The organism is Phytohabitans houttuyneae (assembly GCF_011764425.1).
Taxonomy (GTDB): Bacteria; Actinomycetota; Actinomycetes; order Mycobacteriales; family Micromonosporaceae; genus Phytohabitans; species Phytohabitans houttuyneae.
On sequence record NZ_BLPF01000001.1, the window covers coordinates 3,260,059 to 3,374,335 of the forward strand.

Below are 114,277 nucleotides of genomic sequence, written 5' to 3' on the forward strand. Positions count from 1 at the left end.
CCGCGACCGCAGCCCGATCGGCATCGCCGCGAGCTGCGCGATCTTCGGCGGCTTCGCCGCGATGCTCTGGTACAACACGCTGGTCACACCCCTCGCATTCATGTTTCTCGCGTTTGCGCTGCTCTGGAGGAACGAGTGTGAGCCCGGTTAAAACCGCACCCGCGCGGCTGACCGCTGGTGACGCCGCCCTGCGCGCCCAGTACCTGGATGAGGTGCTCCGGCTCCTGTATCCCGAGCCGTGCACGACGCGCGGCAGGTCACCACTTGTCACCGAGTACGTCGTCGTGCCCGACTCCCGGCGCCCTCGGCTGCTCGTACCCACCCGCTCCCGCCGCATCGCCGCCGCTGCCGTGCGCCGCTACGCCGAGCCGCAGTCGCGCATCGCCCGCCTCAAGCGGGACGCGGTGGTCGCGGCCCTGCGTACGCCGGGCGCCGCGGCGGTCCTGCTCCGCCATCGGGTACGCATCTGCGGGCCGGCCGGCGACACCATCGACGGCTATCTGCGCGAGGCGCTCGGCACGGACCTGGCCGTCAGTGTCCACATCGGACCGGCGCGGGCCAACCGCAAGCCGGTGCTCCAGCTCATCGCGCCGGATGGCGAGACGCTCGGCTTCGCCAAGCTCGGCACCGGCCCGCTGACCCGCCGCCTGGTACGCGCCGAGACGACCGCGCTCAGCGCCCTGTCCCACGTCGGCCTGCGCGACGTGACCGTGCCGAGGGTGCTGCACACCGGCGAGTGGCGCGGGCACCAGGTGCTTGTGCAGTCACCGCTGCCGGTGTGGAAGACGCGGGCGGCGCTGACGCCGGACCGCCTCACCGCCGCCATGCGCGAGGTCGCCGGCTGCTGCGGCACGTCCCGCTCGTGGCTCGCCACCAGCCCGTACTGGGCGGAGCTGCGCGACCGGCTCGACGCGGTCGCGGACCGGCCGGAGGGTGCCACGCTCGGCGTCGCCGCCAAGTCGCTCGTCGAGCGGGGCGGGGACGTCGACCTGCGGTACGGCGCTTGGCACGGCGACTGGGCGCCGTGGAACATGGCGACGCTCGCCGACACGCTGCTGGTGTGGGACTGGGAACGGTTCACCACCGGCGTGCCGCTCGGCTTCGACGCGGTCCACTACGAACTGCAGCGCCGGATCCAGTCCACATCGGACGCCGAGGCGGCGGTGGAGGCCACCCTCGGTGTGTCCGCCGCGCTGCTGGAGCCGTTCGAGGTGACCGGCGCGGCGGCACGGCTGACCGCGCTGCTCTACCTGGTGGACCTCGCCGCCCGGTACCTCGCCGACCGCCAGGCCGAGGCCGGCGCGCGGCTGGGCGTGCTCGGCACCTGGCTGCTGCCCGTGCTCGTGCGGCGGATCGAGGGGCTGTCGTGACCGGCCGTGGGGCGCGGGTGCCGGCGCCGGTCAAGCGGGTCGTCCACTTCGGATCCCGGTCGTACGGGCGGGTCACCGCGCCGGCCCGCATGCTGCCGTCGTTTCTGATCTGCGGTGGCCAGCGGTGCGGCACGACCTCGCTCTACCGGGCGCTCGCCGCACACCCGGCCGTGCTGAAGGCCGTGCTGCACAAGGGCGTTCACTACTTCGACACCTCGTACCACCGGGGCATGTCCTGGTACCGCGCACACTTTCCGCTGCGCCGCACGGCCCTGAAGGTCGAGCAGCGCTTCGGCATGCCGGCGCAGACGTTCGAGTCCAGCCCGTACTACCTGTACCACCCGCAGGCGGCCGCCCGGATCGCCCGCGACCTGCCCGGCGTGAAGCTGATCGCGCTGGTCCGCGACCCGGTCGAGCGGGCGCACTCCCAGCACGCGCACGAGCTGGCGCGGGGCTTCGAGTCGGAGACCTCGTTCGCGAAGGCGCTGGCACTCGAACCGGCCCGCCTCTGCGGTGAGGAGGACCGGCTGGCCGGCGACCCGCGCGCGTACAGCTTCGCCCACCAGCACCACGCCTACCGGGCGCGCGGCGAGTACGCCACCTACCTGGCGCGGACGGCCGCACGGGTCGGGCGCGGGTGGATCCACGTGGTCGAGAGCGAGCGCTTCTTCGCCGAACCGTCCATGGTGTACCGCGAGGTCCTCGACTTCCTCGGCCTGCCGCACCTGGGCGACCCGCCGTTCGAGCGGCACAACGCGCGTCCACGGCCGTCCGGGATGGATCCGGGGCTGCGCCGCGAGCTGGCCGCGTACTACGAGCCGCACGACGACGCGCTGGCCACCTGGCTTGGCCGCACCCCCGGGTGGCGGCGGTGACCGCGCTCGCGCCGCCGGGGACCCGCCGCGCCATCCGCGGCATGGCCCGGCGGGGGATGGCCGGGATGGCCGCCGCGGGGTTTGCCGGTGCGGCCGGGGTCGGCGTCACCTGGCTCGTCGCGCGGGCGCTCGGCACCGAGCAGGCCGGCGCGTTCTTCGCCGCGACCGCGGGCTTCGTGCTCGCCGGAGCGGTGGTGCGGCTGGGCACGCAGACCGGGCTCGTCTACTGGCTGGCGCGGCTGCGCATGCAGGACCGGGCGCACCTGCTCGGCTCGTGCCTGCGGATCGGGCTGGTACCTGTCGCGGTCGCCTCGGTGGTGGTGGCCGCCGTGCTGTGGTTCACCGCGCCGGCGCCGCTCCGCTCGCTCGCCCTTTTCCTGCCGCTGGCAGCGCTCTCCGACGCCGCGCTCGCCGGCACCCGTGGGTACGGCCAGCTCCGCCCGACCTTCCTGCTGGAACGGCTGGCGCGGCCGGCCCTCCAGCTGCTGACCATCGGCGCGCTCGCTGTCGCCTCGGTCTCGACGCCCGGGCCGTACGCCGCGGCCTGGGTGGTGCCCTACCTGCCGGCCGCGCTCCTCGCCGGGTACGCGCTGCGTCGCGCCTACCTGTCCGTACCCACCCCGCACCGCCGGCCCGGACACAAGACCTACCTGGCGCTGCGCGTGCAGTTCTGGCGGTACACCGGCCCACGCTCGATCGCCAGCGTCGCCCAGCTCGCCCTCCAGCGGGTCGACGTGCTGCTGGTCGCCACGCTCGGCGGGCTCTCGGCGGCCGCCGTCTACGCGGTGGCGGGCCGCTTCGTCGTGCTCGGCCAGCTCGCCAACCAGGGCATCTCGCAGAGCGTGCAGCCACGACTCGCCGAGGCACTGTCCATTGGGGACCGTCTCAGCGCCAACCACCTGTACCAGACCGCCACCGGCTGGCTGGTGCTGGTGACGTGGCCGCTCTACCTGATGGTCATCACATACACACCGGTTTACCTCGGCCTGTTCGGTGACGGGTACAGGTCCGGCGGCCCGGTCGTGGTCGTGCTCGCCAGCGCGATGCTCGTCGCGACGGGCTGCGGGATGGTCGACACGGTGCTGTCGATGGGCGGCCGTACCCGCTGGAACCTCGCCAACGTCACCGCCGCGCTCGCCCTCATGGTCGCGCTGGACCTGGCGCTGATCCCGCCGTTCGGCGTGGTCGGCGCCGCGGTGGGGCTCGCCGCCGCGGTGCTGCTCAACAACATCGTGCCGCTGGTCCAGGTCGGTCACGCGCTCGGCATACACCCCTTCGGTCCCGGAACGGTAGCCGCTGCCGCCCTGGCGATCACGTGTTTCGGCGTACTCCCGCAGGTTTTCGCGGCCATGGCCGGAACCGGCCCGGCGGCCGTGCTCACCGCGGCGGTCCTGGCCTTTGCCGCCTACGGCGCCGGGGTGTGGCGGATGCGCCAGCGCCTGGGACTCGGCTCATCGCGTTCGCTCCGCTCGCTGGTGACGCTGGGATTTGGCCGGTGAGGCGCGCGATCCTGGCCGCGACGCTCGCGCTCGCGGCGTGTGCCGAGCCGCAGCCCGCGCCGGCGCCGCCGCCCCCGACGGTGGCAGCGACCCATGCCGGGCCGTACGACGCGGGCCCGGTGCGGCCGCCGTCCCGCGGTGCGCTCCTCGGCGCGTGGGTGAAGCCGGACAGCTACAGCCAGCCCGGACGCCTCGCGGCGGTCGAGGACCTCCAGCACGACCTGGGGCGCCGGCTGGACATCGTGAACACGTACCGGCGCTTCGAAGAGGACTTCGGCACCGAGTCGGACGAGGAGTTCATCCGGCAGGGCCTCACGATCATGCTGTCCTGGGCGTCCGGCGACACCCGCTCCATCACGACGGGCCGCCACGACGACCTGATCAGGGCACAGGCTCGGCGGGTGCGCAAGGCCCGCGTGCCGGTGCTGCTGCGCTTCCGCTGGGAGATGGACCGCCCGAACCTGCGGGCCACGATGTGGTCGGCGGAGGACTTCGTCGCCGCCTGGCGCTACGTGCGCCAGATCTTCGACGAGGAACGGGTACGCAACGCCTCGTGGGTCTGGTGCCCGACGGCCGAGGGCTTCGCCCGCGGCGAGGCGCCCGCCTTCTACCCGGGCGACGACGTGGTGGACTGGACCTGCCTCGACGTGTACGCGGGCAGCGAGCTACGCCCGATCGGCGAGCTGATGGCCCCGTTTCTGCGCTGGGCGGCCGCACGCGACAAGCCCATCATCGTCGGCGAGTTCGGCGTGGCGGGCGTGTGGGGCTCGGCGGCGAGAGCGGCCTGGCTGCGGGACGCGGCCCGCACCTTCAAGGCCAACACGCAGATCAAGGCCATCTCCTACTTCGAGTCCGACGACGACAAAGGCCCGACCGGCCACTTCCGGCTCGCGAACGACAAGCCCGCGTTCGAGGCGTTCGTCGAACTGAGCAACGACAGCTGGTTCAACCCGGATCGTCGAGTATCTGATTAGGACACTCGCGAGCGGTCCGCGACTAAATAGCCTCGTCCCGGTAGCCCCGCCCCGCACAGTCGGGCGGGCTACCGCCGTACCGCGTTCGTCGCGAGCAGGCGCAGGGCGTACGGGGCGTCGTGGCGCAGGTAGCGGCCGGCCAGCCGGCGGGGCTCGTTGCCCAGCCGGTGGGCCCACTCCAGCCCCGACTTCTGCATCCACTCCGGCGCGCGCTCGCGGTCCCCGGCCACGAAGTTGATCGCGGCGCCGCAGCCCAGAAACCAGCTGAACGGCAGCTCCGGCCGCAGCAGCGACACGAGCCACTCCTGCTTCGGGAAGCCGACGCCGACGTAGACGAGGTCCGGCTTGGCCTCGACGACGTCGCGGAGGATCGACGCGAGCAGGTACCTGTCGTGCTCGAAGCCGTACTCCGGGCTGCGCCAGCCCGCGATGTGCAGCCCGGGACAGGCGGCTGCCAGGCGGGCCGCGGCACGGCCGGCGCCGTCCACCCAGCCCGGGTCCTCGGGCTCGCCACCGAGCAGGTACACCGAGCGGCCGTCCAGCCCCAGCCCGGCCGACAGCGACCAGATCAGGTCCGAGCCGGTCACCCGCTCCGGCAGGGGCGTGCCGGCCAGGCGGCTGGCCCACACCAGGGGTGTGCCGTCGGCGACGACCAGCGTGGCGTCATCCAGGTACGCGCGGATCTCGGCGTCCTGGCGGGCGCGGCGCAGGATGTCGACGTTCGGGGTGACGATGCGGCCGCCCTCCCCCCGGGCCAGGGCCGCACGGACGGTCGCCACCACCTCCGACTCGGTGATGGCGTCGACGGCGATGCCGTCGAGCACCACGCGATCGTCGAGTGTCACGGAAAGCCACCTCATCTAGGACTATTCGGGCCACGACATAGCGGTCCTATGGCTTGATCGTTCGTTATTAGGACAGAACGAGCGAAGGTGGGGAAAGTGGCACGGGTGCTGTTTCTGGGCGGTCTGGGGCGCAGCGGGACCACGCTGGTCGAACGCCTCCTCGGTGAGCTTCCCGGGGTGTGCGCGCTGGGCGAGATCGTGCACCTGTGGCAGCGGGACGTACGCGACGACGAGCGCTGCGGATGCGGCGCCCGCTTCTCGGCCTGCGACTTCTGGGACGCGGTCGGCGAGCGGGCGTTCGGCGGCTGGCACCAGGTGGACGTGTACCGCGTGCTCGCCCTCCAGCACGCCGTCGAGCGCACCCGCTACATCCCGCGGCTCGCGGCCACCCGCCTGCCCGAGGACCACGTGGCGCTGATCGAGGAGTACGCCGGCTACTACGCCGCGATCTACGAGGCCGCCGCGCTCGTCTCGGGTGCCGAGGTGGTGGTCGACTCCTCCAAGCACAGCGCGCTCGCCCACTGCCTGCGCTGGTGGCCCGGCCTCGACCTGCGGGTGGTGCACGTGGTGCGGGACGCGCGCGGCGTCGCGTACTCGTGGACAAAGACCGTTGTCCGCCCGGAGGCCGAGGTGCCGGCGGAGATGACGCGCTACTCCCCCGCGCGATCCGCCCTGCTCTGGAACGCCCACAACGCCGCGTTCGCCCTCCTCGGCCGCCGTGGCATCCCGGTCCGGCGGATCCGGTACGAGGAGTTCGTCGCCGACCCGCGCACCGGGCTGCTCGACCTCGCGGCGTTCGCCGGGTTGGACATCACGGTGGCCGACCTCAAGTTCATCGACGGCGAGGAGGCGGACCTGCGCCCCGGGCACAGCGCGGCCGGCAACCCGATGCGCTTCACGGTCGGGCGGGTGCCGCTGCGGCGGGACGACGCCTGGCGTGACGCCTTCCCGCCGGTGCAACGCCGCCTCGTCGGCACGGTCTGCGCTCCGCTGCTGCGCGCGTACGGGTACCCGCTGCGCAGCCGGAGCTTGCCGTGACCCCGTCGGTCGGCGTGGTGATCCCCACCCGGGACCGCCCCGAACTGCTGCGGCGGGCGATCCAGAGCGTGCGCGAGCAGGACTACCCGGGGCCGGTGCGCATCGTCGTGGTCTTCGACCAGAGCGAGCCGGACCTGCTGCTGGCGAGCACGGCCGGCGTACCCGTGATGGTGGTGGCCAACTGGCGCACGCCCGGCCTCGCCGGCGCCCGCAACACGGGCATCCTGGCGCTCGACAGCGACCTGGTGGCCTTCTGCGACGACGACGACCGGTGGGCGCCGCAGAAGCTGACGCGACAGGTACGCGCGCTCGGCGGCGGCGACTTCGCCACCTGCGCGATCGAGGTGGAGTTCCGCGACCGGTGCACGCCACGGCTCGCCGGCTGCGAGCAGGTCACAGTGGAGCAGCTGGCCCGGTCGCGGATGGCGATGCTGCACTCGTCGAGCTTTCTGATCCGGCGCGGCGCGCTTGTCGACTCGGGGCGGCTGGGCCTTGTCGCGGAGGACGCGCCGGGCAGCCAGAACGAGGACTGGGACCTGCTGTTCCGGGCCGCCCGCCGCGCGCCGATCGTGCACGTCGACGAACCATTGGTACGCGTGCTGTGGGGGCGCACCTCCCACTACGCGTACGAGTACGACACGAAGATCACCTCGCTGCGCTGGATGATGTCGCGGCACCCCGAGATCCACGGCTGCCCGCCCGGCGCCGCCCGCGTCTACGGGCAGCTCGCCTGCTGGTCAGCCGCGACCGGCAACCGCGGCGCCGCCTGGCGGTGGACCCGCGAGGCGGTGCGCGCCAACTGGAAGGAGCCCCGAGCCGCGATCGCTCTGGCCGCGATGAGCGGCGCGGTCAAGGTCGAAAACGTACTGGCCGCCCTCCACCGCCGCGGCCGCGGCATCTGAGCGGGGCCGGGGCCGCGGGCGACACAGGTCCGCTACGGGAGCTGTCCGGCGCGGTCGACGATCGCGACGCGGAGCTGGGCCGACTCACGGACCACCTTCTCGCCGCGCAGCACGCGTTCGCCGAGGTACTTGTAGGTAGTGCCGTCGAAGATGAGCTCGACGCGGATGCCGTCGCGGGCCACGCCGACCGACACGCCGCGCCGCCCCGCGGCGTCGACCACGCCGTCCTTCGCGGTGACGCCTGGCTGCCGCCCCACGACCTGGTAGAGCGCCACCTGCGACTCAGGGCGCAGGTAGTTGTCGCGGAGCAGGTCGGCGGCGGCCGTGAAGACGTCGCCGCCCGGCCGCTCCCGCAGGTACTCCTCCATCGCCGCCGCGTCCGCCGGCGCGCTGGAGCGGTCCGCGCCCGGGCCGGGTGCGCGGTCGCAGTCGATCGACCGGCCGTTCCGGCTGATCGTCCAGACGCCGCGCGGGCAGTTCGCGAGCTTGGTGGTCCACCACCCGCTCCCCGAGCCGCGCGGCTGCACGTTCAGCAGCCCTGGCCGCCGGCCGTCGGCGGAGAGCCACACCTGCCGCGTCAGCGCCGCCGACTCGCCGCCCTCACCCTCGCAGTGCCAGCCCTCCGCACCGCCGGCGCAGGTCGCCTCGACCTGGATCGACTCGACGAACACGAACTGGTCGGGCCGCACCGCCAGGCCGTGCTCGGCGGCGAGTGCGGCGCCGGCCAGCACCTCGGCGGCGGAGCGTTGCGGCGCGGTCGCCGGCTCGTCGCGCGTGCCGGTCCACGGCGCGGCGACCAGCAGCACGCCCGCGACGGCGGCCGCCAGAGCCGGCACCGCGACGACGCGCCACATCCGGCGAGAGCGGGGCGCCGGCCGGTGAGCCTCGTGGACCAGCGCGGTCCGGATCCGGTCCATGGTGTACTCGTCGGCCGGCGCGAGGTCGCCGCGCAGGTCGCGCACGAGGCCGCAGCGACCAAGCCCCCTGGACCCCAGCCCGCGGCAGCGCGCGGCTAACGGCGCTGGTCCATTGGCGCGCCGCTGGTTCGTGGGCGCATTCGTGCGCCCAGCTTGAGAGCCACTCCCGGCAACCCCATGGGACCGGTCTGCCGGAGCCGGCTCTTCGGGGTGACCGCAACCGAACGCGGAGGATGAGGCCGCGGGAGCAACGGTCCAGACCACCACGGACATCGCGGTAGCCCGGAACTATCTCAATGTGGATCTGACGTTCGCACTCACCCTGACCACTAAAGGTGTCCAGCGTTTCCGGGTCACCGCATTAGGCCCCGAACTTGGAGAGCTTGCCCTTCAGCCGGGCGTAGCGGAGTGCGTACAGCAGGGAGGCGAGCGCGGCCGCCACGTACACCACGTCGAGCAGCGCGGCCACCGCCAGCCCGCCCCATTCGACGCCGCCACCGGCCAGGGTCGTGCGCATCCCCTCGAACACGTGGCTCGCCGGCACCAGCGCGGCGACCGCCTGTGCCGGGCCGGGCAGCACCGACAGCGGGTAGAAGACGGCCGCGAACGGCTGGAACACGAACACCATGATGAACGCGACGATCTGTGCGCTCTGCCCGAAGCGGATCACGGCGGCGATGGCCACCACGCCCAGCGCCCAGCCCATGACCATCAGGACCGCCACGAAGGGCAGGAGTCCCGGGCCGATCGTGAGCAGGCCGAAGCCGTAGAAGGTGAACGCCAGCACCGACATCACGCCGATCGTCACCGTCACCTTGACCACGCTGGCGAGCACGAGCCCGGCCACGTACTCCAGAGTGGACAGCGGCGAGACGAACACGTTGAGCAGGTTGCGGCTCCACACGTCGAAGAGGAAGCCGAACGCGAGCTCGCCCTGCGACCGGTGCATCACCTGCCACAGCAGCACCGCGCCGAGCAGCATCGCCACCGCGATGTGCACGCGGTTCTGCTGCATGTACATCGAGACAAGGCCCCACAGCACCAGCTCGGCGGTGGGCCAGAAGGCCATGTCGACAATGCGGGGCGGGTCGCGGCGCAGCGCGAAGAAGTCGCGGCGGATCACGCTCGCAATCCGCCGGCGCTGCGCCGCCGCCCCGTCGAGTATCAGCTCGCTCATCCCCGTGCCACCCTCAGAAAGACCGCTTCAAGGTCGTCGACCCCGTACTCCCCGGCGAGCTCCACCGCGCTGCCGGTCGCGACGATCCGGCCGCCCGACACGAAGTGGATGCGACTGCACATCCGCTCGACCTCGGGCATGTTGTGCGAGGTGATCAGCATCGCCCGCCCCGTGCGGTGCGCCTCGCGCAGCAGCAGCTCGCGGATGCGGTCGCCCACGTCGGGGTCGAGGTTGGCCGTCGGCTCGTCGAGCACGAGCAGCCCCGGCTCGTTGAGCAGCGCCTTCGCGAGCTGCACGCGGGTCTGCTGCCCGGACGACAGCTGCCCGTACCGCCGGTCGCGCAGCTCGCCGAGCTCGAGCAGCTCCATCATCTGTGCCACCTGACGGGCAGGGTGGCGCAGGCCGTACATGTGGGCGAACACGTCGAGCAGCTCGTCGACGCGCAGCACCCACGGCAGGCTCACGTAGCTGGCCGCGAAGTTGACCCGGGCCAGCGCCCAGGCGCGGTGGCGGGCCAGGTCGCGCCCGAACATCCGGATGGTGCCGGTGTCCGGCGTGGTCAGGCCGAGCACCATGTGGAGTGTGGTGGTCTTGCCGGCGCCATTGGGCCCCAGCAGACCCACGATCTCGCCCTCGCCGACGCCGAAGCTCACCCCGTCGACGGCCGTCACGGGGCCGAACCGCTTGGTCAGCGAAACAGCCTCGAGCACGGTCATGACATCGATGCTCCGAGGTGCGGCCCCGGCGGGCAACGTATTTACGGGAGGGTCCGGCGCATTTTACGGGAGGGTCCGGCGCATTTACGGGAGGGTCCGGCGCATTTACGGGAGGATCAGGTTGACGTCGCCGAACTCGTGCCACAGGTAGCGGGACTCGATCGCCTCGGCGTACACGCGGTCCAGCAGCGGGCGCCCCGCGACCGTCTCCAGCAGGTCGAGGTGCGACGCGCGCGGCTCGTGAAAGCCGGTGAGCAGGCCGTCCACCACGCGTACCCCGCGCTCGGGTGTCACCACCAGCTCAGTCCAGCCGCTCGCGGCGGCCACCACGCCGCCGGCGGTCGCGGCCGTCTCCAGCGCGCGCACCGCGGTCGTGCCGACCGCGATCACTCGGCCTCCGCCGGCCCTGGCCTGGGTGACGAGCCGCGCGGTGGTCTCCGGCACGTCAAACCTCTCCGGGTACGGGCGTTCGTGCGCTTCCGGCGACGCCACACCGGTGTGCAGCAGTACCGGCGCGAACTGCACGCCCGCCGCGACGAGGCGGGTCACCACCCGCTCGCTGAACGGGCGAGCCGCGCTCGGCATCTCCGCGCTGCCCGGCTCCGTGGCGAAGACCGTCTGGTAGTAGGACAGCGGCCACGGGCGGGGCACGTACGCGTACCGGATCGGCTGCCCGTACGCCCGCAGGTAGCTCTGCACCGGCCCACCGGTGTCCACAGTGGCCGTCCACAGTCGACCACGTGAGTACTCCTCGCGCAGGCGCACCGACCCGCCGCCGGGCAGCGGGTACCGCTGCCCGGCGACGCCCCCGTCGTACGGCCGGGTCGCCTTGCCCTCCGCCTGGCGCAGCTCCACGAGCCACTCGCCGCGGCCGAGCTCGTTGCTGAAGTGGACGGTCAGCCCCCCGCCGGTGGCGACCGCCGCGGGGAGCGTGCCCGAGGTGTTCACCACGAGCACGTCCCCGGCTCGGAGAAGCCGCGGGAGGTCCGTGAAGCGGCGGTGGGCCGTCGCGCCGGTGGACACCTCACCGACGAGCAGCCGAACGCCGTCCCGGGCCAACCCGCGTGCCTCCGGCGGCTCGTGCGCCTCCAGCTCGGCGGGGAGCGTGAACTCGATCACCGTCATGCCCGCGCCCCGGCGAGCAGGTCGGCGAGGCGGACCCGACCGGACGGCGGCCGGCTCTCCACCAGCCGCCGGAAGGCCGGTACGACCGTCACCGGCTCCGGGCGGTCGCTGATGTCCTCGCCCGGAAACGCCTCCTGGTGCATGCGGGTACGCAGATCGCCCGGGTCCACCCACCACACCCGGACGGCCGGCTCCTCGGCGGCGAGGATGCGGCTGGCCTGCTCGACCGCCGCCTTGGCCGACCCGTAGCCACCCCACCCCTCGTACGCCTCGACAGCCGCGTCGGAGGTCACGTTGACCACCGCGCCCCCGCGCGCCCGCAGGCCCGGCAGGGCGAGCTGGGCGAGCGCGAGCGGGGCGACGACGTTCACCTCGTACACGTCGCGGAGCGCGTCCAGCGGGTAGTCGGCCAGCCTCGGCTGCGGGCTGGGGCCGAGGATGCCCGCGTTGTTGACGAGCAGGTCGGCCCCGCCGAGCCGGTCGGCGGCGGCGATCAGCGCCAGCCGGTGCCCCGGGTCGGTGACATCGCCGGGCAGAGCGGTCACGTCCCGCGGTACGGCGGCGGCCGCCTCCGCGAGCGCGGCCGCGTTCCGACCGTCGATCACGAGGTCCCAACCCGCCTCGGCGAGTCCGTGTGCGAGCGCCAGCCCGAGCCCTCGGGAGGCGCCGGTGATGATTGCGACAGCCATGAGATCGACGCTAGGTAGCGGCGGGCCGCCTGCCATCGGGCCGCAGCCGGTGCGGTCCTCGGTCTTTGGTCCTAGGACCACGGCCCGATCCGGATCGGCGTCACCGTGGGTAGCCTGAGGGTGTGTGTGATCGCGGTGAGCTGCGCGAGGTGAGTACGGCGGTGCTGGCCGTCACCGCACACCTGTCCGTGCGCGAGGTGCTCCAGACGATCCTCACGTCGGCGCGCCGCCTGCTCGGCGCCCACTACGCCGCGCTGGGGGTGCCGGACAGCAACGGCGGCTTCGCCGAGTTTCTGGCCGACGGGGTAAGCGACGAGCAGTGGCGGGCGATCGGTCCGCTCCCGCGCCAGCACGGGGTGCTCGGCGAGATGCTGCGGTCGCCGCACGCGGTACGGATGGACGACATCCGCGACCATCCCCGCTTCGGTTGGTGGCCGAAGGCGCACCCGGTGCTCAAGGACTTCATCGGCATGCCGATCGTCGACGGCGACGAGATCCTCGGCGAGCTATTCCTGGCCAACAAGGTCGAGCCGGGCGGGTTCACCGCCGAAGACGAGGAGCTGCTGCGGCTGCTGGCCGCACACGCCGCGATCGCCCTCGTCAACGCCAGGCTCTACGAGCGCAGCCGCGAGCTGTCCATCGTGGAGGAACGAAACCGGATCGCCCGCGAGCTGCACGACGCGGTCACCCAGAAGCTTTTCAGCCTGCGGCTGACCGCCGACGCCGCGGCGACCGTCGTCGACCGCGACCCGGCCGCCGCCGCGGCGCAGCTGGAGGTGGTACGCCGCCTCGCCGCCGACGCCGCCGGCGAGCTGCGCTCCATTGTGGACGGCTTGCGCCCCGTGGATCTGTCCGGCGACGGGCTCGATGTGGCGCTGCGCAAGCAGGTCGAGCTGATCGACCGGGTGCACGCGGCGTCCGTGCGCTTCACCGGCTCTCCCGTGCCCCGGCTCACCGCCGCTCGCGAGGAGGCGGTCTACCGCACCGCGCAGGAGGCGCTGCACAACGCCCTCCGCCACGGCGAGCCCCGGTCGGTGACCGTCGAGCTGCGCGCCGAGGGCGGAAAGGTGGTGCTGCGGGTGGAGGACGACGGGCGCGGCTTCGCCGGTCCCCAGGAGCACCCGGCGGGTGCTCCCGCCCAGGCGGCCCGCCGCTTGGGCCTCGCGTCGATGCGCGAGCGGGCGACGGCCGTTGGCGGCGCCCTGAAGATCACATCGGCGGCCGGCGCCGGTACGAGCGTGCGGCTGGAGGTGCCGACCGGTGGGTGAGCCGATCCGGGTGCTGGTCGTCGACGACCATCCGGTCGTGCGGCAGGGGCTGCGCACGTTCCTGGACGTGCAGGAGGGCATCACGGTGGTGGGCGAGGCCGACGACGGCGCCGCCTGCGTGACCGAAGCGAAGCGGCTCCGTCCCGACGTGGTCCTGCTCGACCTGCTGATGCCCGGCACCGACGGGGTGGCGGCGCTGCACGGGCTGCGCGAGCTCGACGACCCGCCGAGGGTCCTGGTCATCACCAGCTTCACCGAGCCGACCGCGGTGCTCCCCGCGGTGCGAGCCGGCGCCGCGGGCTACGTGTACAAGGACGTCGACCCGCCCGCGCTGGCGGCGGCGATCCGCGCCGTGCACGCCGGCCACGTGCTGCTCCACCCCGACGTGGCGCGGCTGCTGGCGGCCGGGGACGCGCCGTCGTCCGCGCCGACGCTCACCGCCCGCGAGCGGGAGGTGCTGATCGAGGTGGCCCGCGGCCGGTCCAACCGCGAGATCGCCAAAGCGCTGGCGGTATCCGAAAAGACGGTTAAGACGCACGTCAGCGCGATCCTCGGCAAGCTCGCCGTGCAGGACCGCACCCAGGCCGCCCTGTACGCCGTCCGCACCGGCCTCGTCTGATCCGCTCGTCCCGGCGATATCACCCCGACCGGGCGGCTACGCCTCACCCACCCGGGGGCAGCTTGTTGGAGGAGCCGAGCCAACGAGAAGGAGACCCACATGGCTGCCAAGAGCAAGGCGTCGGCGGGCACCACAGCGATCAGGCCGTTTACGGTCGAAGTGCCCGAGGAGGACCTGCAGGCGATGCGCGCCCGGGTCGCTTCCAGCCGCCTGCCGGAGCGGGAGACGGTGCGGGACCAGTCGCAGGGCGTGCAGCTGGAGACGATCGAGGAGCTCGTACGCTACTGGGCCAACGACTACGACTGGCGCCCCGTCGAGGCCAAGCTGAACTCGATGCCCCAGTTCATCACCGAGATCGACGGGCTGGACATCCACTTCATCCACGTCCGTTCGCCGCACGAGGGCGCGCTGCCTCTCGTCGTCACGCACGGGTGGCCCGGATCGATCATCGAGCAGATGAAGATCGTCGACCTGCTGACGAACCCCACCGCGCACGGCGCCAGCGCGTCGGACGCCTTCGACCTGGTGATCCCGTCGATGCCCGGCTACGGCTTCTCCGGCAAGCCGAACAGCACCGGCTGGGACCCGGCGCGCATCGCGAACGCGTGGGTGGAGCTGATGAAGCGCCTCGGCTACACGCGGTTCGTGGCGCAGGGCGGCGACTGGGGGGCGATAATCACGGACGTGATGGCCGGTGGTCGCGACGCGCCGATGCCCTCCGAGCCGGCTCCGCCGGAGCTGATCGGCATCCACTCCAACATGCCGGGCGCGGTGCCGCCCGAGATCGACAAGGCGATACAGGCCGGCGAGCCGCCGCCCTCCACCCTCACCGACGAGGAGAGGCACGCCTGGGACCAGCTGGCGTTCTTCTACTCAAACCTCGGGTACGGGCAGATCATGGGCAACCGCCCGCAGACGCTGTACGGCCTGACGGACTCACCGGTCGGGCTGGCCAGCTTCATGCTCGACCACGACGCGCGCAGCTACGACCTGATCGCGCGGGCGTTCGGCGGCGAGCAGGAGGGCCTGTCGCGGGACGACGTCCTCGACAACATCTCGCTCTTCTGGCTCACGAACACCGGGGTCTCCGCCGCCCGCCTCTACTGGGAGAACAAGTTCAGCTACTTCTCCGCGAAGAACGTGTCGGTACCGGCCGCCGTGAGCGCCTTTCCCGACGAGCTGTACCAGACACCGCGGAGCTGGGCGGAGCAGGCGTATCCCAACCTCATGTACTACAACGACCTCGACCGCGGCGGGCACTTCGCCGCCTGGGAGCAGCCGGAGCTGTTCGCCTCCGAGGTCCGCGCAGGCTTCCGGCCGCTGCGCGCATGAGCGTGTTCGGGCATCCGCGCATGCCCTCGCTCAGCGGTGCGACCGAGTGGCTCAACTCGCCGCCACTCGGCCGCGCCGACCTGCGCGGCCACGCCGTGCTGGTCAACTTCTGGACGCTGACCTGCATCAACTGGCTGCGCCAGGAGCCGTACATCCGCGCCTGGTCGCGCGCCTACCGCGACGACGGGCTCATCGTGGTGGGAGTGCACACGCCGGAGTTCTCGTTTGAGCACGACGCCGCCAACGTGCGGCGCGCGGTCGCCGAGCGAGGGATCGACTACCCGGTCGCGGTCGACAGCGACTACGCGATCTGGAACGCGTTCGACAACCGCTACTGGCCGGCGCTCTACTTCGTGGACGGCGATGGCATGATCCGCGGCGACCACTTCGGCGAGGGGCGCTACGAGCACTCCGAGCGCCTCATCCAGCGCCTGCTCGGCGTCGACCGCGCGCCCACCCCGGTGCGTACGACCGGTGTGGAGGCCGCCGCCGACTGGGACAGCCTGCGCACACCCGAGACGTACCTCGGCTACGAACGCGGCGAGCCCCTGCCCTCCAACCGGTGGTCGCTCGCCGGCGACTGGCGGGTGGACGCGGAAAACCTCGTGCTCGCCCAGGCCGGCGGCAGCATCACGTTCCGCTTCGAGGCACGCGACGCGCACCTCGTGCTGTCACCCGGAGCCGCGGGCCCGATCTCCTTCCGCGTCCGCCTGGACGGCGCCGCGCCCGGACAGTCGCACGGCGTGGACATCGACGAGGACGGCGAGGGGCAGCTAACCGACGGCCGCCTCTATCAACTCGTCCGCCAGCACGACGGCGTCCGCGAGCGAACCCTGGACATCACGTTCGCCAACCCGGGCGCCGAGGCGTACGCGTTCACCTTCGGATAACTCCGAGTCGCCCCCAACCTGACAACCCAAAACGAGATGTGAGCTGCCGCGATGTCCGGGGTGGTCCGGACCGCTGCTCCCGCGGCCTCACCCTCCGCGGTCGCCCAGCTCAGCCCCGAAAAGCCAGCTCCCGCGACAGCTTCCGGTGCTCCTCCCAGCTCACGGTGCCCCTACCCGTGCTTCTGCAGATCTTCGAGACGGAATGCGCGAGTCCGCCCACAGTTCGGCACCGTCGTCGCGGTCTGTGACTGCCGATCAGGTGCAGGCGGTATGAGCTTCGAAACCTTGGTGAGTTAGCGCGTTATTTCGACGCTAACTTGCCAAGATCTGCCGGAGCCGGCTCCTGGGCTGAGCTGGGCGACCGCGGAGGGTGAGGCGGAAACCGCTGGCACAGCGACAGCTCACATCCAACTCGGGTCGGACTCTAAGAAGGCTCACCCTGACCGCGAAAGGACTCCAGACCACACTGGCTCCCTGATCGGCGTCAACAAAGGGCCCACAGAGCAGATCGTGGTCGTTTGTTGCCCCCGTAGGGGCAGCAAACGTCCACGATCCCAACGGGACCCGGGGTGAGCTCGCCCACCGCGGAAGGTGAGGCCGCGGGAGCGACGGTCTGGACCACGACGGACGTCGCGGTAGCCCTCATCTGCTTCGAATTGGATCTTCTGAAACGGCTACCACGGTCGCACCTCGCCGTGACCGCGAAGGGTGGCTAGAGCGACCACTCCGGGCCGGCTGGGGTGTCGCGGACCTCGACGCCGGCGGCGGCGAGGCCCTCGCGGATCTGGTCGGACGTGGCGAAGTCGCGGCCGGTGCGGGCCTTGGCGCGCAGGTCGAGCAGGAGCGCCACGTACGGGCCGAGCACCTCGCGCGGGTCACGGGCGCCGCGCTGGGCCAGCTCGCCGAGGCGCACGACCATCGAGCGGAGGACGGCGCGGGCGTGCTCGCCCTCATCGGAGATGTTTGTGTCGGCCGCCCAGTCAACCATGACCTGCTCCAGGTCGAGGATCGCTGCCACACAGCCGTCGGCGTCGCGCGCGGCAAGGGCGATGTCGAAGCGGGCCTCAAGCGCGTCCGCGGCGGCCTTGAGCGACGACTCGGGCGGCGCCTCCGCCACCGTCTCGTCCAGGGGCGGACCGGCGGCCAGCGGGACCGCCGCGGCGCGGCCGGACGCCAGCGTCGCGATGCTGACCACCGAGCCGGCGGGGTGTACGGCGCTCTGCCCGCCCCGGCGGACCGTGAAGCGGCCGTTGCCCAGCACGGACGCGGTGCCCGCGGCGAGGTCGAAGAGCACGGCGGTGTGCTCGTCGACGCCGAGGATCCGCGTCTCGTCGGGCAGCTCGGCCTCCATCGCGGTCAGCCGCCCCTCGCCGAGGTAGCAGAAGCGGGTGTCGTGGTGGCCGCCCTCGGCGTTGTCGTAGTGCGGGATGATCACGGCGGGGAAGCCCAGCAGCGGCGAGACCACGTCGAGCCCCGGCACCCAGTGCGGCTCGACGCCGGCCTTGTAGATCTCGTACACCGGGATGGCGTGGCTGCCCAGCGTCAGCGCGGCGGCGCTGGCGAAGCAGACCACGCCGCCGTCGCGCAGCCGGCCCGCGATGAGGTCGGGCACGGGGGTGTCGCGCCACTGGCGCAACGCGTACGTCGGGCTGCCGGGGCCGGCGAACACCCAGCCGGCCTCGCGCAGGGTGGTCAGTGCCCGCTCCCGCTCCAGCGTGTCGGTGGGTGGGCGGCGCCAGGAGAGCACCTCGATCTGCCGCCCCACGCTGGCCGCGAAGTAGCCGACCGCGCGCGCGGAGATGTCTTCGGCGTTGGACTGAAACCCGTACGGCGTGTCGAGCAGCACGGCCCGCCGCTCACCGACCCGCTCCAGGATCGCCCGGTGCGGCTTGACCATGGTGGGCGCGGTCTCCCCCGACCCCATGATCACGAGAAGGCCGCTCATACAAGCCTCAGCAGGTCGGCGGCCAGCTCGCGCGGATGCTGCGCGTGCAGATCGTGATCACCTCCGGGGTACTCCCGGATGGTGGCGTCGGCCAGCATCCGCGCCGCGGCGTCGACCCGCGCGCGGGTCCGCGCCGCCCGCTCGCTGTCGGCGGGCACGGCCGGCACGAGCAGCACCGGCATGGCGAGCGCCGGGTAGAACCGCTGCGGCGGGTCGTCCCACATGTCGCGCACGATCTCCATGTGCCGCGCGATCGGCAGCCGCCGGGTCAGCGTGCCGTCGGGCGCCGCCCGCAGGTTGGCCACCGTCGCGTCGACCGCCGTCGCCGACCAGTCCGGGTGCGCGCGCCGCAGGAAGCCACGCATCTGCTCGACCCGCAGCCCGTCGAGGTCGGGCGGGCGCAGCGCCGCCGCGCACGCCTCCCAGCTGTCAAACTGCGCGGGCAGGTCGATCCACCCGCCATCCACCAGCGCGAGCGACTTGACCAGCGCGGGATGCTCGGCCGCGAGCCGGACCACGACGTTGCCACCCCACGACTGCCCCACCACGACGAGATCGCGCAGCTCCAGCGCGGTGGCGACGGACGCGAGGTCGGCGGCGGCGGTGGCCGCGTCGTATCCGCTGTCGGGCACGTCCGACTCGCCGTGCCCGCGCAGGTCGACCGCGAACGACCCATGGCCGGCCTCCGCCAGCTCGCTGGCCACCTCGTCCCACAGCCGCGCGTTGGACGCGAGCCCGTGCACGAGGAGAAAGGACGGCTCGCGCACACCGTCACGGCGGCGCACGCTCAGATAAACGCCCTCACCAACCGCTACCCGCAGGTCCACGCACCTGAATCTAGGCCCCGGGTGGGACAAGATTCCAGCTTCACCCACAGACCACGCTAAATGGCGTCCCGGAGGTGTTGGGCGGCGTCTTCGGGGACGATGTCGTTGATGAAGACGCCCATGCCGGACTCGGAGCCGGCCAGGTACTTCAGTTTGTTCGCCGCCCGGCGGATGGTGAAGAGCTGCAGGTGCAGGTGGCTCTCCTCGCGGCCGCTGCGCACCGGGGCCTGGTGCCACGCCGAGATGTACGGCATCGGCATGTCGAACAGGCCGTCGAAGCGGCGCAGCACGTCCAGGTAGAGCGGGCCGAACGCCGCGCGCTCGGCGTCGTCCAGGGCGGGCAGGTCGGGCACCCGGCGGTGCGGGGCGATGTGCACCTCGAAGGGCCAGCGCGCGGCGACCGGTACGAACGCGGTCCAGTGCTCGTTGGCCGCCACCACGCGTACGCCGGCGGCGCGCTCGCTGGCCAGCAGCTCCGAGTAGACCGGACGGCCGCGGGACGCCGTGAGCATCGCGCGCGTGCGCGGGGTGACGAAGGGGTACGCGTAGATCTGCCCGTGCGGGTGGTGGAGGGTCACACCGATCTCCACGCCGCGGTTTTCGAAGCAGAACACCTGCTCCACGCCGTCCAGCGTGGACAGTGCCAGCGTGCGGTCGATCTGCGCCTCCAGCACGGTGCGCACGCGCGACGGCGGCAGCGTGGCGAACGAGGCGTCGTGGTCGGAGGTGAAGCAGACGACCTCGCAGCGGCCCTGCGCCGGGCGGGCCACGATCCCCTCGGGCAGCGACACCGGCCGCTCGCTGAAGGACGGAAACCTGTTTTCGAAGACCACCACGTCGTAGTCGGACGCCGGGATCTCGGTCTGCCGCCCGTCCCGCGAGGGGCACAGCGGGCACTCGTCGGCCGGCGGCAGGAACGTGCGGGTCTGCCGGTGCGCCGCGATGGCCACCCACTCGTCGACCAGCGCGTCGTACCGCAGCTGGGACGCGGGTGGCGGCGGCGGGAGGTCGCGCTTGTCGACGGACTCCCGCACGACGTCGTCGTGCTCCTCGTAGTAGATCAGCTCGCGGCCATCGGCCAGCGTGGTGGGCACCTTCCTCACGGGACGATCACCAACTCCTCGACGTGCTCGGACAGGGTGGCCCGGGCGGGTGTGGAAAGGCCCGCGTCGCTCACGACGACGTGGGCCTCGGACAGCTCGGCGATGGAGGAGATGCCGACCGTGCCCCACTTGGTGTGGTCGGCCAGCACGACGAGGCGTTCGGCGGCGGCGACCAGGGCCCGGTTGGTGTCCGCCTCCATCAGGTTGGGCGTGGTGAAGCCGGCGCGCTCGCTCATCCCGTGTACGCCGAGGAACAGCACGTCAAGGTGGAGCGAGCGGATCGCGGTGAGCGCCACGGGCCCGACGAGCGCGTCGGAGGGTGTACGCATCCCGCCGGTCAGCACCACCGTCTGGTCGGGGCGGCCGGCGCGGTAGAAGACGTCGGCGACCGGGATCGAGTTGGTCACGACGGTCAGCTCGGGCACGTCGACGAGGCGCTGGGCAAGCTCCGCGGTGGTGGTACCCGCGGAAAGGGCGACCGCGGTCCCGGGAGTGACCAGCCCCGCCGCCCGCGCCGCGATGGCGGCCTTTTCCGCCCGCTGGCGGATGGACTTGGCCTCGAAGCCGGGCTCGTCGGTGGAGCCGGGGCGCACGGAGGTGGCGCCGCCGTGCACCTTGGCCAGCAGCCCCCGGTCGGCTAGCGCCTCCAGGTCGCGGCGGATCGTCATGTCGGACACGCCGAACTCGGCGGCGAGGTCGGTCACCCGCACCCCACCGGAGGCCCGGACCCGGTCCAGGATCGCGGACTGGCGCTGCGGTGCGAGCATCAGGCCTCCCGCAGGACGGCGACGCCGCCGGCGTCGAGCTGCCCGGTCCAGGCCGCGCCGGTCAGCAGATCGACACCCGCGGCCTCGACCCCGGCGGGCGTTTCGGCGTGGTTCATCAGGAAGAGGTACGTGCGGCCGTCCGCGTGCCGCCGGCGGACCGCCTCGACGCCCGCCGGCACCGGGTGGGTGGGCGCGACGCCGGCCGTCTCCGCCACGGCGCCGAGCCAGCGGGCCAGGTCGGGGTCGGCCAAGCGGGTGCTCGTGTACCAGGCGGTGCCGTGCCGGGTGAGCGCCGCTCCGCCGGCGAGCGGACCGTCCGCATAGGACGCGAGCACCTCGGCGCCCGCACTGTGCAGCGCCTCGGTCCACACGGTGCCGGTCGACCCGTCGTCCAGCGGCACCGGCTCGCTCGTCGGGTAGAACTCCTCGACCCGCACGCCGAGCAGCCCGGCGAGCGCACCCGGCAGCGGCGCGGGATGGACGTGGTCGTGCTCGTCGACAAGCCCGCTGTACGGTCCCACCGCCAGCGTTCCGCCGCCTTCCACATAGGAGCGCAGGTTGTCCGCCGCCGCGGTGGTGAGCAGATATAGGGCGGGCGCGAGCACCAGCCGGTACCCGGAAAGGTCGGCGCCGGGGTGGGCGAGGTCGGCGGTGACGCCGGCCCGCCACAACGTCGCGTGCCACCGCATGATCTCGGTGAACGCGGCCATGTCGACGCTCGGCTGGTTGCGCGCCTCCTGCGCCCACGCGCTCGGGTAGTCAAGCAGCACGGCCACGTCGGCGACGGTGCGCGAACCCTCCACTTCGGACACATCCCGCAGGATGCCGCCGAGGCGCACCACCTCGCGCCACACCTTCGAGTCGGTACCGGCGTGCGGCAGCATCGCCGAGTGCCACTTTTCGGAGCCGGCGCGGCTGGCCCGCCACTGGAAGAACATCGCGCCCTCGGAGCCGCGCGCCACGTTGCCGAGGCTCTCCCGGATGAGCTGGCCCGGCCGCTTGGCGAAGTTGCGCGGCTGCCAGTTGACCGCGCTGGTGGAGTGCTCCATCAGCAGCCACGGCGCGCCGCCGCCGAGCGAGCGGCTCAGGTCCGCCGCGTACGCCGACTGGGCCGGCGCCTCCCGCGGGTCGTCACCGACCAGGTAGTGGTCGTTGGAGACGAGCCGGTCGGTGCCGGTCATCTCCCGCCCCCAGGCCCAGTAGTCGAGGTCGAAGCAGGCGGCGGTCATGAGGTTGGTGGTGACGGGCACGCCGGGCGAGAGCTTGTGCAGCAGGTCGCGCTCCGCGGTGAAGTTGGTCAGGTGCTCGTCCGAGCTGAACCGCTTGAAGTCGAGCACCTGTCCCGGGTTGGACGAGGTGACCGTCGCGCGGGGCGGCTGCACCTGCGCCCAGTCCGTGTACGTCTGTGACCAGAACGCGGTGCCCCACGCCTCGTTGAGCGCGTCCAGGTCGTCGCCGTACCGCCCGCGCAGCCAGTCGCGGAACGCGCCCGCGGACACGTCGCAGTAGCAGTGCGCATTGTGGCACCCGTACTCGTTGTGGACGTGCCACATCGCCAGCGCGGGGTGGTCGTGGTAGCGGCGGGCGAGCTGCTCGGCCAGGCGCGCCGCGGCCTGGCGGTAGCGCGGCGAGCTGGGGCAGAAGGCCTGGCGGCTGCCGTACGTCAGGCGGCGCCCGCCGGCGTCGACCGGGAGGATCTCCGGGTACGCGTGGGAGAACCAGGCCGGCGGCGACGCGGTGGCGGTGGCGAGGTCGACGCGGATGCCGCCGGCGTGCAGGCCGTCGAGGATGCGGTCGAGGCGGTCGAACGCGTACTCTCCCTCGGCCGGCTCCAGCCACGCCCAGGCGAAGACGCCGACGGTGGCGAGGTTGACCCCCGCCTCGCGCATGAGCCGCACGTCCTCGGGCCACACGCTCTCCGGCCACTGCTCGGGGTTGTAGTCACCGCCGTACCACAGCACCACGTCCGGCCTCCACCGCTTCCGCACGGAACTGAACAGAATTGAACAGTACCGCACGCCCACACTGTGTGACATCCTGTGCCCGTGCTCTTCGAGATCCTCGATGAGGTCCGAGTCGACGCGGGGACGGCCCGGGTCTACGAGGAGGGGTGGCAATCCTGGTCACCTACCTCCTGGTACCCCGTTGACGCGCCGCCACCCCGCCCGGCGACCGATTGGCGGCGGCGGGGCAACTACCGGCCGGAGATCGCCGCGCCGGTGGACGGCTTCCAAGGCGAAGGGCTGCTGGCGATCGACCCCGGCGACGGCGGCCCCCTGCGCGTGTACGCCGCGCCCGACCCGCTGACCGTCCCGTCGATCCGGGCCGCGCTCGTCGACGGCCACGTCGTGGTCTCGGCAAACGGCCAGGTCACCGCGCACACCGGCGTGCCGCTCGGCGACTGGGCGACCGGCTTCGCGCGTACCTCCGGCGCCGACCTGCCGCGCGTGGCGCCGACGGCGTGGTGCTCCTGGTACCACTACTTCGACCAGGTCACAGAAACGGACATCGAGGAGAACATCGCCGCGATCAACGAGCGCGACCTGCCGGTCGACGTGGTCCAGGTGGACGGCGGCTGGCAGGCGGCCGTGGGCGACTGGCTCCACCTCTCCGACCGGTTCGCCTCGCTCGACGGGGTGGCCGGGCGGATCCGCGACGCCGGACTGCGCGCCGGGATCTGGGTGGCGCCGTTCTGGGTCGAGGAGGGCAGCTGGCTGGCCCGCGAGCACCCGGAGTGGCTGATCGCCGGCCCCGACGGCCTCCCGGTCTCGGCCGGCCAGCACTGGGGCGCCCCGTCGTACGGGCTGGACACCACCAACCCGGCCGCCGCCGACCACCTGCGCGAGGTCTTCGACTGGCTCGCCAACCTCGGCTTCGACTACTTCAAAATCGACTTCGTGTACGCGGCCGCGCTGTCCGGCTCGCGCCACACTGGCGTGGAGCCCCTGGCCGCGTACCGGAGCGGGGTCGCCCTCGTCCGCGAGGTCATCGGCCCGGACGCGTACCTGCTGGGGTGCGGCGCCCCGATCCTGCCCAGCGTCGGCCTCTACGACGCGATGCGCGTGTCGGCGGACACCGCCCCGGCGTACGAGCCCGCGGACGGCGACCTTTCCCAGCCCTCGCAGCGCGCCGCCACCCTCTCCACCGCCGGGCGCGCCTGGCAGCACGGCCGCTTCTGGGTGAACGACCCGGACTGCCTGATCGTCCGCCCGGAGGTCGAGCGCCGCGAGGAGTGGGCAGCGACCGTCGAGCGGTACGGCGGCCTGCGCGTCAGCTCCGACCGGATCGCCGCCCTGGACGACTGGGGCCTCGAGACCACCCGCCGCCTGCTCAGCGACCCGCCCCCACCCACGCCGTTCAACCAGGAGCATTTCTGAGGGACTGCGAGACAGCGTTCCACGCCGTGGCGGGCGATGAGCCCGTTGCGCTCGTCTGGCATCGTCGAATCGACGGGCTTGCCGTTCTCCTTTCAGAGTACCGTGAGGTGAGCGTCATGAATGGCTCTCGGTTCCTTCGCCCTCAGCAGCGCTGGAGCACGGCCTCGATCGTCACCTCGTGCGTGCTTGGCACCCTGATACTCCTAGCCGTACTCACGCTGCCCGCGTGGGTTGGATCCGCCTCGAGGCTTGCTCCGAATCAGGATCGGATCTTTGCCGCTGCCTCAGCGATGATCTCGGCACTCGCCCTGGGCGGCGTGGTCATTTCCTTGACGCTCCAACGACGCCAGGTCCAGGTCTCCCAGATCGTCGCCGCGCGAGAACGGCACTTCGAGCTTGTCATGCTCGCCTTCGAGGATCCGCAGCTGGTCTTTGAGCAGTCGCCTCTGCTCATGACCGACGGCAACCGGAAGATCTGGATGCATTCGAATCTTTGGATGACACAGTGGAGCCTTCTGTGGCAGCTGCGGCAGATCGACGAGCCAAAGCTCAAGCGACTCGCGTTTACTCTCTTTCAGGACCCAACTCGTCTGACCTGGTGGCAGACCACGGGCACCACGTGGTCCGATGATCGATCGAGACGCGGCCGCGAGTTCTTCCGGATCGTAACGGCTGCCCACGAGGACGCACGGGCAATGACAGTTCGGGGTGGGCCGTCTTCCACCCACCCCGAACCGCCTACAGCAGGTGCACCCGTTGCTCGTTGCCGTCACGATCCCTCAGGATCAACTGACAGCCATCACTGAGCTGATCTTCGAAGAAGGCGTACGCGATTATCGCGCGGTTGATTGCTTCCGTCTTCGTGGAGGCGCTTCCTGTCACCAAGCCCTCCAAAGCAGCCGACGCCTTCTTTAGCAGCGCGACGTTAACCCGCTCTGTTCCATTTCCAGGGCCACTGCTCTCGGTTGCTGTCATCTCCGCCTTCGCTCGTCTGCGAAGGACTAACTTCAATATGAAGGCAGGGTTCGTCTTTTGCTCAAACGAGATTGCTCGATGTGTTCCGCGCTCGGCCACCAACCACCTTCCTGGGGTTTGACTTCAATGCAGTGATTTTGGGGCATATATAGGACACGCATCAAGCCCAACACGCGCACATCAGACCTGTCAGACATTCGTCACAGGAGCCTCAGGAGTATGCTGGCACCTCGTGTCGAGACGCCTACCCCGCGCAATCGACACCCCCTGCGGGTGCTAATCTGCGCCAAAGCGGTACACAGAGAGTGAAGCCGGCACACATCCGCTACACACTCCGTGACAACAGGACGGGCGCTCCCCATGCGACGAGGAGCGCCCGCGTTGGCCCGTACCACAACCCGATGCGCGATCAGAAAGGGAAACAGACCTCAGGCGACCTTATCGCCGCAGCGGCATCTCCGATAGGCACGCCACCCCAACGGACGGGTTGAACCCCGTTCGGGTTGGATCGGCCTGCCCGCCGCACGCCCGAAATGTGGCTGGAACGGGCCGATCTGCCATGCGGGCCGGCTATCGGCGCGGTTGCCGCCACCGCTGACATCCTCACTCCCCCGCCGGGGCAGCCAGCAGCTCTCACGATCAGCGTGGATACACGCCGGTCGCTGCCACCACGCCTACGGCAAACCAGCATCGGCAGACCTTGGCGGATCGCGAGCGATCGGACCGCCACACGGTCCTGCCAGAAGGGCACCGGGTCATTGAATAGCGCCAGCTTTGCCGGCCGTGCCTGGTTCAAGAGCGTTCGTTCCAATATCCACTCAGACTGCGTGGAGGTTGCGATCGGCGATCACGAAGTGGCCATGCGCGACTCGAAAGCTCCGGATGGACCAGTACTCGTGTTTGCGCACGCGGCCTGGCTCGACTTCATCGACTGCGTGAAGGTCGACGGCTTCCGACCCAGCGGGGAGGTGACTGCCGAAGAGTAGCCCCGTCACCCGCGATGGGTGGGGTCGTTGGTACAGGTGGACGTGGTGCCAGTCATGTCCAGTGAGATCGCCGGTCATGGCCGCCCACCGCGCCGGCCGTCGGTCTTACGGCTGTGGCGAACAGCCTGCCGTCCCTTCCCAGCGGGGGGTCCTGTCCCGGGCCCCCGCGCCCCATTTGCGCGGCGGAGCCTCGGGTGGGCGGCGCGAACGCCGCCCACCCGCACGAAGGCTCAGGCCAGCTTCTTGCTCAGGTTCTGGTCCAGCGCGTTCATGAACTCGTCGGTGGTCAGCCACGGCGCGTCCCGCGCGATGAGCAGCGCGAGGTCCTTGGTCATCTGGCCACCCTCGACGGTCTCGATGCAGACCTGCTCGAGCTTGTCGGCAAACTCGGTGACCGCCGGCGTGTTGTCCAGCTTGCCCCGGTGAGCGAGGCCGCGCGTCCAGGCGAAGATCGAGGCGATCGGGTTGGTCGAGGTCTTCTCGCCCTTCTGCCACTGCCGGTAGTGCCGGGTGACAGTGCCGTGCGCCGCCTCGGCCTCGACCGTACGGCCGTCGGGCGTCATGAGCACCGACGTCATCAGGCCCAGCGAGCCGAAGCCCTGCGCCACCGTGTCGGACTGCACGTCGCCGTCGTAGTTCTTGGCGGCCCACACGAAGCCGCCCTCCCACTTCAGGGCGGCCGCGACCATGTCGTCGATCAGGCGGTGCTCGTACGTGATGCCGGCCGCCGCGAACTGGTCCTTGAACTCCGCCTCGAACACCTCGGCGAACAGGTCCTTGAAGCGGCCGTCGTACGCCTTGAGGATCGTGTTCTTGGTGGACAGGTAGACCGGGTAGCCGCGGTCCAGCCCGTACCGGAACGAGGCGCGCGCGAAGTCGCGGATCGAGTCGTCGAAGTTGTACATGCCCATCGCGATGCCGCCGCCGGGGAACTTCGCCACCTCAAGCTCGACGGGCGCGGAGCCGTCCTGCGGCGTGTACGTGATGGTCACCGTGCCGGGGCCGGGCACCACGAAGTCGGTCGCCTTGTACTGGTCGCCGTGGGCGTGACGGCCGATGATGATGGGCTTGGTCCAGCCGGGCACGAGGCGCGGCACGTTGGACATGATGATCGGCTCGCGGAAGACCACGCCGCCGAGGATGTTGCGGATCGTGCCGTTCGGCGAGCGCCACATCTTCTTGAGGCCGAACTCCTCCACCCGCGCCTCGTCGGGCGTGATGGTGGCGCACTTGACGCCGACGCCGTGGCGCTTGATGGCGTTGGCCGCGTCGATCGTGACCTGGTCGTCGGTCTCGTCGCGGTACTGGATCGAGAGGTCGTAGTACTCGAGCTCGACATCGAGGTAGGGCAGGATCAGCTGCTCCCGGATCTGCTTCCAGATAATCCGGGTCATCTCGTCGCCGTCGAGCTCGACAACGGGGTTCTCTACTTTGATCTTCGCCATCGAGCCGGCGCTCCTCTCCGGGCAGTTTACTAAGCAGTACGAGCGTACTGCACGGCCTAGACTGCCCAGCATGCCACTCACCCGTGCCCTCGGCCCAATGGCGGTCGTCGCCCTCCACGACGGCGACGGGACGTTCTTTCAGCCGCGCGAGGAGGCATTTCCGCAGGTCAGCGACGAGCTGTGGGCGCGCGCCGACGAGCGCGACCCGGGCGCCGTGACGGCGGACGGGCAGTGGCTGCTGCGGTTTCGGTGCTTCGCGGTGCGGCACGGCGACCGCGTGACGCTGGTCGACGCGGGCATCGGACCCGCGGACTCGCTCGCCGCCTCCTGGGCTCCCGTGCCCGGCCGCCTGCCGCAGGAGCTGGCCGCCGCCGGCATCGACCCGGCCGACGTCGACACCGTGGTCCTCAGCCATCTCCACACCGACCACATCGGCTGGGCCGTCATCGGCACGCCATATTTTCCGAATGCCACCTACCTGGTGCAACGCGCGGACGTGGCGGCGTTCGCGCGGCCCGCGCTCGAAGACCGCCTCTTCGCGCCACTCAAGGCGACCGGACAGCTCAGGCTCGTGGAGGGCGACGTCCCGATCTCCGCGGGAGTCACCGCGATCGCGACGCCCGGCCACACGCCGGGGCATCAATCGGTGCTTGTCGAGTACGGGGAGCAGCAGCTACTCATCACGGGCGATCTGTTGGTCCACGCCGTCCAGCTCATCGCGCCGGATATCCCGTACCTGCATGAAATGGACCCGGAGACGGCGCGCAACTCCCGGACGAAGCTGTTGAAACCCGACATCATCCTCGCCACACCCCATCTGACCGAGCCGTTCGTCCGGGCGTAAGGGGCGATTCACCGCCATCCACGACTGTCAGTGCATGGCTAACCCGTACCCCATCAGCCGGCGGCACTTCGTCGCCGCAGGCGCTGGCCTCGTGGTCGGACCCATGCTCCTCTCCATCGACGACGGCGCCGAAGCACACATCCGCTCGACGGCGGGCGGCCCGCTCCCGCCCGGCCTCTTCACGCTCGGCGTGGCCTCCGGCGACCCGCTGCCGGACGCCGTCGTCATCTGGACCCGCCTCGCCCCGCAGCCGCTGGCCGGCGGTGGCATGCCCGAGCGTGCGGTCGCCGTGCACTGGGAGGTAGCCGAGGACGAGCGCTTCCGCCGCATCCGCCAGCGTGGCGTCGCCGTCGCCCACCCGAAACTCGGCCACTCGGTGCACGTCGACGTGCGCGGGCTGCGCCCGGACAGCGTGTACCACTACCGCTTCCGCGCCGGCAGCGAGATCTCGCCCGTGGGGCGTACCCGCACCGCGCCGGCGGCGCACGCACGGCCGCGGCAGCTGCGCTTCGCGTTCGCCAGCTGCCAGGACTACCAGGCGGGCCTGTACACGGCACACCATCACCTGGCGCAGGAGGACCTGGCGTTCGTGGCCTTCCTCGGCGACTACATCTACGAGAACACGCCCAACCCGGCCGCCTTCCGCGTGCACGAGGGCACCGGTGAGCCGATCACGCTCGCGCAGTACCGCAACCGGCACGCCCAGTACCGCACCGACCCGGACCTGCAGAGCTCGCACGCCGCGTTTCCGTGGATCGTCACCTTCGACGACCACGAGGTGGACAACAACTGGGCCGACGAGATCCCGCAGGACCCCGACCTGCAGTCGCCGGAGGCGTTCCGGGCGCGGCGGGCGGCGGCGTTCCAGGCGTACTACGAGCACATGCCGCTGCGCCGCGAGGCGACGCCCCGCGGGCTGGACATGCGCCTCTACCGGCGGCTCCGCTTCGGCGGCCTGGCGAGCGTGCACGTGCTGGACACGCGGCAGTACCGCAGCGACCAGGCTGCCACGATCGAGGAGGCGAACGACCCGGCCCTGAGCATGACCGGCGCCGAGCAGGAGCGGTGGCTGGTGCGCGGCCTGCGCGAGTCCGGCAGCACCTGGAACGTGCTGGCCAACCAGGTCATGTGGGCGTCCAACGACCGCCGCGCCGGGCCGGAGAAGGTCTACGACCTGGACAACTGGGACGGGTACCGGGTGCAGCGCCGCCGGCTGCTGGAGTTCTTCGGCTCCGGCCAGGTGGACAACCCCGTCGTGATCACGGGTGACCGCCACTGCACGTGGGTGTGCGACCTCAAGCCGGACTTCGACGACCCCGCCTCGCCGGTCGTGGGCGCCGAGATCACCGGTACGTCGATCACGTCGGGCGGCAACGCGGACCCGGTGCCGTTCCACAACACGTACGACCCGATCATGGCGGAGAGCCCGCACTGGAAGTACATCGACAACCAGCGCGGCTACGTGGTCTGTGACGTCACGCGCGAGCGGATGCTCAGCTCGCTGCGGCTCGTCGACACGGTGCGCGCACCGGACTCCACCGTGCGAACGGCCGCCCAGTTTCTGGTGGAAGCCGGGCGGCCGGGCATTTCAGTGGTCAACCGGGGCTAGAGCGTGGCGATGTCGGCCTGCTTGGCGCGGACCGCCTCGGCGGCCTCCTTCAGGCCGGCCAGCTCCGACTCGGTGAGGTCGGTCTCGACGACCCGCTTGACGCCGGTGGCGCCGATCTCGGCCTCGACGCCGAGGTACACGCCGGAGATGCCGTACTCGCCGTCGACCCATGCGCAAACGGGGAGTACGGCGCCGGAGTCCTCAGCCACGGCGCGCGCCATGCGGGCGGCGGCCGCGGACGGCGCGTAGTAGGCCGAGCCGGTCTTCAGCAGCGCCACGACCTCGGCACCGCCGTTGCGGGTACGGACGACAAGCTCCTCGACCTTGTCGGCGGGCAGCAGCTCGGCGAGCGGCTTGCCGTTGACCGTGCACTTCGACGGCACCGGCACCATCGTGTCGCCGTGCGAGCCGAGCGTCAGGGTCTTCACCGAGCCGACCGGTACGGCAAGCGCCTCGGCGACGAAGTGGCTGAAGCGGGCGGTGTCGAGCATGCCGGCCTGGCCGAGCACGCGGTTCTTCGGGAAGCCGGTGGCGAGCTGGGCGAGCGCGGTCATCTCGTCGAGCGGGTTGGAGACGACGATGACGACGGCGTTGGGCGCGTACTTCGCGATGTTTTCGGAGACCTGCCGCACGATCTTGGCGTTGACGCCGAGCAGGTCCATCCGGCTCATGCCGGGCTTGCGCGGCAGGCCGGCGGTGACGACCACGACGTCCGAGCCCTCGATGACCTCGTAACCCTCGCCGTTCTGACCGGTCGTCTGCCCGACGACCTTCGTCTCGAAGCCCTCGATCGGCCGCGACTGGTTGAGGTCGAGCGCGAGACCTTCGGGCTTGCCCTCGACAATGTCGGTGAGCACAACCGTGTCGAAGATGTCGTATTCGGCTAGCCGCTGCGCCGTCGTGGAGCCGTAGAAACCGGCGCCGACGACGGTGACCTTCTTGCCCATGGTCGTCTCACTCCCTGATACGGACGGCACTCTTTTCCGGACCGTATCAGCCGTGCTAAGTGCAGGTTCCGTTGACCGGTGACCCTGTGCCGGTCCACACGTACGCGTCGCTCACCCAACTCCCGTCGGAGAGCTTGTTCCACAGGTCGGTGACGTAGCTGTTGCGGCCCGTGTGCCGGGTGCCGCGCGCCGAGCAGGTGATCGTCACCGTGTCGCCGTCGGTCAGCTTGCCCACGACCGCGTTCGCGATGCCCGGGCCGGAGCGCTTGTTGAGCGTGGTGCCGCCGTCGGTGTCCACCACGCCCTGGTTGAGGCCGAGCGCGCCGTAGTTGTAGAGGCCGCCGCCCACCGCGACCCGCTTCGAGCCGTGCAGCGCCGCGCCTTCGTAGGCAGCGCCGGCCGCCAGGATCACCCATTTGCCGAAGGCGTACTTGTCGATCGCCACGTACGCGTTGTCCCGCCGCAGCGAGAAGTGCACGTGCTTGCCGGTGGAGCGGCCGCCGCAGGAGACGTCGTTGCCGATGTTGCCGAGGAACGCTCCCTCGGCCACCCGCTTGCCGTCCACTTTGATGTTGCCTTCGAGGTGGTAGTAGTCGGTCGCGAAGCCGCGGTCGTGCACCACGCGCACCCAGCCCTTGCCGGACCTGCACATCGTGTACGCCAGCCCGGCGCGCGCCGCGAGCACCCGGCCGTCGCCGCCGGCCATGTCGATCGAGCTGCGCACGCTGCCGTTCATCGGGTGCGGCCCGCCGGTGTACCGCCAGGTCTGCCCCACCGCGAACGGCAACCGCATCCCGGTGCGCCGGTCGGTGGTGGCCGCCGCGCGCCGGCTGACCTTGGCCGCGCCCAGGGTGCGGCGCTCGTCGCCGGTGAGGATCACCGCGTCCGCGCTGAGCGTGGCGAACTCCGCCTCGCCCTCCAGCGCGACCCGCCAGATGCCGGTCTCCCGCTTGGCCACGAAGAGCCAGCCCTGCGGGTACACCCGCTCGACCGAGCGGGCCGGCCGGACGGCGGTGCCGAAGCCCCACCGGCTGGTGCTGCGGGCCGCGACGTTCACCTGCGTGGTCGGCCCGAGCCGCGCGACGACAGCGGCCACGAGGCCGTCGGTCGGCGCGGCGACGGCCGGCGCAGGCACTCCTACCAGGGTCACCGTCAGGATCACGATAGGGAGCCGCATGATCCGATCATGAACAGAACACGCGGATCGGTCACGCCGCCGCGCCGGGAAAGTCCGACTTATCCGGCGCCTCGCGGCGCTCCGCCGCGCTTCGCGCGGCGCCTCACTGGGGCCTCGCCCGGGGTTGATCAGGGACTTGGTGGAGCGACTCACCGACCGACACGCCCACAAACTCCCTGATCATCGCGCGGGGCCGTCGTGGGTGAGCCGGCAGTGCCGACGAGCCAACAGGAGGGGCGCGTTAGAGGCGCTCGGCGCGTTCGACCACGTTGGTCAGCAGCATCGCCCGGGTCATCGGGCCGATGCCGCCGGGGACGGGGGCCAGCGCGCTGGCCACCTGCGCGACCTCGGGGGCGACGTCGCCGGTGTAGACGCCCTTGCCGTCCGCGCCGACCACGCGGGTGATGCCGACGTCGACCACGACCGCGCCGGGACGGACCATGTCGGCCGTGACAAGGCCGGGCACGCCGGCGGCGGCGATCACGATGTCGGCCGAGCGTATGTGCGCGGCCAGGTCACGGGTGCCGGTGTGGCAGAGGGTCACTGTCGCGTTTTCACTCCTGCGGGTGAGCAGCAACCCGAGCGGGCGCCCCACCGTCGTGCCCCGCCCGACCACCGTCACCTCGGCGCCGCGCAGCTCCACCCCGAACCGCCGGAGGATCTCCACGATCCCCCGCGGCGTGCAGGGCAGGGGCGCGTCGTAACCGAGCACCAGGCGCCCCAGGTTGACCGGGTGCAGCCCGTCGGCGTCCTTGTCCGGGTCGATCAGCTCCAGCACGCGCTGGGTGTCGATCTGCGGCGGCAGTGGCAGCTGAACGATGTACCCATGGCAGGCCGGGTCGGCGTTGAGCTCGGCCACGACGGCCTCGACCTGCTCCTGCGTGGCGTCGGCGGGCAGCTCGCGCTGGATCGAGGCGATGCCCACCTCGGCGCTGTCGCGGTGCTTGCCCCGCACGTACGCGTGTGACCCCGGGTCGTCGCCCACCAGCACCGTGCCGAGACCTGGAACGATGCCCCTTTCGGCGAGAGCCTTTACCCGCGCCCGCAGGTCGTCCTTGATTGCGGACGCGGTTGCCTTACCGTCCAGGAGTGTCGCGGTCACGCCGCAAATGGTCTCATAGGGAGCCGAAGAGAAAGTGATGAGGGACGTCATGCAGGTACGTGCGATCGCCGTCTGTGCGGTCCTCCCGATGGCCGCGGCGCTGGCCTTGACAGCGTGCGACCCACTGGGCGGCGACTCGGCGAGCGGCACCGGCCCGCGCTCGGTGAGCGTGCAGATAGCCGAGCCGCAGCACCTCCTGCCGACGAATACGAACGACGCGGACGGCGCCCAGGTGCTCGCCGCGCTCTTCGCTCCGCTGGTCGAGTACGACGGCGAGCACCGGCCGCAGGAGCTGGCCGCCGAGTCGATCAAGTCGGCCGACCGCCGGGTCTGGACCATCACGCTCAAGGACGGCTACACCTTCCACAATGGCGAGAAGGTGACCGCCGACAGCTACATCAACGCGTGGAACTACGGCGCCTACGCGCCCAACAAGCAGAGCAACGGCTATTACTTCGCCAAGATCGCTGGGTACGCGGACACCCAGCCCACCGACCCCGACGGGCCCGGTCCCGAGCCGGTCGCGGAGCCCGCCGCGAAGACGCTCTCCGGCCTGAAGAAGGTGGACGACCGCACATTCCGGGTCACGCTCTCCACGCCGTTCACCGAGTTCAAGGCGATGCTCGGGGACGCCGCCTTCTACCCGCTGCCGAGCACCGCGTGGAAGGAGCCGGGCGTGCTCGCCGACGGCTTCGAGGACGCGATCGTGGGGCAGGGGCCGTTCAAGCTCAAGGGCGGCTGGCGGGACAAGTCGGCGATCGAGGTCGAGCGCTTCGACGCGTACCCCGGTGACAAGCCCTCCGTCGACGGCGCCGCCTTCCGGATCTACGACAACCTCACGAAGGCGTACGAGGACGTGCGCGACGGCAACCTCGACGTGATCCGCACGATCCCCGCGGAGAAGGTGGGCGAGGCGGCCAAGGACCTCGACGGCCGGGCCGGCAGCGCACCCGACTCGACGATCCAGTTCCTCGCGTTCCCGACGTTCCTGCCGGCCTTCTTCAAGGGCAGCGTCCGGCGCGCGATCTCCATGGCGATCGACCGGGATGCGCTGGTCAAGTCGATCTTCCACGGGTCGCAGAAGCCGGCCCGCTCATTCGTCGCGCCGGTCGTGACCGGGTACCGGGAAAACAGCTGCGGGGCGGCCTGCCAGTTTGACCCGGCCGAGGCCAAGCGCCTCTACACCGAGGCCGAAGGGCCGGGCGCGCTCCAGATCAGCTACAACGAGGACGGCGGCCACCGGGCCTGGGTCGAGGCGACCTGCGCGCAACTGGTGGCCAACCTCGGCGTGCAATGCACCGCGGTGCCCGAGCAGCGCTTCGGCGACGTGCTCGCCGTGGTCGAGCAGCGCAAGGCGGTGGGCCTGTTCCGGATGGGTTGGCCGATGGACTACCCGTCGATGGAGAGCTACCTCGCCCCGCTCTACTCGACGGCCGGCTCGTCCAACTACGCCGGCTACCACAACGCCCGCTTCGACAGCCTGCTCAACGAGGCGATGCAGGCGCCGAACGAGGGCGACACGGTCAAGAAGTACCAGGAGGCGGAGGACATCCTCGCCCGGGACATGCCGGTGATCCCGCTCCGCTTCGGGCAGAACAACTACGGCTACTCGGCCCGGGTCAAGGGTCTTGAGCTCGACGTGTACGGCCGGGTCAACCTGGCCAAGCTGACGGTCAGCGCCGCCGCCTGAGGGCGGCGGCGCCAGCCGCTCGCGTCAGTGGAAGAAGTGGCGCGTGCCGGTGAGGTACATCGTGACGCCGGCCGCGTTGGCCGCCGCGACGACCTCTTCGTCGCGCACCGAGCCGCCGGGCTGCACGACCGCGCGGACGCCCGCCTCGGCCAGCACCTGAAAGCCGTCGGCGAACGGGAAGAACGCGTCCGATGCCGCGACCGCCCCGGCCGCACGGCCGTTCGAGCGGGCCACCGCGAGCCGGGCCGAGTCGACGCGGTTGACCTGGCCCATGCCGACGCCGACCGTGGCGCCGTCGGCGGCGATGAGGATCGCGTTCGACTTCACCGCGCGCACCGCCCGCCAGGCGAACGCGAGGTCACGCAGGTCCTCGACCGGCTCACCGGCCACGAGCCGCCAGGTCGACGGGTCGTCGCCGGGCGCGTCGATGCGGTCGCTGACCTGCACGAGCACGCCGCCCCCGACCGGCCGCCACTCGGCGGGAAGTGGCTGCCACGCCGGCGCGACAAGGATGCGCAGGTTTTTCTTGGCGGAGAGCGCCTCGACGGCACCGTCCTCGTAGGACGGTGCGACGATCACCTCGGTGAAGATGTCGGCCACCTGCTTGGCCATCTCGACCGAGACGGCGCGGTTGACCGCGATCACCCCGCCGTACGCCGAGACCGGGTCGCAGGCGTGCGCCTTGCGATGTGCGTCGGCGACGTCGGCCGCGATCGCGATACCGCAGGGGTTGGCGTGCTTGATGATCGCCACCGCCGGGTCGCCGAAGTCGTTGGCCGCCCGCCAGGCCGCCTCGGCGTCGACGTAGTTGTTGTACGACATCTCCTTGCCGTGCAGCTGCCGCGCCTGCGCCAGCCCCGGCGGCGAGTCCGGGTTGAGGTAGAGCGCGGCCTGCTGGTGCGGGTTTTCGCCGTACCGCAAGACGTCGGCCCGGCGCAGCGCCAGCCCGGCGAAGGCCGGCCACCCGCGCGGGTCGGGGTCGAGCACGGCGGCGGTCCACTGGGCCACCGCGATGTCGTACTCGGCGATGTCCGCGAACGCGCGGGCCGCGAGGGACTTGCGCTGCGCGAGCGTGAAGCCACCGCCGCCGAGGGCATCAATGATCATCGGGTACGCGGCGACGGAGGTCACCACCGCGACCGAGGCATGGTTTTTCGCGGCCGCGCGCACCATCGCCGGGCCGCCGATGTCGATCTGCTCGACGCACTCGTCCTCGGTGGCGCCAGAGTCGACCGTCTCGCGGAACGGGTAGAGGCTGGAGACAAGCAGGTCGAACGGGCGCACGCCGAGCTCGGCCAGCTGCGCCTCGTGCGCCGCGAGCCGCAGGTCGGCCAGGAGCCCCGCGTGGATCGCCGGGTGCAGCGTCTTGACCCGGCCGTCGAGCGTCTCCGGGAAGCCGGTCACGTCCTCGACCCGCGTCACCGGCACGCCCGCCGCCTCGATGGTCGTGGCGGTGGAGCCCGTGGAGACCAGCTCGACGCCGGCCGCGTCCAGCGCCTTGGCCAGCTCGGGCAGGCCGGTCTTGTCGTACACGCTGATCAGAGCACGCCGGATCGGCCGCCGCCCGTCGTCCGAGCTCATGGGATCGAGACCTTTCTTCCGTTGATGGTCCAGCCCTCGCGGACCAGGCGGCCGACCGACTCCACAAGCTGGCGCCGCTCGGCCTCCTTGATCCGCTCGGTGAGCGTCTCCTCCGTGTCGTCGGACAGCACGGGCACCGCGACCTGGGCGATGATCGGCCCGGTGTCCACACCGGAATCCACGAAGAACAGCGTCGCGCCGGTCACCCGCACCCCGTAGGCCAGCGCGTCGCGCGGCCCGTGCATGCCGGGAAATGCGGGGAGCAGCGAATTGTGCGTGTTGATGTAGCGGTCGCCGAAGGCGTCCAGGAAGCTCGCACCCACCAGCTTGAGGAAGCCCGCGGAGATCACCAGGTCAGGCTTGTGCTCGGCGACGTGGCCGGTGAGTGCGGCGTCCCACTCCTCGCGCGTCGGGTAGGCCCGGACGGAGTCGACAAAGGTCGGAACCCCCGCCGCGGCGGCCCGGTCGAGGCCCGCGATGCCGTCTCGATCGGCACCGACGGCGACGACCCGCGCCCCGTACGCCTGGTCGGCGGCGGCGTCGAGCAGAGCCTGCAGGTTGCTGCCGGAGCCGGAGACCAGGACCACGAGGCGAGCGGCTTCACGCACGTCGAAACCTTACCGGGACCTCGCGGAGTGGCGATGAGCAGGTACGCTGCCGATCGCCGTGGGTCACCCGGCAGGAGGACCCAGCACCCTCGTCACCAAGGAGCTTCCGATGCAGCCCGGCTATCCAGGCCAGGACCCGTACGGCCAGCAGCCTCAGGACCCCAACGCACAGCCACCCTACGGCCAGCCCCAGTACGGTCAGCCGCAATATGGCCAGCCGCCGACGTCCGGCCAGCCTTATGGCCAGCCGACCTCGGGCCAGCCGAGCTCCGGGCAGCCGTACCACGACCCGTACTCCGCGCCGCAGCAGCCCGCTTACCAGGACCCCTACGCGGCTCAGCAGCCGTACCAGGATCCGTACGGGCAGCCGCCGACCTCGGGTCAGCCGTATCCGCAGGCGCCGATCTACCCGGGCACCGGCTACGGCCCGCCCGCGCCCACGGGCCAGAGCAACACCCAGGGCCTGCTCGCCATGATCTTCGGTATCGCCTCGATCCCGCTCGCGCTCTGCTGCGCGTTTCTCGGCCTGGGCCTGGGTGTGGCCGGCGCGATTCTCGGCTTCCTGGGTCGCAACAAGGCCGACCAGGGTCTGGCCAGCAACCGCGGGCAGGCGCAGGCCGGTCTGATCTGCGGCATCATCGGCGCCGTCATCGGCGTAGCGAACGGCATTCTCGGCCTCGTGCTGAACATTGGCTATAACTTCTAGGAATCTGTGCAGCTGACGGGTCTTGACGTGCAAGTGATCAAACGCGAGCATCGTCCAGCTACGTCAAAACGGCAGAGAAAGAAATTGGGGAGGAACAGAAAGTGACCGCACCATACCCGCCGCCCGCCGCGCAGCCGGCCAACGACAAGACCACTCTCTGGGGTGTTCTTGGCATCGTGCTCGGCCTGATCTGCTGCCCCATCCTGGGCGTGGTCTTCGGCGTCCTGGCGCTGCAGGAGGCCAAGAAGGCCGGCAAGCCGCCGACGCTGGCCTACATCGCGTTCGCCGCGAGCGCCGTGAGCCTCATCTGGAACATCTACTACATCTCCACGTCGCTCTGACCAGCGAGCTTGCGGGGGCGCTCCGGGCAACCGGGGCGCCCCGAGGCGTTTTCAGGGGCCGGTGAAGATCCGGGTACCCGCCGCGCCGATCACCGCGCCCACGGCCACCACCAGCGCCGACATCGCCGCCACCTGCCAGGCGACCGGCCCGATCTGCGCCATCCGCCCGCCGCCGAGCGGGCCGCCGGAGACCACCGCGCCGACGCCGAGCACGAGCCCGGCGATGGGTCCGGACAGCACGGCCGCGCCGAGCAGCGCCCGCCACCGCGTGGCCGGGGCCGCCCGCAGCATGCGGCGGGCGAGCAGCCAGCCCGCGGTCATTCCCGCCACGACGGGCACCGCGAGCAGCGCCGCGCCGGCACCGCCGAGGGGTCCTTCCGGCAGGCCGGCCAGCAGGGGTACCGCGGGCAGCGCGCCGACCGTCACCTCTGTGGTGCGCACGACCGTGTCGGTGCCGACGGCGAAGCCCGGCCCGAGCAGGTAGGCGGCGGACCAGACGGCGGCGTTCGGCGCGTACGCGAGGCTGACCAGCGTGATTCCGGCCTGGCCGGTCACCCCGGTCTGGTACGCGCCGAGCATGTCGCTCGCGTTGCCGGCGCCCAGGGCCACGGCCAGCCCAGCCGCTCCCGCACCCGCGCCGAGCACCAGCAACGCGGCCACCACGCCGGTGCGCAGCGCGTCGCGGAGCACGCCCGGCATCCGGCGGGCCAGCAGCCGCAGCGCGCCGGTCGTGCGGAGCGCGCCGACCAGCGCCGCCACGGCGCCGAAGGCGGCGAGCGTCAGGCCGGCCCGAGGCGGTGAGGCCGAGACGTTTCCGGTGTTGAGCACGATCGCGGCGAGCAGGCCGATCACCCCGTACCCGAGGCCGACCGCGCCCGCGACCGCAAGCGCCTGCGCCGGCGTGCCGCGGTGGCGCGCGCCGATCGCGCGGCTGACGTGCACGCCCGCGCGGGAGACCCGCCAGGCGGCGAGCCCGGCGAGTGCCAGCGGGGCCAGGCCGAGCGGCCCGGTGGACGTGTCCAGCGGTACGCCGTGTCCGAGCAGCCAGCCGGCCAGGCCGAGGCGGGCGGCGCCGGACAGGGAGCCCGCGTCCTCGGCAAACTGGGCGAGGGCGAGCACAAGTGCCACCGGGACGTACGAGACGAGGGCAGCCCAGGCGGTGGCCACGCCGACGGCCAGCGGGAGCGGCGCACGGCGAGCTCGCCGGGAGGCGCGGCCGGGGCCGGCACCACGGGCCGTGCCGGAGCGCTGGCTGGGCAGCCGGACGGTCTCCTGCTCCCGGACCGAGATGCGCACGGTCTCCCGCTCCGCCGCGCTCGCCGCACGCCCCGAGCGGCCGGCCGGGTTTTCCGGCTCGGACTGGTCAGGGGTGGTGGCTGGCATCAGGCCCTACTCTGACACGCGCTGGCGCCGGCTCGATGGCGACACCACCGTCGATCATGGCGTTCTCGGGGCAATATGCGGCCATAACGGGATGTTTTCGCGCTAGCCTCAGCCGAGGACCGCGATCATCGGGGGTCGCGGACGTGACCCGCGGAGATCAGCATGAGCGCACCGTACCCGCCACCGCCGCCAGCTCCGTCCAACGACCGCACCACGCTGTGGGGCGTACTCGGCATCGTGATCGGCCTGATCTGCTGCTGGCCCCTCGGACTCCTCTTCGCGTTCCTCTCCTTCCGCGAGGCCCGGAAGGTGGGCAAGCAGCCGACGCTCGCCTACATCGCGTTCGCCTGCTGCGCGATCGGCATCATCTGGAACATCATCTACGCGGCCAACCGCTGACAGCACGAAGGGCTCCCCGCACGGGGAGCCCTTCGACGAAATGCCTGGCGTCAGCTCATCAGCTCGCGCATGAGCCGGGCCGTCTCGCTCGGGGTCTTGCCGACCTTGACGCCGGCCGCCTCCAGCGCGACCTTCTTGGCGTCGGCGGTGCCGGACGAGCCGGAGATGATCGCACCCGCGTGCCCCATGGTCTTGCCGGGCGGCGCGGTGAAGCCGGCGATGTACGCCACGACCGGCTTGGTCACGTTGGCCTTGATGAACTCCGCGGCCCGCTCCTCGGCGTCGCCGCCGATCTCACCGATCATCACGATCGCGTCGGTGTCGGGGTCGTCCTGGAAGGCGGCCAGCGCGTCGATGTGCGTCGTGCCGATCACCGGGTCGCCGCCGATGCCGACGCTGGAGGAGAAGCCGATGTCGCGCAGCTCGTACATGAGCTGGTAGGTGAGCGTGCCGCTCTTGCTCACCAGGCCGATGCGGCCGGCGCCGGTGATGTCGGCGGGGATGATGCCCGCGTTGGAGGCGCCGGGCGAGGCGATGCCGGGGCAGTTGGGACCGATGATGCGGGTCTTCTTGCCCTTCGCGACGTTGTAGGCCCAGAAGGCCGCCGTGTCGTGCACCGGGATGCCCTCGGTGATCACCACGGCGAGCGGGATCTCGGCGTCGATCGCCTCGATGACCGCGGCCTTGGCGAACGCCGGAGGCACGAAGATCACCGTGACGTCGGCGCCGGTCTCCTTCATCGCGTCGGCCACGGTCGCGAAGACCGGGAGCGCCGTGCCGTCGAAGTCGACCGTCTGACCTGCCTTGCGCGGGTTGGTACCGCCGACCACGTGCGTGCCCGCGGCAAGCATCCGCCGGGTGTGCTTGGAGCCCTCGGAACCGGTGATGCCCTGGACGATGACCTTCGAGTCCTTGGTCAGCCAGATTGCCATGATCAGACTCCTGCCGCGGCGAGCTCGGCGGCGCGCTCGGCCGCCCCATCCATAGTGTCCACCCGCTCGACCAGCGGGTTGGCCGCGCCGTCGAGGATGGCCCGACCGGCTTCGGCGTTGTTGCCGTCGAGCCGTACGACCAGCGGCTTGGTCACCTGCTCGCCGCGCTGCTCCAGCAGGGCCAGCGCCTGCACGATGCCGTTGGCGACCTCGTCGCAGGCGGTGATGCCGCCGAAGACGTTGACGAACACGCTCTTCACCGACGGGTCGGAGAGCACGATCTCCAGGCCGTTGGCCATGACCGCCGCGCTCGCGCCGCCGCCGATGTCGAGGAAGTTGGCCGGTTTGACGCCGCCGTGCGCCTCGCCCGCGTACGCCACGACGTCGAGCGTCGACATGACGAGGCCCGCGCCGTTGCCGATGATGCCGACCTCGCCGTCGAGCTTGACGTAGTTGAGGTCCTTGTCCTTGGCGCGCTGCTCCAGCGGGTCGACCGCGGCCTGGTCGACGAGCTCCTCGTGCTCCGGGTGGCGGAAGGCGGCGTTGGCGTCCAGCGTCACCTTCGCGTCGAGGCACAGCACCTGGCCGGTGTCGGTCTTGGCCAGCGGGTTGACCTCGACCAGCGTCGCGTCCTCGGCGACGAAGGCCTGCCACAGCTTCACCGCGATCTCGACCACCTGGTCGGCAACGTCCGCGGGGAAGCCCGCGTGCGCCACGATCTCGCGGGCCTTGGCCTCGTCGACGCCCACGTTCGCGTCGATCGCGACCTTGGCCACCTTGTCCGGCGACTCCTCGGCGACCTGCTCGATCTCCATGCCGCCGGCCACGCTGGCGATGCAGAGGAACGTACGGTTCGCGCGGTCGAGCAGATAGGAGAAGTAGTACTCCTCCGCGATGTCCGCGGTCACCGTCAGCATGACCTTGTTGACCGTGTGACCCTTGATGTCCATACCGAGGATGTTCGTGGCGTGAGCCACCGCCTCCTCGTCGTTGTCAGCGAGCTTGACCCCGCCGGCCTTGCCCCGGCCACCGACCTTCACCTGGGCCTTGACGACCACGCGTCCGCCAAGGCGCTCGGCGATCGCGCGGGCCTCCTCCGGGGTCGTGGCGACGCCACCGGCCAGCACGGGCAGGCCGTGCCGGTCGAACAGCTCGCGCCCCTGGTACTCGTACAGGTCCACGTAGCACCCTCAGCGTGAGAAAACGGTTGACGCCTGTCATCGGAAATAAACAGGCCATTGGGCGCAGCCTAGCGACCGGCGTACGGCTGGCAACCGAACGGGTGATTGGTGTGCGGTACTGCACAACCGGGAGTCAGTTGACGCGTACCCGGCCGCCGGAAAAGTGGGCGACGGCCGCGATGATCTCGGCCTCGGGACGGTCGGCGAAGTTGAGCGGCGCGGTGAAGCCGGTGCCGAACACGAGCTGCTGCACGCTGGAGTCGAGCGCGGTGAACGTGCCGAGGTTCGTGCCGGTGCGCGGGTCGCGCGGCTTGACGCAGAGCAGCTTGTCAAACGTCCAGCGCCGCTGGTACACCCGCTCGATCGCCTCCCACGGCAGCCAGATCGCCTGCCCTCGGGTGGGCCGCGTCTTGATCCAGAGCCCGGCCGGGCTGAACGCGAGCACCGGGCCGCCGGAGGTGAGCAGCCAGAGCTGCAGCCCGAAGATGAGCCCGAACATCACCGCGAAGCAGCCGAACACGCCGAGCCCGGCCAGCGGCTCCCCCGAGCCGAGGCCCACGAAGGCGGCGAAGAGAAGGGAGAAGCCGCCACCGACACCGCCGAAGAGGAGCACGCGCTTCTTGACGCTGTGCCGCGCGACGAACGGAAGGTCCTCCGGGATCCGCTTGACCACCGGCGGCGGCTGCTGCGGCTGCGGATAGGGCGGCGGCTGCTGCGGATAGCCCTGCGGGTACGGCGGCGGCTGCTGCGGGTAGGGGCGCTGCTGCGGCGGCCCGTACTGCTGCGGGTACTGCGGCTGCTGCTGGGGATATGTGCCGGGCGGTGGCGGGTATCCGCCCGGCTGCGGCGGCTGCCAGCCGCCGGGAGGCTGCTGCGGGGGGACGGTCACGAACGCTCACGTTACGCGTGGCGCGCACCCCGCAGATACAGCGGGAATCTTTTTGCGACGGCCGCGTAACCCCTGTGAAGGGCGTCGTTGATTCAAGTGTCTGAGCGATACAGCGACGACGAAGACGGCCGATGCCCTGTCGGTCGAGGGGTGGCGGCGGGGCATCGTGCATAGAGAGGCCGGACGTGTGAGGGGTGCGTCCGGCCTCTCCCTTTTTGCATTGCCTGTCCACTGTGGATTCGCCGCAGTTTGACGGTGCGTGATGCTATGCCACCGGTTGCGTGACGTTCTCCCGGACCCATTCGACGATGGCCGTTGTCGTGGCACCCGGAGTAAATATCTTCGCTACGCCGAGTCGCTCCAGTTCTGGAATGTCGGCGTCCGGAATGATGCCGCCACCGAAGACGACGATGTCGCTCGCATCCCGCTCGGCCAGCAGCTCCAGGACCCGGCGGAAGAGCGTCATGTGCGCCCCGGAGAGCACCGACAGGCCGACCGCGTCGGCATCCTCCTGGATCGCCGTCTCCACGATCTGCTCCGGCGTCTGGTGCAGCCCGGTGTACACGACCTCCATGCCCGCGTCGCGCAGCGCCCGCGCCACCACTTTGGCGCCGCGGTCGTGACCGTCCAGGCCCGGCTTGGCGACGACGACCCGTATCCGAGAACTCATCAGCACTGCACCTTCCCGACCGCACTGCTACCTGAACGAACGGTAACCCGGCGAACGCGCAGCGGAACAGCGACCCCTCCGGACCTGCGCCGGGACCGTCCTTTAAGGAGGGCAAGCATTTAAAGCTGTTGAACGGATCACATAACTATCAGTATTATTCGATGTGACGCAACGCTACTAACGAGTGGGCACACAAATAGTAACGAATTCCGGCATTCCACAACGGACAGTACGAGGTTCTGTAGGGAATTTGCCTGTTCCGCTTGTGACACGCCTATCGACTTAGTTACGGTGTCCCACGGTTGTCATCCCGGCCCCCACGGGAGGACAGCGCGGCAGCCGAGCGTCCACCCCCCTCACCTGACGCTCGTCACCGCCAGCCTGACGGATACCGGAGGATGTGCGTGCGCCAGCGCTTGTCGTCTGAGCCCGACCGCTATCGCGGCCGACGGCGCGTCCCCACCCCACCGCGCAGCCGCTACGCGGCGGTCGTCACCACCGCGTTCGTCGGCGCCGGGATTGTGGCGCTCGGTGCGGGCGCCATGCCGGACGCGAAGACGGTCGACCCGTCGGCAATCGCCGACCTCGACCAGGCCTCGACCCAGCAGGATCTCGCCGAGCGCGCGGAGGACGCCGACAGAGCGTCCCGCGACGGGCGGTCCGACACGACCCAGGTGGCGTCCGACGACACCTGGCGGCTCCCGCTCCACGGCTACGAGTTCACGTCGGCCTACGGGATGCGTTGGGGCCAGCTGCACGCCGGCGTCGACCTCGCCGCGCCGGAGGGCACGCCCTACGTGGCGGTCCACTCGGGCACGGTCAAGATGGCCGGTTACTACGGCGGCTACGGCTACGCGGTGATCGTCGACCACGGCGACGGCATCGAGACCATCTACGGCCACTCTTCGCAGGTCGCGGTCAAGACCGGCCAGCAGGTGAAGGCCGGCGACACCCTCGGCTACGTGGGCAGCACCGGCCACGCTTACGGCAACCACCTGCACCTTGAGGTGCATGTCAACGGCACGCCGCGCGACCCGGTCCCCTACCTGCGCGACCACGGGGCGGACATAAAGCTTGAAGTCGAGGCAATTTCCACCGATGTAGCCGCCTCCTGACGCTGCGTACTGTCCTTTAAACCGCCCACACCTCCCGGCGTGGGCGGTTTTTTCACGCCCCTGACCAGGCAAAGTTTCCCTCGTCACAGTGGCAGATGTGACGCACACCACAACGATGTCCGCTGGATCTACCGGGTGGTAGCCCCGCAAATCCGGGCAAAGCAGCTCGCGCTCGCTCGAACCTCCGTCGATGGCATCTCCCACCCCTTCCCGTGGTGAACGGCAGGCAAACCAACATTTGCCGGTCCGACAAACCACGGAGGTCCCCCGTGCAGAGCACTCCCCCTATGTACCGACCCACGCTCGCCCCCGCGATCGTGAGGTCATCCGGCACCGGGTACGCACCCGGCTCGCCGGACGCGCCCGCTTCGTCCTGCCCGCCGCGGTCCTGCTTCTCGGCCTGCCCGTGGCCGCCGTCTCCGCGGCGGTGAGCGGCGGCGACCCGGGACCGGCCAGCACGCTGGCCGTCACCGCCGGCCAGGAGGCGCGGGCGGACGCGGCAGACCGCGCGGACCGCGCTGAGCGCCCGTCGACCCCGTCGCCGTCGGCCACCACCTCGGCCCCGGCCGCCGGTGCCAAGGCGGCCGCGCCCGAGACCGCGAAGAAGGAGGAGGCCGCGCCCGCACCGAAGGCCACGACCGCCAAGCCCAAGGCCACCCCCGCCTGGGTCACCCCGATGCCGGGCGGCGAGATCACATCATGCTTCGGGCAGCGCTGGGGCGTACTGCACGCCGGGCTCGACCTGGCCGCCGACGAGGGCACGCCCATCCACGCGGCGGCCGCGGGGACGGTTCTGGCCGCCGGCTGGGTCTACGCCGGCTACGGCATCTCGGTGATGATCGACCACGGCAGCGGCATACAGACCCACTACGCTCACCAGTCGCGCACCATCGTGCAGCCCGGCCAGAAGGTCAAGGCCGGCCAGGTCATCGGCTACGAGGGCTCGACGGGCGACTCGACGGGCCCGCACCTGCACTTCGAGGTGCACCAGGGTCTGTGGAACCAGATCAACCCGGCCCCGTTCATGCGGTCCCGCGGGGTGAACCTCGGCTGCTGAGGCCGGCTTGCCGTCCGGACCGGGGCGAGTGGGTCGCTCCGGTCCGGTCCTTCAAATCTTGGTGAGATCTGTCGGAACGGGTTGGATCTTTGGGAAGGCCGCCGCGACCGGCGGTCTTCAGATCTTTTCGATCGGCGCGTGGCGGAGCACGATCCACATCACCTGGTCGCCGAAGTCGACCTTTGCCTGTGCCCGGGCGCCGTATCCCTCCACTTCGACCACGCGGCCCATCCCGTAGCGCTGGTGGTTGATGCGGTCGCCGGCGCTCACGCTCGGGACCTGGGGCAGGTCGCTGGCCGTGGCGAGCTTGGCGCTGTCGACGCCCAGGCGCTCGGCCAGGCGGGCGGCCTTGGCCGTGCCGCCGGTGAAGGTGCCGCGGGTCTGGCCGCCCGGTGCGGAGGAGCGCCCGCCGATGCCGCCGCCGGTGCCTGACCACGACGTGTACGCCGAGTCGGTGCGCTCCCACCGCACCAGGTCGTTCGGGAGCTCGGCGAGGAAGCGGGAGGCCGGGTTGTACTGCGGCTGGCCCCACGCGCCGCGGGTCATCGCGCGGGAGATGTAAAGGCGCTGGCGGGCGCGGGTGATGCCCACGTAGGCCAGGCGCCGCTCCTCCTCCAGCTCGCGCGTGTCGCCCAGCGAGCGCAGGTGTGGGAACACACCGTCTTCGAGGCCGGTCAGGAACACCACGGGGAACTCGAGGCCCTTGGCGGTGTGCAGCGTCATCAGCGTGACCACACCCTGGTGCTCCGGGTCGTCGGAGGGCACCTGGTCGGCGTCGGCCACGAGCGCCACCTGCTCCAGGAAGCCGGCCAGCGTGGCGCCTGCCGCGCTGGCCTCGGTGCCTTCCTCAGCGGCCTCGGCTTGGGCCTCGGCCCGCTCCGTGTACTCCCGGGCGACGCTCACGAGCTCCTGCAGGTTTTCCACCCGGCCGGCGTCCTGCGGGTCGAGGCTCTCCTCGATCTCGGCCAGGTAGCCCGAGCGCTGCAGGACCGCCTCCAGCACCTCCTCCGGCGGGGCGGTCTCGGCCAGCTCGCGCACGCTGTCGAGCAGCGCGACGAAGTCGGCGATGCCGTTGGCCGCGCGGGTGGAGATGCCCGGTGCCTCGGAGGCGCGGCGCAGGGCGGCGCCGAACGAGATGCGGTCGCGGCTGGAGAGCGCCTCGACGCAGGCCTCGGCGCGGTCGCCGATGCCCCGCCGCGGGGTGTTGAGGATACGGCGGATGCTCACCGTGTCGTCGTCGTTGACGATGGCCCGCAGGTACGCCAAGGCGTCGCGGACCTCCTTGCGCTCGTAGAAGCGGACGCCGCCGACGACCTTGTACGGCAGGCCGACGCGGATGAAGACCTCTTCGAAGACACGGGACTGCGCGTTGGTGCGGTAGAACACCGCCACGTCGCCGGGACGAGCCTGGCCGGCGTCGCAGAGGCGGTCGATCTCGCGGGCCACCCAGTCGGCCTCGGCGTGCTCGGTGTCCGCGACGTATCCGACGATCTGCTCGCCCTGGCCCTCCTCGCTCCACAGGCGCTTGGGCTTGCGCGAGCTGTTTCGGTCGATAACCGCGTTGGCCGCGTTGAGGATGGTCTGGGTGGAGCGGTAATTCTGCTCCAGCAGGATCGTGCGCGCGTCGGTGAAGTCGCGCTCGAACTCCAGGATGTTGCGGATCGTGGCGCCGCGGAACGCGTAGATCGACTGGTCGGCGTCGCCCACGACGCACAGCTCGGCCGGCTCAAGGCCGGGCGTGCCGGAGACCAGCTCCTTGATCAACACGTACTGCGCGTGGTTTGTGTCCTGGTACTCGTCGACCAGCACGTGCCGGAACCGCCGCCGGTAGGTCTCCGCCACGTGCGGGTGCGACTGGAGCAAGTGGACGGTGGTCATGATGAGGTCGTCGAAGTCCAGCGCGTGCGCCTCTTTCAGACGCCGCTGGTACAGCGTGTATGCCTCGGAGATGGCCCGCTCGGCCGGTCCCTTGGCCCGCTCGGCGAAGCCCTCGGGGTCGATCAGCTCGTTTTTCAGGTTGGAGATCTGGTGCGCGAGGCCGCGCGCCGGGTAGCGCTTGGGGTCGAGGTCGAGCTCCCGCGCCACCATCTGCATCAGGCGCCGCGAGTCGTCGGCGTCGTAGATCGAGAACGTCGACTTGAGCCCCGCGTGCTCGTGCTCGGCGCGCAGGATGCGCACGCAGGCGGAGTGGAAAGTCGACACCCACATCAGGCGGGCCCGGCCACCGACCAGCGCGGCCACCCGCTCCTTCATCTCACCGGCGGCCTTGTTGGTGAAGGTGATCGCGATGATCTGGCCGGGATGCACGTCGCGCGCGGCCAGCAGGTAGGCGATCCGGTTGGTGAGCACCCGGGTCTTGCCCGAGCCGGCACCGGCCACGATCAGCAGCGGCGAGCCGGCGTGCTCCACCGCCTCGCGCTGCGGCCCGTTGAGCCCTTCCAGCAGCTTTTCGGGGTCGAGTCGGGGGCGCCTGGGCCGCTTGGGCTGCGCCTCCGGCTCGTGAGCGGCGGTGGCGTCGCCCTCGGCAGCGGCGCCCTGCTGCGGGCCTGGGGATGGGATGTCAAAGAGAGCATGCATCGCGCACCGAGTCTATGCCGGGGCACCGACGTTTCCCGGCGACGGTCACCCACTGGGCGATGCGGCGTTCAGCGCGCCGGATGGCTACTAAACCGTCACCCAGCGGGTCTGGTGCGATCATGCGACGACGAGAAACATGGCCTCTGTTGTTCTCGCACATGCGCATATGCACATTAGGGAGAGACACCATGACCCCATCGCGCTCGCGCGGGTGGGCGGTGCTGCGTAACCTCGCGGTGCCCGCCCTCGCGCTGGCCGTTGTCGCAACCGTGCCGTTCAGTTCTCCCGACTCAGCCGAGTCCGGCCAGGCGGCCGATGCCTGGACCCCGATGTCTCCGGTCTCCGTCACGTACGAGCAGGCCAGCTACGGCACGGGTGCCCGTACGGCAAAGGGAAACCTGCTGGGCTTCAACGACTTCCACGGCGCGGTCGACCCGCCCACCGGCAGTGGTGGCCTGGTCAACGGCACCCCCGCCGGCGGCGTGGAGTACCTCACGACCTGGATCAAGCGGCTGCGCACCGAGGCCAAGGCGGAGCGGCGTGAGTCGATCACCGTCGGCGCCGGCGACCTGGTGGGCGCGACCCCGCTGGTCAGCGCCGCGTTCCACGACGAGCCCTCGATCGAGCTGCTCAACAACGCCGGCCTCCAGATCAGCTCGGTGGGTAACCACGAGTTCGACGAGGGCACGACCGAGCTGCAGCGCCTCCAGCGCGGCGGCTGCCACCCGGTCGACGGCTGCCAGGACGGCGACGGGTTCAAGGGCGCGAAGTTCAACTACCTCGCCGCCAACGTGGTGCGGAAGAACAGCGGCCTCCCGCTCCTGCTCCCCGTGGACATCCGCCTCGTCGACGGCGTACCGGTGGGCTTCGTCGGCATGACGCTCAAGGGCACCCCCTCGATCGTCAACCCGGCGGGCATCACCTCCGTCGAGTTCCGCGACGAGATCGAGACGGCGAACAAGTGGGGCGGCCTGCTCCGCCTCGCCGGCGTGAAGTCGCTCGTGCTGCTGATCCACGAGGGCGGCGCGCAGTCGGCCCCGCCCACCCCGCAGCCGGTCGACGGGTGTGCCAACTTCGCCGGCCCGATCACGAACATCGTCGCCGGGCTGCGTCCCGAGTTCGGCATCGTGGTCTCCGGCCACACCCACCGCTTCTACTCGTGCCAGCTGCCCAACTCCTCCGGCGCGCCGACGGTCGTGACCAGCGCCGGCAGCAACGGCGTGCTGGTCACCGACATCGACTTCACGCTGGACAAGCGCAGCGGCCGGTTCGCCGAGATCGCCGCGCGCAACGTCATCGTGGAAAACGGCGTCCGCAACCCGGACGGCAGCTGGCAGACCGACGTCACCGGCGCGTTCGTGCGCAACCCGGCGCTGGTCGACGCGAGCGCCAAGACGATCGCCGACAAGTACCGCACGGCGGTCGCGCCCATAGCCAACCGCCTCGTGGGCAAGATCACGGCGGACATCACAAACGCCGCGAACGCCGCAGGCGAGAGCGCGCTCGGTGACGTGATCGCCGACGCCCAGCTCGCGTACACGACCTCGGCCGGCGCCCAGATCGCCCTCATGAACCCGGGCGGCATCCGCGCACCGTTGACGTACGCCAACTCGCCCGGTGGCGAGGCGCCCGGCGACGTCACGTACGGCGAGTGCTTCACCGTGCAGCCGTTCAACAACCTGGTGGTCACCCAGACGCTCACGGGTGCCCAGATCAAGGAGGTGCTGGAGCAGCAGTTCGTCGGGTTCGGCGGGCAGACGGTCCAGCGCATCCTGCAGCCGTCGGTCGGCTTCACGTACTCGTACAACTCGACCGCCGCCGCCGGCTCCAAGGTCAGCAACATCGCGCTCAACGGCACGCCGATCGACCCGGCCGCCACGTACCGCGTCACGACGAACGACTTCCTGGCCAACGGTGGCGACGGGTTCACCCGCCTCACCGCGGGTACGGACCGGACCACCGCGCCCGGGTTCGACATCGACGCGCTCGTCGCGTACCTGGGCGGGGGCACGCCGGTGGCGCCCGGCCCGCAGAACCGCATCACGAAGACCGCCTGAAAATCACAAGGAGGGACCTCGCAACGCCGGGGTCCCTCCTTGCCAGGGCCGGATGCCGCTGGCATACTTCAGCGCGTGATCCAGCAGGTACGGCGTTACTTTAGCTACGGCTCCGGGAGTCCGGCAGTCGTAGGTCGCGCCTGATCACTAGACCTACAAAATGCCCCGGGCTCCTGGAGCCCGGGGCATTTTGCGCTCTGGACTCCAGGTGGACCCGGACAAAGACCCAGGGAGTACCCGATGGCCACCGATGTGGCGGAACAGCCCGGCACCCCGGCGAGCAGCGACGACACGGGCACAAACGCCCCAGAAGCGTCGGAGAGCATCCTCGCGATGCGTGAGCGCATCGACGAGATCGACAGCGCGCTCATCGCCCTCTGGCAGGAGCGCGCCAGCCTCTCCCAGCGCGTCGGCGCCACCCGCCTCGCTTCCGGCGGCACGCGCCTCGTGCTGTCCCGCGAGCGCGAGATCGTCGACCGCTTCCGCAGCGCCCTCGGCGCCGACGGCACCCAGCTCGCCCTGCTCATCCTCCGCGCCGGCCGCGGCCCGCTGTAGCGCCGCGGGCCGTCGGCCAAGCCCGACTCCGCGGAAGACCCACGCCGGCTGGGGCCCGCTGTGGCGCCGCGTCGTTGGCCAAGCCTGACTCCGCGGAAGGCCCGCGCCGGCGGCGACCCTGTGACGCTGCCGGCGCTTGACCCCGCGAAGACCCACACCGGGGCCACAGCTCTTGTGGCGCTGGCCGCGCCTGCGCCCGCGGAGGCCCACCACCGACCCCACCCCGCCACACCGCTGCGCCGTTAACCATTGCCTGACCACGTGGAAGGCCCACACGGCCCGTGGCGCTGCCAGCGCCTGACCCCACGGAGGCTCACACCCGGCGCGCTGGCCGCGCCTGAGCACCCGCAGAGACCCACAGCCGACCACAGCCCGACCGTGGAAGCCCACGCCGGCTGCGGCCCTGTGACGCTGCGTGCGCTTGACGCCGCGGAAACCCCACCGGCCAGCCCTGTGGCGCGCTCGCCGCACCTAAGCCCGCAGAGGCTCACTGCCAGCCCCAGCCCGCCACAACGCTGCGCTGTCAACCAAGCCCGACCCCCGCGGAAGGTCCGCTCCGACCGCAGCCCTGTGGCGCTGGCCGCACCCGAATCCCGCGGAGGCCCACCGCCGGTCACCGCCCGCTATCGCGCGCGCCCGCTGGCCAAGCCTGACCCGCGGAAGCCCACACCGCCCGCGCCGTTGGCCCCTGAGCCCGTGGACACCCACGTGGGCCGCGACCCCATGGCGCTGCCAGCGCATGAACCCGCAGAGGCCCCCACCGGCCGCAGCCCCCGTGGCGCTGCGCAGAGCCCGAAACCGCGACCCAGCGCGGAGGGTGAGGCCGCGGGAGCAACGGTCCGGACCACGACGAACATCGCGGTAGCTCAAAATCGCTTTCGGAACTTGAGCCCACGCGCGCCGAAAGGCCCACGCGCGCCGAGCAGCCCACGCACGCCGAGCAGCCCACGCACGCCGAGCAGCCCACGCACGCCGAGCAGCCCACGCACGCCGAGCAGCCCACGCACGCCGAGCAGCCCACGCGCGCCGAGCAGCCCGCCCGGGAAGCGGGCGGGCTGCGGCGTCGGGTCCTAGAGGGTGCGGGTCGGCAGCTCGGTGAGGTCGCCGGCCTCGTGCGAAACCACGATCTCGCGCTTCTCGGCGAAGTGGCAGGCGCTCGGGTGGTCGGAGCCGCTGCGGACCTCGAGCAGCGGCACCTCGCGGGCGCAGACCTCCTGGGCCTTCCAGCAGCGCGTACGGAACCGGCAGCCGGACGGCGGGTTGGTCGGGCTCGGCACGTCGCCGGTCAGGCGGATGATCGCCTTGTTCTTCCGGCTGTTCGGGTCGGGCACCGGCACGGCGGAGAGCAGCGCCTGCGTGTACGGGTGGGTCGGCCGCTCGTAGATCTCGTCCTCGGTGCCCAGCTCGACGATCTTGCCGAGGTACATCACCGCGACGCGGTCGGCAAGGTGGCGGACCACCGACAGGTCGTGCGCGATGAAGATGTACGACAGGCCGAACTCGTTCTGGAGCTTCTCCAGCAGGTTCATCACCTGGGCCTGGATGGACACGTCCAGCGCGCTCACCGGCTCGTCACAGACGATGATTTCGGGACGCAGCGCGAGCGCGCGGGCGATGCCGATGCGCTGGCGCTGGCCGCCGGAGAACTGGTGCGGGTAGCGGTTGATGTGCTCGGGGTTGAGCCCGACCACCTCCAGCAGCTCCTGCACCTTCTGCCGCCGGCTCGCCTTCGGCGCCACCTCCGGGTGGATCTCGAACGGCTCGCCGATCAGGTCGCCGACGGTCATCCGGGGGTTGAGCGACGTGTACGGGTCCTGCATCACCAGCTGGATGTTGCGGCGCAGCCGCCGCAGGCCGGTAGCGCCCAGCTTGTAGATGTTCTGGCCGTTGAAGTCGACGCTGCCGCTCGTCGGGTGCTCCAGGTGCATCAGCACCTTGGCCAGCGTCGACTTGCCGCAGCCCGACTCGCCCACGATGCCGAGCGTCTCGCCCTTGCGCAGGTCGAACGAGACGCCGTCGACCGCCTGCACATGGCCGATCGTCTTCTTGAAGACCACGCCGCGGGTGACCGGGTAGTACTTGACCAGGTCGCGGACCTGGAGGATCGGCTCAGTCACGGTTTACCAGCTCCTCGGCGAAGTGGCAGGCGCTGGCCCGGCTGGGCCCGAGCTGGAGCAGCGGCGGCACCTTCTCGGGGCACACGGGTTGTGCCATGGGGCAGCGCGGGTGGAACGGGCAGCCGGAGGGGATCTTCAGCAGGCTCGGCGGGAGGCCGCGGATGGTCCGGAGCTGCTGCCCCTTTTCGTCGATGCGCGGGATCGACTCGAGCAACCCGATCGTGTACGGGTGGGCCGGCTTCGCGTACAGCTCGTAGACGTTGGCTTCTTCGACGATGCGGCCGGCGTACATGACCGCGATCCGGTCGGCCACGTCGGCCACGACGCCGAGGTCGTGCGTGATGAGGATCAGGCCCATCTGCCGCTCGCGCTGCAGCTCGGCGAGCAGGTCCATGATCTGGGCCTGCACCGTCACGTCGAGGGCGGTGGTGGGCTCGTCCGCGATCAGCACCTCGGGGTCGAGGGCCAGCGACATCGCGATCATCACGCGCTGCCGCATACCGCCGGAGAACTGGTGGGGGTACTCGTTGAGCCGCTGCTTCGCGTTCGGGATCTTGACCTGGTCGAGCATCTCGCCCGCACGGATCTTGGCGTCGCGCCGGCTCATGCCCCGCCGGATGCGGAACTGCTCCGCGATCTGGAACCCGACCGTGAAGACCGGGTTGAGCGACGAGAGCGCGTCCTGGAACACCATCGCGATGCCCTCGCCACGGATGCGGCGCCGGTCCTCGGCGGACATCTTGAGCATGTCCTTGCCGTGGAAGCGGACCTCGCCGCCGGTGACGAAGCCGGGCGGGGTGTCGAGGATGCCCATGATGGTCTGTGCGGTCACGCTCTTGCCGGAGCCCGACTCGCCGAGCACGGCGAGCGTCTCGCCGGCGTCGACGTGGTAGGTGACGCCGTTGATGACCTTGGCGACGCCGTCGCGCGTACGGAACTCCACGCGGAGGTCTTCGACCTCGAGGAGGCGGCCGGTGGGCCGCCCTTCGCGAGCCGCTTCAGGCTGGTCGGCTACGTAGACGTTGGACAACGGTGTCTCCTACCGCAGCTTCGGGTCGAGGGCCTCGCGGACCGCCTCGCCGAGCATCACGAAGCTCAGCACAGCGACGACGAGGAACGCCGAGGGGAACAGCAGCCAGTACGGCGCGACCCGGATGTACTGCTGAGAGTCGCTGATCATGACGCCCCACGAGACCACCGGCGACTGGAGACCCACACCGAGGAACGAGAGCGTGGCCTCCGCGCCGATGAAGGCGCCGACGAGGATCGTGGAGTAGACCAGCACCGGGGCGAGGCAGTTCGGGATCAGGTGCTTGAAGATGATCCGCGAGTTGCTGGCGCCCATCGCGCGGGCGGCGACCACGTAGTCGGCCTGCTTGGCCGCCAGCACGCTCGATCTCATGATCCGCATGGAGACCGGCCAGACGAGCAGGCACAGGGCAAGGATGACCAGGCCCATGATCTTGTACTCGTTGGAGCCTGCGCCGCGCGGGTTGAACGTGAAGAGGATGACGATCGCACCGAGCACGAACGGGATGCCGAAGAACACGTCGGCCAGCCGGGAGAGCAGCGCGTCGATCCAGCCGCCCCGGAAACCGGCGAGCACGCCGACCGACGCGCCGATCAGCACGGTGCCGAGCGTGGCGGTCACCGCGACGATGATCGAGGCGCGAGCGCCGTAGATCACGCGGCTGTAGATGTCGCGACCCTGGATGTCGTATCCGAACCAGCCGTTGGCACCCGGGCCCTCGAGGCTGCGGCTCAGGCTGCCTTCGGTGGGGCTGCCGCTGGTGAACAGCCACGGGACCGCTGCCATCAGCACGAAAAGCGCGATGAAGCCGGCGGAGATCCAGAACAGCGGCTTGCGGCGCAGGTCGTACCACGCGTCGCCGAGCAGGCCGCGCGGCTTTTCCTTCTTGCCCTTGGGCGGCGCGGAGGTGGAGGGAACGGTGTCGGTGACGACACCGGGCTGCTCGGCGGGCGAGGTGACCAGGGAGCCAGACGTGGGGTCACTCATAGCGGATCCTCGGGTCGAGTGCGGCGTAGAGCAGGTCGACCAGGAGGTTCATCAACAGGTAGACCATCACCAGGACGACCACGATTCCGACAACGGTCGCGCTCTCCTTGGTAACGATAGCCCGGTAGACCTCCCGACCAATCCCGTTGATGCTGAAGATCCCTTCCGTCACGATCGCCCCGCCCATCAGGGAGCCGAGGTCGGTGCCGAGGAAGGTGATCACCGGGATCAACGAGTTTCGGAGCAGGTGTACGCCGACGACCCTGCGCTGCGGGAGGCCCTTGGCGACCGCGGTGCGCACGTAGTCGGAGCGCGAGTTTTCCGCGATGCTGGTGCGGGTCAGCCGGGCCACGTACGCCATCGAGATGCTGCCCAGCACGAAGCCGGGAACGATCAGCTCGTTGATCGGCGCGCCGCTGGAGACCGTCGGGTTGATGATGCCGATCTGCACGCCCAGCAGGTACTGGAGCAGGAAGCCGCTGACGAAGGTCGGGATGGCCAGCAGGAAGAGCGTGGAGACCAGGACCAGGTTGTCCAGGAAGCCGTTGCGCCGCAGGCCGGTGAGGATACCGGCGGTGAGGCCGATAATCGCCTCGATGATGAGGGCGACGAGCGCGAGCTTGAGCGTGTTGGGGTACGCCTGGGCGATGATCTCGCTGATCTCCCGGCCGCCGAACGTCTGACCGAAGTCACCGGTCAGCAGGTGACCCATGTAGTAGAGGTACTGGATCGGCCACGGGTCGTCCAGGTGGTACTTGTCGGTCATGAACTGGATGTACGAGTCCGGACAGGCACGCTCGCCGCACTTGCCGGCAAACGGGTCGCCGGGGACCGCCCAGACCAGCCAGTAGATCAGCAGCGTCGTCCCGAAGAAGACGGGGATGAGCTGGAGCAGCCGCCTCAACACATAACGGCCCATGGGTCCTCCAGACGGGGCGTCCTGATTGACGCCGGGACAGGGTGGGGGCGACGCACGAGGGGGTGGCCGCACGTCACCGGGTTGTAACCCCCAGGAGTCCGGCCTACCGATTGATGGTAGGCCGGACTCTGAGGTGTTGATACTGGTGAATCAGACGAGTTCGACCGTGGACAGGTCGATCGAGCCGACCCAGTTGGTCTTCACGCTGCTCGCGATCCGGTTGGAGATACCCGACTGCTGCGAGACCGAGACGACGGGGATCGAGGGAACCTCTTCGTCAACGATCTTGATGGCCTCAGCGAACTTGGCGTTCGCCGCAGCCTCGTCAGCAGCCTGCGAGCCCTCCTTGTAGAGAGCGTCGACCTGCGCGTTGCTGTACAGACCGTCGTTCGAGCCACCACCGGTGACGTACAGCGGGCCGAGCCAGTTCTCAGCGGCCGGGTAGTCCGCCTGCCAGCCGGCGCGGTACGGGCCGGTCATCTTGTGGGCGTCGATGTTCTGGCGGAACACCGCGAACGTCGGCATACCCTCGGCGCGAACCTTGATGCCGAGCGTGGACGCGACGCTGTTGGCAGCCGCCTCCATCCAGTCCTTGTGGCTGGCGTCGGCGTTGTAGTACAGCACCATCTCGCCCTGGAAGCCACCAGCCGCCTGCAGCGCCGCCTTGGCGGCCTCGGGGTCGTACTTGCAGGTCGAGCAGGCGAACGCCTCGGCACCCGGGGTGCCCGGCGCGGCCCAGTTGGTGGACGGCTTGCGCGTGTTGAAGAAGATCTTCGACGCGATCTCTTCCCGGTTGATCGACAGCGACACGGCGCGACGCAGGTCCTTGTTCTGGAACCGCTTGTCGTAGATCGGGAAGGCGATCAGCTGCTGCACCGGGATCGGCACGTCCAGGGCGCGGTTGCCCAGGTCCGACTTCCACTTCTCGCCCGCGAGCGCCGAGGCCGGCACCTGCTGCTGGAAGTCGAGGTTGTTGGCCTGCAGGTCCGCGTACGCCGCGGTGTCCTCCTGGTACAGCTTGACCGTGACGTCCTTGATCTTGACCTTGTCGTCGAGCGTGTACTCGTCGAAGCGGGTCAGCTTGATCTCGACGTTGTCCGACCACGAGACGAACTTGACCGGGCCGTTACCGACCGGCTTCTTGCCCCACTCGTTCTTGTCGGAGGCGGCGAAGAAGGAGTCCGGCATCGGGTAGTACGCGCTGTAGCCGAGCTTCACCGGGAAGATCGAGTTGGCGGCGGCCAGCTTGATCGTGAAGGTGTAGTCGTCGACCGACGCGAGACCGGACATGGTCTGCGCCTTCGGCGGCGGAGCCTTCTGCGGGCCCTCCTCGCCGTCCGGGTCCTCGGTGTGCACGTCTTCGTAGCCGGCGATGTCGCTGAAGAAGCTCGCCTGCTGCTGGCCGTTTTCCGAGTTGGCGGTGAAGTTCCAGGCTTCGATGAAGTTCTTCGCCTTGACCTCGGTGCCGTCGTGGAACTTGACACCCTTCTTGATCTTCACCGTGTAGGTCTGCGCGTCGGTCGTGTCGATCGACTCGGCGACCGCGTTGACCGGGTCACCGCCACCCGGCGGGTAGTTGATCAGACCGGTCCACATGAAGTCGAGGATGTCGCCGCCACCGGTCTCGCTGGTGTTGCTCGGCAGCAGCGGGTTCGCCGGCTGCGTGCCGTCAATGGTGATGGCACCATTCGCGGTCTTGTCCGTGTTGCCGCTGGTGTCCGAATCGTCGTCTCCGCCGCCGCAGCCTGCCGCGACGAGTGCGACAGCCGCGATTGCGGCAGCCGCGCTCGCACGCTTCGAGACTCTCATTTCTCAGGGCCTCCCTTGAGTGATTCGCTGTCGTTCCTCAGATTTTTCGCACAGCTACGGGTCGGTGCCGCCCGACGGTTCCGCGGCGTCGCTGCCATCTGGGTCATCGCCTGGTACGCGCGATGACCTGGCAGGTTGATGATCCGCTGAGATCGGCCGTCACCACCGCCGACGCGCGGAACGCCAGGGAGGCTACTGGATCGCGGACAGCCTTGGGTGCGGCGTCTGCGTGCATGACCATGCCTCCTGGGCGCTGGTGCGGGGCGGGTGAGGTGCTGACACTGTGACACCGCCCGCCCACCATCGTGAAGGAGCGTTATCAACCCGATATTCTGCCGGGACGCGGCCGATACTGTGTAAAGATCATGTTTCACCAAGATCATGAGGCTCTGACCAGGATCTTCTCGGACGAACGGACGACCATGGCTCCGTCGTACCATCGGTTGTTGTGACGTTCCCTGCCTCCGCACCCGCACTCTCCGACGTTCAGCGCGTACTAGCCGTGTTCGCGCATCCCGACGATATCGACTTCGGTTCGGCCGGCACCGTAGCCGGTTGGGTGGGTGCGGGCATCGATGTGGCCTACCTCATCGTGACGCGCGGCGACGCCGGCGGCTTCGACGACACCCCACGAGATCAAATGCCCTTGATCCGCGAAAACGAACAGCGCGCGGCGGCCGCGGCCCTCGGGGTCAAGCAGGTCGACTTCCTGGACGGATACCGGGACGGCCAGCTCACACCCACGTTCGAGCTGCGCCGCGACATCACGGCGGCGATCCGCCGGTTCCGGCCTGACCGCATTCTCACCAGCAGCCCGCTGCGCCGGTGGGAACGCCTCTCCGGACCGAGCCACCCCGACCACCTGGCGGTCGGCGAGGCCACGACGTGCGCGATCTACCCCGACTCCCGCAACCCCTTCGCCCATCCCGAGCTGCTCGAGGCGGGGCTGGAGCCGTGGGTGGTGCGCGAGGTCTGGTACTCCGGCGGCCCCAGCCCCGACCACGCCGTGGACGTCACGGACGCGTACCCCCGCAAGATCGAGGCCCTGCGCGCGCACGTCTCGCAGACCGCGCATCTGGACCTCGACGGCGGCTGGCTCCGCGACCGCATGGTCGCGACCGCCGAGGCCGCCGGCCTGCCGCCGGGCCGGCTCGCGGAGGCCTACACGGTCCTCCGCACGGAATAGCCACGCACGCGCGTGATCAAAGCTTCGCGGTGGCGCCACGTCCCTCGACCGGCGGCGGCGCCGCGACCCTCATTCAGGCAGATGTGCCCCGGTCCGCGCCAGTTGCGGACCGCATGCTCCCGCGGGCACCGCGGAGGTCGGCGGCTCGCCAGGGCTCGCCGAGATCCCCGACCTCCGCTGCCGGGTCCGCGCGACAAAACCCGAGACCCGCAGGTAAATGTGGTGACCGGTAAGCCGCGGTGCGGGATCGGGGCACACCGGGCCAAGATTCTGTTCTCCACCACAGCTCGCGCGTTTCTCAGCGACTGATCAAATGGCAATGATGAATCGCGCGAGCCGTGATCCACTCCGCCTGCCGCGCCATTAGCCCCCAATGCCCAATTTCGCCAGCGTCAGTTCCGTAACCTCACCTATATCCGGCCATAAGGCCAGTTATAAGCCCTGGCCGACGTCGCGCGATGACCAAGGCGTTGTCGGTCATCAGCCGTTGAATGGTGGATGCCCTGCTATCGCTCTCACGGGCGCGACCTCGCTGCAGGCCAGCCGGGTGGCGGGGATGCTGCCTATCCTCTTGGCGTCCACGCGGACCAGCTGGCCGGCGCAGCCTCTTGGTAGGCGGTCGCGGCCTCCTTCGACGGATCACGTGACCGGTCGGCGGGTCCAGGCTAGGCAGCTACGGGGCTTCCGACGGCGACGCATGATCCGACGGAGACCTCGTAGCCAGCGTGGTGGCAGCGAGGCGGCACGATCTGACCAACGCGCAGTGGGCGGTGCTGCCGCCTGTGTTGCCTGCGCGGTCGGGTCGGGCCGTGCGTGCCGGGACGCCGGGTCGGGACATGCCGGGGCTGTATGCGCCGTGGCACACGCAAGCGCACGCCGACGCGGCGGAAAGACCTGCCGGACGGTAGGTGTGGATTCCACGACCAGCCGGGCGCACCAGCAGGCCGCTGGCCGACAAGCCGTGCACCAGCAACGCCAACCGCGAGCACTACCGCCACCCTCAACCAATGGCGCCGAACTTTACGAAAACACGGCCTAGACCAGGCGGCGGTCCGCGGCCCAGCGGGAAAGCTCGTAGCGGTTGGACATCTGGAGCTTGCGGAGCACGTTCGAAACGTGGGTCTCCACCGTCTTGATGGAGATGAAGAGCTCCTTGGCAATCTCCTTGTACGCGTAGCCCCGGGCGAGCAGCCGCAGCACCTCGCGCTCCCTGTTGGTCAGCTGGTCGAGCTCGGGGTCGGCCATCGGCGCATCAGGGCGCGCGGCGAACGCGTCGAGCACGAAGCCTGCCAGCCGCGGGCTGAACACCGCGTCGCCCTCGGCAACCCGGCGGATCGCGGCGGCCAGCTCGTCCGGCGAGATGGTCTTGGTGACGTAGCCGCGGGCGCCGGCGCGGATCAGGCCGATCACGTCCTCGGCCGCGTCGGAGACAGACAGCGCGAGGAAACGGACCTGCGGGTGGCTACGGCGCATCGCGTCGAGAACCGCCCGGCCGCCACCGTCCGGCATGTGCACGTCGAGCAGCACCACGTCCGGTTCCATCGCCGCGATGCGGGTGACCGCCTCACTCACCGTGCTCGCCTCACCGACGACGTCCACGTGGACACCCAGCTCGGCACGGACGCCGGCGCGGAACATCGCGTGGTCATCGACGAGGAACACCCTCAGCCGGCGCTGCTCGGTCTGCTCGTCGCTCATGACGCGTCCTTCCCAGTGGTGACGCTCTCCCGTGTGGCCGGGAGGAAAAGGCGTACCTCGGTGCCGTCCCCGGGCTCGCTGATGATTTTCGCGCGCCCACCGTGCCGCTGCATACGCCCGATGATCGAACCGCGGACGCCATGTCGATGATCCTCCACCGTGGAAGGGTCGAAGCCGGCGCCCCGGTCGCGCACGAAAACGCTCAGCTGATCCGGCTCGACCTCCGCGTAGAGGGACACGGTCTGCACCTTGGCGTGGCGGGCCGCGTTGACCAAGGCCTCGCGAGCGGCGGCCACCAGCGCGCCGACCCGCTCGTCGGTCTGGCGGTCGCCCACGACGACCGTCTCCACCGTGATCGCGTACGTGTCCTCGACCTCGGCCGCCACCTGCTCCAGCGCGGCGGCGAACCGCTCGTTGGGCGAGGCGACCGGCCGGTAGAGCCAGTTGCGCAGGCTCCGCTCCTGCCCTCGGGCCAGCCGCTGCACCGCCTTGACGTCACCGGCGTTGCGCTGGATGAGTGCGAGCGTGTGCAGCACCTGGTCGTGCACCATCGCGGCCAGCTCGGCCCGCTCGGTCTCCCGGATGCGCCCCTCGCGCTCGGTGCGCAGCTGGTTGTACGTGCGCCACAGCACCGGGCCGGCCACGACCGCCACGCCGGCGAGGCCGACGAGCGCGAAGATGATGCCGTTGATGACGGCGCCGAAGTTTTCCGCCGGCGAGTACACGGCGACGACACCGATGATGCCGACCGAGACGAGCACGCCGCCGCCGATGAACCGGAGCAGGAACGCCCGGCGGTCGCTCTCGTCGACCACCGCGCCCAGCCACGGCACGCGGGGCAGCGTCTCGCTCCACTGGCGGCGGCGCTCGGGATCCGACTCGTGCCAGATCACACCGGCACCGACCGCGATGATCGCGACGAGCCACCCGGCCAGGCCGGTGACGCCCAGCGCGCCGAACCCGAACGCGAGCGTCTGCACCAGCAGCAGGCCAAGCCCGATCGCCACGAACGGGAGCAGATGCATGAAGTTGCGCCGAGGCGGCTCCTCGGCCGTACGCTCCTGGAGGGGCAGCACCGCCCAGAACGCCGCGTAGAGCAGCAGTGCCAGCCCGCTGAGCGGGAGCAGGACCACAAACGCGATGCGCACCCGCACCACGGGGATACCCAGGTGGCGCGCGAGGCCCGACGCCACTCCCGCCACGACGCGCTGGTCGCGGGAACGGGTGAGGCGGGGCTGCTGGGTCCCGACGGTGACGATCGCTCCGCTCCTGCCTACTGGTTGGCTACCTGCTCACCGATCGTCACACGAGGAACGTCCCCCTGGCCACGGGGACGCCCCGGACATTGGCGCCGAAGATCTCAGGGTGGGGTCAGGGTTGGTGCCTGAGGCTGTTCGGGTGCGGTAGCGGCGAGGATCGAACACATGACGGATGAAGGTGCCCAGGCCCGCCGACCGGGGGACGACGACACGACCCAGCCCTCGCCCGCGACGCCCGCGCCTTCGGAGGCCGGAGCCTCGGCGGGTCCCGCCTCCGTGGCGGGTGACGAGCCGACAGCCGAGGTGCGGGCGGACGAGCCCACAGCCGACGTGCGAGCGGACGAGCCCACAGCCGACGTGCGGACAGACGAGCCGGCGGCCGACCGGTGGGCGGCCGACCCGACGCTTCGGGACACGCCCGTGGGGGGCGAGCAGGCAACACCTCCTCCGCCGCCCGGTGCCGGCACGCCGCCACCTCCGCCACGACCCGGCGCGGGTACCACGCCTCCGCCGGGAGCCGACGACCCGAGCATGGCCGCTTTCACCTCGCGATACGGGCTGGTCCGCCCGCGCCAGGGCCGGTACATCGCCGGGGTCTGCGCCGCAATCGCGCGGGCCACCAACACGGACCCTGTGCTGTGGCGGGTGCTCCTTGCCGTGCTCGGCTTCTTCGGCGGCATCGGCATCCTCGTCTACCTCGCCGCGTGGCTCATCATCCCGGCCGAAGGCGACTCGGCCTCGCCGGTGGAGTCGATGCTGGGCCGCGGCCGGTCGAGCATGTCGCCGGTCATGGTGATCATCCTGGCCGTACTGGTCGTGGTGATGTTCGGTCTGATCGTTACGGACGGCTTCCGGGCAGTGGTGCTGGGCGCCGCGGTGCTCATCGGTGGGGCACTGCTGCTCAACCGGAAGCCTGGCCGCTCCGCCCCGGCGGCACCCAGCGGGGGTGAGGTGCCGTTCGGGGCGGGGCGGCCGTGGCAGCCGGCCGCACCGCCCTACCCGCACCAGCCGCCGCCCGGCCCTGGCCACGCCGCTCCCTCCGGGCCGTACGCGCAGACCGCCACCTTCCCTCCCCCACCCTCGGCACCGCCGCCGGTGCCCCGACCCCTCCGGTGCCGCACATGCAGCCTCCAAGCCCGCCGCCGATGTCGCCGCGTCCGCCGCACCGGTCGGGTCCACCCTTCCCGCCCGCGCCGCCCGGGCCGCCGCCCGGTGGATACCGCCAGCCGTTCGCGCCGCACGGGCCGTACGCCGGGCCGGGCCCCTACCCACCCAGCTACAGCGGGCCTCCGGTCCCGCCGCCCAAGCCGCCGAAGCCGCCCAAGGAGCGTTCACCGCTCGGCGCCGCGACGTTTTCGCTGATCTTCGTGGCGCTCGGCGTGGTCGCCGCGCTCGACCTGGCCAACGCCATCAGCATCACGCCCTCCACGTACTTCTTCGGCGTGCTCGTGACGGTCGCGCTGGGCCTGCTTGTCGGCGCCTGGTTCGGGCGGGGTCGGTGGCTGATCGCGCTCGGCTTCATCGCCGCGGCGGCACTGGGCATCTCGACCATCGCCGAGAGCCAGGTCGGCCGGTACGACACCTCGGGCACCGACGTCTTCTGGCAGCCGGTCAGCGCGCAGGCCATGCCCGAGCGGTTCGAGCACAACTTCGGCAGCGCGGTCCTCGATCTGTCCAAGGTGGACTTCACCGACCAGGACGAGTCGCTGACCGTACACGTGAGCTTCGGCGACCTCGAGGTGATCGTGCCCCCCAATGTGGACACCACGGTGCACGCCGAGGTCAACGCGGGTGACGCGAACATCTTCGAAAACAACGCAAGTGGCTTCCAGGCCTCGCCCGGTGAGGTCGTCGACCTCGGCTCCGACGGCGAGGGCGGCGGCAAGCTCAACATCACGATCAAGATCAACGCGGGCTCGGCGGAGGTGCACCGATGAAGCCGCACCGTACTGATGGCGTCTCCCTGACGTTCGCACTCCTCTTCCTGTCCATAGCGGCCTGGTGGTTCATCGCACAGCTCTTCGACCTGCCGCTGCCGGCCGTCGGCTGGTTCGTGGCCGGTGCGTTGATCTTCCTCGGCGCGCTGGGCCTGATGGGCGCGCTCCGCTCGGGCAAGGGCGACCCGCCGCCACCACCGGCCGAGCCGGCCCCGGCGCCGGAGCCGGCACTCGCCCCGGTCAGCGGCCTCCCGGCCGAGCTGCACGCCGACATCGTGCGCGAGCTGCTCGCCGGCCCGCAGACGCCGTACCTGCCGCCGGTCAGCGGCGCGCCGGAGATCACCAAGCGAGACAACGCCTAGCGTTGATCATCAGGGCGTCCCAGCCGTTCCCCGTGGGCGGTGGGACGCCCTGATGGCTGCCGGGGCGGCCTATGCTGGGGCGCGTGACACAAACCCGCACCGCCGCCCGCGCCGCGCGCACCCTCGCCAGCGAGCTGGCCCGCCACAACGGCCCCAAGTCTGGCCTCGTCGTCGGCGCGCACGGCCGTTCCGCCACGCTGACCGCCGCCATCGAGGGCATGCTGCCCGGCGACACGCTCACCGCCGTGCCGGCGGAGGCGTCCGGGGCGGGCGCCCTCCGGGACCACATCGCGGCGCAGAGCCGGTGGGTGAGCGAGCGGGTCCGGGTGGCTGACTCGCTCGCCGAGGCGGACCCGGCAGACGTCGTGATCGTGGCCGAGCCGCTGCGGGGCTCCGCCGAGGAGGCGCGGGCGACGATCGAGGGCCTCACCAAGTACCTCGTCGAGGGTGGCATCCTGTCCGTGGCCACCGGCGTGACCGGCGGCGCAGCGGCCGAGCTCGACCGGCAGGCCGCGCTCTTCGGCGTCGGCTCCGACCTGGTGGTGCGCAACAACCCGCCGCTGCGCGTGCACCGCCTGCGCTTCACCACCGCGACCTCCGCGCTGGCCGGGCACATCGCCCCCGCGTACCGGCCGTCGAGCGTGCCGCTCACCCGCACCATGCACATCGACTCCAACGGCGTGGCCGCCGCCGGCATCACGCTCGGCCTTGCCGCGCTCGCCCGGCTGGCCCGCCCCAAGTCGCGGCTGTGGCTGGTGCCCGCGCTGGCGGCCGCGCCGGTGGCCGCGTTCTTCCGCGACCCGGAGCGCGACGTTCCCGAGGACCAGGGCGCGGTCGTGGCGGCGAGCGACGGCAAGGTGCTCTCCGTCGAGCGGCTGCACGACGACCGCTTCGGGCCGGGCGAGTTCCTGCGGATCGCGGTCTTCCTGTCCGTGTTCGACGTGCACGTCAACCGCGCCCCGGTCGCCGGGCGCGTGGTCGACCACTTCGTGACGGACGGCGGTTTCGCGGCGGCCATGCGGCCCGAGGCCGAGCACAACGTCGCGGCCTACACGGTGCTGGACACCGCCCGCGGCACGGTCGTGGTCGCCCAACGGACCGGCCTGGTGGCCCGCCGCATCGTGCAGCGCGCGCCGGTGGGCGCCCTGCTTGCCAAGGGCGAGCGCTTCGGCCTGATCCGCTTTGGCTCCCGCACCGACGTCTACCTGCCCGCGGCCGCTGCCGAGCCGCTGGTCGCGCCGGGAGACCGGGTCGTGGGTGGCGCATCGGTGATCGCCCGCTGGACCTGACGCGGCCCGCCCCGCGGATCGTGGACGTCAGCTGCCCTGTGAGGGGCACGGACGTCCACGATCACAGGGGGTCCCTCGGCCACCGCGAAGGGTGAGGCCGCGGGAACGCGCGCGCAACGGTCCGGACCACGACGGACGTCGCGGTAGCTCAAGATCTCTTGAAGCTGATCCCTCAGGCGGCGTGGCGGTGGCGCAGCCAGAGGACCGGGCCGCTGGCCACGTAGCCGACCACGATCGCGGCGAAGGTCAGGCGGGGATCGACCATCGCGCCGACGACCGGGAGCAGCCACAGCCACGGCGGCAGCTTGATCAGGCGGGCGATCTTGGCGTAGGGGAAGCTGGAGACCATCGCGAACGCAAGCAGTGCCACACCGGCCAGCTGAGCGGCGCCCGACAGGGGCAGCTCGATCAGCACGCCGAGAGCGAGCACGGCGGCGACCATGGTGGTGGGCACGCCGCAGAAGAAGCGGCCGTCCTTGGGCGAGACGTTGAAACGCGCCAGGCGGATGGCCGCGCACCCGGCGACCAGCGCGCACGTGGCCGCGGCGGCCGCGGCGGGCACGGTGCCGGACAGCGACGCGTACACGACGACGGGCGCGGCCAGGCCGAACGAGCACATGTCGGCCAGCGAGTCCATCTGGGCGCCGAAGGGGCTGACCACCCCGAAGCGGCGGGCCAGCGCACCGTCCAGGCCGTCGAACGCCACGCAGGCGATCAGGCACACGGCACCGGCCCGCACGTCGCCCTGCATGGACAGGAAGATGGCGAGCAGGCCGAGCGAGAGGCTGCTGAGCGTGCAGACGTTGACGAGCGCGAACATGGCCCGGCGTGCCGGGGTGTGCTCGCCCGGGAGCAGCGGGATGGTGCCGCCGCTCACGGCCGCGCCTGCGGGAGCCGGGCTCACCGGCAGAAGCGACTCGATCTCGTCGTCGGCCACCGAGTCGAAATGGGCCGGCACGACAACCGTGGAACCGGAGATCGAATCCGGCCGACGCCGGCCGACGCGGACCAGCAGCACCTGCCGGGCGAACGAGCCGCTGCGGCGCAAACGCCCTGCCCAGCGGCGCCCTCCAGGGCGTGGACTGTCCATCGCACGACGCCGGCGCCAGGGGGCTCTCGGCACGTATCCCTCCATGACCGGATCGGTTTGTCCGCCGCCTCGACGGCCGCCCGGTCGCACGCGGCCTACACCATCGCACAGTCCGGCTGGCTTGGCGATAGCCGAGCGGACCCTCGCCAGCGAACCCCTGGTGGGCCCGCCCGCGAAAATACGCAGCCTCACATTCTAGCCGGTGCTACCCAAACCGGCCGTCAAGTGCGATACGGCGGCGGCCGCCACATCCGTCAATGGCAGCGTGGCCGCCTCCGCCAGGTCGAACCAGCCGGCCCGCGCCGTCGAGCCACCGGCCGCCTCGGTTACGCGCGGTTCATCCGGTTTATCCACGATCACGCGGTATGTCGCCCTCACCGCGTGCCAGTCGATCGGGTAGCCCTCCGGCCCCACCGCCCGCGGGTTGCGCATGTGGGTCACGTCGAGAAGCTCGCTGATCCGCCCGACCTGGTCGGTCTCCTCGGCGAGCTCGCGCAGCAGGGCTGTGGCCGGCTGCTCGCCGTGGTCGGTACCGCCGCCCGGCAGGTGCCACTTGCCCGCGCCCGGGTACCCGTCGGCGATCTGCGTGAGCAGCAGGCGGCCGGCGGGGTCGGTGGCCACGCCGTACGCGGCGAAGCGCTGGCCGCGGGTCGGGCGCGGATCCACCGGCGGCGGGCTGATGTGTGCCGGTGCGGGACCGGTGACCGGCTCGGGCGCGAGCCCCAGGACCTCAGCGGTGAACGGCACCAGCGCCAGCCCGGCCAGCTCGCCCGGCGCCACCCAGGCGGCCAGGTCGGTGGTGCCGTCGAGCTCGTCGCGCAGGCTGCCGCCGCGCACGGTCACGTCGTAGATCACACGGTCGGTGTGCAAGCCCCACAGCACGTCCGAGACGGCCGCCCGCAGCGCGGTGACCGCCACGGCGAGGCCGGTCTCCTCGGCGAACTCGCGTACCACCGCGTCGGCCGGATGCTCGCCGTGCTCGATGCCGCCGCCTGGGATCTGCCACACGCCCGGGAGGTCGGCGATCGCCGAGCCGCGCACCAGGAGCACGCGCCCTTCGCCGTTGCGGCAGACGCCGTAAGCGGCGATCCGCCTCAAAGCCGAGCCGCGCGCATTGCCTCGGCGGTGACCTCGGTGAGCTCGTGCGCCTTCAACGCGTACAGCTCGTCACGGCCGAACCAGCGGGCCTCCGACGTCGAGCCGCCGACATCTCCCACGCTGGGCGCCGCCGGCGACTCCACGACGACGCGGTAGAACGCGCGCACGCCGTGCCAGTCGATCGGGTACCCCTCGGGGCCGAGCGAGGCGGCGTCACGGTGGCTCGCCACGCCCAGCAGCTCGACCAGGCGGCCCCGCTGTCCGGTCTCCTCCAGCAGCTCGCGGATCAGCGCCGCGCCGGGCTGCTCGCCGTAGTCGGTGCCGCCGCCGGGCAGGTGCCAGCAGCCGGCGCCGGGGTACCCGTCGGCGACCTTGGTCAGCAGGACGCGGCCCGCGGGATCGGTCGCGACCGCGTAGGCCGCGAAGCGCTGGGCGCGGTGCAGCCCGTCCGGACCGGGCACCGCGTAGAACGACGGGAAGTCGGGCGCCTCGTCCGGCCGCACGTCGACCGCGTCCGCCGGCAGGCCCAGCGCGGTCGCGGTGAACGGCCGCAGCGACAGCCCTCTCGCCCCGTCGACCGTGTGCCACCGGGCCAGGTCGGTGGGCTGCCCGACGCGGTCGCAGAGCGTGCCGCCGCGCACGGTCACGTCGTAGATCAGCCGGTCGGTGTGGATCGTGATGCCCCGGTGCGGGAGGGCCCGCATGTCCGCCAGCACGTCGCGCAGCCCGGTCACGCTCACCGAGAGGCCGGTCTCGGCCGCGGTCTCGCGGACGACCGTGTGGTTGGGGTCCTCGCCGTGATCGACAGCGCCGCCCGGCAGCGACCAGACGCCGGGCGTGCCTGAGCGGGGCGAGGCGCGCACGAGCAACACCTGCCCGTCGGAATCGGACACGACGGCGTAGGCCGCGATCCTGCGGAGCGGCTCAAGCGCGGGGGTCACAGGGGGCATTCTTCCCGAATGAGGTGACAAGTCTGTGACGACAGTCAGATTCCTGACAGACGCGGACCCATCCGGGGCGTCTCAGGGTAGGCATCCGGGCGCTCACCGAGGTCGTCGGGCCGCCCTGCGAGGACTGTGGAGACATGACCGAAAACCCTCCCTACAAGCAGCTCAGGCGCCCTACCACCGACCGCATCATCGCGGGCGTGGCAAGCGGCCTCGGCCGTTACTTCAATGTCGACCCGGTGCTCGTTCGCGTGATCTTCGCGGTGGCGACGCTGCTCACCGCCGGGGTTGCCGCGCTCGCGTACCCGGTCATGTGGTTTCTGATGCCGGAAGAGCCCATCGACGCACCCGCTTGGCCGGCGCACCCGCCGGCCGGTCCGACCGCCTGATCACTCCCACTCGATCGTGCCCGGCGGCTTGCTTGTCACGTCCAGCACCACCCGGTTGACCTCGGGCACCTCGTTGGTGATGCGGGTGGAGATCCGGGCGATCACGTCGTACGGCAGGCGGGACCAGTCGGCCGTCATCGCGTCTTCGCTGGAGACGGGGCGCAGGACGACCGGGTGGCCGTAGGTGCGGCCGTCGCCCTGGACGCCCACCGACCGCACGTCGGCGAGCAGAACGACCGGAAACTGCCAGACATCCCGGTCGAGCCCCGCCGCGGTGAGCTCCTCGCGAGCGATCAGGTCGGCGGCACGAAGCACGGCCAGCCGGTCGGCCGACACCGCGCCGATGATCCGGATCGCCAAACCGGGGCCGGGGAACGGGTGCCGCCACACCATCGCCTCGGGCAGGCCGAGCGAGAGCCCGAGCTGGCGTACCTCGTCTTTGAAAAGCGTCCGCAACGGCTCGACCAGCGAAAACTTGAGGTCGTCGGGCAGGCCGCCCACGTTGTGATGCGACTTGATGTTGGCCGTGCCGGTGCCGCCGCCGGACTCCACGACATCGGGGTAGAGCGTTCCCTGCACAAGGAACTCGACGTCGCCCGCCGCCGCGACCTCCCGCGCGGCGGCCTCGAACACCCGGATGAACTCGCGCCCGATGATCTTGCGCTTGTCTTCCGGATCGGTCACCCCGTCGAGGGCCGCGAGGAAGCGGTCCGCCGCGTCGACGACCTTCAGCTTGATGCCGGTCGCCGCGACGTAGTCCTGCTCGACCTGCTCGGCCTCGCCCGCACGCAGCAGGCCGTGGTCGACGAAGACGCAGGTGAGCTGGTCACCGACGGCCTTGTGGACGAGCGCGGCGGCCACCGCGCTGTCGACACCGCCGGAGAGGCCGCAGATGACCTCCTTGTCGCCCACCTTGTCGCGGATCGCGGCCACCTGGTCCTCGATGATGTTGCCCATCGTCCAGGTCGGCTCGATGCCGGCGATGTCGTACAGGAAGCGGGTCAGCATCGCCTGCCCATGCGCGGTGTGCGCCACCTCCGGGTGGAACTGCACACCAGCCCGCCGTCCGGCGACGTCTTCGAAGGCGGCCACCGGCGCGCCCGGCGAACAGGCGGTCACCGCGAAGCCCGCCGGCGCCTCGGTCACGCAGTCGCCGTGGCTCATCCACACCGACAGCTCGGCGGGCAGATCGCGCAGCAGCACGCCGGCCTCGGGGCGGGTGGCGAGCGCGGTGCCGCCGAACTCGCGCCGCCCGGTGTGCGCCACCGTGCCGCCGAGCGCCTGCGCCATGGCCTGGAAGCCGTAGCAGATGCCGAAGACCGGCACACCCGCGTCGAACAGCTTGGCGTCGAGCTGCGGTGCTCCCGGCTCGTACACGCTGGAGGGGCCGCCGGACAGGATGATCGCGGCCGGGTCTTTGGCCAGCATCTCGGCGACCGGCATCGAGTGCGGAACGATCTCGGAGTAGACCTTCGCCTCGCGCACCCGGCGGGCGATCAGCTGCGCGTACTGCGCCCCGAAGTCAACAACCAGTACCGGGCGGGGCACGCTCATGCCCGTCCTCGCTTCGCTACGGGCGGGCACGAGGCTCCACACGCGCTGAGTCCAACGATTCGCTCGCTCCGCTCGCTCATGTGCCGAAAGCCTACCGGCGCAGCTCCGCGGGAGCGCCGGGCGGCACGGCCGGCGCGCGGGGTGTGACCGGATCGACGCGGCGGTAGTCGGCCCCGAGCGGTGGGCGGGGGTCGGGCTCGCCCTTGTTCGGCCAGAGCGACATCGCCCGCTCGGCCTGCGCCGTGATGGTCAGCGACGGGTTGACGCCGAGGTTGGCCGCCACCGCCGCCCCGTCGACCACGTGCAGGCCGGGATGGCCGAAGACCCGGTGGTACCCGTCGACGACCCCCTTCTCGGGCGTGGCACCGATCGCCGCCCCGCCGAGGATGTGCGCGGTCATCGGCACGTTGAACGCGTCCGTCACCGCGCCACCCGGTATCCCGCCGATCTCCTCGGCCAGCATGCGTACCGCCTCGTTGCCGGCCGGGATCCAGGTCGGGTTGGGCGCGCCGTGCCCCTGGGTCGTACGCAGCTTTCCGCGCTTGTAGTGGGTGGTCAGCGAGTTGTCCACCGACTGCATGACCAGCGCGATCACCGTGCGGCTCGACCAGTCGCGCACGGAGAGCAGGCGCAGGTACGTCAGCGGGTGGGCGGCCATCGTCGCCAGCCACCGCAGCGGCCGCCGGGGCCCGCCGTCGACGAGCGCGGACTGGAGGAAGCCCATGATGTTCGAGCCTCGGCCGTAGCGCACCGGCTCGATGTGCGTGTGCTCGTCCGGATGGAACGAGCTGGTGATCGCCACGCCCTCGGTGAAGTCGAGCCCGCGCCGCCGCGCCTCGGGCCGCAGCACGCCGGCGCCGAGGATCGCCTCCGAGTTGGTGCGGGTCAGCGCGCCGACCCGGTCGGACAGGTGGGGCAGCGCGCCGGACGCCTTCATGGCGTGCAGCAGCCGCTGGGTGCCGAGCGCACCGGCCGCGAAGATCACCTGGTCGGCCTCGAAGACCCGGCGGTCCCGGCGCAGCCACGCTCCCGTGCGTACCGTCTCGATCTGATAGCCCGACCCCGACGGCCGCACCGTGACCGCGGTGGTCATGGGGTGCACCTCGACGCCGAGCCGCTCGGCGAGCCAGAGGTAGTTCTTGACCAGCGTGTTCTTGGCACCGTGACGGCAGCCGGTCATGCACGAGCCGCAGTTGAGGCAGCCGGTGCGCTCGGGGCCGGCGCCACCGAAGTACGGGTCGGCGACCCTCTCCCCCGGCCGTCCGATGTGGACGCCGACGGGCGTGGAGTGGAAGGTGTGGCCGACCCCCATCCGCCCGGCCACCGCGCGCATCGCGCGGTCCGCGGCGGTGTCATGGGGGTACGTGGTGACGCCGAGCATCCGCTTTGCCTGGTCGTAGTGCGGCGCAAGCTCGGCGCGCCAGTCGGTGATGTCCCGCCACTGGGGGTCGTCGTAGAACGGGGGCATCGGCTCGTAGAGGGTGTTGGCGTAGTTGAGCGAGCCGCCACCGACGCCGGCGCCGGAGAGCACCAGCACGCCGGAGCCCGACTGCCCGCGCGCCGACCGGAGCAGCGTGATCCGCTGGATGCCGAAGCAGCCCAGCGCGGGCGCCCAGAGGAAGCGGCGGGTGCGCCACGAGGTCTTCGGCAACTCGTCGTCCGCGAAGCGCCGCCCCGCCTCCAGCACGGCGACCGAGTAGCCCTTTTCGGCAAGCCGCAGCGCGGCCACGCTCCCCCCGAAGCCTGAGCCGATCACGACCACGTCGTAGCGCATAACGCCATCATTACTCACGAGTAGCTAGCACACCAGAGCACTGACCGGGCACGATGCCACTCTATGACTCGGCGACGTTGGATCATGCTTGGCGCGGCGGCCCTGGCCGCGGTCGTGCTGCTGGGTGGTGGCGCGGTGGCGGTGGCGTACGCGCTGCGCGACAGGTATGAGGTGCCGACCGCGGACCTCTTCGGCACGCCGACGCCGTCGACCTCTCCCTCGGCCACGCCCAGCCCGACGCCCCCACCGGGCGCCGACATCACCGGGCCGCTCAACATCCTCATCGTCGGCGTCGACACCCGCGAGGACGACCCGACGTGGGAGCCGCACGCGGACGCGGTGACGATCCTGCACGTGCCGCGCGGGTTGAAGACCGGGTACATGTTTTCGCTCCCCCGCGACCTGGTCGTCGACATCCCGAGGTTTCCCAAGTCCGGCTACCGGGGCGGGCGCACCAAGCTCACCCACGCGATGAGCGAGGGCAGCCGGCGCGGCGACGCGAAGCCCAACGTCGCGCAGGGCTTCCAGCTGCTGGCGCAGACGGTCAGCCGGTACACCGGGATCAAGCGCTTCGACGCGGGGGCGGTGCTGACGTTCACCGGGTTCCGCAAGCTCGTGGACGCGCTCGGCGGCGTGGACATCTACGTCGACCAGCGCACTCCCTCGCAGCACCTGCGCCCCGACGGCCGCGGCCGCTCGGCCGGCGGCGGGCCGGCCGGCTACGGCGGACCCCAGATGGTGTACGAGGTGGGCATGCGCCACCTCAACGGCTGGCAGGCGCTCGACTTCTCCCGGCAGCGCTACCTGCCCGGCGGTGACTACACCCGGCAGCGGCACCACCAGCAGCTCATCCGCGCGGTGATGGCAAAGGCGCTGAGTCTCGACGTGGCACGCAACCCGGTCGAGTTCGACCGCGTGCTGCGCGCACTCGGCCAGACGTTGACCTTCGACGGCCGCGGCCGGCCGGCGCTCGACTTCGCGTACGCGCTCAGTGGCCTGACCGCCCAGTCGCTCACGCTCGTCACGCTGCCCGGCGCCGGCGTCGGCCGGGGGTCCGGCTACCGGGGCGAGCAGCTCACGGCGGAGAGCCGCAAGTTCATCTCGGAGCTCGCCGCCGGCCGGGCGGACGCGTACCTGCGCGCCCACCCGAAGCTCGTCGTCCGCCGGTAGCTACTTGGGGATGGCCGGGGCGGTCTCGCCGATCAGCCAGTCGTCGAAGAGGTCGTCGAGCGAGTCGCCGGAGACCCGCTCGGCCACCGTGATGAACTCGGCCGTGGTGGCGTTGCCGTTGCGCTTTTCCGCCGTCCAGGTCTTGAGGATGCGGAAGAAGTCGTCGTCGCCGACCTCCAGGCGCAGCGCGTGCACGGCGAGCGCACCGCGCTTGTACACCGCACGCCCGAACAGGCCCGCGCGACCGGGGTCGGCGGTCGGTTTGTCCCAGTCCATGCCGTCGTACTCGCGCTGGAAGCTCTCCTGCACCGACGGCCCGCCGCCCTCCTCGGACCACAGCCACTCGGCGTAGCTGGCGAAGCCCTCGTTGAGCCAGATGTCCCGCCACTGCGCGATCGAGACGCTGTCGCCGAACCACTGGTGGGCCAGCTCGTGCGCCACCACCTCGGTAAAGGGGCCCTGCTTGAAGAAGAGGCCGCCGTAGACGGGGCGGGACTGAGTCTCCAGCGCGTACCGGATGCGGTCGTCGTCGACCACCACACCGCCGTACGCCTCGAACGGGTACGGGCCGAACTGGGTCTCCAGGAAGTCGGCGATCTCAACGGTCCGCTCCATGGCCAGATCGGCCGGGCCGCCGGCGGGCAGCGTCGACTGGATCGCCGTGAAGACCGGCTTGCCCTTGTGCTCGCCGGTCTCCACCCGGTACCTGCCGACCACGAGGAAGGCCAGGTAGCTGGCCATCGGCACCTTCTCCGACCACTTCCACGTGGTCCAGCCGCCGTCGTCGGTGTTGCCGCCGGGCACGCCGTTGCTGAGCGCCGTCAAGCCTTCCGGGACCGTGGCCTCCACGTCGTACGTGGCCTTGTCGATCGGGTGGTCGTTGACCGGAAACCAGCTGCTCGCCGACTCGGGCTGGCCGAGCGCGATCGCGCCGTCGTCGGTGTGCAGGAAGCCGCCCTCGCCGAAGTCGGGGCTCTGGATCGCCTGCGGCTTGCCCGAGTACCCGATCTCGACGGTGAACTCGGCGTCCTTGACGATCCCCTCCGCGGGCGTGATCACGAGCTCGGCGTCTTCGCGCTTGTTTTCCGCCGCGGTGCCGTTGACCTTGACCGTGTCGACCGAGAGACCGACGAGGTCGAGGTTGAAGCTGGACAGGTCGTCGGTGGCGGCAGCCGTGATCGTGGCGGTGCCGGTGAGGCCGTCGGTGCTCGGGTCGTAGCGCACCGCGAGCTTGTAGTGGCGCACGTCGTACCCGCCGTTGCCGTACTTCGGGAAGTACGGGTCGCCGACCCCCTCCTCCCCGGGCTGGAAGTCGGGCTTGGTCGCCTGCGGCGATCCAGGCCCCGGGTCCGGGGAGGAGTCGGTGCAGCCGCCGGCGGCCAGCGCCGCGACGGCCACAGCGGCCAGGATCCTGCGATTCACGTAGCGAGCGTCCTCTCTAGCGCCGAAAGCGGCAAGAAAGCGGTCGTCGCGCCGCGGGCACGCGACGCGACGACCGTCGACCGGAGAGGAGGGTATCGCTACCGATCAAGCACGAGGCCGACGCGCTGGAACTCTTTGACGTCGCGGTAGCCGCACTTGGCCATCGCCCGCTTGAGGCCTCCGAAGAGGTTGAGCTGCCCATCCGGCGCGTCGGCCGGCCCGTACAGCACCTTTTCGAGGCTGCCCAGCGGCTGCTCGTCGGCCACACCGAACGCGCCGCGCGGCAGCTTCGGGTGGCTGGCGGCCGAGTGCCACCACGCACCCTGCCCCGGCGCCTCGTCGCTCAGCGAGAGCGGCTCGCCGAGCATCACCGCGTCGGCGCCGCAGCCCAGCGCCTTGGCGATGTCGCCCGAGGTCTGGATGTCGCCGTCGGCGATCAGGTGGACGTACCGCCCGCCGGTCTCGTCGAGGTAGTCACGGCGGGCCGCGGCCGCGTCGGCGATCGCGGTGGCCATCGGCACGCGGATGCCGAGCACAGTGTCCGTTGTGGACCACTCGTCGGCGCCGACACCCACGATCACGCCGGCCGCGCCGGTGCGCATGAGGTGCAGCGCGGTCTTGTAGTCGGTGCAGCCGCCCGCGATCACCGGCAGGTCGAGGTCGGCGATGAACTCCTTGAGGTTGAGCGGCTCGTCCGTCGTGGAGACGTGCTCCGCGGAGACCAGCGTGCCCTGGATGACCAGGATGTCGACGCCCGCGTCGAGGATCACCGGGGCGAGCGCGAGCGTGTGCTGCGGCGAGACGCGCACGGCCACGGTCACCCCGCCCTCGCGGATCGCGCGGACCCGCTCGGCGATCAGCTCGGGGCGGATCGGCTCCGCGTACACCTCCTGGAGGCGGCGGGTCGCCGGTGCCTCCTCGTCGAGCGAGGCAAGCTCTTCGAGGATCTTCGTCGGGTCCTCGTAGCGGGTCCACAGCCCTTCGACGTTGAGCACGCCGAGGCCGCCGAGGCGGCCCAGGCCGACGGCCGTGGCCGGGCTCATGATGGCGTCCGACGGATGTGCCACGCACGGGATGTCAAAGGGGTACGCGTCGAGCTGCCAGGCCGTGGAAACGTCGTCGACGTCCCGCGTGCGGCGGCTCGGCACGATCGCAATATCGTCGAGGTGGTATCCGCGCTGCGCGGTCTTTCCCAACCCGATCTCCACCACGTCACGCACGGGTTGCTCCTATCGCGTGTGGTAGTTGGGCGCCTCGACGGTCATCTGGATGTCGTGCGGGTGGCTCTCCTTGAGGCCCGCCGCGGTGATCCGGATGAGCTGTCCGCGGCGGTGCAACTCGGGGATGCTCGGCGCCCCCACGTACCCCATAGCGGCGCGGAGCCCGCCGATCAGCTGGTGAGCGACCTGCGACAGCGGCCCGCGGTAGGGCACTTGACCCTCCACGCCCTCGGGCACGAGCTTGTCTTCGCTGAGCACGTCGTCCTGGAAGTAGCGGTCCTTGGAGTAGGACCGGGCCTGCCCGCGCGACTGCATCGCGCCGAGCGACCCCATCCCCCGGTATGCCTTGAACTGCTTGCCGTTGATGAAGAGCAGGTCGCCGGGGCTCTCCTCGCAGCCGGCGAGAAGGCTGCCCAGCATGACGACGTCGGCGCCGGCCACGAGGGCCTTGGCGATATCGCCCGAGTACTGGATGCCGCCGTCACCGATCACCGGCACGCCGGCCGGTCGGCAGGCCCGCGTGGCCTCCATGATCGCGGTGATCTGCGGCACGCCGACGCCCGCGACGACCCGCGTGGTGCAGATCGCGCCCGGGCCGACACCCACCTTGACCGCGTCGGCACCGGCCTCGACCAGCGCCTTCGCCCCCGCGAACGTCGCCACGTTGCCACCGACGATGTCGACCGAGGGCACGTCCTTCTTCAGGCGGGCGACCATCTCGACGACATTGCGGCTGTGGCCGTGCGCGCTGTCGACCACCAGCACGTCGACACCCGCGTCGACGAGCGTGCGGGCCCGCTTGTACGCGTCGTCGCCCACGCCCACCGCCGCGGCGACCCGCAGCCGGCCGGCGTCGTCCTTTGTCGCGTTGGGAAACTGCTCGCTCTTGGCGAAGTCCTTGACCGTGATCAGGCCACGCAGCCGATCCGCCTCGTCGACGATCGGCAGCTTTTCCACCTTGTGCTGGCGCAGCAGGGCCAGCGCCTCGTCCTTGGAGACCCCGACCCGCGCGGTGACCAGCGGCATCCGGGTCATGATCTCGCGCACCGGCGTCGCGCCGTCGGTGACGAAGCGCATGTCGCGGTTGGTCACGATGCCGACGAGCGTGCCGTTGGTGTCGGTGACCGGCACGCCGGAGATCCGGTATCGCCCGCAGAGCGTGTCGACGTCGCGCAGCGTGTCGTCGGGGCTGCAGGTGATCGGGTTGGTCACCATGCCCGCCTCGGAGCGCTTGACCAGGTCGGCCTGGAGCGCCTGATCCTCGATCGAGAGGTTGCGGTGCAGCACGCCCACGCCGCCCTGCCGGGCCATCGCGATCGCCATCCGCGCCTCGGTCACCGTGTCCATGGCACTGGACACCAGTGGGATGGCGACGGTGACGTTGCGGGTCATCCGCGTCGACGTTTCGACCTGCCCGGGCACCACGTCCGATTCGGCGGGCTGGAGCAGGACGTCGTCGAATGTCAGCCCGATCGGCACAGCCTCGGCGGCGGGCAGGTTATCCACAATTGGGTCCTCTCGGTGGCGCGATGGTTCATCGTACCCATCGGCCGGTTCGCCCATCGGCGCCGACCTGCGGGTTGCCAAGTCATAACTGAGTACGCGCGGCACACGCGGAGAGCAGGGTTGCGACTACGGTGGAGGGGTGCAGCACGACGAGCCGATCGACCCGTTCAACGGCGATCCCGCTGACCCGTCCGCGGGCCTGGAGGACCTCGGTGAGGACCCCCAGCTCGACCCGCTATCCGACGCGGAGCGGCAGGACGTGCTGGAGGACCTGGCCGACCTCGAGATCTACCAGGCTCTGCTGAGCCCCATCGGCATCCGCGGGCTCGTGATCGAGTGCGAAGACTGCCACGAGCCGCACTACTTCGACTGGGACCTGCTCCGGGGCAACCTGCGCCACCTGCTCAACTCGGGGCGTCCGAGGGTGCACGAGCCGGCCTACGACCCGGATCCCGATCACTACGTGACCTGGGAGTATGCCCGGGGGTACGCGGACGGGGTGCACGACACCCTGTCCGAGGGGTCAGACGAGGACGCCTGACCCCTCGCACCCTCAGGTTGTCTTAGGCGACGAGCCCGGCGCGGAAGCCGGCGGCCACGGCGTGGGCCCGGTCGCGGGCGCCCAGCTTGCGAAACAGGCGGCGGGCGTGGGTCTTGACCGTGTCCTCAGAGACAAAGAGCTCCCGCCCGATCTCCGCGTTGCTCTTGCCGTCGGCCATGCCGCGCAGCACCTGCAGCTCGCGCTCGGTCAGCGTCATACGCCGGGCCACGACCTCGGGCCGGTCGCCGGCGCGGGGGCCGACCCGCCAGCTCGGGCCGGTGTTGGGGCTGGCGCCGGGCGGGCGGCCCGGACCGCCTGGGCCCACGTCCAGCTGGTCGCCGCGCTGCACCGGCACCATCGAGGGCGGCTGGGTGCGGGAGAGCGGGCCGTTGGTCTGCCGGCTGGTGGGGGCACCTGCGGCGCGGTCGGCGGGAAGCCCCGCGTCTCCGGGGGGCTCGCCGGCGACGGCGACCGCCTCGCCGGCCCGGGAGACCGCGGGCCGGGCGGCGGCCGGTCGGGCCGGCTCGGGCAGGCAGAGCAGCAGAGCCTTGGCGACGATGCTCACCAGGTCGTGATCACCGCCGCCACGCAGCACACCGCGCGCGCCGGCGGCGATGGCGGCCGCTGCCGTACGGGGATCCTCGGCGCCGAAGAGAATGATCACCGCCCCGGGCGCCCGGGCCAACGCCCGCCGGGTGAAGCCCACGCTGTCGCGCCTGGTCAGCGCGGTATCCGCGAGGATTATGTCGGCGGGGCGCTCGGCCAGCCGGAGTAAAGCTTCGGTCTCCGACACGGCGGTACGCACGACGCCGCTCATCCCAAGGCGGGCGGCGGCGGATGCGACGGTCTGCGCCGCGAGCGGTGTCCGGACACATACGAGGACGGTACGCACTGTGATCCTCCTCTTCCTCTGAGGAGGAGACCACGGAACCAACTGATCATTACGGGCTTTCGGACGAAAGAAGTTGAAAGTTCCCGACAGTAGACACGCCGGTTTCCCTACGGGCGTGCGCGGGTAATTCGTGTTCCGCGTGGCCGCAGTGCCTCGTGGGAGGAGTGTCAATGTCCAACGTAGCTAGGTTGCCCGGCCCCATCGCCGACATCTGGGACTGGCAGCGGCTGGGCGCCTGCCGGGGTAGGGACAGCGCGCAGTTCTTCCACCCGGATGGCGAGCGCGGATCTTCGCGCAACCGCCGGGAAGCGAAGGCCAAGTCCTTCTGCCACTCCTGCCCCGTGCGGGCGGAGTGCGCCGCACACGCACTGTCGGTTCGCGAGCCGTACGGCGTGTGGGGCGGATTCAGCGAGTCCGAACGGCTGCGGCTGCTCGCCGTGGGCTGGGAGGACCTCGCCGACCGCCATCACAACTGGGTCGACGTGACGCGCCTGGAGGCCCGGCTGGGCCGGCCGCACAAGTCGGTACCGGCGGCTATCCCACCTCAACGTTTACCGAGTGCCACCCGGTAGCACCGTCCGGCGCGGGCGGCCTCTCCTCCTCCGGCTGCACCTCGCCGGTCGAGTCGGTGGCGCGTACCTGTAGCCGGTGCTTGCCCGGCGTCGCGTCCCACCGCCACGACCATTGCACCCACGTGTCGACCGAAACCGAGCGGGCCAATGTGGCTTCCTGCCACGGCCCGCCGTCGACGCGTACCTCGACCTTCTTGATGCCGCGGTGCTGCGCCCACGCGACACCCGCCACGGTCACCGGGCCGGCGGTGAGGTTGTTGCGTGAGCGCGGCGTGTCGATGCGGGACTGGGTCTTGATCGGCGCCTGGGCCGACCAGCCGCGCGGCACCCAGTACGCGTCGAAGTCGTCGAAGCTCGTCACCTCCAGCTCCGTGATCCATTTGCACGCGGACACGTAGCCGTACAGCCCCGGCACGACCATCCGCGCCGGGAAGCCGTGCTGGATCGGGAGCGGCTCACCGTTCATGCCGACGGCCAGCAGCGCGTCGCGTCCGTCACGGAGCACCTCCGTCGGCGTACCGCAGGTCCACCCGTCCGCCGAGCGCCCCACCACCTGGTCGGCGCCGTCGAGCGGGCCGGCCTCGTCGAGCAGCTCCTTCAGCGGCACGCCGAGCCACAGCGCGTTGCCGATCAGGTCGCCGCCCACCTCGTTGGAGACGCAGGCCAGCGTCACGTACCGCTCGACCATCGGCCGGGCCAGCAGCTGGTCGAACGTGAGCGTGATCGGGTTGCGCACCCGGCCGTGGATCCGCAGCGTCCAGGTCTCCGGATCGACCTGCGGCAGCACGAGCGCGGTGTCGATGCGGTAGAAGGAGCGGTTCGACGTGACGTACGGCGCGAGCTGCGCGAGGTTGAGGTCCGCTCCGGCGGGTACCGCCGGTGCGGCGCCGGAGGCCACCGGCAGGCTCACTGCCCTGCGCGCCTCGGCGACGGTGCGCCGCGTGGCCAGCCAGCGACCGCCGAGGCCGCTCACCGCGGCCGCGCCGGCCACCACGGCCACGCCGGTGAGAAAACGCCGGCGATCGACGGGATCGGCGGTCTCGGCGGGACCGGAGATCAGGCGCCACAGGACCACGCCGGCGACCGTGGCGCCGACAAGGGACGGCACCACCGCCTCCACGCCGGCGTTCGGCCTGGTCAAGGCGGCGGCGACGCCGATCACGCCGAAGAGCGCGATGCCGGCCACGCCGTACCAGACGTTGCGGAGCGCGAGCCAGCCGATCAGCGCGGCAAACGCGGCGAGCAGCACCACGGTGCCGGTCAGGAGTGCGGTCTTGTCGTGGGTGCCGAACGTATCGATCGCAAACTGCTTGAGCGGTTCAGGCACGTGGTCGACGACGAACCCGCCTACCGCCACAAGTGGAGCGGAGCGGGCGCCCGTGAACACCGCCACGAACTCCGCGAGCCCGAGGGCCACCGCGGCCGCGGCTATCCCCGCCAGCGCACCGCGCAAGCCTTTTCGCATGGCCCAAGTCTGCCGCGCCGCACGGCGCGATGTGGAGCCTCGTAAGGCGCCTGTAACCAATGATGGGGCGCTCCCGAAGGAGCGCCCCCAGCAAAAGGAGAGGTGAAACCTAGAACCCGGGTCCGTGCTGGTGGCCGTGCCCGTGGCCGTGGCCGTGGCCACCGCCCTGCGGCTCGGCCTTCTCCGGCTTTTCCACGATCAGGCTTTCGGTCGTGAGCAGGAGGCCGGCGATCGACGCGGCGTTGGTGACCGCGTTGCGGGTCACCTTGACCGGGTCGACGATGCCGGACTTGGCCAGGTCGACGTAGTCACCGATGGAGGCGTCGAGCCCGATGCCCCAGTCGTTGCCACGCACCTTCTGCACCACGACGTAGCCGTCGTGTCCAGCGTTCTGCGCGATCCACCGCAGCGGCTCGTCGAGCGCCTTGCGGACGATCGACACGCCGACGCGCTCGTCGGCCGCGGCCTCGTTTCCGGCGAACTCAAGCCCGCCGTCGAGCGAGGATGCGACCTGTACCAGCGCGGCGCCGCCGCCCGGCACGGTGCCCTCCTCGACCGCGGCCTTGGTCGCCGAGATCGCGTCCTCGATGCGGTGCTTGCGCTCCTTCAGCTCGACCTCGGTCGCGCCACCCGCCTTGATCACCGCGATGCCGCCGGAGAGCTTGGCCAGCCGCTCGGCGAGCTTTTCCCGGTCCCAGTCGGAGTCCGAAGCCTCGATCTCCTTGCGGAGCTGCGAGATCCGGTCGGCGACCTCGGTGTCGCTGCCGCCACCCTCGATGATCGTGGTGTTGTCCTTGTCGACGACGATGCGCCGGGCGGAGCCGAGCACCTCGAGGCCGACCGAGTCGAGCTTGTAGCCCAGCTCGGGCGCGACCACGCCGGCGCCGGCGAGGATCGCCATGTCCTGCAGCATCGCCTTGCGGCGGTCGCCGAAGCCGGGAGCCTTGACCGCGCAGACCTTGAAGGTCTTGCGGATCGCGTTGACCACCAGCGTGGCCAGCGCCTGACCCTCGACGTCCTCGGCGATGATCAGGAGCGGCTTGTTGGCCTGGAGCACCTTTTCCAGGAGCGGGAGCAGCTCCTCCACCGAGGAGATCTTCTGCGTCGTGATCAGCACGTACGCGTCTTCGAGCACCGCTTCCTGCGCGTCCGGGTCGGTCACGAAGTGCGGCGAGACGAAGCCCTTGTCGAACTGGAGGCCCTCGGTGACCTCGAGCTCGGTGGCGAGGGTGGAGCCCTCCTCGACGGTGATGACACCGTCGCGGCCGACCTTTTCCATCGCCTCGGCGATCAGGTCGCCGATCGTGGCGTCCTGCGCCGAGATCGTGGCGACGTGCGCGATGGCCTGCTTGTCGGCGACCTCGATCGCCTTGGCGAGCAGCGCCTTCGACACGGCCGCGGCCGCGACGTCGATGCCCCGCTTGAGGCCCGCCGGGTTGGCACCGGCGGCGACGTTGCGCAGGCCTTCACGCACCATCGCCTGGGCGAGCACGGTCGCGGTGGTGGTCCCGTCGCCGGCGACGTCGTTGGTCTTCGTCGCCACCTCCTTGACCAGCTGCGCGCCGAGGTTCTGGTACGGGTTGGAAAGCTCGATCTCCTTGGCGATCGTCACGCCGTCGTTGGTGATCGTGGGAGCGCCGAACTTCTTGTCCAGCACGACGTTGCGCCCGCGCGGGCCGAGAGTGACCTTGACCGCGTCCGCCAGCGCGTTGACGCCGTGCTCAAGCTGGTGCCGGGCGTCGTCCGAGAAACTCAGGATCTTCGCCATGTAAGTCCCTTCAGAGCGGGACGCCCCGGACCGCGCGGAGCCGGCCCGGGGCGTGTCAGCGTGCTAGTCCTTCGGGCGCTGGTCGTCGCTTCGCGGGCCCGCGAAGCGACGAGTAGCGCGGGAAAATCTGCCAGTCACTTCTCGATGACGGCGAGGACGTCGCGGGCGGAGAGCACCAGGTACTCCTCGCCGGCGTACTTGACCTCGGTGCCACCGTACTTCGAGTAGATGACCGTGTCGCCGACCTTGACGTCAACCGGGATCCGGTTGCCCTTGTCGTCGACGCGGCCGGGGCCGACAGCGAGGACGGTGCCCTCCTGCGGCTTCTCCTTGGCGGTGTCGGGGATCACGATGCCCGACGCCGTGGTCGTCTCAGCCTCATTCGCCTGGACCAGAATCCGGTCCTCGAGCGGCTTGATCGCAACCTTGGTCGCGGTAGTCACGGGCATACCCTCCTGGGGTACTTGTCTGGTAGCCGACCGGATCACTCCGGACGGCGGTCATGCTCTGCCTCATGCCACCGGGCGGTGCCGTCGTCGCGGGTGCCGGCGTGCCCGAGAGCTAGCACCCTCAGTTTGAGAGTGCTAACTCGCAGGTTATGCCGGTGGCTAGCACTCCGTCAAGGAGAGTGCCAGCGTGCCCCGAACCGATGGCGTGGCGGCCCGGTTTGCGGCATGGTCGGTAGGAGTACCCCGCAGCAGCCCGATCCGCGCGGAGGCGATGACATGCAGGCCACAGTCGGTGACCACTTGCACGTGCACAGCAACTCGGTCGGCACCAGCGACCGGATCGCCGAGATCGTCGAGGTCCGCGGGGTGGACGGCCAGCCGCCCTACCTCGTCCGTTTCCCCGACGGCCACGAAAGCCTGATCTTCCCTGGCCCGGACTGCGTGGTCGAGCCCACCGACCACTGACATCCGGGCGGAGCCGACAATCAGGCGGTGAATCCCGAGCAGCTCGCCGCGCTGCGTACCCCGGAAGGGGTGAAAGCCCTCGCGATGGCGGCCGAGCTGGCCAGCGGTGATCCGCTGTCCTCGGCCGCCGCACTCCGCTCCTCGGGCCTGCCCGCGGACCTCGCCGCCGCCGCACTCACCCAGGCCGACCTTCGGCGGCGGGCGGCCGGCAAGTTCGGTGCGGACGCCGACCGGATGTTCTTCACGCGCGCCGGGCTGGAGCAGGCGACGCGGTCCGCGGTGGCCGAGCGCCGCGCCGCGCGGTTACGCGCCGCGGGCGTGCGCACGCTCGCCGATCTCGGCTGCGGCATCGGGGCCGACGCGATAGCCGCCGCCCGTTCCGGCATCACGGTGTACGCGCTGGAGGCCGACCCGGGCACCGCGGCGGTGGCCGCCGCGAACGCCGAGGTGCTGGGGCTGGGCCGGATCACGGTGCGGCACGGTGACGCCACGGCGGCCGATCTATCCGATGTGGACGCGGTCTTCTGCGACCCGGCGCGGCGGCGGGGCGGGCGGCGGGTCTTCGACCCGGGTGCCTACTCCCCGCCGTGGGACTTCGTCGCCGCCCTCCCCGCGCGGGTGCCACGCACCGTGCTCAAGCTGGCCCCCGGCATCGACCACGGGCTCGTGCCACCCGGCGCGGAGGCGGAGTGGGTGAGCGTGCGGGGTGAGGTCGTGGAGGCGGCCTTCTGGTGCGGGCCGCTCGCGGAGGTGCCGCGCCGGGCCACGCTGGTCGGGTCGGCCGAGCTCACCGGCACCGGTGACGCCAAGGCGCCGGTGGGCACGCCGGCGGAGTACCTGTACGACCCGGACGGAGCGGTGGTCCGCGCGCATCTGGTCGCCGAGTTCGCCGCGACCGTCGGCGGTCACCTCGCCGACCCGGAGATCGCGTACGTGTACGCCGCCACGCCGGCGCCCACGCCCTACGCCCGCTGCATCAAGATCGAAGAGGTGCTGCCGTTTTCGCTGAAACGGTTGAGGGCGCGCCTCCGCGAACGAGGCGTCGGCCGCCTGGAGATCCTCAAGCGCGGCTCCGCCCTGGAGCCGGAAAAGCTCCGCCGCGACCTCCGCCTGACCGGCCCGGCCGGCGCGACGCTCGTCCTCACCCGCGTCGCCGGCGCCCCGACCGCCCTGATCGGCCAGCCGGTATAGCCTCGGTCCCCGTGGCAGGTCAGGGCACTCCGGCGACGGCGCTCCTCGCGAAGCAGAAGGTCGCGCACACGACGCACCCATACTCGGTGTCGCCCGACTCGCCCAACTACGGCGCCGAGGTGGCCGCCGCGCTGGGTGTGCCGGCCGAGCGGGTCTTCAAGACCCTGGTCACCGAGGTCGACGGGGCGCTGACCGTGGCGGTCGTGCCGGTCACCGGCGACCTCGACCTCAAGGCGCTCGCCGCGGCGGCCGGGGGCAAGCGGGCGGTGCTCGCCGACCGGACGCTGGCCGAGCGGACCACGGGGTACGTGCGGGGCGGGATCAGCCCGCTCGGACAGCGCAAGCGCCTGCCGACGGTGGTGGACGCGACCGCCGCCGACCACGGGACGATCTACGTTTCCGCAGGTCGCCGGGGCCTGCAGGTGGAGCTTTCGCCGCACGACCTCGTGCGACTGACGGGCGCCACGCTCGCCGCCATCCGCAGCTGATCGATTTCGCCCCTTTTGCCCCGGTACTGGAGTTAAGGTGGCTGATGATCGAGTCGGACATGATCCGCGAACGGGCACATGTCGATCGCGTTGCTGAATTGTTATCGCCGCCAACAAACTCATGGCGTCGGCGGTCTTGTGCGATTGCTCTGTGCCGCAATACGTTGCCGGGCACAACAAAAGTACGTGCCCACGACGCTCACCGCGCCTCGACGCGCGAAAAACCCACCACACCCACACTTCGATGAAAGGGCCCGTGCAATGCGCAAAGGGATCCTCTCCATCGCTGCCGCCAGCCTGTTGGCAGTAGGGTCGCTCGCCGCGTGTGGCGACGACTCCGGCAGTGACTCCGGCACCGGTAACAACGGTGGCGGCAAGACACCCAAGATCGGCGTGATCCTTCCGGACAGCAAGTCCTCCGTCCGCTGGGAGACTGCCGACCGCAAGTACCTCGAAGAGGCCTTCAAGGCCGCCGGGGTGCAGTACGACATCCAGAACGCCCAGGGCGACAAGAACACGTTCCAGACCCTGGCCGACCAGATGATCACCAACGGCGCGACGGTCCTCATGATCGTCAACCTCGACTCCGGCACCGGCAAGGCCGTGCTCGACAAGGCCAAGTCGCAGGGTGTCGCCACCATCGACTACGACCGGCTGACGCTCGGCGGCTCCGCCGAGTACTACGTCAGCTTCGACAACGTGGCCGTCGGCAAGCTGCAGGGCGAGGGCCTGGTCAAGTGCCTGACCGCCGCCAACGCGCAGAAGCCGGTCGTCGCCGAGCTCAACGGTTCGCAGACCGACAACAACGCGACCCTCTTCAAGGAGGGTTACGACTCGGTCCTCAAGCCGAAGTACGACGCCGGCGAGTACGTCCAGGGTCCGGACCAGTGGGTTCCGGACTGGGACAACGCCCAGGCGGGCACGATCTTCGAGCAGATGGTCACCCAGACCGGCGGCAAGATCAACGGCGTGCTGGCCGCCAACGACGGCCTCGGCAACGCGGTCATCTCCGTGCTCAAGAAGAACAAGCTCAACGGCAAGGTGCCGGTGACCGGCCAGGACGCCACGGTCCAGGGCCTGCAGAACATCCTCGCGGGCGACCAGTGCATGACCGTCTACAAGGCGATCAAGCAGGAGGCCGACGCGGCCGCTGAGCTGGCCATCGGCCTGGCCAAGGGCGAGAAGAAGACCACCTCGCAGACGGTCAAGGACCCCGAGGGCGGCCGCGACGTGCCGTCGGTGCTGCTGACTCCGGTCGCCATCACCAAGGAGAACGTGAAGGACGTCGTCGCCGACGGCTTCGTCACCAAGGAAGAGCTGTGCACGGGCGCCTACGCGGCGGCGTGCACGCAGGCCGGCATCAGCTGATCTGAGATACGGTCGATCTAGGGCATATCGGCGCCGAACGATGGTTCGTGCGCTGGTATGCCCTAGGGCCTGTATCCAATCCTTGCCGGGCTGCGCCAGGCCCAGACACCGCCACGCGGCGTCGGGCGCGAGGCCGCAGATACAGGCCCTGTATCAACGCTAAGGAGATGGCACCGTGAGCGAGCGGGTTGGCGCGGCGGCGTCTGGACTGAACCTTCTTCAACCTGAACCGCATGGTCCGCAACGCAACGACGGCGGCCACGCCGAGGTTGAAAGAGGTTCACTGGGCCGCCCCGCCGACGAGATCGGGGTTTCGGGGCGGCGAGAGACGACGTCGCCTTTAGCGCCGCATGAGCGAGCGAACCTGGAGGCACAATGACACCGCTGCTGGAAGCGCGCGGGATCGTGAAGCGGTTCGGCCCCGTACAGGTCCTGCAAGACGTGGATTTCTCAGTACCGCCCGGCGAGGTCACCGCGCTCGTCGGTGACAACGGCGCCGGCAAGTCGACGCTGGTCAAGTGCATCAGCGGCATCTACACGAGCGACGAAGGCGAGTACCTCTTCGAGGGCAACCCGGTCAACATCCACGGCCCGCGGGACGCCGCCGCGCTCGGCATCGAGGTGGTTTACCAGGACCTGGCGCTCTGCGACAACCTCGACATCGTCCAAAACATGTTCCTCGGCCGGGAGAAGCGCTCCGGCCTGGTGCTGGACGAGCCGACGATGGAGCAGATGGCCGCCGAGACCCTCGCCGGTCTGTCCGTGCGCACCGTGAAGTCGCTCCGCCAGCACGTCGCCAGCCTCTCCGGTGGCCAGCGGCAGACGGTGGCGATCGCCAAGGCCGTGCTCTGGAACAGCAAGCTGGTCATCCTGGACGAGCCGACCGCCGCGCTCGGCGTGGCGCAGACCGCCCAGGTGCTCGAGCTGGTCCGCCGGCTGGCCGACAACGGCCTCGCCGTGGTCCTCATCTCTCACAACATGAACGACGTCTTCGCGGTCTCGGACAACATCGCGGCCCTCTTCCTGGGCCGGATGGTCGCGCAGGTCCGCACGACCGACGTGACCCACGCACAGGTGGTCGAGCTGATCACCGCTGGACGCAGTGGCAACCTCGGCCTGCCCCCGGCGGAAAACGGCGCCGAGCTCGTCGAACCGACCATTCCGGGAGCGCAGCAATGAGTACGACCACGGCGCACCACATCGAGCCGGCGGCCGTAACGCCGAAGCCGACGGTGGCCAGCACCGTCTCGGACTATGTCGCCCGCATCCGAGGCGGTGACCTCGGCGCGCTGCCGGCCGTGCTCGGCCTGATCGTGCTCTGCACGTTCTTCGGCGTCATGCGGCCGGCGTTCTTCACGGAGCTCAACTTCGCCAACCTCTTCACCCAGGGTGCGGGTGTCGCGGTCATCGCCATGGGCCTTGTCTTCGTGCTGCTGCTCGGCGAGATCGACCTCTCGGCGGGCTTCGCGGCCGGCGTCTGCGCCGCCGTGCTGGCGCAGGTGGTCGCCGTGCACGGCTACCCGTGGTACGTCGCGGTCCTCGCCGCCCTCGCCACCGGCGTGGTGATCGGTCTGGTGCTCGGGTTCCTGGTGGCGAAGGTCGGCATACCGTCGTTCGTGGTGACGCTGGCCGGCTTCCTCGCGTTCCAGGGCACCGTGCTGCTGCTCATCAAGGGCGGCACCAACATCTCGATCGGCGACGACGTGATCGTGGCCATCGAAAACAACAACCTGCCGCCGTGGCTGGGCTGGGTCCTCGTGGTGCTGGCCGGCGGCGGTTACGCGGCGGTCCAGCTGCTGAGCCACCAGCGGCGCCAGGCGCGCGGCCTGGTGGTCGAGCCGATCGCGATACCGATCGCCCGCGTCGTCGGTCTCGTGCTGGTCCTCGGCGGCTCGGTGTACGTCCTCAACCTCGAACGCAGCATCAACCCCTTGATCAACTCACTCAAGGGCGTGCCGATCGTGGTGCCGATCATCGGCATCCTGCTGGTCGTCTGGACGTTCGTCCTGCGGCGCACCTCGTACGGCCGGCACATCTACGCGGTCGGCGGCAACAAGGAAGCCGCCCGCCGGGCCGGCATCAACGTCGACCGGATCCGCATCTCGGTCTTCGTGATCTGCTCGTTCATGGCGGCGATCGGCGGCATCATCCTGGCCAGCAAGGGGCGCTCGGTCGACCCGAACACCGGCGGCAGCAACGTCCTGCTCTACGCGGTCGGCGCGGCGGTCATCGGCGGCACGAGCCTCTTCGGTGGCAAGGGTCGCGTGGCCGACGCGGTCCTCGGCGGCGCCGTGATCGCCGTGATCGACAATGGCATGGGCCTCATGGAGCTCAGCTCCGGGCAGAAGTTCGTCTTCACGGGTTCGGTACTGCTGCTCGCGGCCGGCGTGGACGCCCTCTCCCGAAGGCGCGCCTCGGCAACTGGCATCAGGTAACGCCGTTCGTAATCGGGGAGGCTGGGCAACGGATGCGCACGGGACCAAGCCAGGAGGAGGTGCGCCGGCAAAACCTCGGTGCGCTCCTTCGGTACGTGCACATCCACGGCCCGACCTCGCGTGCCGAGCTCACCTCTGAGCTGGGGCTCAACCGCAGCACGATCGGGGCGCTGACCGCCGACCTGGCCGGTGCGGGCCTGGTCACGGAGGCGGCGCCCCGGGAGACCGGCCGGGCCGGGCGACCTTCGCTGGTCGTCCGGCCGGAGTCGGAGCGGGTGTACGCGTACGCGTTCAGCATCGAGGTGGACCAGCTGCGGGCGGCCCGCGTCGGGCTGGGCGGCGAGGTGCTCGACCACCGCGCGGACGACCGACCTGCCGGCCTGCCGGCGGCCGAGGCGGTGCCGCTGCTGGCGGAGTTTGTCAAGGATCTGCAGCAGGCGGTGCCGGACACCGCCGTGTACGTGGGCGGCGGCGTCTCGGTCTCCCGCATGATGCGCCGGGCCGACGGCAAGGCGGGGCTGAGCGGGGGCACCGACAGCGCCGCCGTGGCCGAGCCGCTGGGCGCGGTGCTCAACGCCGAGCTCGGCGCGGAACGCCCGCTGGTGATGGGAAACGCCGCCGACGTGGCCGCGCTGGCCGAGCACGCGAGAGGCGCGGCGGTGGGGTGCGACAACGTCATCTACCTGCACCGAGATGCCGGCGTCGACGCCGGCATCATCGTGGGTGGCCGCAGACTGACCGGCTACGCGGGGCAGGGCGGCCAGGTCGGCCACATGGTGGTGCTCCCCGGCGGCCGGCCGTGCAGCTGCGGCTCGCGCGGCTGCTGGGAGACCGAGATCGGCGACCGCGCATTGCTCAACGCCGCCGGCCGCGACGGCGACGGCGGCCGGGGCGCAGCGTTAGCCGTGGTCGACGCGGCCTCCCGCGGCGACGCGAGCGCCCAGGCGGCGGTGCGTCAGGTCGGCGACTGGCTCGGCTTCGGCCTGGCCAACCTGATCAACATCTTCGACCCCGAGATGGTCATCTTCGGCGGCACCCTCCGCGACGTCTACCTGGCCGCCGCCGCCCAGGTCCGCAGCCGCCTCAACTCGATGGCGCTGACCGCCGCCCGCGAGCACGTCCGCCTCCGCACCCCACAGCTCGGCGAGGACGCCGCCCTGATCGGCGCCGCGGAGCTGGCCTTCGAACGCCTCCTGGCCGACCCCCTCTCCAGCTGAGCTTTCCGGATCAGGCTCGCGGCCAGCTCAGCCCGCGTCCCACATTTCCAGCGGATATGCCCCGGCCCGCGTCACCTGCGGACCGCGTGCGCGGGCCCCGGGGGAGACGTGGAGCGCAGCGGAGCGTCTTCTTTGGGTGCTTTCCCGCGGGCACCGCTCCGGCCGGCGGCTCGCCAGGGCTCGCCGAAACCCCCGACCTCCGCTGCCAGGTCCGCAGGCCAAGCCCGACCTCCGCGGACGGTGAGGCCGCGGGAGCGACGGTCCGGACCACCGCGGACATCGCGGTAGCTCGCATCTGCTCGATTCTCCAAGGGTGAGCGCCGCGGCCACCGCGCTCGTCGGGGCCGGTTTACCCTGAGGGCCGTGAGCACGCGCAGCGAGCCTGGACCCGAGCGGCCGGCGGTTGGGGCGGCGGTGAGTGAGATGCGGGCGTCCGATGAGGATCGGCACCGCGTGGTGGACGCGCTTCAGCGGCACACCGAGGCCGGGCGGCTGACGCTCGACGAGTTTACGGAGCGGGTCGACAGTGCCTACGCCGCCCGAACGCTCGGGGAGCTCGCCGCGGTGACGCGTGACCTACCCGCGGAGGCCGCCGTCGCCGCCGGGCCTGGCACCGCGGACACCGGCCGGCGCGATCTGCTGGTCATCTTCGCCGTCGCCGGGGTCGCGCTCGTCCTGCTGATCGTCTTCATGGCGTTGACCCGCTGAGCGGTCCATCTCGCGCCACTCCGGCAGGACGAAGGGTGCGAGCGTGACCGCCAGATAGAGCGCGCCGAAGATCAGCCACGACTCGGTCAGGCCGAGCCACTGCACCGACCAACCGCCGAGCAGCGCGCCGATCGGGATGCCGCCCCAGGCGATGGCCAGTGAGATGCCGAGCACCCGCGCCCGCATCTCGTCCGGCACCCGCTCGTACTGCACGGCGGAGAGCACCGGGTTGATGCCGGCGATCGCGAAGCCCGCGACCAGCGCGACCGCGTAGACCACCCAGGTCTGGTCGGCCAGGGCCGGCGCGAAGAAGCGGGGCGCGCCGCCGATCAGCATGCCGAGCACGAACGTCGTGTACCGCGGGAGCCTCGGCGCGAGCGCCGCGAACACCGCGCTGCCGGCCACCGCACCCGCGCCGAAGGCGCCGAAGAGCAGCCCCAGCGCGGTGGCGGAGCCGGCGACCTCGCGCGCCCAGACCGGGGCGAGGACCGCCGAGTACGCCTGGTCGAGCAGGTTGGTCGCGAAGATCATGAGGGCCAGGCCGAGCACCAGCCGGTCGCGGCCGATGAAGCGCCAGCCCGCTCGCAGCGCCCGCAGGTACGGCTCGCGCCGCTGCGCCGCCTCGCCGCCGGGCACCAGCGCGGCGACAAGGACCGCGGCGATCGCAAACGAGGCGGCGTCGAGCAGCAGCACCGCTGTCGCGTCGAAGGCGGTCACCAGCAGGCCGGCGGCGGGCGGGCCAAGGAGCGTGGAGAGGCGGTACATGCCGTCGTGCAGGCCGGTCGCGCGGGTCGTGACGATGCCCGAGGCGGCGATCGTCCGCGGCAGCAGCACGCGCTTGGCCGAGTCGCCGAAGCCCCGCAGCGTGCCGAGCAGCGTCACGAGCGCCACAAGGCCGGCGTAGTCGAGCCCGGGGCCGTGGTGCAGCAGCGGGATCGCGCCCACCACCGCGGCGCTGCCGACGTCGCCCAGCAGGCTCACCCGGCGGTGGCCGAGGCGGTCGAGCAGTGGGCCGCCGAAGGCGCAGACCAGCACGTACGGCAGCATCTCGGCGAACGCCACCACGCCGGTGCGGGCGGCGCTGCCGGACGTGCTCAGCACAAACCACGGCAGCGCCACGAACGCCATCCGGGTGCCTACGAACGAGACACCCTCGGCGGCGAGGAGGCCGACAAACCCGCGCTTCATCCGTCGTCCGCCCTTCGCACGAAGGGCATCAGCTCCACCTGCAGCGCGACGAGCTCGGCACCCTCGGGCGGGTCGGGCTCCGAGTGCTGCCGGTAGCTGTCGACAAGGGCGGTCAGCTCGGTGTGCAGCCGCGCCGCCTCGGCGGCGGTGAGCCGCAGCTTCCAGTCGCTGAGCGTGCTGCCCGCGCGCCACTCCTCGGGCAGCACCTGGCTCTCCCCCAGCCACCGCTCGACCGCGTCGGCGTAGCTGGCGGCGACCGCCCGCAGGTACGTCTCCGCGTCGGCCGGCGCCTGCCGCACCGTCTCCTCCTCCAGCACCGTGCCCACGTGGGCGGCTCGCCACCAGCGCTCCCGGCCGACCCCGCGGCCGGTCTCCTCGACCACGAAGCCGTAGGCCGCGAGCTGCCGCAGGTGATAGCTGGTCGCGCCGGTGGAGAGCCCGAGGCGCTCAGCCAGCGTGGTGGAGGTGGCCGGCCCGTCCTGCCGCAGCAGGCCGAGGATGCGCACCCGCAGCGGATGCGCCACCCCGCGCAGGGAGGTGGGGTCGAGCCGTACGCGATTGTCCCCAGACATGTTTGCAAAGGTAACCTTGCAAAGACTCCTTTGCAAGACGGCAGTCTATGAGCCGTGCCAGCTGCGCCACAGAGCCGCGTACGATCCGCCGGCCGCCACCAGCTCCGCGTGTGATCCCAGCTCGGTGATCCGGCCGTCCTCGACCACCGCCACCCGGTCGGCGTCGTGCGCGGAGAAGAGGCGGTGCGCGATCGCGATGACCGTGCGCCCCTCCAGCACCGCGGCCAGCGAGCGCTCCAGGTTGCGGGCCGCCCGCGGGTCGATCAGCGAGGTGGCCTCGTCGAGCACCAGCGTGTGCGGGTCGGCCAGGACCAGCCGGGCGAGCGCGAGCTGCTGCGCCTGCGCCGGCGGCAGGGCATGCCCACCCGCGCCGACGACCGTGTCCAGCCCGTCGGGCAGCGCGTCCGCCCAGGCGAGCGCGTCGACGGCGGCCAGCGCGGCGCGTACCTGCTCACCGGTCGCCGACGGGCGGGCCAGCACCACGTTTTCCCGCAGCGTGCCGATGAACACGTGGTGCTCCTGGGTGACCAGCGCGACGTGCGAACGCAGCTCGTCGAGTGGAAGCTCGACAAGGGGTGCCCCGCCCACGGTGACCGAGCCGGCGCGCGGCCCGTGTATGCCGGCCAGCAGGCGGCCGAGCGTGCTCTTGCCCGCGCCCGACGGGCCCACCATCGCCAGCCGCTCCCCCGGCGCCACCGCCAGCGAGACGCCGTGCAGCACGTCGCGTCCCTCCACATAGGAGTACCGCACGTCGCGGGCGGCGAGGCCCTCACCGTCGGGCCGCACACCCGAAGCGGCGCGGTCCTCGGGCACCTCCGAGACGCCGAGGATCCGGGCCAGCGAGGCGCCACCGACCTGCAGCTCGTCCAGCCACGACAGGAAGCGGTCGAGCGGGTCGATGAGCACCTGCACGTACAGCGTCGCGGCGGTCACCTCGCCGAGCGTCACCCAGCCCTCCAGGTAGAACAGGCCACCCACCACGAGCGTGGCGACGACCGGCGCCACGTAGGCCACCTCGGTCAGCGGCCACCAGACGGTGCGCAGCCGCAGCGTGTACCGCTCGGCGGCGTACTGCCGGCGGATGTCCTCGTCCGACCGCCGCCGGCGGCGGTCCTGCCTGCGCAGCGCCTCGGTCGTGCGTGAGCCCTCCACGGTCTCGGTGATGCCGTCGGTGATGTCCGAGTACGCGGCGTTCTCCCGCAGGTAGCCGTCCGGCGCGTAGCGCAGGTACCAGCGCGTGCTGAACCACAGGATCGGCACCGCGATGAGGCACGGCAGGCCGAGCAGCGGGTTGACGAGCAGCAGCGCGCCGACCGCGAAGGCACCGGTGGCCAGCGCGATGAGCGTCTCCGGCACCGCGAAGCGCACCGACTGGGAGAGCGCGGCGACGTCGCGGGAGGTGCGGGTCACGAGGTCTCCCGTGCCCGCACGCTCCACGGTGGACAGTGGGATGGCGAGGATCCGGTCGACGAAGTCCTCGCGCAGCTCGGCCAGCACCCGCTCGCCGAGCCGCGCGGAGGCGATGTGCGCAAACCGCGTTACCACCGCTTGCACCACCACGAACCCCGCGATGGCCAGCGCGATCCGGTCGACGGTCACGGTCGTGGTGCCCCGCTCGATCGCCTCGACGAGGTCGCCGATGAGCCGGGGCGCGGCGAGGCCGGCCACCGCGGCGAACACGTGCAGCCCGATCGCGCCGGCCAGCGCCCGGGGGTGGCGGCGCATGAGCGCACGGGCGTACCGCCGCACCTGCCGCGCGTCCGCCACCGGCAAAGCCGCACTCACGACTCCTCCTCCCCTCTCGTGACGACCGCGGCGTACCGCGGCTCGGTCTCCAGCAGCTCCCGGTGACCGCCCTCGGCGACCACCTTCCCGTCTTCGACGAACACCACGTGGTCGGCCCGGTCCAGCACGAGCGGGCTCGTCGTGCAGACCACTGTGGTCCGCCCGGCCCGCGCGGCACCCAACCGCGCGGCGATCCGCGCCTCGGTGTGCGCGTCGACCGCGCTCGTCGGCTCGACGAGCACCAGCACCTGCGGGTCGACCAGCAGCGCCCGCACCAGCCGCAGCCGCTGCTGCTGCCCGCCGGAAAACTCCCGGCCCCGCTCGGCCACCACCGTGTCCAACCCGTCCGGCAGCGCGTCGACGATGTCGGTCGCGCTCGCGGCGGCCAGCGCGGCGGCGATCCGCTGGTCGCGCGCGCCTGCCTCGCCGGGGCCCTCGGACGGACCCAGCAGCTCCGCGCGGAGCGGCCCGGAGAAGAGGCGTCCGTCGTTGTCGGCCACGAAGATCCGCTCCCGCACCGCCGCCAGCGACAGGTCCCGCAGCGGTACGCCGGAGAGCGTCACGTCGCCATCCAGGTACCGCCCGAGGCGGTCGGCGATGGTGGCCGAGTCCTCCGGGTTGTTCGCGGCGATCGCGGTGAGCCGGCCGGGGCGGACGACCACGCCGGACGCCACGTCGACAAGGTCGCCCTCGCCGTCGGGCGGGCGCACGGGACTGGCCGGCTCGGCAAGGTCGCGCCGCAGCGAGAGCATCGCCACCACCCGCCGCGCGGCGACATGCCCCGAGTGATCTTGTCGATCGTCTCGGTGATCGTCCGCAGCGGCGCGATCAGGAACGACGCGTACCCGTAGAACGACACGAGTTGGCCGGGCGTGATCTCGCCACGCAGCGCGAAGCGGGCGCCCAGCCACACGACCAGCACCACGAACGCGCCCGGCACGAACACCTGCGCCGCCTCCAGGACGGACTCGACCCGCGCCACGCGTACCCCCGCGGATCGCAGCGACTGCGACTCGGCGCGGTAGCGCGCCGCGAACGTCGCCTCGCCGCCGACGCCGCGCAACACCCGCAGTCCGGTGACGATGTCGCCGGCCCGGGTGGTGAGCTTGCCCTGCTGGTCGCGGTAGGCCTGCTGGCGGCGGTGCAGCGGCCGGATCAGCCCGCCGACGAGCACCATCAGCAGCGGCACGCCCACGATGACCACGAGGCCGAGCGGCACCGAGACGTTGAAGAGGATCGCGGCGATCGTGATGATCGCGGCCACCGAGCCGGCGCCGCGAGCGGTCACGTCGAGCGCGTTGCCGATGTGGCTGATGTCCGCGGTGCCGATGCTGACCACCTCGCCGGTCGCCAGCCGCTTGGGCAGCGCGGCGCCGAGCCGGTTGGCCTGGACGACGGTGAGCTGGATCGTCCGGTACGCCCCGGAGAGCCAGTTGAACAACGCGAGGCGGTGCCGGATGATGCCGGTCACCGCCTGCAGCAGGCCGAGTCCAAGTAGGACAGTGCCCCAGGCCAGCAGCGCACCGCGGTCGCGGTCGGCGAGTCCGGCGTCGACCGCCTTGCCGATCACGGCCGGCATCAGCGCCTGGCTGACCATCCACACGATCCCCCAGGCGATGCCGCCCAGCATCGACGGCCACGTACGCACGGCCAGCCACCACAGATATCGGGTGGCTGACCGGTGATCGGGCACGCCGGGATCGGCGACCGGTAAGGAGCGCATAGTAACGAAGAAGTTACGAGATCAAATCCCTTCAACGCCACCGATTTTTGCTGCTCAGGCGAGGCAGCCGGCGGTCGGCACGCCCACCACCCGCCACCGGTCGCTGGTCCAGTCGAGGCTGACCATGCAGTTGGCGACGGTCAGTCCGGCGAGGCTTTCCCGCTCCACGCCGGTGCGGTCGAGCGTCGCGCGCGGGCTGCGGTCGAGCGTCGCCTCGTAGATCGGGGCGTCGAGCGTGAAGAGCCCGTTGGTGGCGACGTTCCGCACCACGTACACGCCGCCGCGCATCGAGCCGCCGTCGCCGTACGCGGTGTCGATGAGCTTCACCACCTGCTCGCATTCCCGGCAGCCCGGGCCGGCCACCGCCCGCAACGGCTCCGTGTCGCCGGTCCCCTGGGCGTGGTTGACCAGCGAGAACCAGTACCTCACGAACGCCGCCCCACCCTCCCTCGAGTGCGCGCCGGCCGCCGCCGGAAGGGCTGGCGCCTTGGACGTGCGGGTCGCCGAGGCGGCGCCACCGGTCGACTCACTCGGTGTGCGCGTGGCGCCGCCGCCCTGGTCGCTCGCGGGCTCCCACGGTCGGGTCACCGCGAACGCGCCGAGCACCAGCAACACCGCCACGCCGAACGCGATCGCCAGGCGCGTCGGACTGCCGAACAGCCAGGCGGGGCCGCGCCCCCTCGGCCCGCCACGCGCGCGGGCGCGGGGCGGTCCGTCGCCGATCGCCGCGCGGGCCGGCGGGGCAGCGGCCACCGGCGCCGACTCCAGGCGGGTGGCCAGCATCCCCAGCTCGTGGCTGATTTCGGCGGCCGAGGGGCGCGCGCCCGGGTCGGCCCGCACGCACTCGTCGGCGATCATCCGCAGCCGCGCCGGCGAGTCGCCGGGCAGCATCTCGGCGAGCATCGCGCCGAACGCGTACACGTCGCTCGGCGGCACCGGGACAGCGCCGTCGGTCACTTCCGGAGCGCGGTACCTGAGCCGCTCGAAGGGCTCGGGGTAGCGGCGCCCCGCGCGTACCAGAAGCATCACGGAGAAGTCGGTGAGGCGCGCCGCGCCCTCCCCCCGCGCCGGAACCACCACATTGGACGGTTTGACGTCGCCGTGAACGACGCCGAACTGATGCGCGGCGCTCAGCGCGTCGGCCACCGCGGCCCCCACCGCGGACGCGCTGCCGGCGTCGAGCGGCCCCTCCCGCGCGAGCCGCCGGCCCAGGTCGACCCCGGGCACAAGGTCTGACACGAGGGCCAGCGTCCCCTCCTCCACCACGATGTCGAGCAGCCGCGCGATGCTCGGATGCCACAACATGGTGAGCTGGCCACGTGCACGTACAAACCGGTCAACCAGCCGCGGGTCCGCGGCGAGATCGGGATATAGAAGCTTTACCGCAACGGTACGGTCAGTGCCGAGATCGAGCGCCTGCCACACCTCGCCGGTATCCCCACCCGCCAGGAACTCATACAGCCGGTAACGGCCTCCCACCGTTCTAGTCACGAACACCGTCCCCCAATATGACCATTGGCCTGCAGGATTGTGACCGTCATGGCCACCAACCCAGCCCCCGGGACCGTATGTTCGTATCACTGTGCAACCAACCTGGCGATAAGTCATCTATTTGCACGCAGCGCAATGGTGACTTCGCTGGGCGTATTGCGATGTGGGGGAGAACGGCCATGGCGGAATCCGTCCTCCGGCACCGGCGCGCCAGCCGTAGCGGCCGGATGGCTGTAACCGCGGGCGCCGTGGTGCTCGCTGTCGGCGGCGGCACGGTGGGTTATTTCCAGCTCACCGGGAGCAACGAGGCATGCACCGGCACGCCGGTGGAAATCAGCGTCGTGGCTTCACCCGACCACTACCCCGTCGTCAACGAGCTCACCGACCGGTGGAACGACTCCGGCCCCACCGTCGGCGACCGCTGCGTCTCGGCCACGGTGCGCGCGATGCCCTCCAGCGCGGTGGCCGCATCGATCGGGCCCAACTGGGACGAGGCGCGCGACGGACCCCGCCCGGACGTGTGGACGCCGGACTTCAGCGCCTGGCTGGCGCTCGCCGCCGGGCGTCCGGACGCGGCCGGCGTGCTGCCACAGGAGAAGCCGCCGAGCCTCGCCACCTCGCCGACGCTGATCGCGATGCAGCGGCCGATGGCGGAGGCTCTCGGCTGGCCCAAGCGCGCGCTCGGGTGGACCGACCTCGTCGGCGCGTTCCGCGAGGGCAAGACCTGGGGCGACTACGGCCACCCCGAGTGGGGTGCGATGCGCCTCGGCATGGCCGACCCCACCCGCTCCGGCGCGGGGCTGGCCGCCGCGATGACCCTCATGGACCCGGACAACAACCAGCAGCAGTCAAACGACGAGCTGTACATCGCGCTTTCCGCGTCGCAGCTCACCACGGTCACGGCCGAGGACCCGTCGGCGCTGCTGCGCGAGTACTCGGGCGCGGCCACCAACGAGCTGCCGACGCTGCCGGCCGCGATCCCGGTGCTGGAGCGCGAGCTGGCCGAGTACGCGGACGGCTCGCCGAGGGTGCCGCTCGTGCCGATCTACCCGAAGGAGGGCGTGGCGTACGCGGACTACCCGTTCGCCGTGCTCCGCGCGCCGTGGGTCGACGACCTGCGCCGGAAGGCGGCGGCCAGCCTGCTCGCCCACCTGCAGAAGCCGGAGAGCCGCAAGGCGTACGAGGCGGCCGGCTTCCGCGACACCGGCCACGCCTCCGGCGACACCGCGCGCCTGGACCCGGAGCGCGGCTTCCAGGCGGCGATCGCCGGCCCGGAGCGCGCCGCCACCGCTCAGGCGCTCACGCAGATGCTCGCGGTGTGGGGCGTGCTGCAGCGTTCCAACAACGCGCTGCTCCTCCTCGACGTGTCCGGCTCGATGAACGACCCGGTGCCGGGCACCAACCAGACCCGCCTCCAGCTCATCCAGCGGGCCGCTATCGCCGGGGCCGGGCTGCTCAACAACGGCACCGTCATCGGGCTCTGGGCGTTCGCCGCCGAGCTGACTCCCACCACCGACTACCGCGAGCTAGTCGCGCCCGGCCCGGCCGGCGGCATCGTCGGCGGCGTCCCCCGACGCCTAGCGGTGGCGGGCGCGGTGCAGGGCCTGCGGGCCACCGGCGGCACGGGGCTGTACGACACGATCGGCGCGGCGTACGACCGCATGCAGAAGGCGTGGAAGCCGAACGCCCAGAACATGGTCGTCGTGATGACCGACGGCAAGAACGAGGACGACTCAGGCCTGTCGCTGCAGCAGCTGCTCGCCAAGCTCAAGGCGTCGGCCCGCCCGGACCGCCCGCTGCCGATCCTGGCCATCGCGGTCGGCCCCAAGGCGGACGCGTCGGCGCTGGAGCAGATCACGAAGGTCACCGGCGGACGCACGTTCGTCGAACGCAACGACGTGAGCGCGATCCAGCAGATCATCCTCGCCTTCGCCGGCCGGGTCTCCTGACCTCAGCACCAGGCTCGCCGCAACAGATCGTGGTACCTATCCGCCACCCTCGAGACCTTTCGGCGGGCAACCGCGACGTCCGTCGTGGTCCGGACCGTTGCGCGGGGCCCCCGGGGAAACGTGGAGCGCAGCGGAGCGTTTTCTTGGGGTGCGTTCCCGCGGCCACCCTCCGCGGTCGCCCAGCTCAACCCAAGCGGCCGGCTCCGCCGGATCTGCAGAGACTTCGGGAAGGGGGTCAACGCGGTTGCCGGCTTGCCGCCGCGCCCAACCGCCCGATGGACACCGATCGTGGTACTTGCCTGTAGCCAGCACTACAGGCAAGTACCACGATCCGCCCGGTCGCGGGGCTTGGCCTGCGGACCTGGCAGCGGCGGTCGGGAAGTCGGCGAGCCCTGACGAGCCGCCGACTGCAGCGGTGCCGCGGGAGCATGCGGTCAGCAGGTGATGCGGACCCGCGGCAAAGCTGCTGCTAGGTCTTGGTTGGTTGCGGTCCTCAGATAGGCCTTCGCGCTCGTGGACGTCCGCCGGCACGCGCTGGAAGGGCAGCCAACGTCCCCGAGTTAGAGGGGGGCTGCCGCTGTGCACGCGGTTGGCGCCTCACGCTCCGCGGTCGCCCGGCTCGACCCAGGAGCCCGCTCCGGCAGATCTTGGTGAGTTAGCGTCGAAATGGCGCGCAAACTCACCAAGATTCGAAGCTCACACCGACCCAACTGATCGACAGTCACCGACCGCGACGACGGCGCCGGTCTGCGGGGACTCGCGCACTCCCGCCTCGATCTGCGGGAGCTGGCTTTTCGGGGGCTGAGCTGGGCGACCGCGGAGGGTGAGGCCGCGGGAGCAACGGTCCGGACCACGGCGGACATCGCGGTAGCTCACATCTCGTTTCGGGGTTGGACCTTTACCAGAAGCTCACGCTGACCGCGAAGGTCTCTAGCGGTCGACCTGGGTGAAGTCCCAGACGTGAGGCTTGCGGGCGACCAGGTCCTTCGGCGGGTCAGGCATCGGGGTCGGCGAGCTGCGCCACTTCGAGATGACCACCACCCGGTGGTCGGTGGAGGAGAAGACCTCGCTCGAGATGTGGAGCGGCTCGACCTCGATGCGCGGCACGGCCGTATCGCAGACCCACGCGATCAGGTCGGCGAACTTCGCGGACTCGCCGCGTACCTCCCACATCCGGACGATCACGTCGCCGGACACTACACGCTCACGATCGTCAGTGGCATTGCCGAATCGGCGGGAAGGTCGAGCCGGCTCGGGGCGACGCCGCGCGCGACCAGGTGGGAGCCGAGTGCGGCGACCATCGCGCCGTTGTCGGTGCAGAGTTTGGGGCGGGGCGCGCGGACCGTGATGCCGTGCTTGGCGCAGCGCGTCTCGGCGAGTGCGCGCAGCCGGGAGTTGGCCGCCACGCCGCCGCCGATCACCAGCGTCTCGATGCCGCGGTCGCGGCACGCGTCCACGGCCTTGGCGACCAGCACGTCGCACACGGCCTCCTGGAAGGAGGCGGCAACATCCGCGATCGGGACGGGCTCGCCGAGGCGTTCGCGCGCTTCCACCCAGCGGGCCACGGCGGTCTTCAGGCCGGAGAACGAGAAGTCGAAGCGATGCGCGGCGAGATCCTTGGGCGCGGTGAGGCCGCGCGGAAACGGGATCGCCGCCGGGTCGCCCTCGCGGGCCGCGCGGTCGATCGGCGGGCCGCCCGGAAACGGCATGCCGAGCAGCCGCGCCACCTTGTCGAACGCCTCGCCCGCGGCGTCGTCGATCGTCGCGCCGAGCGGGGTCACGCCGTTGGCGAGGTCGTCGACCTCCAGCAGCGACGAGTGGCCGCCGGAGACCAGCAGCGCGATCGCCGGCTCGGGCAGCGGGCCGTGCTCCAGCGTGTCCACCGCCACGTGTGCGGCCAGGTGGTTGACGCCGTAGATGGGCTTTTCGGCCGCGAGCGCGTACCCCTTGGCGGCGGCGACCCCGACGAGCAGCGCGCCCGCGAGGCCGGGCCCCGCGGTCACGGCGATCGCGTCGATGTCGGCGAGGGTGACGCCGGCCTCCTTCAGCGCCCGCTCCATCGTGGGCACGATGGCCTCAAGGTGAGCCCGGCTGGCCACCTCGGGCACCACACCGCCGAACCGCGCGTGCTCGTCCACACTGGACGCCAGCGCGTCGGCGAGGAGCGTGTGCCCGCGCACCACGCCCACGCCGGTCTCGTCGCACGAGGTCTCGATTCCCAGTACCAGCGGCTCAGTCATCTTGTCTCATCATCACCAGCGCGTCGGTGTTGCTCGGTTGGTAGTACCCGCGGCGGAGGCCGACGGCCTCGAAACCGTAGGCACCGTAAAGCTTCTGTGCCGGTCCATTGTCGACGGCGACTTCGAGCAGCACCTTGCGTACGCCACGCCGCGCCGCCTCGGCCAGCAGCGCCTCCAGCAGCGTGCGCCCGATGCCGCGGCGCTGGGCGTCACGGCGGACCGCGATGTTTTGCACCCACGCCTCGTCGGGCGGCTGCACGGCCAGGCCCGCGTACCCGAGGATCTCCCCCGGTCGCCGGTGGCCACGAGGTAGTGGTGGCCGCCGGCCAGTTCGTTCCAGAACATGGTCGCCGACCACTGCTCGGCACCGAAGAGGTCGGCCTCCAGGACCAGCACCTCGTCGATGTGCCACCAGCGAAACGGCCGAATCTTCATCGCAGGACCGGTTTGCGGCCCGCCGCCGCCACAGCGTCCGGCCGCCGCAGGTAGAGGGGGGTGAGCCGCTCGCTCGGCCCCTTCGCCCGGATCCGCTCGGCGGCCAGCTCGGCGAGCGCGGCGGCCGGCGGGTACATCGGCTCGTCGCGGACCGGGAGCCCGAGGACGTCCGCGTACTTGTGCGCGCCCTCGCCCACCGCGCCGGTCACGCCCAGCGCCGCCACCCGCTCGGCCACCGACCCGGGCAGGTCGACGTCGGGCTCGGTGATCCGCGCGCCGCCGTCGTACGCGGCCCAGTAGACCTCTTTGCGCCGCGCGTCGGTGGCGGCCAGGATCCGACCGGCCCCGGCGGCGCGGCCGAGCGCGTCGAGGGAGCAGACGCCGTAGGTGGGGATGTCGAGGGTCTGGCCCATGCTGGCCGCGGTGACGAGGCCCACGCGCAGGCCGGTGAACGGGCCGGGCCCGAGGCCGGCCACCACCGCGTCCAGGTCACGCGGCCCGGCGCCGATCTCGCCGAGGACCGCGTGGACGGCGGGCGCGAGCAGCTCACCGTGCGCCTTGGCGTCCACGGCCTGCCGCTGCGCGCGCATGACGACGCCGTGGTCGGCGACCTCCACGAGCGCCGCCGTCACCGCCGGAGTCGACGAGTCCACCACGAGTACGAGCACGATATGCACCCTATCCGGGCGCCCAGGAGCTACAGCCGGGACCACTCGATCGGGGGCAGTCCGGCGTCGGCGAGGGCCTTGTTCGTCGCGCTGAACGGGCGGCTGCCCAGGAAGCCGCGCGGGTTCATCGGGCTGGGGTGGCCGGCCTCCAGCACGACGTGCGTCGGGTTGGTCACCAGCTCGGCCTTCTTGCGGGCGTAGCCGCCCCACAGCAGAAACACCACGCGCTCGTCGCGGTCGTTCAGCGCGCGGATCGTGGCGTCCGTGAAGTCTTCCCAGCCGCGGTTGGCGTGCGAGCCGGGCTTGCCCTCGCGGACGGTGAGCACCGCGTTGAGCAGGAGTACGCCCTGTGCGGCCCAGCCGCGAAGGTCGCCGGAGCGGGACGGGGGCACGTCGAGGTCGGCGGCCAGCTCCTTGTAGACGTTGCGCAGCGACGGAGGCACCGCGACGCCCGGACGGACGCTGAAGCTCAACCCGTGCGCCTGGCCCGCCTTGTGGTACGGGTCCTGCCCCAGGATCAGCACGCGGCAGGACTCGGGGCGCACAGCCGGTACGCGGAGAAGAGGTCCTCCAGCGGCGGGTAACACGGGCCAGCCGCGAACTCGGCCTCGACGTAAGCGGCCAGCTCGGCCATCCGGGCGGGGTCGAGGTACGGCTCCAGCGCCGACCGCCACCCCGCCGGCAGCAACGTCATCAGGTCGAGTGTCACAAGTCCTCCACGCGTGCCGTCCAGTCCCCACCGTGGGGCTCGAGTCGGACCTCGCGGGAGTCGTCGTCACGGCGGTCGATGCGGACCTGGAGGTGCGCGTCGGACAGCTGCTCCACCACGCCCTCGCCCCACTCCACCACGGTGACCGAGTCGTCCACCGAGGCGTCCAGGTCGAGGTCGTCGATCTCCGCCCGCGGGTCGACCGCCGAGCCTAGCCGGTACGCGTCCGCGTGCACGAGAGCGACGCGGCCACCCTTCGCCGGGTCTGGCTTGTGCACGCGGGCGATGACGAACGTCGGCGAGGTGATGTCGCCGCGTACGCCCAGGCCTGCGCCGATGCCGCGGACCAGCGCGGTCTTGCCGGCACCGAGCGGGCCGGTCAGCAGGATCAGGTCGCCGGCGCGCAGGATCGCGCCGAGGCGGCGGCCGAACGCTTCCGTGTCGGACACAGTGGACAGGTTCACGCGGTCAGTTTCTCCAGAAACGCGGTGAGCACGGCGTTGACCTCGTCGGCGTGTTCGAGCATCACCACGTGCCCGCTGTCCGGCACCTTCACGAACTCGGCGTCCGGCAGCTGCCGCAGGATCTCCTCCGAATGGGTCACCGGCGTAATCATGTCCTGGTCGCCGACGATGACCAGCGCGGGCGCGTTGCGCAGGGCCTTGAGCGCCGGGTAGCGGGCGTGCGTGTAGAGCGTGCGCAGGTAGCGGGCGACCGTCTCGGTGGAGGTGCGCGAGTTCATCTCCTCCACATAGGACACCAGCGCCGGGCTGGGCTTGGTGTCGCCGAACCCGTACCGTCGGGTGAGCAGCCAGGCCAGGTCGGACGAGGCGTGCCGGGCCCGGTCGATGACGCCGCCGCTGAGCCGGGTGGCGCTGTTGACCAGCGGGAGCAGTGGTGCGCCGGCCTTGGCGATCAGCGCGGGCAGGCCGAACTTGGTCTCCTCCAGCCGGCCGCCCGAGGTGGACATCAGCACGGTCGCCACGACGCGGCTGCCGAAGTACTCCGGGTGCTGCTCGGCGAAGGCCATGATGGTCATGCCGCCCATCGAGTGTCCGATCAGCACGATCGGCCCCTCCGGCACGGTCTCGTCGAGCACCGCCCTCAGGCCCTCGCCGAGTGCGGGCAGCTCGTACTCGCCGGACTCCAGCTTGCCGGAGTGGCCGTGCCCCGGCTGGTCGTAGAAGACCATCCGGTAGTCGCCGCGGCGGGTCAGCTCCTTGCGCTGGAAGTGGAACGTGCCCATGTCGAGGCAGAACCCGTGCACGAAGACGAGCGTGGGCTCCAGCGAGGTCATCGCGCCGGTCACCTCGGCCACGAAGTCGGCGTCCAGCTCCACGCCGTCGGTCGGCTCGACGATCTCGACGTACAGCGAGGTGCCGTCCTGGGTGGTGACGGTCAGCGCCTCGTCGTACGCGAGGTGGCCGAACTCCTCGCCCGCGTACGGGTCGTCGGGCGCGCGCTTGGAACGGCGCACCAGCGCCCGCTCGGCCACGACACCGGCCGCCACGCCCACGGCGGCGATGCCCACGACCGCGCCCAGCAGGCCGGCCCGCTTGCGCATCGACCGGCTGGCGATGCCTCCCGCCCGGCTCATGCTCCGGCTCCGTCGTAGTGGCGGGGCACCCGCACCCCGCCGAAGCGGGTCACGATCTCGTAGTTGATCGTGCCGACAGCCTCGGCCCAGTCGTCGGCGGTCGGCTCGCCGCCGGCGCCGCTGCCGAAGAGCGTCGCCACGTCGCCGGCCGCCACCGGGTCGTCGCCGCAGTCGAGCACCACCTGGTCCATGCACACCCGCCCCGCGATCCGCCGCACCTTGCCGCCGAGCTGGATGGGACCGGAGTTGGAGGCGTGCCGCGGTACCCCGTCGGCATATCCGAGAGGGACCACCGCGAGCGTGGTCTCCCGCTCGGTGTAGTAGGTGTGGCCGTAGGAGACGCCCTGCCCGGCCGGCACCCGCTTGGTGAGCATCACGCGGGCGCGTGCGGTCATCGCCGGCCGCAGCCCGTAGCGCTCACCCGCGACGGGTGAGAGGCCGTAGACCGCGATGCCCGGCCGCACCAGGTCGAAGTGGGCGTCGGGGCGGGTGAGGGTCGCTGCGGAGTTGGCGATGTGCTTGTAGGGGGCGTCGACACCGAGGCGCTCGGCGGTCGCCACGCCCTCGCGGAAGACGTCGAGCTGGCTGTCGATGGTCTCGTGGCCGGGGGCGTCCGCGTACACGAAGTGGCTCCAGATCCCGACGACCTCGACCGTCCCGTCGGCCGCCGCCTTCGCGGCGGCCTCTACCAGCGCCGGCCAGTCGGCGGGTGTCGCGCCGCCGCGCGCGAGGCCCGTGTCGATCTTCAGGTGTACCCGAGCCGGCCGGCCTGCCGTGCGTGCCGCGTCGACCATCTCGCCGAGCTGTGCGAGCCCGGCGACCCCGAGATCCACACCAGCCGTGACACCCTCGTGCAGCGGCAACCCGGGTGTCAGCAGCCAGGCGAGCACCGGGGCGGTGATGCCGGCACGCCGCAGCGCGAGGGCCTCGTCGAGAGTGCACACACCCAGCCAGCTCGCGCCCGACTCAAGAGCGGCTCGAGCCACCGGCAGCATGCCGTGCCCGTAAGCGTCCGCCTTGACCACCGCCATTACCTCGGCGGTGGTGCCGTCGCGCAACAGAGCCACGTTGTCGCGTATCGCGTCCAGGTCGACGCGGACCTCGGCCTGCCACATGCAGATCAGACTACTGGCCCGCGAAGCCGTAACATCCTGTACATGCGCCTGTCGGTCGTGGTGCCGTGCTTCAACGAGGAGGCGTCCGTTGAGCGGCTGCACGCCGCGGTCACGGCCGCCACCTCGGGGATAACCGCTGAGATCGAAGTGGTCTTCGTCGATGACGGCAGCGACGACGGCACACTGGTGGCGCTGCGCGGCCTCGCCACCCGGGACAAATCGGTCAAGTACACCTCGCTGAGCCGCAACTTCGGCAAGGAAGCGGCGATGTTGGCCGGCCTCGAGCGGGCCACCGGCGACGCAGTCGTGATCATGGATGCCGATCTCCAGCACCCGCCGCACCTGCTGCCCCGCATGATCGACCTCTTCGAGCAGGGGTACGACCAGGTGATCGCCTGCCGCGACCGGCGGGGCGACCACTTCTTCCGCACGCTCGCGTCGCGCGCCTTTTACCGCATGGTCAACCGCCTTGTCGACGTGCAGCTCACCGACGGCGCCGGCGACTTCCGGCTGCTCTCCCGGCGGGCCGTCGACGCGGTGCTCTCGCTGCCGGAGTACAACCGCTTCTCCAAGGGCCTCTACTCCTGGATCGGCTTCAACACGGTCGCGTTCGCGTACACGAACGAGGCGCGCCAGGGCGGCCAGAGCAAATGGACAATCGGCAAGCTCTTCAACTACGCGCTCGACGGGCTGCTTTCGTTCAACAACCGGCCGCTGCGCCTGGCGATCTACGCCGGGCTGACGCTGACCGTGCTCGCCGTCGTGTACATGGCGTGGGTCGTGGTGAGCGCGTTCGTGCGCGGCGTCGACATGCCCGGTTACACCACGATCATCGTCAGCGTGATCGGGCTGGGCGGCATCCAGATGGTCATCCTCGGCATCATCGGCGAGTACATCGGCCGGCTCTACTACGAGACCAAGCGCCGGCCGCACTACCTGGCCAAGGAGACCGAGGCGTCGACCGTCCGGCCGCCGAGCGCCCGCCGCCCCTCGTCGGAGTCCTCCCTTCCGTAGTCACTTGGTGACGCAACCCTTGACAAGCGCGCTTGACCAGGGGCTACGTTCCGAGAGGAGGTGCGGCCTAGGCCCACCTGGGCCGCTGGCCACGAAGGGGGCGGCCATGGGAAATATTGATACTCATCGCGCCACAATGGAAGCGTTCAACCGCCGCGATTTCGAGGGCGCGGCCGGGCCCATGCGAGAGGACGCGACCTACACCGACCACGCCCGCGGGACCACGGCGAAAGGCCCCGTCGAGAGCATTGACAACCTGAAGGGCTGGGCGGAGGCCTTTCCGGACGGGCAGGCCACCGAGCTTCAGTTCATCGACGGTGGCGACCACACGGTCTGCCTCTTCCACGCGCGCGGTACCAACGACGGGCCAATGGGCTCTCTGCCGGCCACCGGAAGGCGGGTGGACGTGCCGTTCTGCGAAATCCTGCACTTCGACGCCCAAGGCAAGATCACCAGTGGGGAGATGTTCTACGACAGCATGTCGTTGATGGTCCAGTTGGGTCACATGCAGCCCCCACCACAGGGCTGACGGGGTGGATGCCATGAACAGCATCGAGATGAAGAACTTCGACAAGGCCGACGAGACGCGCACTTTCGAAGGCCACGGGTTCGCGGACTTCGTCATGGTCGGCGGGCGGACGGTGGCCCGGGGTCACTTCGAGCCGGGCTGGCGGTGGTCTCAGGACGTCAAGCCGATCGTCGGCACAGACCTGTGCCAGGTGTCGCACCTCGGCTACTGCCTTGCGGGGCGGATGCGGGTGACGATGAGCGACGGCACCGAGCAGGAGCTCACGCCGGGCGAGGTCGCCGCGATCCCGCCGGGCCACGACGCCGAGGTGGTCGGCGACGAGACCTGCGTGTTCCTGGACTTCGGGGAAATCGCCGAATACGCGATGCGCAAGTAGGGCGGCGCCTTTCGGCGAGGTCGCCGAGCAGGCGTAGCGCGACGCCTTTTGGCGAGATCGCCGGGCGGGCGGTGCGCGGCGTCAGAGCGACGCCTTTCGGTGAGGTCGCCTGGGTGACGGTGCGTGCCGTCAGAGCGACGCCGGCACCACGTCGCGGAGGGCGGCGGCGACGTCGGGCGCGGTCACGGGGCCGCGCCGGGCGGCTTCGCGTCCGGCCAGCCCGTGCAGGTACGCGGCGGCGACCGCTGCCCGCTCCGGCGAGACCCGGGCGGCGAGCAGCGAGCCGAGCAGCCCCGCCAGCACGTCGCCGGTACCGCCGGTGGACAGCGCCGGGGTGCCGGTCGGGTTGGCCCACGCGTGGCCGGCCGGCGTGGCGACGATCGTGCGGTCGCCCTTGAGCAGCACGACCGCGTTCATCCACGAGGCCAGCCGGAGGGCGGCGCCGACCCGGTCGCTGCCGGGCTCGCCGCCGGCCAGCCGGGCGAACTCGCGGTCGTGCGGGGTCACCACGATCGGCGCGTCGCGGCCCCGCAGTTGGTCGGCCATCGAGCCGTCGACAAGCAGTGTCAGAGCGTCAGCGTCGAGTACGACGGGAAGGGAGGTGGCCAGCACGGTACGAAGCTCGGTGGCGGCCGCCTCGTCGGTGCCCAGCCCGGAGCCGCACACCCAGGCCTGCACCCGACCGGCGTCCGCCACCCGCTTCGTCGCGATCACGGATGGGTGGTGGCGCAGCACATGCCCGGCCGCGCCGCCCGCGTAGCGCACCATGCCCGTCGGGCCGGCCAGCGCGCCGCCCACGGACAGGACGGCCGCGCCCGGATAGGTCGCCGAGCCGGTGGCGATGCCGACCACGCCACGGTTGTACTTTTCCGAGGTGGCCTCCAGCCGCGGCCACCACCCCTCGATGTCCGGCCACTCGGGCACGGCGAGGGCGGCGTCCGCCCGCAGCCAGGGCCCGAGACCGATGTCGACGAGCTCCACCTCACCGGCGTACGGCGCGGCCGGCCCCGCCACGAGCGCCGGCTTGAGGCAGCCGAACGTCACGGTCAGGTCGGCCTGTACCGCCGGGCCGTTCACATCGCCGGTGTCCACGTCCACCCCGCTGGGGACGTCCACGGCGACAATCGTGGTGCGCCCCGCCCTGAGCAGCCGCACCGCGGCCTCGGCGGCGGGGCGCAGGCCGCCCGAGCTGCCCAGCCCGGCGATGCCGTCGACGGCGAGGTCGAGGTCGCGCGGGACCGCGTCGACCACCCGGCCGCCGGCCTGCCGGAGCGTGGCCAGCCCGCCCTGGTGCACCCGGTCCGGCGCGAGCAGCAGCGCGGACACGGCGACGCCGCGGCGGGCGAGAAAGGCGCCGGCGTACAGGGCGTCGCCGCCGTTGTTGCCCGCGCCGACGAGCAGGAGCACGCGTGAGCCGTACACACCGCCGCGCTCGGCGAGCAGCAGCGCGCAGCGGCGGGCCAGCCCGGCGGCCGCGCGCTGCATGAGCGAGCCCTCGGGCACGGTGCGCATCAACGCTTCCTCGGCCGCGCGTACGTCACTGACCCGCCAGGCCCGCCTCACGATGCAGCCACCTCTTCCGCCAGTCGTTCCGCTACCACCATGGCGGACGCGATGCCCCCATCGTGGGACAACGACAGATGCCAGCGGGTGATCCCACGCTCGGTGGCGACGGCGGCGACCGTACCGGAGACGGTCAGCCACGGGCGGCCGTCCGGGTCGGCGACGATCTCGCAGTCGTGCCAGCGCAGCCCCACCGGCGCGCCCAGCGCCTTCGCCACCGCCTCCTTCGCGGCGAAGCGGGCCGCGAGCGACTCCGGCGAGCGCGGGTTGCCCGACGCCGTGTACCGCTCCGCCTCCGTGAAGAGCCGGTCGGCCAGCAGCGGGGTGCGGGTGAGCGCACCGGTGAACCGTTCGACCAGGACCACGTCGATGCCGACAGCGACGATCACGCCGCCAACCCTAGTGTCCTGGGCTCACTCCACCGTGACGGACTTGGCCAGGTTGCGTGGCTGGTCGACGTCGTGGCCGCGGGCGGCCGCGATCTCGCAGGCGAGCACCTGGAGCGGCACCGTGGTCACCAGCGGGGCGAGGAGGGTCGGCGTGCGCGGCACGCGGACCAGGTGATCCGCGTACGGCACGACGGACTCGTCGCCCTCCTCGGCGATCACGATCGTGCGGGCGCCGCGGGCGCGCACCTCCTGGATGTTGGAGACGATCTTGTCGTGGAGCACGCCCCGGCCGGCCGGTGAGGGCACCACGCACACCACCGGGCAGCCCTCGTCGACCAAGGCGATCGGGCCGTGCTTGAGCTCGCCGGCCGCGAAGCCCTCGGCGTGCATGTACGCCAGCTCCTTGAGCTTGAGCGCGCCCTCCAGGGCCACCGGGTAGCCGACGTGGCGGCCGATGAACAGCACGCTCTTCGCCTCGGCCAGCGAGCGGGCCAGCTCGCGCACCGGCTCCATCGTGCCGAGCACCTCCTGGAGCTTGCCGGGCATCTCCTGGAGCTGTGCGACGACGGCGGCGACCTCGTCCGCGTACTTGATCCCGCGCACCTGCGCCAGGTGCAGCCCGACGAGGTAGCAGGCGACAAGCTGGGTGAGGAACGCCTTTGTGGACGCGACCGCGATCTCCGGGCCGGCGTGGGTGTAGAGCACCGCGTCCGACTCGCGCGGGATCGTGGAGCCGTTGGTGTTGCAGATCGCGAGCACGCGCGCCTTCTGCTCCTTGGCGTGGCGCAGCGCCATCAGCGTGTCCATCGTCTCGCCGGACTGGCTGATCGCCACCACGAGCGTCGACCGGTCGAGCACGGGGTCGCGGTAGCGGAACTCGCTGGCCAGCTCCACCTCGCAGGGGATGCGGGTCCAGTGCTCGATCGCGTACTTGGCGACGAGGCCGGCGTGGTACGCCGTACCGCAGGCGACGATGAAGACCTTGTCGACATCGCGGAGGTCCTGGTCGGTGAGGCGCACCTCGTCGAGGACGATCTCGCCGCTCTCGGTGAGGCGGCCGAGCAGCGTGTCGGCGACCGCCTGCGGCTGCTCGGCGATCTCCTTGAGCATGAAGTAGTCGTAGCCGCCCTTTTCCGCGGCGGAGGCGTCCCAGTCGATGTGGAAGTCCTTGCCGCTCGCGGCCTGACCAGAGAAGTCGGTGATCTCGATGCCGTCGGGCGTGATCAGCACAACCTGGTCCTGTCCCAGCTCGACCGCCTCGCGGGTGTGCTCGATGAAGGCGGACACGTCGCTGGCCAGGTAGTTTTCCCCGTCTCCGCGGCCGACGACCAGCGGCGAGTTGCGCCGGGCGCCGACCACCGCGCCGGGCACGGCCGAGTCGACGGCGAGCAGCGTGAACGCGCCCTCCAGCCGCTGGCAGACCCGGCGCATCGCCGCGGCCAGCCCTTCCGCGCTGGCCTCGCCCTGGTCGGCCAGCTCGACGGCGAGCAGGTGGGCGGCGCACTCGGTGTCGGTGTCGCTGGCGAACTCGATGCCCTCGGCCTCGAGCTCCGCGCGGAGCTTGGCGAAGTTTTCGATGATGCCGTTGTGGATCACCGCCACGCGGCCGTCGCGGGACATGTGTGGATGGGCGTTTCGGTCGGTGGGGCCGCCGTGGGTGGCCCACCGGGTGTGGCCGATCGCGGTGGTGCCCTCGCCGATGCCGGCGGTGGGTGTCTCGGCCAGGATCTTTTCCAGGTTGGACAGCTTGCCGGCCCGCTTTTCGGTCAGCAGGCGGTCGCCGGCCACCACGGCGACGCCCGCCGAGTCATACCCTCGGTATTCGAGCCGGCGCAGCCCGTCCAGCACGATGCCCAGCGCCGGTCGGGCGCCGACGTAGCCCACGATTCCACACATGGCCCGCAGCGTAACCCACTTTCGCTCACCACGCTTGCTCGAAAGCCCCCCTATCGCTCACCCGACATGAGCGTTTGCGGCAATCGAGGGAAGAATCGGACACCGGACTTGCCCAGCGGGCCGATCGTGGAACACCGTGACTCGCCGCCGTCCTTATCCGGGGAAGATCCGGAGTTTTATCCGGGGGGACAACACCCGATGACATACCCGCCGCCGTACGAGCCGCAACCTGGCACGCATCCGACCCAGCCGGTGCCGCCCCCGCCCACGTCGTCGCCGCCCACCACGCCTTACCCGGCCTACCTCGGTGCACCCGCCGCGCCGCCCCGGCCGCCCCGGTCCAACGGGCCGATCCTGGCGGTGGTGATCGCGCTGGCCGTGCTGCTCGTGGGCGGCGCCGTGACCGCCGGTGTGCTGCTGGTCCGCAGCGGCGACGACCCCGGCACGATCACCACGGACCCCACGCGGGACATCGAGACACCGCGGGTCGAGCAGACCGAGCCGGAGCCCGGCGCCACCGGTGGCTACGGCGCCGACAACCCGGGCGCCGGCCAGAAGGTGGTGTACGAGGTGACCGGCGACGGTCCGGTGAGTCTCGTCTTCGTCAAGGACGACGGCCGGACGCCGGAGCGGGCCACCGACACCGACCTGCCGTGGCGCAAGGAGCTCACGCTCGCGGAGGGCGCCGCCCTGGTCAGCGTGACCGCCATCCGCAGCGCCGGCGGTGAGGGCAGCATCGAGTGCCGGATCACCATCGACGGCGAGGAGGTCGCGAAGAAGTCCGCGAGCGGCACCTTCGCCACCGCCACGTGCTCGAAGCTCATCTTCTAGGCACGCCGTTACGCTGGCCCGGTGACCACCATCGACAGCGATCCCGGCGTGCACCGGATGCGGGTCTTCGGCACCACGATCTTCGCCGAGATGTCGGCCCTGGCCGTGCGCCACGGTGCGGTCAACCTGGGCCAGGGCTTCCCGGACACCGACGGGCCGCCGGAGATGCTGGAGGCGGCCGTCGAGGCGCTGCGCACCGGGCACAACCAGTACCCGCCCGGCGCCGGCGTCCCCGCGCTCAGGGCGGCCGTCTCGGCACACCAGCGGCGGTTCTGGGGGCTTGAGTACGACCCGAACGGCGAGGTGCTGGTCACCGCCGGCGCCACCGAAGCCATCGCGGCGGCGATCCTGGGCCTGTGCGAGCCCGGCGACGAGGTGGTCTGCTTCGAGCCCTACTACGACTCGTACGCGGCCTCGATCGCGCTCGCCGGCGCGGTCCGGCGGCCGGTGACACTCCGCCCCGGCGCCGGCGGGCGGTACGCGTTCGACCCCGCCGAGCTGCGCGCGGCGTTCGGGCCGCGCACCCGGCTGGTGCTGCTCAACTCGCCGCACAACCCCACCGGCAAGGTCTTCACCCGGTCCGAGCTCACCCAGATCGCCGAGCTGTGCCAGGAGCACGGTGCGTACGCGGTGACCGACGAGGTGTACGAGCACCTTGTCTTCACCGACGCGAGGGACGCGCACATCCCGCTCGCCACCCTGCCCGGCATGCGCGAGCGCACCGTGCGCATCTCCTCGGCGGGCAAGACCTTCTCGTGTACCGGCTGGAAGATCGGCTGGGCGAGCGGCCCCGCCGCCCTGGTC

The 114,277-nt window shown here is 71.1% G+C and carries 104 protein-coding genes and 3 pseudogenes (2 of these 107 running past the window's edge); 46 read left to right on the top strand and 61 right to left on the bottom strand.

Annotated features, from left to right (window positions below):
• The 5 genes in view from Phou_RS14415 to Phou_RS14435 are tightly spaced (each overlapping or abutting the next) and all read left to right on the top strand, a layout consistent with a single transcriptional unit that may run on beyond the window.
• Window positions 1-151, top strand: the 3' end of a protein-coding gene (locus tag Phou_RS14415; protein WP_173056515.1) for an O-antigen ligase family protein. Its footprint begins 1,202 nt before the window's first position; the window shows 151 of its 1,353 coding nt (coding positions 1,203-1,353); its start codon lies beyond the left edge, outside the window; the stop codon is at window positions 149-151.
• A complete protein-coding gene (locus Phou_RS14420) occupies window positions 138-1,370 on the top strand; it encodes a hypothetical protein (protein ID WP_173056516.1) in 1,233 nt (410 codons plus the stop codon). Before Phou_RS14415 ends, Phou_RS14420 begins: the two co-directional genes overlap by 14 nt.
• A complete protein-coding gene (locus Phou_RS14425) occupies window positions 1,367-2,245 on the top strand; it encodes a sulfotransferase (RefSeq protein WP_246273551.1) in 879 nt (292 codons plus the stop codon). Before Phou_RS14420 ends, Phou_RS14425 begins: the two co-directional genes overlap by 4 nt.
• Window positions 2,242-3,744 (top strand): lipopolysaccharide biosynthesis protein, encoded by a 1,503-nt coding sequence (locus tag Phou_RS14430; RefSeq protein ID WP_246273552.1) that lies wholly within the window; start codon window positions 2,242-2,244, stop codon window positions 3,742-3,744. The genes Phou_RS14425 and Phou_RS14430 overlap by 4 nt, the downstream gene beginning before the upstream one ends.
• On the top strand, window positions 3,741-4,718 hold the full coding sequence (locus tag Phou_RS14435; protein WP_246273553.1) for a glycoside hydrolase family 26 protein: 978 nt from the start codon (window positions 3,741-3,743) through the stop codon (window positions 4,716-4,718). Before Phou_RS14430 ends, Phou_RS14435 begins: the two co-directional genes overlap by 4 nt.
• Before the next feature lie 68 nt (window positions 4,719-4,786).
• Here the strand turns inward: Phou_RS14435 and Phou_RS14440 are convergent, their stop codons facing one another.
• Window positions 4,787-5,563, bottom strand: a complete 777-nt coding sequence (locus Phou_RS14440; protein WP_246273554.1) for a WecB/TagA/CpsF family glycosyltransferase — start codon at window positions 5,561-5,563, stop codon at window positions 4,787-4,789.
• Window positions 5,564-5,659: 96 nt separating this feature from the next.
• On the opposite strand from Phou_RS14440, the gene Phou_RS14445 reads away from it, so the two are divergent.
• Window positions 5,660-6,601 (top strand): sulfotransferase, encoded by a 942-nt coding sequence (locus Phou_RS14445; protein WP_173056518.1) that lies wholly within the window; start codon window positions 5,660-5,662, stop codon window positions 6,599-6,601.
• Window positions 6,598-7,503 (top strand): glycosyltransferase family 2 protein, encoded by a 906-nt coding sequence (locus tag Phou_RS14450; RefSeq protein ID WP_218579024.1) that lies wholly within the window; start codon window positions 6,598-6,600, stop codon window positions 7,501-7,503. The genes Phou_RS14445 and Phou_RS14450 overlap by 4 nt, the downstream gene beginning before the upstream one ends.
• A gap of 32 nt (window positions 7,504-7,535) precedes the next feature.
• Here the strand turns inward: Phou_RS14450 and Phou_RS14455 are convergent, their stop codons facing one another.
• The 5 genes from Phou_RS14455 to Phou_RS14475 form a co-directional block, all read right to left on the bottom strand.
• Window positions 7,536-8,465 (bottom strand): CU044_5270 family protein, encoded by a 930-nt coding sequence (locus tag Phou_RS14455; RefSeq protein WP_173056519.1) that lies wholly within the window; start codon window positions 8,463-8,465, stop codon window positions 7,536-7,538.
• A gap of 316 nt (window positions 8,466-8,781) precedes the next feature.
• Entirely contained in the window at window positions 8,782-9,597 is an 816-nt protein-coding gene (locus Phou_RS14460; RefSeq protein WP_173056520.1) for an ABC transporter permease, read from the bottom strand.
• The gene (locus tag Phou_RS14465; RefSeq protein WP_173056521.1) at window positions 9,594-10,313 is read right to left on the bottom strand and encodes an ABC transporter ATP-binding protein; all 720 of its coding nucleotides are present in this window, start codon (window positions 10,311-10,313) and stop codon (window positions 9,594-9,596) included. The genes Phou_RS14460 and Phou_RS14465 overlap by 4 nt, the downstream gene beginning before the upstream one ends.
• 105 nt (window positions 10,314-10,418) lie before the next feature.
• Entirely contained in the window at window positions 10,419-11,438 is a 1,020-nt protein-coding gene (locus Phou_RS14470; protein ID WP_173056522.1) for an S-adenosylmethionine:tRNA ribosyltransferase-isomerase, read from the bottom strand.
• Window positions 11,435-12,127, bottom strand: a complete 693-nt coding sequence (locus Phou_RS14475) for an SDR family oxidoreductase (RefSeq protein ID WP_173056523.1) — start codon at window positions 12,125-12,127, stop codon at window positions 11,435-11,437. The genes Phou_RS14470 and Phou_RS14475 overlap by 4 nt, the downstream gene beginning before the upstream one ends.
• 122 nt (window positions 12,128-12,249) lie before the next feature.
• On the opposite strand from Phou_RS14475, the gene Phou_RS14480 reads away from it, so the two are divergent.
• The 4 genes from Phou_RS14480 (at window position 12,250) to Phou_RS14495 (ending at window position 16,236) form a co-directional block, all read left to right on the top strand.
• Window positions 12,250-13,395: a GAF domain-containing sensor histidine kinase gene (locus Phou_RS14480; protein WP_173056524.1), complete on the top strand. Its 1,146-nt coding sequence runs from the start codon at window positions 12,250-12,252 to the stop codon at window positions 13,393-13,395.
• Window positions 13,388-14,014 (top strand): response regulator, encoded by a 627-nt coding sequence (locus tag Phou_RS14485; RefSeq protein ID WP_173056525.1) that lies wholly within the window; start codon window positions 13,388-13,390, stop codon window positions 14,012-14,014. The genes Phou_RS14480 and Phou_RS14485 overlap by 8 nt, the downstream gene beginning before the upstream one ends.
• Before the next feature lie 99 nt (window positions 14,015-14,113).
• Entirely contained in the window at window positions 14,114-15,346 is a 1,233-nt protein-coding gene (locus Phou_RS14490) for an epoxide hydrolase family protein (protein WP_173056526.1), read from the top strand.
• Complete coding sequence (locus Phou_RS14495; protein ID WP_173056527.1) at window positions 15,343-16,236, top strand: redoxin domain-containing protein; 894 nt, start codon at window positions 15,343-15,345, stop codon at window positions 16,234-16,236. Before Phou_RS14490 ends, Phou_RS14495 begins: the two co-directional genes overlap by 4 nt.
• Before the next feature lie 712 nt (window positions 16,237-16,948).
• Here Phou_RS14495 and Phou_RS14500 read toward each other — a convergent pair.
• From Phou_RS14500 to Phou_RS14520, 5 genes are read right to left on the bottom strand one after another with little or no spacing between them, the layout of a single operon-like run.
• On the bottom strand, window positions 16,949-18,181 hold the full coding sequence (locus tag Phou_RS14500) for a hypothetical protein (RefSeq protein WP_173056528.1): 1,233 nt from the start codon (window positions 18,179-18,181) through the stop codon (window positions 16,949-16,951).
• Window positions 18,178-19,008 (bottom strand): alpha/beta fold hydrolase, encoded by an 831-nt coding sequence (locus Phou_RS14505; protein ID WP_173056529.1) that lies wholly within the window; start codon window positions 19,006-19,008, stop codon window positions 18,178-18,180. Before Phou_RS14505 ends, Phou_RS14500 begins: the two co-directional genes overlap by 4 nt.
• Before the next feature lie 56 nt (window positions 19,009-19,064).
• Window positions 19,065-20,111, bottom strand: a complete 1,047-nt coding sequence (gene galT, locus Phou_RS14510) for a galactose-1-phosphate uridylyltransferase (RefSeq protein ID WP_173056530.1) — start codon at window positions 20,109-20,111, stop codon at window positions 19,065-19,067.
• On the bottom strand, window positions 20,108-20,878 hold the full coding sequence (locus Phou_RS14515) for a DeoR/GlpR family DNA-binding transcription regulator (RefSeq protein ID WP_173056531.1): 771 nt from the start codon (window positions 20,876-20,878) through the stop codon (window positions 20,108-20,110). The genes galT and Phou_RS14515 overlap by 4 nt, the downstream gene beginning before the upstream one ends.
• Entirely contained in the window at window positions 20,878-22,914 is a 2,037-nt protein-coding gene (locus Phou_RS14520) for a beta-galactosidase (RefSeq protein WP_173056532.1), read from the bottom strand. The genes Phou_RS14515 and Phou_RS14520 overlap by 1 nt, the downstream gene beginning before the upstream one ends.
• A gap of 9 nt (window positions 22,915-22,923) precedes the next feature.
• Here Phou_RS14520 and Phou_RS14525 point away from each other — a divergent pair, with 9 nt between their 5' ends.
• Complete coding sequence (locus Phou_RS14525) at window positions 22,924-24,255, top strand: glycoside hydrolase family 36 protein (protein WP_218579025.1); 1,332 nt, start codon at window positions 22,924-22,926, stop codon at window positions 24,253-24,255.
• Window positions 24,256-24,545: 290 nt separating this feature from the next.
• Complete coding sequence (locus Phou_RS55460) at window positions 24,546-25,061, top strand: DUF6082 family protein (RefSeq protein ID WP_371872185.1); 516 nt, start codon at window positions 24,546-24,548, stop codon at window positions 25,059-25,061.
• Here the strand turns inward: Phou_RS55460 and Phou_RS14535 are convergent.
• Window positions 24,994-25,230 carry a hypothetical protein gene (locus tag Phou_RS14535; protein WP_173056535.1) on the bottom strand — a complete coding sequence of 79 codons (237 nt, stop codon included), beginning with the start codon at window positions 25,228-25,230 and terminating at the stop codon, window positions 24,994-24,996. The genes Phou_RS55460 and Phou_RS14535 overlap by 68 nt on opposite strands.
• Before the next feature lie 533 nt (window positions 25,231-25,763).
• Here Phou_RS14535 and Phou_RS55465 point away from each other — a divergent pair.
• Window positions 25,764-26,216 carry a DUF397 domain-containing protein gene (locus tag Phou_RS55465; protein WP_173056536.1) on the top strand — a complete coding sequence of 151 codons (453 nt, stop codon included), beginning with the start codon at window positions 25,764-25,766 and terminating at the stop codon, window positions 26,214-26,216.
• Window positions 26,217-26,446: 230 nt separating this feature from the next.
• Here the strand turns inward: Phou_RS55465 and Phou_RS14545 are convergent, their stop codons facing one another.
• Entirely contained in the window at window positions 26,447-27,661 is a 1,215-nt protein-coding gene (locus Phou_RS14545) for an NADP-dependent isocitrate dehydrogenase (protein ID WP_173056537.1), read from the bottom strand.
• 70 nt (window positions 27,662-27,731) lie between these two features.
• Between Phou_RS14545 and Phou_RS14550 the strand changes: the two genes are divergently transcribed.
• Together Phou_RS14550 and Phou_RS14555 are read left to right on the top strand one after the other, a co-directional pair.
• Entirely contained in the window at window positions 27,732-28,505 is a 774-nt protein-coding gene (locus tag Phou_RS14550) for an MBL fold metallo-hydrolase (protein ID WP_173056538.1), read from the top strand.
• A gap of 34 nt (window positions 28,506-28,539) precedes the next feature.
• Window positions 28,540-30,114 (top strand): alkaline phosphatase D family protein, encoded by a 1,575-nt coding sequence (locus Phou_RS14555; protein ID WP_218579026.1) that lies wholly within the window; start codon window positions 28,540-28,542, stop codon window positions 30,112-30,114.
• Here Phou_RS14555 and mdh read toward each other — a convergent pair.
• From mdh to Phou_RS14570, 3 genes are all read right to left on the bottom strand, one after another.
• A complete protein-coding gene (mdh, locus tag Phou_RS14560) occupies window positions 30,111-31,061 on the bottom strand; it encodes a malate dehydrogenase (protein WP_173056539.1) in 951 nt (316 codons plus the stop codon). The genes Phou_RS14555 and mdh overlap by 4 nt on opposite strands.
• Before the next feature lie 55 nt (window positions 31,062-31,116).
• Entirely contained in the window at window positions 31,117-32,238 is a 1,122-nt protein-coding gene (locus tag Phou_RS14565) for a M23 family metallopeptidase (protein WP_173056540.1), read from the bottom strand.
• Window positions 32,239-32,479: 241 nt separating this feature from the next.
• A complete protein-coding gene (locus Phou_RS14570) occupies window positions 32,480-33,340 on the bottom strand; it encodes a bifunctional methylenetetrahydrofolate dehydrogenase/methenyltetrahydrofolate cyclohydrolase (protein ID WP_173056541.1) in 861 nt (286 codons plus the stop codon).
• 49 nt (window positions 33,341-33,389) lie between these two features.
• On the opposite strand from Phou_RS14570, the gene Phou_RS14575 reads away from it, so the two are divergent.
• Window positions 33,390-35,030 carry a peptide ABC transporter substrate-binding protein gene (locus tag Phou_RS14575; protein WP_173058388.1) on the top strand — a complete coding sequence of 547 codons (1,641 nt, stop codon included), beginning with the start codon at window positions 33,390-33,392 and terminating at the stop codon, window positions 35,028-35,030.
• Between the two features lie 24 nt (window positions 35,031-35,054).
• On the opposite strand, the gene purH is transcribed toward Phou_RS14575, so the two are convergent.
• Together purH and purN are read right to left on the bottom strand one after the other, a co-directional pair.
• Complete coding sequence (gene purH, locus Phou_RS14580; RefSeq protein WP_173056542.1) at window positions 35,055-36,611, bottom strand: bifunctional phosphoribosylaminoimidazolecarboxamide formyltransferase/IMP cyclohydrolase; 1,557 nt, start codon at window positions 36,609-36,611, stop codon at window positions 35,055-35,057.
• Window positions 36,608-37,219, bottom strand: coding sequence for a phosphoribosylglycinamide formyltransferase (purN, locus tag Phou_RS14585; protein WP_173056543.1), 612 nt, complete (start codon window positions 37,217-37,219; stop codon window positions 36,608-36,610). Before purN ends, purH begins: the two co-directional genes overlap by 4 nt.
• Before the next feature lie 109 nt (window positions 37,220-37,328).
• Between purN and Phou_RS14590 the strand changes: the two genes are divergently transcribed.
• Together Phou_RS14590 and Phou_RS14595 are read left to right on the top strand one after the other, a co-directional pair.
• The gene (locus Phou_RS14590; protein WP_173056544.1) at window positions 37,329-37,925 is read left to right on the top strand and encodes a DUF4190 domain-containing protein; all 597 of its coding nucleotides are present in this window, start codon (window positions 37,329-37,331) and stop codon (window positions 37,923-37,925) included.
• Window positions 37,926-38,026: 101 nt separating this feature from the next.
• Window positions 38,027-38,266, top strand: coding sequence for a hypothetical protein (locus tag Phou_RS14595; protein WP_173056545.1), 240 nt, complete (start codon window positions 38,027-38,029; stop codon window positions 38,264-38,266).
• Between the two features lie 51 nt (window positions 38,267-38,317).
• Here the strand turns inward: Phou_RS14595 and Phou_RS14600 are convergent, their stop codons facing one another.
• A complete protein-coding gene (locus Phou_RS14600) occupies window positions 38,318-39,649 on the bottom strand; it encodes a cell division protein PerM (protein ID WP_246273555.1) in 1,332 nt (443 codons plus the stop codon).
• A gap of 162 nt (window positions 39,650-39,811) precedes the next feature.
• On the opposite strand from Phou_RS14600, the gene Phou_RS14605 reads away from it, so the two are divergent.
• Window positions 39,812-40,048 carry a hypothetical protein gene (locus Phou_RS14605; protein ID WP_173056546.1) on the top strand — a complete coding sequence of 79 codons (237 nt, stop codon included), beginning with the start codon at window positions 39,812-39,814 and terminating at the stop codon, window positions 40,046-40,048.
• A gap of 50 nt (window positions 40,049-40,098) precedes the next feature.
• Here Phou_RS14605 and sucD read toward each other — a convergent pair whose 3' ends face one another.
• From sucD to icmB, 4 genes are all read right to left on the bottom strand, one after another.
• Window positions 40,099-40,980: a succinate--CoA ligase subunit alpha gene (gene sucD / locus Phou_RS14610; RefSeq protein WP_173056547.1), complete on the bottom strand. Its 882-nt coding sequence runs from the start codon at window positions 40,978-40,980 to the stop codon at window positions 40,099-40,101.
• 2 nt (window positions 40,981-40,982) lie between these two features.
• The gene (gene sucC / locus Phou_RS14615; RefSeq protein WP_173056548.1) at window positions 40,983-42,161 is read right to left on the bottom strand and encodes an ADP-forming succinate--CoA ligase subunit beta; all 1,179 of its coding nucleotides are present in this window, start codon (window positions 42,159-42,161) and stop codon (window positions 40,983-40,985) included.
• A 133-nt stretch (window positions 42,162-42,294) separates the two neighbouring features.
• Window positions 42,295-43,050 carry a hypothetical protein gene (locus Phou_RS50610; RefSeq protein ID WP_178134964.1) on the bottom strand — a complete coding sequence of 252 codons (756 nt, stop codon included), beginning with the start codon at window positions 43,048-43,050 and terminating at the stop codon, window positions 42,295-42,297.
• Window positions 43,051-43,315: 265 nt separating this feature from the next.
• Window positions 43,316-43,720 (bottom strand): coenzyme B12-dependent isobutyryl CoA mutase small subunit, encoded by a 405-nt coding sequence (gene icmB, locus Phou_RS14625; protein ID WP_173056549.1) that lies wholly within the window; start codon window positions 43,718-43,720, stop codon window positions 43,316-43,318.
• Window positions 43,721-44,124: 404 nt separating this feature from the next.
• On the opposite strand from icmB, the gene Phou_RS14630 reads away from it, so the two are divergent.
• Both Phou_RS14630 and Phou_RS14635 read left to right on the top strand, forming a co-directional pair.
• Window positions 44,125-44,835: a M23 family metallopeptidase gene (locus Phou_RS14630; protein WP_173056550.1), complete on the top strand. Its 711-nt coding sequence runs from the start codon at window positions 44,125-44,127 to the stop codon at window positions 44,833-44,835.
• Window positions 44,836-45,073: 238 nt separating this feature from the next.
• Window positions 45,074-45,892, top strand: coding sequence for a M23 family metallopeptidase (locus tag Phou_RS14635; protein WP_246273556.1), 819 nt, complete (start codon window positions 45,074-45,076; stop codon window positions 45,890-45,892).
• A 117-nt stretch (window positions 45,893-46,009) separates the two neighbouring features.
• Here the strand turns inward: Phou_RS14635 and pcrA are convergent, their stop codons facing one another.
• Entirely contained in the window at window positions 46,010-48,469 is a 2,460-nt protein-coding gene (gene pcrA / locus Phou_RS14640; protein WP_173056552.1) for a DNA helicase PcrA, read from the bottom strand.
• 188 nt (window positions 48,470-48,657) lie between these two features.
• Between pcrA and Phou_RS14645 the strand changes: the two genes are divergently transcribed.
• Window positions 48,658-50,526 carry a bifunctional metallophosphatase/5'-nucleotidase gene (locus Phou_RS14645; protein WP_173056553.1) on the top strand — a complete coding sequence of 623 codons (1,869 nt, stop codon included), beginning with the start codon at window positions 48,658-48,660 and terminating at the stop codon, window positions 50,524-50,526.
• Between the two features lie 240 nt (window positions 50,527-50,766).
• Window positions 50,767-51,081: a chorismate mutase gene (locus Phou_RS14650; protein WP_173056554.1), complete on the top strand. Its 315-nt coding sequence runs from the start codon at window positions 50,767-50,769 to the stop codon at window positions 51,079-51,081.
• Between the two features lie 1,070 nt (window positions 51,082-52,151).
• Here Phou_RS14650 and Phou_RS14660 read toward each other — a convergent pair.
• The 5 genes from Phou_RS14660 to Phou_RS14680 all read right to left on the bottom strand — a co-directional run bounded on the left by Phou_RS14660 (window position 52,152) and on the right by Phou_RS14680 (window position 57,943).
• Window positions 52,152-53,198: an ABC transporter ATP-binding protein gene (locus tag Phou_RS14660; protein ID WP_173056556.1), complete on the bottom strand. Its 1,047-nt coding sequence runs from the start codon at window positions 53,196-53,198 to the stop codon at window positions 52,152-52,154.
• Entirely contained in the window at window positions 53,191-54,228 is a 1,038-nt protein-coding gene (locus Phou_RS14665; protein WP_173056557.1) for an ABC transporter ATP-binding protein, read from the bottom strand. The genes Phou_RS14660 and Phou_RS14665 overlap by 8 nt, the downstream gene beginning before the upstream one ends.
• 9 nt (window positions 54,229-54,237) lie before the next feature.
• The gene (locus Phou_RS14670) at window positions 54,238-55,215 is read right to left on the bottom strand and encodes an ABC transporter permease (protein WP_173056558.1); all 978 of its coding nucleotides are present in this window, start codon (window positions 55,213-55,215) and stop codon (window positions 54,238-54,240) included.
• Window positions 55,208-56,134 (bottom strand): ABC transporter permease, encoded by a 927-nt coding sequence (locus tag Phou_RS14675; protein ID WP_173056559.1) that lies wholly within the window; start codon window positions 56,132-56,134, stop codon window positions 55,208-55,210. The genes Phou_RS14670 and Phou_RS14675 overlap by 8 nt, the downstream gene beginning before the upstream one ends.
• Window positions 56,135-56,284: 150 nt before the next feature.
• The gene (locus Phou_RS14680; RefSeq protein WP_173056560.1) at window positions 56,285-57,943 is read right to left on the bottom strand and encodes a peptide ABC transporter substrate-binding protein; all 1,659 of its coding nucleotides are present in this window, start codon (window positions 57,941-57,943) and stop codon (window positions 56,285-56,287) included.
• Between the two features lie 448 nt (window positions 57,944-58,391).
• Here Phou_RS14680 and Phou_RS14685 point away from each other — a divergent pair, with 448 nt between their 5' ends.
• Window positions 58,392-59,129: a PIG-L deacetylase family protein gene (locus Phou_RS14685; RefSeq protein WP_173056561.1), complete on the top strand. Its 738-nt coding sequence runs from the start codon at window positions 58,392-58,394 to the stop codon at window positions 59,127-59,129.
• 1,035 nt (window positions 59,130-60,164) lie between these two features.
• On the opposite strand, the gene Phou_RS14690 is transcribed toward Phou_RS14685, so the two are convergent.
• Both Phou_RS14690 and Phou_RS14695 read right to left on the bottom strand, forming a co-directional pair.
• Entirely contained in the window at window positions 60,165-60,827 is a 663-nt protein-coding gene (locus tag Phou_RS14690) for a response regulator (protein ID WP_173056562.1), read from the bottom strand.
• Window positions 60,824-62,086, bottom strand: a complete 1,263-nt coding sequence (locus Phou_RS14695) for an ATP-binding protein (protein WP_173058392.1) — start codon at window positions 62,084-62,086, stop codon at window positions 60,824-60,826. The genes Phou_RS14690 and Phou_RS14695 overlap by 4 nt, the downstream gene beginning before the upstream one ends.
• A gap of 420 nt (window positions 62,087-62,506) precedes the next feature.
• Here Phou_RS14695 and Phou_RS52645 point away from each other — a divergent pair.
• The 3 genes and pseudogenes from Phou_RS52645 to Phou_RS14710 all read left to right on the top strand — a co-directional run bounded on the left by Phou_RS52645 (window position 62,507) and on the right by Phou_RS14710 (window position 65,674).
• Window positions 62,507-64,023, top strand: a pseudogene (locus Phou_RS52645) (PspC domain-containing protein).
• Window positions 64,020-64,385: a hypothetical protein gene (locus tag Phou_RS55470; protein WP_246273557.1), complete on the top strand. Its 366-nt coding sequence runs from the start codon at window positions 64,020-64,022 to the stop codon at window positions 64,383-64,385. Before Phou_RS52645 ends, Phou_RS55470 begins: the two are co-directional and overlap by 4 nt.
• A gap of 71 nt (window positions 64,386-64,456) precedes the next feature.
• On the top strand, window positions 64,457-65,674 hold the full coding sequence (locus Phou_RS14710; protein ID WP_173056563.1) for a phosphatidylserine decarboxylase: 1,218 nt from the start codon (window positions 64,457-64,459) through the stop codon (window positions 65,672-65,674).
• 172 nt (window positions 65,675-65,846) lie between these two features.
• On the opposite strand, the gene Phou_RS14715 is transcribed toward Phou_RS14710, so the two are convergent.
• The 3 genes from Phou_RS14715 to Phou_RS14725 all read right to left on the bottom strand — a co-directional run bounded on the left by Phou_RS14715 (window position 65,847) and on the right by Phou_RS14725 (window position 68,803).
• Window positions 65,847-66,722, bottom strand: a complete 876-nt coding sequence (locus tag Phou_RS14715; protein ID WP_173056564.1) for a CDP-alcohol phosphatidyltransferase family protein — start codon at window positions 66,720-66,722, stop codon at window positions 65,847-65,849.
• A 237-nt stretch (window positions 66,723-66,959) separates the two neighbouring features.
• Entirely contained in the window at window positions 66,960-67,862 is a 903-nt protein-coding gene (locus Phou_RS14720; protein WP_173056565.1) for an NUDIX hydrolase, read from the bottom strand.
• Complete coding sequence (locus Phou_RS14725) at window positions 67,859-68,803, bottom strand: NUDIX hydrolase (RefSeq protein WP_173056566.1); 945 nt, start codon at window positions 68,801-68,803, stop codon at window positions 67,859-67,861. The genes Phou_RS14720 and Phou_RS14725 overlap by 4 nt, the downstream gene beginning before the upstream one ends.
• 143 nt (window positions 68,804-68,946) lie before the next feature.
• Here Phou_RS14725 and Phou_RS14730 point away from each other — a divergent pair, with 143 nt between their 5' ends.
• Window positions 68,947-69,198, top strand: coding sequence for a PspC domain-containing protein (locus Phou_RS14730; RefSeq protein ID WP_173056567.1), 252 nt, complete (start codon window positions 68,947-68,949; stop codon window positions 69,196-69,198).
• Here the strand turns inward: Phou_RS14730 and guaA are convergent, their stop codons facing one another.
• Together guaA and Phou_RS14740 are read right to left on the bottom strand one after the other, a co-directional pair.
• On the bottom strand, window positions 69,199-70,752 hold the full coding sequence (gene guaA, locus Phou_RS14735) for a glutamine-hydrolyzing GMP synthase (protein WP_173056568.1): 1,554 nt from the start codon (window positions 70,750-70,752) through the stop codon (window positions 69,199-69,201).
• 91 nt (window positions 70,753-70,843) lie between these two features.
• Window positions 70,844-72,526, bottom strand: coding sequence for an FAD-dependent oxidoreductase (locus Phou_RS14740; RefSeq protein WP_173056569.1), 1,683 nt, complete (start codon window positions 72,524-72,526; stop codon window positions 70,844-70,846).
• A 63-nt stretch (window positions 72,527-72,589) separates the two neighbouring features.
• Between Phou_RS14740 and Phou_RS14745 the strand changes: the two genes are divergently transcribed.
• On the top strand, window positions 72,590-73,696 hold the full coding sequence (locus Phou_RS14745; RefSeq protein ID WP_173056570.1) for an LCP family protein: 1,107 nt from the start codon (window positions 72,590-72,592) through the stop codon (window positions 73,694-73,696).
• On the opposite strand, the gene Phou_RS14750 is transcribed toward Phou_RS14745, so the two are convergent.
• The 3 genes from Phou_RS14750 to guaB form a co-directional block, all read right to left on the bottom strand.
• Window positions 73,697-75,118, bottom strand: coding sequence for a M1 family metallopeptidase (locus tag Phou_RS14750; RefSeq protein WP_173056571.1), 1,422 nt, complete (start codon window positions 75,116-75,118; stop codon window positions 73,697-73,699).
• Between the two features lie 98 nt (window positions 75,119-75,216).
• Window positions 75,217-76,338 (bottom strand): GuaB3 family IMP dehydrogenase-related protein, encoded by a 1,122-nt coding sequence (locus Phou_RS14755; protein ID WP_173056572.1) that lies wholly within the window; start codon window positions 76,336-76,338, stop codon window positions 75,217-75,219.
• A 9-nt stretch (window positions 76,339-76,347) separates the two neighbouring features.
• On the bottom strand, window positions 76,348-77,844 hold the full coding sequence (guaB, locus tag Phou_RS14760; RefSeq protein WP_246273560.1) for an IMP dehydrogenase: 1,497 nt from the start codon (window positions 77,842-77,844) through the stop codon (window positions 76,348-76,350).
• A 139-nt stretch (window positions 77,845-77,983) separates the two neighbouring features.
• Between guaB and Phou_RS14765 the strand changes: the two genes are divergently transcribed.
• Window positions 77,984-78,385, top strand: coding sequence for a DUF5319 domain-containing protein (locus tag Phou_RS14765; RefSeq protein ID WP_218579028.1), 402 nt, complete (start codon window positions 77,984-77,986; stop codon window positions 78,383-78,385).
• 22 nt (window positions 78,386-78,407) lie between these two features.
• Here the strand turns inward: Phou_RS14765 and Phou_RS14770 are convergent, their stop codons facing one another.
• On the bottom strand, window positions 78,408-79,277 hold the full coding sequence (locus Phou_RS14770) for a response regulator transcription factor (RefSeq protein WP_246273561.1): 870 nt from the start codon (window positions 79,275-79,277) through the stop codon (window positions 78,408-78,410).
• A gap of 170 nt (window positions 79,278-79,447) precedes the next feature.
• Here Phou_RS14770 and Phou_RS14775 point away from each other — a divergent pair, with 170 nt between their 5' ends.
• Window positions 79,448-79,849: a WhiB family transcriptional regulator gene (locus Phou_RS14775; RefSeq protein WP_173056574.1), complete on the top strand. Its 402-nt coding sequence runs from the start codon at window positions 79,448-79,450 to the stop codon at window positions 79,847-79,849.
• On the opposite strand, the gene Phou_RS14780 is transcribed toward Phou_RS14775, so the two are convergent.
• The 3 genes from Phou_RS14780 to groES form a co-directional block, all read right to left on the bottom strand.
• Window positions 79,812-81,314 (bottom strand): sulfite oxidase, encoded by a 1,503-nt coding sequence (locus Phou_RS14780; protein WP_173056575.1) that lies wholly within the window; start codon window positions 81,312-81,314, stop codon window positions 79,812-79,814. The two genes, Phou_RS14775 and Phou_RS14780, sit on opposite strands and share 38 nt — an antisense overlap.
• Before the next feature lie 109 nt (window positions 81,315-81,423).
• The gene (groL, locus tag Phou_RS14785; RefSeq protein WP_173056576.1) at window positions 81,424-83,082 is read right to left on the bottom strand and encodes a chaperonin GroEL; all 1,659 of its coding nucleotides are present in this window, start codon (window positions 83,080-83,082) and stop codon (window positions 81,424-81,426) included.
• Between the two features lie 134 nt (window positions 83,083-83,216).
• On the bottom strand, window positions 83,217-83,525 hold the full coding sequence (gene groES / locus Phou_RS14790) for a co-chaperone GroES (RefSeq protein ID WP_498070960.1): 309 nt from the start codon (window positions 83,523-83,525) through the stop codon (window positions 83,217-83,219).
• Window positions 83,526-83,807: 282 nt separating this feature from the next.
• Here groES and Phou_RS14795 point away from each other — a divergent pair, with 282 nt between their 5' ends.
• The 8 genes from Phou_RS14795 (at window position 83,808) to Phou_RS52655 (ending at window position 91,403) form a co-directional block, all read left to right on the top strand.
• Window positions 83,808-83,996 (top strand): DUF1918 domain-containing protein, encoded by a 189-nt coding sequence (locus Phou_RS14795; protein ID WP_173056577.1) that lies wholly within the window; start codon window positions 83,808-83,810, stop codon window positions 83,994-83,996.
• Between the two features lie 27 nt (window positions 83,997-84,023).
• Complete coding sequence (locus Phou_RS14800) at window positions 84,024-85,187, top strand: THUMP-like domain-containing protein (protein ID WP_173056578.1); 1,164 nt, start codon at window positions 84,024-84,026, stop codon at window positions 85,185-85,187.
• Window positions 85,188-85,198: 11 nt separating this feature from the next.
• Complete coding sequence (ybaK, locus tag Phou_RS14805; protein ID WP_173056579.1) at window positions 85,199-85,675, top strand: Cys-tRNA(Pro) deacylase; 477 nt, start codon at window positions 85,199-85,201, stop codon at window positions 85,673-85,675.
• Window positions 85,676-85,936: 261 nt separating this feature from the next.
• Entirely contained in the window at window positions 85,937-87,043 is a 1,107-nt protein-coding gene (locus Phou_RS14810; RefSeq protein WP_173056580.1) for a sugar ABC transporter substrate-binding protein, read from the top strand.
• A gap of 375 nt (window positions 87,044-87,418) precedes the next feature.
• The gene (locus tag Phou_RS14815; RefSeq protein WP_173056581.1) at window positions 87,419-88,222 is read left to right on the top strand and encodes an ATP-binding cassette domain-containing protein; all 804 of its coding nucleotides are present in this window, start codon (window positions 87,419-87,421) and stop codon (window positions 88,220-88,222) included.
• Complete coding sequence (locus Phou_RS14820; RefSeq protein ID WP_173056582.1) at window positions 88,219-89,478, top strand: sugar ABC transporter permease; 1,260 nt, start codon at window positions 88,219-88,221, stop codon at window positions 89,476-89,478. The genes Phou_RS14815 and Phou_RS14820 overlap by 4 nt, the downstream gene beginning before the upstream one ends.
• A gap of 32 nt (window positions 89,479-89,510) precedes the next feature.
• Window positions 89,511-90,695 (top strand): ROK family transcriptional regulator, encoded by a 1,185-nt coding sequence (locus Phou_RS14825; protein WP_173056583.1) that lies wholly within the window; start codon window positions 89,511-89,513, stop codon window positions 90,693-90,695.
• A gap of 363 nt (window positions 90,696-91,058) precedes the next feature.
• Entirely contained in the window at window positions 91,059-91,403 is a 345-nt protein-coding gene (locus tag Phou_RS52655) for a DUF1707 SHOCT-like domain-containing protein (protein ID WP_246273562.1), read from the top strand.
• 36 nt (window positions 91,404-91,439) lie between these two features.
• On the opposite strand, the pseudogene Phou_RS14835 reads toward Phou_RS52655, so the two are convergent.
• From Phou_RS14835 to Phou_RS14855, 6 genes and pseudogenes are all read right to left on the bottom strand, one after another.
• A pseudogene (locus Phou_RS14835) lies at window positions 91,440-92,591 on the bottom strand (MFS transporter); the annotation flags it as partial.
• The gene (locus Phou_RS14840; RefSeq protein ID WP_173056585.1) at window positions 92,588-93,163 is read right to left on the bottom strand and encodes a winged helix-turn-helix domain-containing protein; all 576 of its coding nucleotides are present in this window, start codon (window positions 93,161-93,163) and stop codon (window positions 92,588-92,590) included. The gene Phou_RS14840 and the pseudogene Phou_RS14835, both read right to left, overlap by 4 nt.
• A gap of 45 nt (window positions 93,164-93,208) precedes the next feature.
• Complete coding sequence (locus Phou_RS14845; RefSeq protein ID WP_173056586.1) at window positions 93,209-94,948, bottom strand: ABC transporter ATP-binding protein; 1,740 nt, start codon at window positions 94,946-94,948, stop codon at window positions 93,209-93,211.
• Complete coding sequence (locus Phou_RS54970; RefSeq protein ID WP_308784451.1) at window positions 94,945-95,622, bottom strand: ATP-binding cassette domain-containing protein; 678 nt, start codon at window positions 95,620-95,622, stop codon at window positions 94,945-94,947. The genes Phou_RS14845 and Phou_RS54970 overlap by 4 nt, the downstream gene beginning before the upstream one ends.
• Window positions 95,508-96,671: an ABC transporter transmembrane domain-containing protein gene (locus tag Phou_RS14850; RefSeq protein ID WP_308784452.1), complete on the bottom strand. Its 1,164-nt coding sequence runs from the start codon at window positions 96,669-96,671 to the stop codon at window positions 95,508-95,510. The genes Phou_RS54970 and Phou_RS14850 overlap by 115 nt, the downstream gene beginning before the upstream one ends.
• A gap of 54 nt (window positions 96,672-96,725) precedes the next feature.
• Window positions 96,726-98,279 carry a serine/threonine protein kinase gene (locus Phou_RS14855; RefSeq protein ID WP_246273563.1) on the bottom strand — a complete coding sequence of 518 codons (1,554 nt, stop codon included), beginning with the start codon at window positions 98,277-98,279 and terminating at the stop codon, window positions 96,726-96,728.
• Between the two features lie 62 nt (window positions 98,280-98,341).
• Between Phou_RS14855 and Phou_RS14860 the strand changes: the two genes are divergently transcribed.
• Window positions 98,342-100,111: a substrate-binding and VWA domain-containing protein gene (locus Phou_RS14860; RefSeq protein WP_173056588.1), complete on the top strand. Its 1,770-nt coding sequence runs from the start codon at window positions 98,342-98,344 to the stop codon at window positions 100,109-100,111.
• Between the two features lie 930 nt (window positions 100,112-101,041).
• Here the strand turns inward: Phou_RS14860 and Phou_RS14865 are convergent.
• The 9 genes and pseudogenes from Phou_RS14865 to alr all read right to left on the bottom strand — a co-directional run bounded on the left by Phou_RS14865 (window position 101,042) and on the right by alr (window position 106,875).
• Window positions 101,042-101,296: a hypothetical protein gene (locus tag Phou_RS14865; RefSeq protein ID WP_173056589.1), complete on the bottom strand. Its 255-nt coding sequence runs from the start codon at window positions 101,294-101,296 to the stop codon at window positions 101,042-101,044.
• Window positions 101,297-101,307: 11 nt separating this feature from the next.
• Complete coding sequence (gene tsaD / locus Phou_RS14870) at window positions 101,308-102,351, bottom strand: tRNA (adenosine(37)-N6)-threonylcarbamoyltransferase complex transferase subunit TsaD (protein ID WP_173056590.1); 1,044 nt, start codon at window positions 102,349-102,351, stop codon at window positions 101,308-101,310.
• Window positions 102,344-102,786, bottom strand: a pseudogene (gene rimI, locus Phou_RS14875) (ribosomal protein S18-alanine N-acetyltransferase). The gene tsaD and the pseudogene rimI overlap by 8 nt, the downstream one beginning before the upstream one ends.
• On the bottom strand, window positions 102,783-103,454 hold the full coding sequence (gene tsaB, locus Phou_RS14880) for a tRNA (adenosine(37)-N6)-threonylcarbamoyltransferase complex dimerization subunit type 1 TsaB (protein ID WP_173056591.1): 672 nt from the start codon (window positions 103,452-103,454) through the stop codon (window positions 102,783-102,785). Before tsaB ends, rimI begins: the two are co-directional and overlap by 4 nt.
• 29 nt (window positions 103,455-103,483) lie before the next feature.
• A complete protein-coding gene (gene ung, locus Phou_RS14885; protein WP_246273564.1) occupies window positions 103,484-104,041 on the bottom strand; it encodes a uracil-DNA glycosylase in 558 nt (185 codons plus the stop codon).
• Complete coding sequence (locus Phou_RS52660) at window positions 103,972-104,163, bottom strand: uracil-DNA glycosylase (RefSeq protein WP_246273565.1); 192 nt, start codon at window positions 104,161-104,163, stop codon at window positions 103,972-103,974. Before Phou_RS52660 ends, ung begins: the two co-directional genes overlap by 70 nt.
• Entirely contained in the window at window positions 104,160-104,627 is a 468-nt protein-coding gene (tsaE, locus tag Phou_RS14890; RefSeq protein ID WP_173056592.1) for a tRNA (adenosine(37)-N6)-threonylcarbamoyltransferase complex ATPase subunit type 1 TsaE, read from the bottom strand. The genes Phou_RS52660 and tsaE overlap by 4 nt, the downstream gene beginning before the upstream one ends.
• Window positions 104,624-105,760, bottom strand: a complete 1,137-nt coding sequence (locus tag Phou_RS14895) for an alpha/beta fold hydrolase (RefSeq protein ID WP_173056593.1) — start codon at window positions 105,758-105,760, stop codon at window positions 104,624-104,626. The genes tsaE and Phou_RS14895 overlap by 4 nt, the downstream gene beginning before the upstream one ends.
• Complete coding sequence (alr, locus tag Phou_RS14900; RefSeq protein ID WP_173056594.1) at window positions 105,757-106,875, bottom strand: alanine racemase; 1,119 nt, start codon at window positions 106,873-106,875, stop codon at window positions 105,757-105,759. Before alr ends, Phou_RS14895 begins: the two co-directional genes overlap by 4 nt.
• 33 nt (window positions 106,876-106,908) lie before the next feature.
• On the opposite strand from alr, the gene Phou_RS14905 reads away from it, so the two are divergent.
• From Phou_RS14905 to Phou_RS14915, 3 genes are all read left to right on the top strand, one after another.
• A complete protein-coding gene (locus tag Phou_RS14905) occupies window positions 106,909-107,889 on the top strand; it encodes a glycosyltransferase family 2 protein (RefSeq protein ID WP_173058398.1) in 981 nt (326 codons plus the stop codon).
• A gap of 136 nt (window positions 107,890-108,025) precedes the next feature.
• A complete protein-coding gene (locus tag Phou_RS14910; protein WP_173056595.1) occupies window positions 108,026-108,418 on the top strand; it encodes an ester cyclase in 393 nt (130 codons plus the stop codon).
• Between the two features lie 13 nt (window positions 108,419-108,431).
• Window positions 108,432-108,794: a cupin domain-containing protein gene (locus Phou_RS14915; protein ID WP_173056596.1), complete on the top strand. Its 363-nt coding sequence runs from the start codon at window positions 108,432-108,434 to the stop codon at window positions 108,792-108,794.
• A 129-nt stretch (window positions 108,795-108,923) separates the two neighbouring features.
• Here Phou_RS14915 and Phou_RS14920 read toward each other — a convergent pair whose 3' ends face one another.
• The 3 genes from Phou_RS14920 to glmS are packed head-to-tail and all read right to left on the bottom strand — an operon-like array spanning window position 108,924 to window position 112,642.
• Window positions 108,924-110,357, bottom strand: coding sequence for an NAD(P)H-hydrate dehydratase (locus tag Phou_RS14920; RefSeq protein ID WP_173056597.1), 1,434 nt, complete (start codon window positions 110,355-110,357; stop codon window positions 108,924-108,926).
• Window positions 110,354-110,746, bottom strand: a complete 393-nt coding sequence (locus Phou_RS14925; RefSeq protein ID WP_173056598.1) for a holo-ACP synthase — start codon at window positions 110,744-110,746, stop codon at window positions 110,354-110,356. Before Phou_RS14925 ends, Phou_RS14920 begins: the two co-directional genes overlap by 4 nt.
• 24 nt (window positions 110,747-110,770) lie before the next feature.
• On the bottom strand, window positions 110,771-112,642 hold the full coding sequence (glmS, locus tag Phou_RS14930) for a glutamine--fructose-6-phosphate transaminase (isomerizing) (protein ID WP_173056599.1): 1,872 nt from the start codon (window positions 112,640-112,642) through the stop codon (window positions 110,771-110,773).
• A gap of 198 nt (window positions 112,643-112,840) precedes the next feature.
• Between glmS and Phou_RS14935 the strand changes: the two genes are divergently transcribed.
• Together Phou_RS14935 and Phou_RS14940 are read left to right on the top strand one after the other, a co-directional pair.
• Window positions 112,841-113,473 carry an MmpS family transport accessory protein gene (locus Phou_RS14935; RefSeq protein ID WP_173056600.1) on the top strand — a complete coding sequence of 211 codons (633 nt, stop codon included), beginning with the start codon at window positions 112,841-112,843 and terminating at the stop codon, window positions 113,471-113,473.
• A 21-nt stretch (window positions 113,474-113,494) separates the two neighbouring features.
• Window positions 113,495-114,277, top strand: partial view of a pyridoxal phosphate-dependent aminotransferase gene (locus tag Phou_RS14940; protein WP_173056601.1) — the 5' portion only. 408 nt of this gene lie beyond the right edge of the window; only the first 783 of its 1,191 coding nucleotides appear in the window; it begins with the start codon at window positions 113,495-113,497; the stop codon falls past the right edge of the window.

Bases quoted from the DNA above. Each gene is read 5' to 3' on its own strand.
- Phou_RS14600 (WP_246273555.1), bottom strand. From the start codon at position 39,649: ATGCCAGCCACCACCCCTGACCAGTCCGAGCCGGAAAACCCGGCCGGC.
- Phou_RS14680 (WP_173056560.1), bottom strand. From the start codon at position 57,943: ATGAGAGTCTCGAAGCGTGCGAGCGCGGCTGCCGCAATCGCGGCTGTC.
- Phou_RS14815 (WP_173056581.1), top strand. From the start codon at position 87,419: ATGACACCGCTGCTGGAAGCGCGCGGGATCGTGAAGCGGTTCGGCCCC.
- Phou_RS55460 (WP_371872185.1), top strand. From the start codon at position 24,546: ATGATCTCGGCACTCGCCCTGGGCGGCGTGGTCATTTCCTTGACGCTC.
- guaA (WP_173056568.1), bottom strand. From the start codon at position 70,752: ATGAGCGTGCCCCGCCCGGTACTGGTTGTTGACTTCGGGGCGCAGTAC.
- Phou_RS14565 (WP_173056540.1), bottom strand. From the start codon at position 32,238: ATGCGGCTCCCTATCGTGATCCTGACGGTGACCCTGGTAGGAGTGCCT.
- pcrA (WP_173056552.1), bottom strand. From the start codon at position 48,469: ATGCATGCTCTCTTTGACATCCCATCCCCAGGCCCGCAGCAGGGCGCC.
- Phou_RS14515 (WP_173056531.1), bottom strand. From the start codon at position 20,878: ATGCTCGCACCGCAGCGCCAGTCCGCGATCCTGGACCGGGTCCGGGCC.
- Phou_RS14470 (WP_173056522.1), bottom strand. From the start codon at position 11,438: ATGACGGTGATCGAGTTCACGCTCCCCGCCGAGCTGGAGGCGCACGAG.
- Phou_RS14550 (WP_173056538.1), top strand. From the start codon at position 27,732: ATGCCACTCACCCGTGCCCTCGGCCCAATGGCGGTCGTCGCCCTCCAC.
- Phou_RS14460 (WP_173056520.1), bottom strand. From the start codon at position 9,597: ATGAGCGAGCTGATACTCGACGGGGCGGCGGCGCAGCGCCGGCGGATT.
- tsaD (WP_173056590.1), bottom strand. From the start codon at position 102,351: ATGACTGAGCCGCTGGTACTGGGAATCGAGACCTCGTGCGACGAGACC.
- Phou_RS14520 (WP_173056532.1), bottom strand. From the start codon at position 22,914: ATGTCACACAGTGTGGGCGTGCGGTACTGTTCAATTCTGTTCAGTTCC.
- Phou_RS14495 (WP_173056527.1), top strand. From the start codon at position 15,343: ATGAGCGTGTTCGGGCATCCGCGCATGCCCTCGCTCAGCGGTGCGACC.
- Phou_RS14910 (WP_173056595.1), top strand. From the start codon at position 108,026: ATGGAAGCGTTCAACCGCCGCGATTTCGAGGGCGCGGCCGGGCCCATG.
- Phou_RS14935 (WP_173056600.1), top strand. From the start codon at position 112,841: ATGACATACCCGCCGCCGTACGAGCCGCAACCTGGCACGCATCCGACC.
- Phou_RS14590 (WP_173056544.1), top strand. From the start codon at position 37,329: ATGCAGCCCGGCTATCCAGGCCAGGACCCGTACGGCCAGCAGCCTCAG.
- Phou_RS14690 (WP_173056562.1), bottom strand. From the start codon at position 60,827: ATGAGCGACGAGCAGACCGAGCAGCGCCGGCTGAGGGTGTTCCTCGTC.
- Phou_RS14745 (WP_173056570.1), top strand. From the start codon at position 72,590: ATGACTCGGCGACGTTGGATCATGCTTGGCGCGGCGGCCCTGGCCGCG.
- Phou_RS14675 (WP_173056559.1), bottom strand. From the start codon at position 56,134: ATGGGCCGTTATGTGTTGAGGCGGCTGCTCCAGCTCATCCCCGTCTTC.
- Phou_RS14475 (WP_173056523.1), bottom strand. From the start codon at position 12,127: ATGGCTGTCGCAATCATCACCGGCGCCTCCCGAGGGCTCGGGCTGGCG.
- icmB (WP_173056549.1), bottom strand. From the start codon at position 43,720: ATGAGTTCTCGGATACGGGTCGTCGTCGCCAAGCCGGGCCTGGACGGT.
- Phou_RS14860 (WP_173056588.1), top strand. From the start codon at position 98,342: ATGGCGGAATCCGTCCTCCGGCACCGGCGCGCCAGCCGTAGCGGCCGG.
- Phou_RS14575 (WP_173058388.1), top strand. From the start codon at position 33,390: ATGCAGGTACGTGCGATCGCCGTCTGTGCGGTCCTCCCGATGGCCGCG.
- Phou_RS14780 (WP_173056575.1), bottom strand. From the start codon at position 81,314: ATGCGAAAAGGCTTGCGCGGTGCGCTGGCGGGGATAGCCGCGGCCGCG.
- Phou_RS14535 (WP_173056535.1), bottom strand. From the start codon at position 25,230: ATGACAGCAACCGAGAGCAGTGGCCCTGGAAATGGAACAGAGCGGGTT.
- Phou_RS14670 (WP_173056558.1), bottom strand. From the start codon at position 55,215: ATGAGTGACCCCACGTCTGGCTCCCTGGTCACCTCGCCCGCCGAGCAG.
- Phou_RS14645 (WP_173056553.1), top strand. From the start codon at position 48,658: ATGACCCCATCGCGCTCGCGCGGGTGGGCGGTGCTGCGTAACCTCGCG.
- Phou_RS14795 (WP_173056577.1), top strand. From the start codon at position 83,808: ATGCAGGCCACAGTCGGTGACCACTTGCACGTGCACAGCAACTCGGTC.
- Phou_RS14820 (WP_173056582.1), top strand. From the start codon at position 88,219: ATGAGTACGACCACGGCGCACCACATCGAGCCGGCGGCCGTAACGCCG.
- groL (WP_173056576.1), bottom strand. From the start codon at position 83,082: ATGGCGAAGATCCTGAGTTTCTCGGACGACGCCCGGCACCAGCTTGAG.
- Phou_RS14810 (WP_173056580.1), top strand. From the start codon at position 85,937: ATGCGCAAAGGGATCCTCTCCATCGCTGCCGCCAGCCTGTTGGCAGTA.
- alr (WP_173056594.1), bottom strand. From the start codon at position 106,875: ATGTGGCAGGCCGAGGTCCGCGTCGACCTGGACGCGATACGCGACAAC.
- Phou_RS14740 (WP_173056569.1), bottom strand. From the start codon at position 72,526: ATGCGCTACGACGTGGTCGTGATCGGCTCAGGCTTCGGGGGGAGCGTG.
- glmS (WP_173056599.1), bottom strand. From the start codon at position 112,642: ATGTGTGGAATCGTGGGCTACGTCGGCGCCCGACCGGCGCTGGGCATC.
- purH (WP_173056542.1), bottom strand. From the start codon at position 36,611: ATGAGCTCGGACGACGGGCGGCGGCCGATCCGGCGTGCTCTGATCAGC.
- Phou_RS14545 (WP_173056537.1), bottom strand. From the start codon at position 27,661: ATGGCGAAGATCAAAGTAGAGAACCCCGTTGTCGAGCTCGACGGCGAC.
- Phou_RS14490 (WP_173056526.1), top strand. From the start codon at position 14,114: ATGGCTGCCAAGAGCAAGGCGTCGGCGGGCACCACAGCGATCAGGCCG.
- Phou_RS14825 (WP_173056583.1), top strand. From the start codon at position 89,511: ATGCGCACGGGACCAAGCCAGGAGGAGGTGCGCCGGCAAAACCTCGGT.
- sucD (WP_173056547.1), bottom strand. From the start codon at position 40,980: ATGGCAATCTGGCTGACCAAGGACTCGAAGGTCATCGTCCAGGGCATC.
- Phou_RS14465 (WP_173056521.1), bottom strand. From the start codon at position 10,313: ATGACCGTGCTCGAGGCTGTTTCGCTGACCAAGCGGTTCGGCCCCGTG.
- Phou_RS14730 (WP_173056567.1), top strand. From the start codon at position 68,947: ATGACCGAAAACCCTCCCTACAAGCAGCTCAGGCGCCCTACCACCGAC.
- Phou_RS14650 (WP_173056554.1), top strand. From the start codon at position 50,767: ATGGCCACCGATGTGGCGGAACAGCCCGGCACCCCGGCGAGCAGCGAC.
- Phou_RS55470 (WP_246273557.1), top strand. From the start codon at position 64,020: ATGAAGCCGCACCGTACTGATGGCGTCTCCCTGACGTTCGCACTCCTC.
- Phou_RS14605 (WP_173056546.1), top strand. From the start codon at position 39,812: ATGAGCGCACCGTACCCGCCACCGCCGCCAGCTCCGTCCAACGACCGC.
- Phou_RS14775 (WP_173056574.1), top strand. From the start codon at position 79,448: ATGTCCAACGTAGCTAGGTTGCCCGGCCCCATCGCCGACATCTGGGAC.
- Phou_RS14915 (WP_173056596.1), top strand. From the start codon at position 108,432: ATGAACAGCATCGAGATGAAGAACTTCGACAAGGCCGACGAGACGCGC.
- Phou_RS14555 (WP_218579026.1), top strand. From the start codon at position 28,540: ATGGCTAACCCGTACCCCATCAGCCGGCGGCACTTCGTCGCCGCAGGC.
- Phou_RS14710 (WP_173056563.1), top strand. From the start codon at position 64,457: ATGCTGGGGCGCGTGACACAAACCCGCACCGCCGCCCGCGCCGCGCGC.
- Phou_RS14895 (WP_173056593.1), bottom strand. From the start codon at position 105,760: ATGAGCCGGGCGGGAGGCATCGCCAGCCGGTCGATGCGCAAGCGGGCC.
- Phou_RS14840 (WP_173056585.1), bottom strand. From the start codon at position 93,163: ATGTCTGGGGACAATCGCGTACGGCTCGACCCCACCTCCCTGCGCGGG.
- Phou_RS14855 (WP_246273563.1), bottom strand. From the start codon at position 98,279: ATGACTTATCGCCAGGTTGGTTGCACAGTGATACGAACATACGGTCCC.
- Phou_RS14500 (WP_173056528.1), bottom strand. From the start codon at position 18,181: ATGAGCGGCCTTCTCGTGATCATGGGGTCGGGGGAGACCGCGCCCACC.
- Phou_RS55465 (WP_173056536.1), top strand. From the start codon at position 25,764: ATGTGGCTGGAACGGGCCGATCTGCCATGCGGGCCGGCTATCGGCGCG.
- mdh (WP_173056539.1), bottom strand. From the start codon at position 31,061: ATGGGCAAGAAGGTCACCGTCGTCGGCGCCGGTTTCTACGGCTCCACG.
- Phou_RS14850 (WP_308784452.1), bottom strand. From the start codon at position 96,671: ATGCGCTCCTTACCGGTCGCCGATCCCGGCGTGCCCGATCACCGGTCA.